Origin of the sequence: Promicromonospora thailandica, from assembly GCF_024171955.1 — a bacterium.
Classification (GTDB): domain Bacteria; phylum Actinomycetota; class Actinomycetes; order Actinomycetales; family Cellulomonadaceae; genus Promicromonospora; species Promicromonospora thailandica.
On the sequence record NZ_JAMTCS010000001.1, the window covers coordinates 1 to 110990 of the forward strand.

The 110990-nt window shown below is 73.0% G+C and carries 111 protein-coding genes, 2 tRNA genes and 1 pseudogene (1 of these 114 running past the window's edge); 47 read left to right on the forward strand and 67 right to left on the reverse strand.

The window, feature by feature from the left end; genetic code table 11:
• The 4 genes from APR03_RS00005 to APR03_RS00020 form a co-directional block, all read left to right on the forward strand.
• The coding region (locus tag APR03_RS00005) for a zf-HC2 domain-containing protein (RefSeq protein WP_253831516.1) at positions 1-1482 on the forward strand (1482 nt) is incomplete at its 5' end.
• 154 nt (positions 1483-1636) lie between these two features.
• Positions 1637-2698: a glycoside hydrolase family protein gene (locus APR03_RS00010; protein WP_253831518.1), complete on the forward strand. Its 1062-nt coding sequence runs from the start codon at positions 1637-1639 to the stop codon at positions 2696-2698.
• 128 nt (positions 2699-2826) lie between these two features.
• Entirely contained in the window at positions 2827-3927 is a 1101-nt protein-coding gene (locus tag APR03_RS00015; RefSeq protein WP_253831520.1) for a hypothetical protein, read from the forward strand.
• Positions 3928-3964: 37 nt separating this feature from the next.
• Positions 3965-4594 (forward strand): TetR/AcrR family transcriptional regulator, encoded by a 630-nt coding sequence (locus APR03_RS00020; RefSeq protein WP_253831521.1) that lies wholly within the window; start codon positions 3965-3967, stop codon positions 4592-4594.
• Here APR03_RS00020 and APR03_RS00025 read toward each other — a convergent pair.
• The 3 genes from APR03_RS00025 to APR03_RS00035 form a co-directional block, all read right to left on the reverse strand.
• Positions 4591-5520, reverse strand: coding sequence for an NAD(P)-dependent oxidoreductase (locus APR03_RS00025; protein ID WP_253831523.1), 930 nt, complete (start codon positions 5518-5520; stop codon positions 4591-4593). The two genes, APR03_RS00020 and APR03_RS00025, sit on opposite strands and share 4 nt — an antisense overlap.
• A 95-nt stretch (positions 5521-5615) precedes the next feature.
• Positions 5616-7223 (reverse strand): amidohydrolase family protein, encoded by a 1608-nt coding sequence (locus APR03_RS00030; RefSeq protein ID WP_253831525.1) that lies wholly within the window; start codon positions 7221-7223, stop codon positions 5616-5618.
• A gap of 282 nt (positions 7224-7505) precedes the next feature.
• The gene (locus tag APR03_RS00035) at positions 7506-8375 is read right to left on the reverse strand and encodes a helix-turn-helix transcriptional regulator (protein WP_253831527.1); all 870 of its coding nucleotides are present in this window, start codon (positions 8373-8375) and stop codon (positions 7506-7508) included.
• A gap of 148 nt (positions 8376-8523) precedes the next feature.
• On the opposite strand from APR03_RS00035, the gene APR03_RS00040 reads away from it, so the two are divergent.
• From APR03_RS00040 to APR03_RS00050, 3 genes are read left to right on the forward strand one after another with little or no spacing between them, the layout of a single operon-like run.
• Positions 8524-9231 carry a type 1 glutamine amidotransferase domain-containing protein gene (locus tag APR03_RS00040; RefSeq protein WP_253831529.1) on the forward strand — a complete coding sequence of 236 codons (708 nt, stop codon included), beginning with the start codon at positions 8524-8526 and terminating at the stop codon, positions 9229-9231.
• A 25-nt stretch (positions 9232-9256) separates the two neighbouring features.
• A complete protein-coding gene (locus APR03_RS00045) occupies positions 9257-10681 on the forward strand; it encodes a lyase family protein (protein ID WP_253831531.1) in 1425 nt (474 codons plus the stop codon).
• Positions 10678-12159 (forward strand): NAD-dependent succinate-semialdehyde dehydrogenase, encoded by a 1482-nt coding sequence (locus APR03_RS00050; protein WP_253831533.1) that lies wholly within the window; start codon positions 10678-10680, stop codon positions 12157-12159. Before APR03_RS00045 ends, APR03_RS00050 begins: the two co-directional genes overlap by 4 nt.
• 28 nt (positions 12160-12187) lie before the next feature.
• Here APR03_RS00050 and APR03_RS00055 read toward each other — a convergent pair.
• Positions 12188-13069 (reverse strand): annotated as a pseudogene (locus tag APR03_RS00055) (helix-turn-helix domain-containing protein).
• A 145-nt stretch (positions 13070-13214) separates the two neighbouring features.
• Here APR03_RS00055 and APR03_RS00060 point away from each other — a divergent pair.
• On the forward strand, positions 13215-14237 hold the full coding sequence (locus APR03_RS00060) for a zinc-dependent alcohol dehydrogenase family protein (protein WP_253831535.1): 1023 nt from the start codon (positions 13215-13217) through the stop codon (positions 14235-14237).
• A gap of 25 nt (positions 14238-14262) precedes the next feature.
• Here APR03_RS00060 and APR03_RS00065 read toward each other — a convergent pair whose 3' ends face one another.
• Together APR03_RS00065 and APR03_RS00070 are read right to left on the reverse strand one after the other, a co-directional pair.
• Entirely contained in the window at positions 14263-15537 is a 1275-nt protein-coding gene (locus APR03_RS00065; protein ID WP_253831537.1) for a sensor histidine kinase, read from the reverse strand.
• Positions 15534-16253 carry a response regulator transcription factor gene (locus tag APR03_RS00070; protein WP_253831539.1) on the reverse strand — a complete coding sequence of 240 codons (720 nt, stop codon included), beginning with the start codon at positions 16251-16253 and terminating at the stop codon, positions 15534-15536. Before APR03_RS00070 ends, APR03_RS00065 begins: the two co-directional genes overlap by 4 nt.
• Before the next feature lie 116 nt (positions 16254-16369).
• On the opposite strand from APR03_RS00070, the gene APR03_RS00075 reads away from it, so the two are divergent.
• Genes APR03_RS00075 through APR03_RS25110 form a run of 4 tightly spaced genes read left to right on the forward strand, consistent with a single transcriptional unit; the run spans position 16370 to position 20480 of the window.
• Positions 16370-17416, forward strand: a complete 1047-nt coding sequence (locus tag APR03_RS00075; RefSeq protein WP_253831541.1) for an AAA family ATPase — start codon at positions 16370-16372, stop codon at positions 17414-17416.
• Complete coding sequence (locus tag APR03_RS00080; RefSeq protein ID WP_253831543.1) at positions 17413-18330, forward strand: DUF58 domain-containing protein; 918 nt, start codon at positions 17413-17415, stop codon at positions 18328-18330. Before APR03_RS00075 ends, APR03_RS00080 begins: the two co-directional genes overlap by 4 nt.
• Positions 18327-19340, forward strand: coding sequence for a VWA domain-containing protein (locus tag APR03_RS00085; protein ID WP_253831545.1), 1014 nt, complete (start codon positions 18327-18329; stop codon positions 19338-19340). Before APR03_RS00080 ends, APR03_RS00085 begins: the two co-directional genes overlap by 4 nt.
• Positions 19341-19391: 51 nt before the next feature.
• Positions 19392-20480, forward strand: coding sequence for a S1C family serine protease (locus APR03_RS25110; protein ID WP_253831547.1), 1089 nt, complete (start codon positions 19392-19394; stop codon positions 20478-20480).
• A gap of 2 nt (positions 20481-20482) precedes the next feature.
• Here the strand turns inward: APR03_RS25110 and APR03_RS00095 are convergent, their stop codons facing one another.
• Positions 20483-21316, reverse strand: coding sequence for a helix-turn-helix domain-containing protein (locus APR03_RS00095; protein WP_253831549.1), 834 nt, complete (start codon positions 21314-21316; stop codon positions 20483-20485).
• A gap of 102 nt (positions 21317-21418) precedes the next feature.
• Between APR03_RS00095 and APR03_RS00100 the strand changes: the two genes are divergently transcribed.
• The gene (locus APR03_RS00100) at positions 21419-22417 is read left to right on the forward strand and encodes an NAD-dependent epimerase/dehydratase family protein (RefSeq protein WP_253831551.1); all 999 of its coding nucleotides are present in this window, start codon (positions 21419-21421) and stop codon (positions 22415-22417) included.
• Between the two features lie 14 nt (positions 22418-22431).
• Here the strand turns inward: APR03_RS00100 and APR03_RS00105 are convergent, their stop codons facing one another.
• From APR03_RS00105 to APR03_RS00120, 4 genes are all read right to left on the reverse strand, one after another.
• Positions 22432-23211, reverse strand: coding sequence for a glucose 1-dehydrogenase (locus tag APR03_RS00105; protein ID WP_253831553.1), 780 nt, complete (start codon positions 23209-23211; stop codon positions 22432-22434).
• 146 nt (positions 23212-23357) lie between these two features.
• On the reverse strand, positions 23358-24908 hold the full coding sequence (locus tag APR03_RS00110) for an alpha/beta hydrolase (protein ID WP_253831555.1): 1551 nt from the start codon (positions 24906-24908) through the stop codon (positions 23358-23360).
• Between the two features lie 245 nt (positions 24909-25153).
• A complete protein-coding gene (locus APR03_RS00115; RefSeq protein WP_253831557.1) occupies positions 25154-26449 on the reverse strand; it encodes a sensor histidine kinase in 1296 nt (431 codons plus the stop codon).
• Between the two features lie 99 nt (positions 26450-26548).
• Complete coding sequence (locus tag APR03_RS00120) at positions 26549-27130, reverse strand: MarR family winged helix-turn-helix transcriptional regulator (RefSeq protein WP_253831559.1); 582 nt, start codon at positions 27128-27130, stop codon at positions 26549-26551.
• 146 nt (positions 27131-27276) lie between these two features.
• Between APR03_RS00120 and APR03_RS00125 the strand changes: the two genes are divergently transcribed.
• Together APR03_RS00125 and APR03_RS00130 are read left to right on the forward strand one after the other, a co-directional pair.
• The gene (locus APR03_RS00125; protein ID WP_253831561.1) at positions 27277-28248 is read left to right on the forward strand and encodes an aldo/keto reductase; all 972 of its coding nucleotides are present in this window, start codon (positions 27277-27279) and stop codon (positions 28246-28248) included.
• 87 nt (positions 28249-28335) lie between these two features.
• Complete coding sequence (locus APR03_RS00130) at positions 28336-29427, forward strand: Gfo/Idh/MocA family protein (RefSeq protein WP_253831563.1); 1092 nt, start codon at positions 28336-28338, stop codon at positions 29425-29427.
• Positions 29428-29474: 47 nt separating this feature from the next.
• On the opposite strand, the gene APR03_RS00135 is transcribed toward APR03_RS00130, so the two are convergent.
• Positions 29475-29861 (reverse strand): MerR family transcriptional regulator, encoded by a 387-nt coding sequence (locus APR03_RS00135; RefSeq protein ID WP_253831565.1) that lies wholly within the window; start codon positions 29859-29861, stop codon positions 29475-29477.
• Positions 29862-30075: 214 nt separating this feature from the next.
• On the opposite strand from APR03_RS00135, the gene APR03_RS00140 reads away from it, so the two are divergent.
• From APR03_RS00140 to APR03_RS00150, 3 genes are all read left to right on the forward strand, one after another.
• On the forward strand, positions 30076-30978 hold the full coding sequence (locus APR03_RS00140) for a TIGR03619 family F420-dependent LLM class oxidoreductase (RefSeq protein WP_253831567.1): 903 nt from the start codon (positions 30076-30078) through the stop codon (positions 30976-30978).
• 37 nt (positions 30979-31015) lie between these two features.
• The gene (locus APR03_RS00145) at positions 31016-31921 is read left to right on the forward strand and encodes an NADP-dependent oxidoreductase (RefSeq protein WP_253831569.1); all 906 of its coding nucleotides are present in this window, start codon (positions 31016-31018) and stop codon (positions 31919-31921) included.
• A 178-nt stretch (positions 31922-32099) separates the two neighbouring features.
• The gene (locus APR03_RS00150) at positions 32100-32564 is read left to right on the forward strand and encodes a hypothetical protein (RefSeq protein WP_253831571.1); all 465 of its coding nucleotides are present in this window, start codon (positions 32100-32102) and stop codon (positions 32562-32564) included.
• 116 nt (positions 32565-32680) lie between these two features.
• Here the strand turns inward: APR03_RS00150 and APR03_RS00155 are convergent.
• A tRNA-Pro gene (locus tag APR03_RS00155) sits at positions 32681-32754 on the reverse strand.
• Positions 32755-33426: 672 nt separating this feature from the next.
• On the opposite strand from APR03_RS00155, the gene APR03_RS00160 reads away from it, so the two are divergent.
• Positions 33427-33873, forward strand: a complete 447-nt coding sequence (locus APR03_RS00160) for a hypothetical protein (RefSeq protein WP_253831572.1) — start codon at positions 33427-33429, stop codon at positions 33871-33873.
• Here the strand turns inward: APR03_RS00160 and APR03_RS00165 are convergent.
• Positions 33870-34901: a LacI family DNA-binding transcriptional regulator gene (locus APR03_RS00165; RefSeq protein ID WP_253831575.1), complete on the reverse strand. Its 1032-nt coding sequence runs from the start codon at positions 34899-34901 to the stop codon at positions 33870-33872. The genes APR03_RS00160 and APR03_RS00165 overlap by 4 nt on opposite strands.
• 249 nt (positions 34902-35150) lie before the next feature.
• Between APR03_RS00165 and APR03_RS00170 the strand changes: the two genes are divergently transcribed.
• The 4 genes from APR03_RS00170 to APR03_RS00185 all read left to right on the forward strand — a co-directional run bounded on the left by APR03_RS00170 (position 35151) and on the right by APR03_RS00185 (position 40323).
• The gene (locus tag APR03_RS00170; RefSeq protein ID WP_253831577.1) at positions 35151-37076 is read left to right on the forward strand and encodes a glycoside hydrolase family 127 protein; all 1926 of its coding nucleotides are present in this window, start codon (positions 35151-35153) and stop codon (positions 37074-37076) included.
• A gap of 73 nt (positions 37077-37149) precedes the next feature.
• Positions 37150-38463: an extracellular solute-binding protein gene (locus tag APR03_RS00175; RefSeq protein WP_253831579.1), complete on the forward strand. Its 1314-nt coding sequence runs from the start codon at positions 37150-37152 to the stop codon at positions 38461-38463.
• Positions 38460-39404 (forward strand): carbohydrate ABC transporter permease, encoded by a 945-nt coding sequence (locus APR03_RS00180; RefSeq protein ID WP_253831581.1) that lies wholly within the window; start codon positions 38460-38462, stop codon positions 39402-39404. Before APR03_RS00175 ends, APR03_RS00180 begins: the two co-directional genes overlap by 4 nt.
• Position 39405: 1 nt before the next feature.
• Complete coding sequence (locus APR03_RS00185) at positions 39406-40323, forward strand: carbohydrate ABC transporter permease (protein WP_253831583.1); 918 nt, start codon at positions 39406-39408, stop codon at positions 40321-40323.
• Between the two features lie 331 nt (positions 40324-40654).
• On the opposite strand, the gene APR03_RS00190 is transcribed toward APR03_RS00185, so the two are convergent.
• From APR03_RS00190 to APR03_RS00215, 6 genes are all read right to left on the reverse strand, one after another.
• Positions 40655-42112, reverse strand: coding sequence for a DUF4832 domain-containing protein (locus tag APR03_RS00190; protein ID WP_253831585.1), 1458 nt, complete (start codon positions 42110-42112; stop codon positions 40655-40657).
• Between the two features lie 53 nt (positions 42113-42165).
• The gene (locus tag APR03_RS00195; protein ID WP_253831587.1) at positions 42166-43002 is read right to left on the reverse strand and encodes a carbohydrate ABC transporter permease; all 837 of its coding nucleotides are present in this window, start codon (positions 43000-43002) and stop codon (positions 42166-42168) included.
• On the reverse strand, positions 42995-43951 hold the full coding sequence (locus APR03_RS00200) for a carbohydrate ABC transporter permease (protein WP_253831589.1): 957 nt from the start codon (positions 43949-43951) through the stop codon (positions 42995-42997). Before APR03_RS00200 ends, APR03_RS00195 begins: the two co-directional genes overlap by 8 nt.
• A gap of 4 nt (positions 43952-43955) precedes the next feature.
• A complete protein-coding gene (locus tag APR03_RS00205) occupies positions 43956-45266 on the reverse strand; it encodes an ABC transporter substrate-binding protein (RefSeq protein WP_253831591.1) in 1311 nt (436 codons plus the stop codon).
• Positions 45263-46468 carry a Gfo/Idh/MocA family protein gene (locus APR03_RS00210; RefSeq protein WP_253831593.1) on the reverse strand — a complete coding sequence of 402 codons (1206 nt, stop codon included), beginning with the start codon at positions 46466-46468 and terminating at the stop codon, positions 45263-45265. The genes APR03_RS00205 and APR03_RS00210 overlap by 4 nt, the downstream gene beginning before the upstream one ends.
• Positions 46469-46660: 192 nt before the next feature.
• On the reverse strand, positions 46661-47449 hold the full coding sequence (locus APR03_RS00215) for a DeoR/GlpR family DNA-binding transcription regulator (RefSeq protein WP_253831595.1): 789 nt from the start codon (positions 47447-47449) through the stop codon (positions 46661-46663).
• Positions 47450-47654: 205 nt separating this feature from the next.
• Here APR03_RS00215 and APR03_RS00220 point away from each other — a divergent pair.
• Positions 47655-47725, forward strand: a tRNA-Gly gene (locus APR03_RS00220).
• A gap of 121 nt (positions 47726-47846) precedes the next feature.
• Here the strand turns inward: APR03_RS00220 and APR03_RS00225 are convergent.
• Positions 47847-48011 carry a transposase gene (locus APR03_RS00225; protein WP_275977081.1) on the reverse strand — a complete coding sequence of 55 codons (165 nt, stop codon included), beginning with the start codon at positions 48009-48011 and terminating at the stop codon, positions 47847-47849.
• 118 nt (positions 48012-48129) lie between these two features.
• Between APR03_RS00225 and APR03_RS00230 the strand changes: the two genes are divergently transcribed.
• The gene (locus APR03_RS00230) at positions 48130-48495 is read left to right on the forward strand and encodes a hypothetical protein (RefSeq protein ID WP_253831597.1); all 366 of its coding nucleotides are present in this window, start codon (positions 48130-48132) and stop codon (positions 48493-48495) included.
• Here APR03_RS00230 and APR03_RS00235 read toward each other — a convergent pair.
• The 4 genes from APR03_RS00235 to APR03_RS00250 all read right to left on the reverse strand — a co-directional run bounded on the left by APR03_RS00235 (position 48450) and on the right by APR03_RS00250 (position 51667).
• Positions 48450-49124 carry a hypothetical protein gene (locus APR03_RS00235; protein ID WP_253831598.1) on the reverse strand — a complete coding sequence of 225 codons (675 nt, stop codon included), beginning with the start codon at positions 49122-49124 and terminating at the stop codon, positions 48450-48452. The genes APR03_RS00230 and APR03_RS00235 overlap by 46 nt on opposite strands.
• Before the next feature lie 145 nt (positions 49125-49269).
• Positions 49270-50055, reverse strand: a complete 786-nt coding sequence (locus APR03_RS00240; protein WP_253831600.1) for a serine aminopeptidase domain-containing protein — start codon at positions 50053-50055, stop codon at positions 49270-49272.
• Between the two features lie 41 nt (positions 50056-50096).
• Complete coding sequence (locus APR03_RS00245) at positions 50097-51521, reverse strand: phenylacetate--CoA ligase family protein (protein ID WP_253831602.1); 1425 nt, start codon at positions 51519-51521, stop codon at positions 50097-50099.
• Entirely contained in the window at positions 51518-51667 is a 150-nt protein-coding gene (locus tag APR03_RS00250) for a hypothetical protein (RefSeq protein ID WP_253831604.1), read from the reverse strand. The genes APR03_RS00245 and APR03_RS00250 overlap by 4 nt, the downstream gene beginning before the upstream one ends.
• A 318-nt stretch (positions 51668-51985) precedes the next feature.
• On the opposite strand from APR03_RS00250, the gene APR03_RS00255 reads away from it, so the two are divergent.
• Positions 51986-53362: an FAD-binding oxidoreductase gene (locus APR03_RS00255; RefSeq protein ID WP_253831606.1), complete on the forward strand. Its 1377-nt coding sequence runs from the start codon at positions 51986-51988 to the stop codon at positions 53360-53362.
• Positions 53363-53498: 136 nt separating this feature from the next.
• Here the strand turns inward: APR03_RS00255 and APR03_RS00260 are convergent, their stop codons facing one another.
• Positions 53499-53972, reverse strand: a complete 474-nt coding sequence (locus tag APR03_RS00260) for an SRPBCC family protein (RefSeq protein WP_253831608.1) — start codon at positions 53970-53972, stop codon at positions 53499-53501.
• 194 nt (positions 53973-54166) lie between these two features.
• On the opposite strand from APR03_RS00260, the gene APR03_RS00265 reads away from it, so the two are divergent.
• Positions 54167-57025: an AfsR/SARP family transcriptional regulator gene (locus APR03_RS00265; RefSeq protein WP_253831610.1), complete on the forward strand. Its 2859-nt coding sequence runs from the start codon at positions 54167-54169 to the stop codon at positions 57023-57025.
• A 184-nt stretch (positions 57026-57209) separates the two neighbouring features.
• On the opposite strand, the gene APR03_RS00270 is transcribed toward APR03_RS00265, so the two are convergent.
• Complete coding sequence (locus tag APR03_RS00270) at positions 57210-57830, reverse strand: hypothetical protein (RefSeq protein WP_253831612.1); 621 nt, start codon at positions 57828-57830, stop codon at positions 57210-57212.
• A gap of 349 nt (positions 57831-58179) precedes the next feature.
• Between APR03_RS00270 and APR03_RS00275 the strand changes: the two genes are divergently transcribed.
• Positions 58180-58464 (forward strand): DUF4190 domain-containing protein, encoded by a 285-nt coding sequence (locus APR03_RS00275; RefSeq protein WP_253831614.1) that lies wholly within the window; start codon positions 58180-58182, stop codon positions 58462-58464.
• A gap of 177 nt (positions 58465-58641) precedes the next feature.
• Here the strand turns inward: APR03_RS00275 and APR03_RS00280 are convergent, their stop codons facing one another.
• Positions 58642-60039: a hypothetical protein gene (locus APR03_RS00280; protein ID WP_253831616.1), complete on the reverse strand. Its 1398-nt coding sequence runs from the start codon at positions 60037-60039 to the stop codon at positions 58642-58644.
• Between the two features lie 117 nt (positions 60040-60156).
• On the opposite strand from APR03_RS00280, the gene APR03_RS00285 reads away from it, so the two are divergent.
• On the forward strand, positions 60157-60786 hold the full coding sequence (locus tag APR03_RS00285) for a hypothetical protein (RefSeq protein WP_253831618.1): 630 nt from the start codon (positions 60157-60159) through the stop codon (positions 60784-60786).
• 139 nt (positions 60787-60925) lie between these two features.
• On the opposite strand, the gene APR03_RS00290 is transcribed toward APR03_RS00285, so the two are convergent.
• Positions 60926-61195 carry a hypothetical protein gene (locus APR03_RS00290; protein WP_253831620.1) on the reverse strand — a complete coding sequence of 90 codons (270 nt, stop codon included), beginning with the start codon at positions 61193-61195 and terminating at the stop codon, positions 60926-60928.
• A gap of 93 nt (positions 61196-61288) precedes the next feature.
• Positions 61289-62566 carry an AAA family ATPase gene (locus APR03_RS00295; protein ID WP_253831622.1) on the reverse strand — a complete coding sequence of 426 codons (1278 nt, stop codon included), beginning with the start codon at positions 62564-62566 and terminating at the stop codon, positions 61289-61291.
• Between the two features lie 115 nt (positions 62567-62681).
• On the opposite strand from APR03_RS00295, the gene APR03_RS00300 reads away from it, so the two are divergent.
• Positions 62682-63908 (forward strand): tetratricopeptide repeat protein, encoded by a 1227-nt coding sequence (locus APR03_RS00300; protein ID WP_253831624.1) that lies wholly within the window; start codon positions 62682-62684, stop codon positions 63906-63908.
• Between the two features lie 102 nt (positions 63909-64010).
• Here APR03_RS00300 and APR03_RS00305 read toward each other — a convergent pair whose 3' ends face one another.
• Both APR03_RS00305 and APR03_RS00310 read right to left on the reverse strand, forming a co-directional pair.
• Positions 64011-64955: a glycoside hydrolase family 6 protein gene (locus tag APR03_RS00305; RefSeq protein ID WP_253831625.1), complete on the reverse strand. Its 945-nt coding sequence runs from the start codon at positions 64953-64955 to the stop codon at positions 64011-64013.
• Between the two features lie 135 nt (positions 64956-65090).
• Positions 65091-65873: an alpha/beta hydrolase gene (locus APR03_RS00310; RefSeq protein WP_253831627.1), complete on the reverse strand. Its 783-nt coding sequence runs from the start codon at positions 65871-65873 to the stop codon at positions 65091-65093.
• A 320-nt stretch (positions 65874-66193) separates the two neighbouring features.
• Here APR03_RS00310 and APR03_RS00315 point away from each other — a divergent pair, with 320 nt between their 5' ends.
• The 3 genes from APR03_RS00315 (at position 66194) to APR03_RS00325 (ending at position 68929) form a co-directional block, all read left to right on the forward strand.
• On the forward strand, positions 66194-67177 hold the full coding sequence (locus tag APR03_RS00315) for a DUF1990 domain-containing protein (RefSeq protein ID WP_253831629.1): 984 nt from the start codon (positions 66194-66196) through the stop codon (positions 67175-67177).
• A gap of 97 nt (positions 67178-67274) precedes the next feature.
• Complete coding sequence (locus APR03_RS00320; protein ID WP_253831631.1) at positions 67275-67691, forward strand: hypothetical protein; 417 nt, start codon at positions 67275-67277, stop codon at positions 67689-67691.
• An 83-nt stretch (positions 67692-67774) separates the two neighbouring features.
• The gene (locus tag APR03_RS00325; RefSeq protein WP_253831633.1) at positions 67775-68929 is read left to right on the forward strand and encodes a hypothetical protein; all 1155 of its coding nucleotides are present in this window, start codon (positions 67775-67777) and stop codon (positions 68927-68929) included.
• A gap of 25 nt (positions 68930-68954) precedes the next feature.
• On the opposite strand, the gene APR03_RS00330 is transcribed toward APR03_RS00325, so the two are convergent.
• Positions 68955-69323 (reverse strand): MerR family transcriptional regulator, encoded by a 369-nt coding sequence (locus APR03_RS00330; RefSeq protein ID WP_253831635.1) that lies wholly within the window; start codon positions 69321-69323, stop codon positions 68955-68957.
• A 26-nt stretch (positions 69324-69349) separates the two neighbouring features.
• Here APR03_RS00330 and APR03_RS00335 point away from each other — a divergent pair, with 26 nt between their 5' ends.
• The 3 genes from APR03_RS00335 (at position 69350) to APR03_RS00345 (ending at position 72405) form a co-directional block, all read left to right on the forward strand.
• Positions 69350-70234, forward strand: a complete 885-nt coding sequence (locus APR03_RS00335) for a CE1 family esterase (protein ID WP_253831637.1) — start codon at positions 69350-69352, stop codon at positions 70232-70234.
• Positions 70235-70292: 58 nt separating this feature from the next.
• Positions 70293-71330, forward strand: coding sequence for a YdcF family protein (locus APR03_RS00340; RefSeq protein ID WP_253831639.1), 1038 nt, complete (start codon positions 70293-70295; stop codon positions 71328-71330).
• An 88-nt stretch (positions 71331-71418) separates the two neighbouring features.
• Positions 71419-72405, forward strand: coding sequence for an MsnO8 family LLM class oxidoreductase (locus APR03_RS00345; RefSeq protein WP_253831641.1), 987 nt, complete (start codon positions 71419-71421; stop codon positions 72403-72405).
• Here APR03_RS00345 and APR03_RS25115 read toward each other — a convergent pair.
• From APR03_RS25115 to APR03_RS00365, 4 genes are all read right to left on the reverse strand, one after another.
• On the reverse strand, positions 72399-73463 hold the full coding sequence (locus APR03_RS25115) for a M15 family metallopeptidase (RefSeq protein ID WP_253831643.1): 1065 nt from the start codon (positions 73461-73463) through the stop codon (positions 72399-72401). The two genes, APR03_RS00345 and APR03_RS25115, sit on opposite strands and share 7 nt — an antisense overlap.
• A gap of 107 nt (positions 73464-73570) precedes the next feature.
• Positions 73571-74161 (reverse strand): TetR/AcrR family transcriptional regulator, encoded by a 591-nt coding sequence (locus APR03_RS00355; protein ID WP_253831645.1) that lies wholly within the window; start codon positions 74159-74161, stop codon positions 73571-73573.
• A gap of 97 nt (positions 74162-74258) precedes the next feature.
• Positions 74259-74621, reverse strand: a complete 363-nt coding sequence (locus tag APR03_RS00360) for a YciI family protein (RefSeq protein ID WP_253831646.1) — start codon at positions 74619-74621, stop codon at positions 74259-74261.
• A 68-nt stretch (positions 74622-74689) separates the two neighbouring features.
• The gene (locus APR03_RS00365) at positions 74690-75076 is read right to left on the reverse strand and encodes a cupin domain-containing protein (protein WP_253831648.1); all 387 of its coding nucleotides are present in this window, start codon (positions 75074-75076) and stop codon (positions 74690-74692) included.
• 47 nt (positions 75077-75123) lie between these two features.
• On the opposite strand from APR03_RS00365, the gene APR03_RS00370 reads away from it, so the two are divergent.
• Together APR03_RS00370 and APR03_RS00375 are read left to right on the forward strand one after the other, a co-directional pair.
• On the forward strand, positions 75124-76125 hold the full coding sequence (locus APR03_RS00370) for an ArsR/SmtB family transcription factor (RefSeq protein WP_253831650.1): 1002 nt from the start codon (positions 75124-75126) through the stop codon (positions 76123-76125).
• A gap of 35 nt (positions 76126-76160) precedes the next feature.
• Positions 76161-76895, forward strand: coding sequence for an SDR family NAD(P)-dependent oxidoreductase (locus APR03_RS00375; protein ID WP_253832652.1), 735 nt, complete (start codon positions 76161-76163; stop codon positions 76893-76895).
• On the opposite strand, the gene APR03_RS00380 is transcribed toward APR03_RS00375, so the two are convergent.
• Together APR03_RS00380 and APR03_RS00385 are read right to left on the reverse strand one after the other, a co-directional pair.
• The gene (locus APR03_RS00380; protein WP_253831652.1) at positions 76892-77614 is read right to left on the reverse strand and encodes a DUF2625 family protein; all 723 of its coding nucleotides are present in this window, start codon (positions 77612-77614) and stop codon (positions 76892-76894) included. The two genes, APR03_RS00375 and APR03_RS00380, sit on opposite strands and share 4 nt — an antisense overlap.
• Positions 77615-77647: 33 nt before the next feature.
• Positions 77648-78178, reverse strand: coding sequence for a hypothetical protein (locus APR03_RS00385; RefSeq protein ID WP_253831654.1), 531 nt, complete (start codon positions 78176-78178; stop codon positions 77648-77650).
• Positions 78179-78471: 293 nt separating this feature from the next.
• Here APR03_RS00385 and APR03_RS00390 point away from each other — a divergent pair, with 293 nt between their 5' ends.
• Both APR03_RS00390 and APR03_RS00395 read left to right on the forward strand, forming a co-directional pair.
• On the forward strand, positions 78472-79224 hold the full coding sequence (locus tag APR03_RS00390; RefSeq protein WP_253831656.1) for an ABC transporter ATP-binding protein: 753 nt from the start codon (positions 78472-78474) through the stop codon (positions 79222-79224).
• 5 nt (positions 79225-79229) lie between these two features.
• Positions 79230-81077: an FtsX-like permease family protein gene (locus APR03_RS00395; RefSeq protein WP_253832654.1), complete on the forward strand. Its 1848-nt coding sequence runs from the start codon at positions 79230-79232 to the stop codon at positions 81075-81077.
• 225 nt (positions 81078-81302) lie between these two features.
• On the opposite strand, the gene APR03_RS00400 is transcribed toward APR03_RS00395, so the two are convergent.
• The 7 genes from APR03_RS00400 to APR03_RS00430 all read right to left on the reverse strand — a co-directional run bounded on the left by APR03_RS00400 (position 81303) and on the right by APR03_RS00430 (position 89103).
• Positions 81303-82262, reverse strand: coding sequence for a 3-hydroxyacyl-CoA dehydrogenase family protein (locus APR03_RS00400; protein WP_253831658.1), 960 nt, complete (start codon positions 82260-82262; stop codon positions 81303-81305).
• 65 nt (positions 82263-82327) lie between these two features.
• Complete coding sequence (locus APR03_RS00405; RefSeq protein WP_253831660.1) at positions 82328-82825, reverse strand: ribose-5-phosphate isomerase; 498 nt, start codon at positions 82823-82825, stop codon at positions 82328-82330.
• Positions 82822-84576, reverse strand: coding sequence for a dihydroxyacetone kinase family protein (locus APR03_RS00410; protein WP_253831662.1), 1755 nt, complete (start codon positions 84574-84576; stop codon positions 82822-82824). Before APR03_RS00410 ends, APR03_RS00405 begins: the two co-directional genes overlap by 4 nt.
• 44 nt (positions 84577-84620) lie before the next feature.
• Positions 84621-85550, reverse strand: a complete 930-nt coding sequence (locus APR03_RS00415; protein WP_253831664.1) for a sugar phosphate isomerase/epimerase family protein — start codon at positions 85548-85550, stop codon at positions 84621-84623.
• A gap of 101 nt (positions 85551-85651) precedes the next feature.
• Positions 85652-86707 carry a LacI family DNA-binding transcriptional regulator gene (locus tag APR03_RS00420; protein WP_253831666.1) on the reverse strand — a complete coding sequence of 352 codons (1056 nt, stop codon included), beginning with the start codon at positions 86705-86707 and terminating at the stop codon, positions 85652-85654.
• A 552-nt stretch (positions 86708-87259) separates the two neighbouring features.
• Positions 87260-88408, reverse strand: coding sequence for a sensor histidine kinase (locus APR03_RS00425; protein ID WP_253831668.1), 1149 nt, complete (start codon positions 88406-88408; stop codon positions 87260-87262).
• Entirely contained in the window at positions 88405-89103 is a 699-nt protein-coding gene (locus tag APR03_RS00430) for a response regulator transcription factor (RefSeq protein ID WP_253831670.1), read from the reverse strand. Before APR03_RS00430 ends, APR03_RS00425 begins: the two co-directional genes overlap by 4 nt.
• Positions 89104-89257: 154 nt before the next feature.
• On the opposite strand from APR03_RS00430, the gene APR03_RS00435 reads away from it, so the two are divergent.
• Both APR03_RS00435 and APR03_RS00440 read left to right on the forward strand, forming a co-directional pair.
• Complete coding sequence (locus APR03_RS00435) at positions 89258-89791, forward strand: DM13 domain-containing protein (protein ID WP_253831672.1); 534 nt, start codon at positions 89258-89260, stop codon at positions 89789-89791.
• Positions 89788-90288: a DoxX family membrane protein gene (locus APR03_RS00440; protein WP_253831674.1), complete on the forward strand. Its 501-nt coding sequence runs from the start codon at positions 89788-89790 to the stop codon at positions 90286-90288. The genes APR03_RS00435 and APR03_RS00440 overlap by 4 nt, the downstream gene beginning before the upstream one ends.
• A gap of 25 nt (positions 90289-90313) precedes the next feature.
• On the opposite strand, the gene APR03_RS00445 is transcribed toward APR03_RS00440, so the two are convergent.
• The 3 genes from APR03_RS00445 to APR03_RS00455 all read right to left on the reverse strand — a co-directional run bounded on the left by APR03_RS00445 (position 90314) and on the right by APR03_RS00455 (position 92062).
• A complete protein-coding gene (locus APR03_RS00445; protein ID WP_253831676.1) occupies positions 90314-90544 on the reverse strand; it encodes a zf-HC2 domain-containing protein in 231 nt (76 codons plus the stop codon).
• 157 nt (positions 90545-90701) lie between these two features.
• Positions 90702-91577 (reverse strand): universal stress protein, encoded by an 876-nt coding sequence (locus APR03_RS00450; protein ID WP_253831678.1) that lies wholly within the window; start codon positions 91575-91577, stop codon positions 90702-90704.
• A 122-nt stretch (positions 91578-91699) separates the two neighbouring features.
• Positions 91700-92062 (reverse strand): DUF4267 domain-containing protein, encoded by a 363-nt coding sequence (locus APR03_RS00455; protein WP_253831680.1) that lies wholly within the window; start codon positions 92060-92062, stop codon positions 91700-91702.
• An 86-nt stretch (positions 92063-92148) separates the two neighbouring features.
• Between APR03_RS00455 and APR03_RS00460 the strand changes: the two genes are divergently transcribed.
• Positions 92149-92739, forward strand: a complete 591-nt coding sequence (locus tag APR03_RS00460; RefSeq protein ID WP_253831682.1) for a TetR/AcrR family transcriptional regulator — start codon at positions 92149-92151, stop codon at positions 92737-92739.
• Positions 92740-92854: 115 nt separating this feature from the next.
• On the opposite strand, the gene APR03_RS00465 is transcribed toward APR03_RS00460, so the two are convergent.
• The 7 genes from APR03_RS00465 to APR03_RS00495 form a co-directional block, all read right to left on the reverse strand.
• Entirely contained in the window at positions 92855-93679 is an 825-nt protein-coding gene (locus tag APR03_RS00465; RefSeq protein WP_253831684.1) for an alpha/beta fold hydrolase, read from the reverse strand.
• Positions 93680-93887: 208 nt separating this feature from the next.
• A complete protein-coding gene (locus APR03_RS00470) occupies positions 93888-94943 on the reverse strand; it encodes a sulfate/molybdate ABC transporter ATP-binding protein (protein WP_253831686.1) in 1056 nt (351 codons plus the stop codon).
• Positions 94940-95728, reverse strand: a complete 789-nt coding sequence (locus APR03_RS00475; protein WP_253831688.1) for an ABC transporter permease — start codon at positions 95726-95728, stop codon at positions 94940-94942. Before APR03_RS00475 ends, APR03_RS00470 begins: the two co-directional genes overlap by 4 nt.
• 1 nt (position 95729) lies before the next feature.
• Positions 95730-96491 carry a molybdate ABC transporter substrate-binding protein gene (gene modA, locus APR03_RS00480; protein WP_253831690.1) on the reverse strand — a complete coding sequence of 254 codons (762 nt, stop codon included), beginning with the start codon at positions 96489-96491 and terminating at the stop codon, positions 95730-95732.
• On the reverse strand, positions 96488-96892 hold the full coding sequence (locus APR03_RS00485) for a TOBE domain-containing protein (protein ID WP_253831692.1): 405 nt from the start codon (positions 96890-96892) through the stop codon (positions 96488-96490). The genes modA and APR03_RS00485 overlap by 4 nt, the downstream gene beginning before the upstream one ends.
• Before the next feature lie 108 nt (positions 96893-97000).
• Positions 97001-98332: an MFS transporter gene (locus APR03_RS00490; protein ID WP_253831694.1), complete on the reverse strand. Its 1332-nt coding sequence runs from the start codon at positions 98330-98332 to the stop codon at positions 97001-97003.
• Between the two features lie 93 nt (positions 98333-98425).
• Positions 98426-99130, reverse strand: a complete 705-nt coding sequence (locus tag APR03_RS00495) for a helix-turn-helix transcriptional regulator (RefSeq protein WP_253831696.1) — start codon at positions 99128-99130, stop codon at positions 98426-98428.
• A gap of 63 nt (positions 99131-99193) precedes the next feature.
• On the opposite strand from APR03_RS00495, the gene APR03_RS00500 reads away from it, so the two are divergent.
• Complete coding sequence (locus tag APR03_RS00500; protein WP_253831698.1) at positions 99194-99805, forward strand: cation efflux transmembrane domain-containing protein; 612 nt, start codon at positions 99194-99196, stop codon at positions 99803-99805.
• 88 nt (positions 99806-99893) lie between these two features.
• Complete coding sequence (locus tag APR03_RS00505) at positions 99894-100322, forward strand: organic hydroperoxide resistance protein (RefSeq protein WP_253831700.1); 429 nt, start codon at positions 99894-99896, stop codon at positions 100320-100322.
• A 172-nt stretch (positions 100323-100494) separates the two neighbouring features.
• Here the strand turns inward: APR03_RS00505 and APR03_RS00510 are convergent, their stop codons facing one another.
• Positions 100495-101478 (reverse strand): helix-turn-helix transcriptional regulator, encoded by a 984-nt coding sequence (locus APR03_RS00510; protein ID WP_253831702.1) that lies wholly within the window; start codon positions 101476-101478, stop codon positions 100495-100497.
• Between the two features lie 114 nt (positions 101479-101592).
• Here APR03_RS00510 and APR03_RS00515 point away from each other — a divergent pair, with 114 nt between their 5' ends.
• Positions 101593-102054, forward strand: coding sequence for a VOC family protein (locus APR03_RS00515; protein ID WP_253831704.1), 462 nt, complete (start codon positions 101593-101595; stop codon positions 102052-102054).
• Between the two features lie 125 nt (positions 102055-102179).
• Here APR03_RS00515 and APR03_RS00520 read toward each other — a convergent pair whose 3' ends face one another.
• The 5 genes from APR03_RS00520 to APR03_RS00540 all read right to left on the reverse strand — a co-directional run bounded on the left by APR03_RS00520 (position 102180) and on the right by APR03_RS00540 (position 105404).
• Positions 102180-102650 (reverse strand): VOC family protein, encoded by a 471-nt coding sequence (locus tag APR03_RS00520; protein WP_253831706.1) that lies wholly within the window; start codon positions 102648-102650, stop codon positions 102180-102182.
• A gap of 52 nt (positions 102651-102702) precedes the next feature.
• A complete protein-coding gene (locus APR03_RS00525; RefSeq protein ID WP_253831708.1) occupies positions 102703-103161 on the reverse strand; it encodes a helix-turn-helix transcriptional regulator in 459 nt (152 codons plus the stop codon).
• Positions 103162-103187: 26 nt separating this feature from the next.
• Complete coding sequence (locus tag APR03_RS00530) at positions 103188-103850, reverse strand: phosphotransferase-like protein (protein ID WP_253831710.1); 663 nt, start codon at positions 103848-103850, stop codon at positions 103188-103190.
• Between the two features lie 22 nt (positions 103851-103872).
• A complete protein-coding gene (locus tag APR03_RS00535; RefSeq protein WP_253831712.1) occupies positions 103873-104256 on the reverse strand; it encodes a YciI family protein in 384 nt (127 codons plus the stop codon).
• 248 nt (positions 104257-104504) lie between these two features.
• Positions 104505-105404 (reverse strand): NAD(P)H-binding protein, encoded by a 900-nt coding sequence (locus APR03_RS00540; RefSeq protein ID WP_253831714.1) that lies wholly within the window; start codon positions 105402-105404, stop codon positions 104505-104507.
• A 93-nt stretch (positions 105405-105497) separates the two neighbouring features.
• Here APR03_RS00540 and APR03_RS00545 point away from each other — a divergent pair, with 93 nt between their 5' ends.
• The gene (locus APR03_RS00545; RefSeq protein ID WP_253831716.1) at positions 105498-106079 is read left to right on the forward strand and encodes a TetR/AcrR family transcriptional regulator; all 582 of its coding nucleotides are present in this window, start codon (positions 105498-105500) and stop codon (positions 106077-106079) included.
• 376 nt (positions 106080-106455) lie between these two features.
• Here the strand turns inward: APR03_RS00545 and APR03_RS00550 are convergent, their stop codons facing one another.
• The 5 genes from APR03_RS00550 to APR03_RS00570 form a co-directional block, all read right to left on the reverse strand.
• A complete protein-coding gene (locus APR03_RS00550; protein ID WP_253831718.1) occupies positions 106456-106743 on the reverse strand; it encodes a UBP-type zinc finger domain-containing protein in 288 nt (95 codons plus the stop codon).
• Between the two features lie 101 nt (positions 106744-106844).
• A complete protein-coding gene (locus APR03_RS00555; RefSeq protein ID WP_253831720.1) occupies positions 106845-107870 on the reverse strand; it encodes a 1-aminocyclopropane-1-carboxylate deaminase in 1026 nt (341 codons plus the stop codon).
• Positions 107871-107949: 79 nt separating this feature from the next.
• A complete protein-coding gene (locus APR03_RS00560; RefSeq protein WP_253831723.1) occupies positions 107950-109548 on the reverse strand; it encodes an N-acyl-D-amino-acid deacylase family protein in 1599 nt (532 codons plus the stop codon).
• 32 nt (positions 109549-109580) lie between these two features.
• A complete protein-coding gene (locus APR03_RS00565; protein ID WP_253831725.1) occupies positions 109581-110828 on the reverse strand; it encodes a glycoside hydrolase 5 family protein in 1248 nt (415 codons plus the stop codon).
• A 24-nt stretch (positions 110829-110852) separates the two neighbouring features.
• Positions 110853-110990, reverse strand: the final stretch of a protein-coding gene (locus APR03_RS00570; protein WP_253831727.1) for a LacI family DNA-binding transcriptional regulator. 888 nt of this gene lie beyond the right edge of the window; only the last 138 of its 1026 coding nucleotides appear in the window; the start codon falls outside the window, past its right edge; its stop codon occupies positions 110853-110855.

A 110990-nucleotide genomic window follows, 5' to 3' on the forward strand; every position in this document is an offset into this window, starting at 1 on the left:
GAAGCCACCAGCCGCGCCCTGGAGAAGATGGTCCGCCTGCACACCACCGGCGCCACCATCACCGACCCCGCCCCCTACTGGCGACGCGCCGCGGTCAACGAAGCCATCTCCATGACCCGCGAAGCCGGCCGCACCACCCCCGTCCAGGACGACACCCTCGAGGACCTGACCCCACCGGCCCACGGCGCCGAGCTGGACACCGAACGCCAGGCCGACGTCACCATGCTGCGCACCGCCCTGGCCGACCTGGCCGACGAGGACCGCCAGCTCCTGTTCGACCGCCACGTGCACGACAAGGCCGTCACCGACATCGCCACCGGCCTGGGCGTCCGCCCCCACGCCGTGACCATGCGCCTGCGCCGCGCCGAGGAACGCCTCGCCGGCGCCTTCGCCGCCGCCCACGCCCGCGCCGTCAACGAACCCGAGTGCCGCACCACCCGCGCCGGCATGCACGACTACCTCAAAGGCCGCATGCTGCCCCGCCGCCAGCACCGCCTCGAGATCCACATGGACACCTGCCCCGACTGCACCCGCGCCTTCATGGACGTCCGCGAAGTCTCCTGGATGCTCCGCGACCTCGGACAACACCTGGTGGCGGGCGCCGTGGCGACGGGCACGCTCGGTGCCGCGCTCGGCAGCTCGGGGCTCACCGCCGTGGCACCCGTGGCCCCCGTCCGGCCACGGCTGCCCCGGCCGCAGACGGCGGTGGCCGCGGGCGTCGTGACCGTGCTCGCGCTGGGCGGCGTCGCGTACGCGTACCTGAGCGCCCTGGACGAGGCGCCGCCCGCCCCCGTCGTGGCGGGGCCCGACGCCCCGGCCACCGGTCCTGCGGCGCCCGTCCCGGACCCGCCCGAGGCCCCCGTCGAGGACCCGGACCCGGAGCCCGCGGAGCCGCGCATCGAGCAGGTGGCGGACGCCGCTCCCCCGGCCACGGAGCCTCGGCCCGCCCAGGACGCCGAGCCTGCGCCGGAGACCCGGCCCGCTGCACCGCCCGCTGCACCGCCCGCCGCCCCGCCCGCTGCCGGGCGCCCGGACCCTGGTCCGACGGACCCGGAGCCCGCGACGACCCCTCCGGCAGCCCCGCAGGAGCCGCCAGCCGCCGCGCCGCCGGCGCAGCCCGAGCCGGCCCAGCCCGAGCCGGAGGAACCCCCGGCGCCCGCGCCGCCGGCGGCGACACCGCCTCCGCCCGCGCCGCCCGCGGCGACACCGCCCCCGCCGCCCGCGACCGCACCGCCCCGGGGCGGCCCGCCCGGGAACCCCGGCAACGAGCACGGCCGGGGGCCGGCGAAGGACAAGGGTCAGGGCCCGGGCAACGGCAAGGGGCACGACAACGGCCACGACAAGGGCAAGGGCCACGACAAGGGCAAGGGTTCCGACCGCGGCAAACGCCCGGGCAAGGGCCACGAGACGGGCAAGGGCACAGGCCCCCGCACGCAGCAGGCGCCCGTCGTCACGGTCGCAGGCATCACCGTGCGACCGTGACGACCGGTGCGCGCGTCGCCGGCGCGGACAGTGATGGTTCCTATCATCCTGATTGACCGGACCAGGGCCCGGGCCCGACATTCGACGCAGGCCCCGGCGTGATCCGCCGTCGCGCACCGGAGCGCGACCGCCGCCGGGCCGGAGCGGAGTCGCCATGCACATCGACGGGCAGATCGACGGGCAGATCGACGACAGGTCCTCACCCCGTCTCGGCCGGAACCTCGACCGCCATCTCGACCGGAGGAGCCTGCTGCGAGGCGCGGCGGTGCTCGGCTCGGCCGCCGCCCTGGGCGTGGGCGGGCTCGCCGGCGGCATGCCGGGCGCCGTGCCACGCGCTGCCGCGGCCGTGCCCGGCTTCCCGACGTTCACACGGGTCGGCGCCGCCCTCGACAAGGCGGCGCTGGCCTACAACCCCACCGACGAGCTGATCTTCCCGTCGGTGCGGCACGTCGCGGGCCGGGTCCGCAACCCGCTGGGCGCCTGGTACATGTACTACGCGCCGCACGACGCGCCGGGCGGCATCTGCCTGGCCTACGCCGACTCGCTGGCCGGGCCGTGGCGCGAGCACCCGGCCAACCCGGTCATCCCCCGCACCTGGTCGCCGCACTACTCGGTGTCCCACGTCTCCAGCCCGGACGCGGTGTGGAACGCGGCCGACGGCCGCATCTACCTCTTCTTCCACGGCGAGAACACGACCACGCGGGTCGCGACCTCCGAGGACGGCGTCACGTTCACCTACGGCGGCACGGTGCTCACCACGGCGATGCTGCCGTCGAACGTCAGCGAGGCCTCGTACGCACGCGTCTTCCCGCACCCGACGCAGTCCGGCACGCACATCATGCTCTTCATGGGCAACCAGGCCGGGACCCGCAAGATCTTCATCGGCTGGTCGACCCGGCTGGGGTCGGGCTGGCAGTTCAAGCCGCAGCCGCTCATCACGCCCGGGGCGGGCGAGGGCGGGCAGCTCTCGGGCGCCCACTACTGGTCGCGCAACGGCGGCGGCCACGTGGTCTACCACAGCGGCTCGGGCTCCATCCACGTGGCCGACGTCGGCACGAGCTTCGACCGCGAGAACCACCTCGGCGTGCTGTACACGGACCCGGTGGCGACCCGGGCCGCCGCGCCGAGCTTCGCCGAGGAGAACGGGCGCCTGCACATGTTCTACGAGGCCGGGGCGCGCGGGAACACCAACATCGCGGTCGCCCGCGCGGGCTGACGGCGGCGTCGCGACCGCTCGCGCGCGGGAGCGGGCCGGTTTCGCTGGAAACCGGCCCGCGACCTGCGCGAGGATGGCCGGGAGGACGCCGGCCCGCGGGCCGGACAGGACGCGACGCGGGGAGCCGTATGACCGACAGGCGGACGACGACCGGACCGGGCCTGGCGAGCCGCGGGCACCTGCTGCGGCTCGGGGCGCCACGCGACACCGCCGCCGTGCGGCACCTGGTGACGTTCCTGGTCGCGAGCGTGGTGACGGTGCTCGCCACACGGGGCTACCTCGCCGCCACGGGCTACCCGCAGATCGGCGGCGGCGACCTGCACATCGCCCACGTCCTGTGGGGCGGCCTGCTCATGGCACTGGCGATGATGCTGCTGCTGTCGTACGTGGGACCGGTGCCGCGCTCGCTCGGCGCGATCCTGGGGGGCGTCGGCTTCGGTCTGTTCATCGACGAGGTCGGCAAGTTCGTGACCTCCGACAACGACTACTTCTACGCGCCCACCGCCGCGATCATCTACGTGGTCACGGTGCTGCTCGTGCTCGTGGTCGAGGGCCTCCACGGCCGCCGTCCGCACCACCCCGCGGAGTACCTCGCGGTGGCTGCCGACCGGCTGACCGCGGGCCTGGCGGGCGGGTTCACCCCGGCCGCGCGCGAGGAGGCGCGGGCCCTGGCCGCCCGCGGTGCGGGCGAGCCGGGCGCCGACCTGGTGGCCGGTCTCGTCGACACCGTGCCCAACGACGACTCCGACGTGCCCGACCTGGTGCGCCGCGGCGTCGACCGGGTGGTGGGCTGGCTCGACGGCCTGGTGGACCGCGCCTGGGCCGCGTGGCTGGTCATCGGGGTGCTCCTGCTCGGCAGCGCCGCCGAGGTGATGGTGGGCCTCGACATCCTCGGCGGGCGGGTGCCGGGCCTGCCCGCCTGGACCGGCGTCGCGATCCTCGCGGCCGTGTCGGTGTCCGTGGCGCTGCTGGTCGTGGGCGTGGTGGTCGGGCGCCGGGACCGGCTGCGGGGCGCGGCCTGGGTGCGCCGCGCGGTGCTGGTCAGCCTGCTGTTCACGCAGGTGCTCGTGTTCCGCGCCGTCCAGTGGGCCGCCGCGTTCGGCCTGGTGCTCGACGTGCTGGCGTTCATAGCGCTGGAGGTCGCGCTCCGCGAGGAACGCCTGGCCGCCGGCGGCGGCGCCGCGACGAGACGCATGCCTTCGGATGGAAACGAGAGGGGTATCCGCTAAGATCGTGGGTTGCTGAGCACGTCGATTGGAGCCCCCCGTGACCGACCAGGTAGCCCGCCCTGCCAAGCGCGCCGACGCCGCGCGCAACCGGCAGCGGATCCTCGAGGTGGCGCGCGCGGCGATGGACGAGCCGGGGGCCGACCCGTCGATGGCCGAGATCTCCCGGCGTGCCGGCGTCGGCATGGCCACGCTGTACCGCAACTTCCCGAGCCGGCTCGACCTCGTGTCCGAGCTCTACCGGAACGTGGTGGACGAGATCTGCGCGGCCGCCGAGCAGGCGCAGGGTGCCGCCGACCCGGGCGCCGCGTTCTTCGGCTGGCTCGAGGAGTTCCACGCGGCGGGCAGCCGCAAGGGCCCGCTCGCGTCCCTCCTGCTGGCCGACGCCGGGGGCGGCACCGCGAGCGACACAGGGGGCGGCACAGGGGGCGGCACTGCCGTGCTCAACACCAGCAGGGCGCGCGTGATCGCCGCGGGCGAGCCGGTCTACGCCGCGGCACGGGCGGCCGGCGCGGTGCGCAGCGACCTCCCGCTCGGCCCGGTGCTCGACGCGATCGTCGCCGTCGGCCGGGTGGCCGAGGACCCGGAGCACACCGGTGCGGTGTTCCGGCTCGTGCTGGACGGGCTGCGCTGCGGCGGGCACGCGGGCGCGCCCGCCGCAGCCTCCTAGGCCGCGGGGTCCGGGCCCGGTCCCCCGAGCTGCTCGTACAGCAGCACCGCGGCGGACAGGTCGTCGCCGCCGTGGCCCAGGGCGGCCACGGCCCGGAAGAGCTCGTGCGCCTGCGCGGTCGCGGGCAGCACGGCGCCGCTGCGCCGCGCCGCGTCGAGCGCCAGCCCGAGGTCCTTGACCACCATCGAGGTGGCGAACGCGACGCCGAAGTCCCGTGCCGCCAGCGACACGGACTTGTACTTCACCAGGGGCGACGCGACGGGGCTGTCGCCGATCACGTCGAGCATCTGCTGCCACCCGAGCCCCGACCGCCGGCCCAGGTCGAGGGCCTCGCTCATGGCGAGCGTGGTCTGCGCGATCATCGTGTTGACGGCCAGCTTCATCACGCGCGCCTCCTCCGCCTCACCGAGGCGGAAGACCCGGCGGCCGATCGCGTCGAGGACGACGCCGAACGCGTCGATGCCCGCCGCGGGGCCGGAGGCCAGCACGCCGAGCTGCCCCGACCGGGCGAGCACGGTGCTGCCCATGAGGGGTGCGCGCACGTACGGCACGCCGACGGCGTCCGCGGCCGCGGCGACGTCGGCCGACGCCTCGGGCGAGACGGTGCTCATGTCGGCGTACACCAGGCCGGGGTGCGCGGCGCTCAGCACGCCGTCGGGTCCGGTGGTGACGTGCCGCAGGGCGTCGTCGTCCGCCACGAGGGTGAGCAGCAGGTCGACGCGCGCGGCGAGCTCGGCGCCGCTGGGCGCCCAGTGCGCGCCCGAGGCGACGAGGTGCTCGGCCCGGGCGGCGGTGCGGTTGTGCACCCACACCTCCAGGCCCGCGTCGAGCAGCCGGGCGGCGACGGTGCGCCCCATGGTCCCGAGACCCAGGACCCCGACCCGGCGGGTCCGCGCCGGGTCGCCGGTGGTCTGCGTGTCGCTCATGCGCACTCCTTGGTGAGTTGTCGGAAGGGAAGGACCGGGACCGGCGGGCGCCTCACGTACCCGCCGGCCCCGGTCGGCTCGTGGCCGTCCGGCCGTCAGCTCCAGCCGAACAGGTCCTGCCGCAGGCCGGCACCGCGGAACAGGTAGTCCCGCGAGGTCTCCAGCTCGCGCCGCAGGCGGTCGAGGTTGGCGTCGAGCAGGCGCCCGCGCCACTTGCGCACCTTGCCGGCGACGATGACGGTCTCGACGTTGGACCGCTCCATGAGCGAGACCACGGCACCGGGCACGCTGTTCAGCGGCGCCACGTTGAGGGCCGTCGCGTCGAGCAGCACGATGTCGGCCTCCTTGCCCGGCGTGAGCGAGCCCGTCTTGTGGTCGAGCCGCAGGTGCTTGGCGCCGTTGATCGTGCCGAAGCGCAGCACGTCGCGGACGGTGAGCAGCTCCGGGGTGCCGGGTGCCGGCGTCGGCCACTGGTTCGGCGGCGTGAAGTCGCCCTGCTCCAGGATCTGCTGGTTCACGACCATGCGCTGCATGGTCATCGCGGACCGCATCTGGGTGAACGGGTCGGCGGTCATGGTCGTCTCGACGTCGGAGCTCAGCGACGGTTCCATGCCGAGCTCCTGCATCTTGAGGATCGGCGGCACGCCGTGCCGCATGTTCATCTCGATCGGGAACGCGACCGAGACCTGGGCACCCGCGTCCCGCGCCCGCTGCCACGCCATGTCAGACATGCCCGTCATGTGGATGAGCAGGTTGTCCGGGCCGAAGCCGAGGTCGTTGTTCGTGCCGCCGGTGCCCCGGGCGATGTCGTCGACGATCAGGCGCGTGCCCCAGCCGGACACGATGTGCGCCGCGATCTGCAGGTCGAGCTCACGCGCGATCTTCCACGACTCGGAGTACATCTCCTCGGTGATGTAGATCTCGCCGCCCATGACCATGGTCAGGAGCTGGTCGTCCGAGGAGAAGTACTGCTCGCGCAGCCGGTAGGCGTCCCGGGGGTAGCGGGCCGACGCGCGGCCGTCGCCCTCGAAGTAGCCGAAGGCGCTGCGCCGGCCGGTGTCCCGCAGGGCGCGGATCGCCGCGTCCGAGTGCTCGGGCGAGTGGTGGATCTGCGAGACGTCGAGCACGGTGGTCACGCCCGCGTCGAGCTGCGAGAGGCCCGCGAACAGCTCGTTGATGTACACGTCCTGCGGCCGGTAGACCGGCGAGAACCGCTGCAGGATGTACTCGGTGTAGTCGGGGTCCGCGCTCGGGGAGCCCGAGTTGTCGTCCACCAGGAGGCCGTTCGCGAGGAACGCGCGCTGCGACGTCTCGAACAGGTGGTGGTGGGTGTCCACGAAGCCCGGCATCACGATGCGGCCGCGGGCGTCGATCACCGAGGCACCCGCCGCGTTGATGTTCGGCCGCACCGCCACGATCTTCGTGCCCTCGACCAGCACGTCGGCGACGGCGAAGTTGCCGACGGCGGGGTCCATCGACATCACGGACCCGCCCTTGATGACGTACCGGCGGCCCGGGCGGCCGCTGTCACGCGGGCCGGAACCGTGGTCCACGCCCCGGTCGTGGGCGGAGGCCGTGCCGGGCAGGAGCATGCTCGCCCCCGCTACGGCGGCGGTCACGGCCGAGGCCTTCAGCACGGAGCGCCGCGCGACCCCGGAGGTGTCGCCGCTTCTCTCCGGCTTCTCGTCGGATGATGTATTCATGGGGGGATTTCCTTCCTGGCGGTGCGGTGGGGACACCCAGCAGGCTAGGAACGGAAGACGCAGGGCCGTGGTCGCATTCCAGTCGACTGCTTGCGTATTCCAGATCTCACCCGGGCACGTTTCACCCGGGCACGGCGAAGCCGTCGTCGGTGAGGACAACAGTCGCCGTGTCCGCTGAGACACAGGGGATCCGGCACGGAGGGGCCGGCATGGTCGGGCGGCGAGGTGGGTGGCCGCCGGACGTTCTTCCCGGTCGGGAGAAGGTGGTCTCCCGACCCGGGGCTACGGGGTGGTCGGCGCGGCGGTGTCCCCGGTGAGGGACCAGCTGGCCAGCAGGTTGAGGGCCCGGGCCGACGGCGACCCCGGCTCGGTGGAGTAGACGTACAGCGTGGTGTCGGAGTCGCCCGGCAGGCTCAGGGTCTCGTACTCGACCGAGAGGTCACCGACCACGGGGTGCCGCAGCCGCTTGGTGCCGTAGGTGCGCTGGTTGACGCGGTGCTCGTCCCACCACCTGCCGAACTCGGGAGCGGACTCCCGGAGCTCTGCGATAAGTTCTGCCGTGGCCCGGTCGGCGGGGTCGTTGCCCGCCTCCAGGCGAAGGCTCTCGACGGTGACCCGGGCCTGCTCCTCCCAGTCGACGAAGAGGTCACGTGACCCTTCGTCCAGGAACATCCACCGGGCGTAGTTGCGCTTCGGCGCGGGGAACCGCTCGAAGTCCGTGAACAGCGCACGGGCCATGCGGTTCTGCGCCAGCACGTCCGAACGGCGGCCGAGCACGAGCACCGGCACGTCGTCCAGGGCCTCGAGCAGCTGGTACAGGCCGGGCCGGAGCCGCTGCACCGGGCGCGAGCGCTGCTGCGGGGTCACCGTGCCGAGCCCGATCAGGTCGGCCAGGTGGGCGCGGCCCGCCGCGTCCAGCGCGAGCGCACGGCCGATGGCGTCGACGACCGCCGGGGACGGCACGATGCGCCGCCCCTGCTCCAGCCGTGCGTAGTAGTCCGTGGACACGCCGGCCAGGAACGCGACCTCCTCGCGGCGGAGCCCGGGGACCCGGCGCACCCGGCCGTCGGCCGGGAGGCCGGACCGCGAGGCGTCGACCTGGTTGCGTGCCCGCCGCAGGAAGTCCGCCAGCTCAGTGTTCTTCTCTGCCATGTCTCCAGTCTGGGTACCCGGACCGCCCCGTGCACCCCCTTGAGTGGTCCTCCGCGTCCTAGGTCGCCCAGGGCCTGTGGAGCCCGCCCGCGGCGCGGTTCCCGCGGCGAGGCTGGAGCTCTACGCGATGCACTCGAGGAGGAGCACCATGAGCAAGATCCTGATCGTCATGTCGGCCGCGGACACCTGGGAGCGGACCGACGGCTCCACGTACCCGACCGGGTACTGGGCCGAGGAGCTGGCCGCCCCGCACATGCGGTTCACCGAGGCCGGCTACGACGTGGACCTCGCCTCGCCCGGGGGCGTGCTGCAGCCGCTCGACGAGCACAGCGCCGACCCCGCGATCGCCGGCCCCGACTGCGCCACCTACGTCGAGTACGCGCAGCGGGTGCTGCGCGAGTTCGGCCCGCTGATCCCGCTCGCCGACATCGACCCCGCCGACTACGTGGGCGTGGTCGTGCCCGGCGGCCACGGCCCCGTGGTCGACCTCTACCAGGACCCGGACCTCGGGCGCATCCTGCGCCGCGTCGACGACGCCGCCGGCCTGATCGGCGCCGTGTGCCACGGTCCGGCGGGGCTGCTCAGCGCCGTCGACCCGGACGGGAGCTGGCGCTTCGCGGGCCGCCGGATGGCCGCCTTCACCGACGAGGAGGAGGAGCTCTTCGGCACGGCGGAGGCCGCACCCTGGCTGCTGGCGTCCCGGCTGCGCGAGATGGGCGCCCGGCACGAGGGCGGCACCGCCTACCAGCAGTTCAACGTGCAGGACGGCAACCTCTTCACCGGCCAGAACCCGGCCTCCAGCGCCCGCATGGCCGAGCAGATGATCGCGGCCGCCCGCTCCACCGGCCTGGTCTGACGACGGACCGAGGAGGCCGAGCACCATGGGCACGTTCTCCCTGCTGACGCACCTCGACGGGTCCGCCGAGCAGCTCGCCACGTTCTCCGAGCGCAGCTCCGTCGAGGGCTGGCTCGCCGCCGAGCGCGCCCTCGCGCTGGCCCAGGCCGAGCACGGCGTCATCGCCGCCGACGACGCCGCGGCCATCGTCCTGGCCGCCCGGTTCGACACCGTCGACCTGCCCGCCCTGTGGCAGGTGGCCCGCACGGTCGGCTACCCGGTGCACGGGCTGGTGGAGCAGATCGGCGGCGCCCTGCCCCCGCACGCGGCGGGCCGGGTCCACTTCGGTGCCACGACGCAGGACGTCATGGACACCGGCCTGGCCCTCCAGCTCGTGCGCTCGCTCGGCCTCCTCGACCGTGACCTGGGCCTGCTGGGCGATGCCCTGGCGGCCCGGGTCACGGAGCACGCCGGGACGGTCATGCCCGCCCGGACCCACGCCCAGCAGGCGGTGCCCACCACGCTCGGCGCGACCCTCGCGCCGCTGCTCGCCGAGCTGGCCCGGCACCGCACCCGGATCGCCGAGGCGCTGCCGCGCCTCGGCGTGGCCCAGCTCTTCGGGGCCGGCGGCACCGCGGCGGCCCTCGGGCCACGCTCGCGCGAGGTCCGGGCCACCTACGCCCGCCTGCTCGGCCTGCGCGACCCCGGGGTCGCCTGGCACGTCGCCCGCGACGGCGTCGCCGAGTTCGGCTGGCTGTGCGCCACGGTCGCGGCCACGTGCGCGCGCCTCGCGCGCAACGTCGTCGACCTGTCACGGACCGAGGTCGGCGAGGTGTTCGAGCCGTACACGAGCCACCGCGGCGCCTCGTCCACGATGCCGCAGAAGGTCAACCCGATCTCGTCCGAGGCGATCATCGGCCTGTCCGGCGCCGCGGGCGCCCTGGTCTCGTCGCTGCCCCGCATCCAGGAGGCCGGGCACGAGCGAGCCGCCGGGGAGTGGCAGATCGAGTGGCAGGTGATCCCGCAGCTCGCCGTGCTCGCGGGCAGCGCGCTCGAGCAGACCCGCGTCGTGGTCGAGGGCCTGCGGGTCGACGCCGACCGGATGCGCGCCAACCTCGGCCTGGAGGGCGGGCTCGTCATGGCGGAGGCGCACATGATGCACATGGCCGACCGCATCGGTCACCAGCTCGCCCACGACCTGCTCTACGAGGCGGCCACCCGGGCCCGCGCCCGGCACACGCCCCTCGACCCCGCGCTGCGCGAGGTCGCCGCGGAGCAGGGCCACACCGACGCCCTCCCGGACGTGACCATCTCGCCGGAGGACTACCTCGGCGAGGCCACGACCGTCACCCGGGTCGCCGTCGACCACTGGGCCGCCGCCCCGGCGCTGCCCACCACGCCCGTGCCCGTCGCCGAGCTGGCGACCCGCACCCGCACCCCGCAGTCCACCCCGAAGGGAACCCGTTCATGAACACCATCAGCGCGCACGCCTCCAACGACCCGACCGCGCAGGACCTGGGCGTCGACCCGCGGCTCTTCCTCGGCGGACGCCGGCAGCACGGGTCCACCGGGCAGACGATCGTCGTCGAGAACCCCGCCACGGGCACCGCCCTGACGGAGGTCGCGAGCGCCACGCCCGCCGACGCCCTCGCCGCCCTGGACGCGGCGTCCGCGGTGCAGGAGACCTGGGCCGCGACGCCGCCGCGCGAGCGCGGCGAGATCCTGCGCCGGGCGTACGAGATCCTGACCGACCGGGCGGAGGAGCTCGCCCGCATCATCACGCTCGAGATGGGCAAGTCCCTCGAGGAGTCGCGGGGCGAGGTGGCCTACGGCGCCGACTACCTGCGCTGGTTCTCCGAGGAGGCCGTGCGCATCTCCGGCGAGTGGAAGGTCAACGCCGCGGGGACCGCCCGCGTGCTCACCATGCGCCAGCCCGTGGGCCCGTGCCTGCTCATCACGCCGTGGAACGCGCCCCTGGCCATGCCGGCCCGCAAGATCGGCCCCGCGATCGCCGCGGGCTGCACGATGATCCTCAAGCCGGCGGCCCAGACGCCGCTGACCGCGCTGTTCCTCGCGGAGGCGCTGGCCGACGCCGGGCTGCCCGAGGGCGTGCTCAGCGTGCTGCCGACGTCCGACGCCGGCGGCCTCACCGACGCCCTCTTCGCCGACGACCGCATCCGCAAGGTGTCCTTCACCGGGTCCACCGAGGTGGGGCGCATGCTGCTGCGCAAGTCCGCCGACCACGTGCTGCGCACGTCCATGGAGCTCGGCGGCAACGCCCCGTTCATCGTGTGCTCCGATGCCGACGTGGACGCCGCCGTAGACGGCGCCATGCTCGCCAAGATCCGCAACAACGGCGAGGCCTGCGTGGCCGCCAACCGGTTCCTGGTGCACGCCGACGTCGCCGAGGAGTTCTCGGCGAAGTTCGCCGAGCGCATGCGCGCGCTGCGCACGGGCGACGGCAGCGAGCCGGGCGTGCAGGTGGGCCCGCTCATCGACGCCGCCCAGCGGGACAAGGTCGCCGGCCTCGTGGCCGACGCGATCGCGCAGGGCGGGCGCCTCGTCACCGGCGGCGCCTCCCCCGACGGCGCGGGCTACTTCTTCACGCCCACCGTCATCACGGACGTCCCGGCGTCGGCCCGGATCAACCGCGAGGAGGTGTTCGGCCCGGTCGCCCCGATCCGCGTCTTCCACGACGACGACGAGGCGGTCCGCCTCGCCAACGACACCGAGTACGGGCTGGTGGCCTACCTGTACACGCGCGACGTGAGCCGCGCCGTCCGCCTGTCCGAGCGGCTCCAGACCGGCATGGTGGGCCTGAACCGCGGGCTCGTCTCCGACCCGGCGGCCCCGTTCGGCGGCGTCAAGCAGTCGGGCATGGGCCGCGAGGGCGGCTCGGCCGGCATCGACGAGTACCTCGAGACGAAGTACGTGGCGCTCGCCGTGTGATCCTCCGGCGCGGGCGGGGCCCGCGGGGTCAGCCCCGCGCGGCCCCCGCCGCGGCGTCCGTCTCCGCGGCCCACGAGCCGAGGAGGCGCAGCCGTTCGGCCGACGGCGACCCCGGTTCGGCCGTGTAGACCAGCAGCACCTGGCCGGGTTCGGCGGTCAGCGCGAGCTCCTCGTAGGCCAGGGTGAGCTCGCCGACGACGGGGTGCCGGAACCGCTTGGTGCCGGCGCCGTGGATGCGTACGTCGTGGGCCGCCCACAGCGTGCGGAACACCTCGCTGCGCGTCGAGAGCTCGCCGACGAGGTCCTGCAGGGCCTTGTCGTGCGGGTCGCGGCCCGCCTGGACGCGCATCATGGCCGCGCACATGGCGGCGAACCGGTCTCAGTCCGGGTAGAAGTCGTGGGCGGCCGGGTCGAGGAACAGGAAGCGCGCGATGTTCGGCGTCCGGCCGCCCTGCCCGATCAGGGGCGAGTAGAACGCCCGGCCGAGCGCGTTGGCCGCGATCATGTCCTGCCGCTGGTCGCGGACCACGGCCACGGCGTCCCGCATCGCGTCGAGCGTCCACTGCAGGCCGGGCCGGGGCGCGCCCGCGCGGGTGGCCCGCCGCCGGCCGCGGCCGGACGACGGCACGCCGTCGGCGGCGCGCGCCAGGTCGAGCAGGTGGGCGTGCTCGGCGTCGTCGAGCCGCAGCGCCCGGGACAGCGCGTCCAGGACGGCCGCCGACGCGCCGCCCAGGGCGCCCCGCTCCAGCTTCGCGTAGTACTCCACGCTCACCCCGGCCAGCGCGGCCACCTCGCTGCGACGCAGACCCTGGACCCGGCGGTTCGACCCCGCGGGCAGCCCGGCCGCCTCCGGCGCCACGCGCGCCCGGCGGGTCATGAGGAACTCACGCACCTCGGCTCGGTTGTCCATGGATCCAGGCTACGGCGGGCGCCCGGGGCGGGAGGTGCCCTGGTGGTACACCCCACGCCAGGGACTCCCCCGCGGCCGGACGCCGCCCAAGACTGGACGAGCCGCGCCGTTCCGGGTGCGGCTCCCCGAGCAAGGAGTGAGACCCATGCGTGGAGTTGTCATGCACGCCCCCGGCGACGTGCGCGTCGAGGAGCGCCCCGACGCGACGATCGTCGAGCCCACCGACGCCGTGATCCGGGTGACCGCGTCCTGCATCTGCGGGTCGGACCTGTGGGGCTACCGCGGCCCTGCGCCGCTGGCCGAGCCCCGGCCGATGGGGCACGAGTACGTGGGGGTCGTGGAGCAGGTGGGCGACGAGGTGCGCGACATCACGGTCGGCGACTACGTCGTCGGCTCCTTCGTCGCCTCCGACAACACGTGCGAGATCTGCCGGGCCGGCTACCAGTCGCGCTGCGTCCACCACGTGATGATGGGCACCGTGGGCACGCAGGCCGAGCTGGCCCGCATCCCGCACGCCGACGGCACCCTCGTGCCGACACCGGGCGTGCCCGACGCCGACCTCGTCCCCTCGCTGCTGGCCGCGTCCGACGTGCTGGGCACCGGCTGGTTCGCGGCTGTGGCCGCCGAGGCCGGCCCCGGCAGGACGATCGCGGTGGTCGGCGACGGCGCCGTGGGCCTGTCCGCGGTGCTCGCCGCCAGGCAGCTCGGCGCCGAACGGATCGTCCTGTTCAGCCGGCACCCCGAGCGCGCCGCCCTGGGCCGCAAGTTCGGCGCCACCGACGTGGTCGAGGAGCGCGGCGACGCCGGGGCGGCCCGCGTCAAGGAGCTGACCGGCGGGTACGGCGCCCACGGCGTGGTCGAGGCCGTCGGTACCGACGAGGCGATGTCGCAGGCGATCCGCTCGGCGCGCCCCGGCGGGCACGTCGGGTTCGTCGGCCTGTCGCACGACGTGCACCTCGACGGCCTCGAGCTGTTCTACAGCACGGTGCACCTGCACGGCGGGCCCGCCCCCGTGCGCCGGTTCCTGCCCGAGCTGGTCCGCCTCATCTGGGACCGCACCATCGACCCGGGGCAGGTCTTCGACCTGACGCTCCCCCTGGAGCAGGCGGCCGACGGCTACCGCGCGATGGACGAGCGGCGCGCCACCAAGGTGCTGCTCACGCCGTGACGCGGGCGGACATCGCGGCGGGCGCTCAGGAGGCCAGCGGGTCGCCTCCCGGCGGGAGGTTGGCCCGCTGGCCGGCCCGGTCCAGGGTGCGGTCCGGGAGCCAGATCGTGAACGTGCTGCCCCGGTCCCCGTGGTCGGCGTGGAGCAGGTGGCCGTCGTGGCTCTCGGCCACCTGGCGGGCGATGGCCAGGCCGAGGCCCGTACCGTCCGGTGCCTCACCGGGCCGGTCGTCCGCCCCGCCGTCCGGGCCCCGGTAGAACCGGTCGAAGATCCGGTCGCGGGCCTCGGGCGGGACGCCGGGACCCTCGTCGGCGACGGCGACCCAGGCCCACCCCTGCCGGCTGCCCACGCCCACCGTGACGGCGCTGCCCGCCGGGGCGAGCCGCACCGCGTTGGACAGCAGGTTGTCCAGCGCGCGAGCCAGCGCGTTCGCGTCGCCGTACGCGACCGGCCCGGGGTGGGCCCGCTCGGTGATGGACACGCCCCGCCGTCCGGCCACCGCCCGGTTCTCGCGCGCGGCGGCCGCCGCGAGCGCCGCGAGGTCCACCTCGCGGTCGGTGAACGCCTCCGAGCGGAGGCGGGCGGTGGCCAGCAGGTCCTCCAGCAGGCGCGACATGCGGCCGGTCGCGGCGAGCACGACGGCGGTCGCCTCGGCCCGCTGCGCGCGGTCGGCCTGGTCGTCGGCGAGCACCGCCTCGACGTTGGCCTGCACCACCATGACGGGGTTGCGCAGCTCGTGGGAGACGTCCTCGATGAGCCGCCGCTCGGCGCTGAAGGCGCGGTCGAGGCGGTCGAGCATGCCGTCGATGGTGTCGGCGAGGGTGCGCAGCTCGTCGTGGGGTCCGGTGGCGCCGATGCGGCGGGAGAGGTCGGTCGCGCCGATCTCCTGGGCGGTGCGGGTGATCGCCTCGACGGGTCGCAGCGCACGCCCGGCCACCCACCAGCCGATCACCACGCTGAGCAGGAACATGATCCCGAGCGCCACCGCGGAGTAGTCGCGCAGGGTCTGCAGGGCGGTCCAGTTCACGGCGTGCTGCACGGTGTCGAGGTCGGCGGCCTGGAACTGCTCGCCCGGCTTGTAGGCGATGCTGCCGTCGGGCTTCTTCTCGAACCGCTTGACGGTGACGGGGTCCAGGGGCGCGGCCACGACGGTGCTGGACAGCGCCAGGTACACGCCCGCGAGGATGAGCGCGGTGACGCCGAACAGGGTGGCGGAGTAGGTCAGCGCGAGCCGCATCCGGACGGTGCGTGCCCACCCCGGCAGCCGCACACGGCGCGGGGACGGGCCGGTGCGGGTCATGCGAGCACGCCGCCGATGGGTGCGGGCAGCTCGCGCAGCCGGTAGCCCCGGCCGATGACGGTCTCCAGGGCAGGCTCCTCGTCGTCGACGGTGAGCTTGCGGCGCAGGGTGCCGACGGTGACGCGCACCGTCTGCGTGAACGGGTCGGCGTTCTCGTCCCACACGTGCTCGAGCAGCTCCTCGGCGGGCACCACGTAGGCGGGCCGGCTCATGAGGTAGCGCAGCACGGCGAACTCCTTGCGGGTCAGGGCGAGCTCCCGCGCGCCGCGCCAGGCGAGCTGCCGGGCGGCGTCGAGCCGGATGGGGCCGTGCGTGAGCACGGCGGCGGCCACCTCGCGTGCCTCGCGGCGCAGCAGGGCGCGGATGCGGGCGGACAGCTCGATGATCGCGAAGGGTTTGACGAGGTAGTCGTCGGCGCCCACGTCGAGGCCGGTCACCCGGTCGGTGAGGCGGCCGCGCGCGGTGAGCATGAGGATGCGCGGCGGGTCGCCGTCAGCGAGGGGCACCTGGCCGGCGCGGACGGCGCGGGTCAGGTCGAAGCCGGTGCCGTCGGGCAGGTTCACGTCGAGCAGCACGAGGTCGTAGGGGCTCAGGGCCAGCTTGTCCCGCGCCTCGCCGACGGTGCGCGCGTGGTCGACGGCGTAGCCCTCCCTGCGCAGCGCGACCTCCAGGGCGCTCACGAGCCCTGCCTCGTCCTCCACGATCAGCAGCCGCACACCAGAACCGTAACCGCCGAGGACCGGGACCGACAGGCCCTGCCGGCCGGGCGCTTTCGGTCGGCTTTCGTTCGGGTTTCCCGCAGTTTTCTCCCCTGTCCGGTGGAGTCGGTGCCATGGACACCACCAGACCCGCCACCCAGGACATCCCCGCCGTCGCCAAGCATCCGCCGTTGCGCCCGCCCGCCGCGCTGCTCGAACGCGCCCTGTTCGAGGTCAAGCGCGTGATCGTGGGCCAGGACCACATGGTGGAGCGCCTCGTGGTCGGCCTGCTCGCCCGCGGCCACGTGCTGCTGGAGGGCGTGCCCGGCGTCGCCAAGACGCTCGCGGTGCGCACCCTGGCCACCGTGGTCGGCGGCTCGTTCACCCGCCTGCAGTTCACGCCCGACCTGATGCCGTCGGACATCGTCGGCACGCGGGTGTGGAAGCCCTCGCGGGAGGACTTCGACGTCGAGCTCGGCCCCGTGTTCGCGAACCTGGTGCTGGCCGACGAGATCAACCGCGCCCCGGCGAAGGTGCAGTCGGCGCTGCTGGAGGCCATGGCCGAGCGCCAGGTCAGCATCGGCGGCCGTGCGTACGCCCTGCCGGACCCGTTCCTCGTGCTGGCCACCCAGAACCCGATCGAGAGCGACGGCGTGTACGCGCTCCCGGAGGCGCAGCGCGACCGGTTCCTGCTCAAGGTCGACGTGGACCACGCCGACGAGCTGGAGGAGCTGACCATCGTGCAGCGCATGAGCGCGGCGCCCCCGCGCCCGGAGCCGCTGCTCGACGCGGCCACGGTGCGCCAGCTCCAGCAGGAGGCCGAGCAGGTGTTCGTGCACCACGCCGTGGCGCAGTACGCGGTGACGCTCGTGATGGCCACGCGCCGTCCGCACCGGTACGGCCTGAACCACCTCGACGGCGTGCTGGAGTACGGCGTCAGCGCGCGCGGCAGCCTCGGCCTGATCGCGGCCGGGCGCGCGCTGGCCCTCGTCCGCGGCCGCGACTACGTGCTGCCGACCGACCTGGCCGACCTCGCCCGTGACGTGCTCGCGCACCGGCTGGTGCTCACGTTCGACGCGGCGGCGGACGGCGTGGACCCGCGCTCCGTGGTGGAGGCCGTGCTGACCGCCGTGCCCCAGCCGCGCGTCGCGCCCGCGGAGGAGGAGGTGATCGTGCGATGACCGACGGCGCGGCCAGGTTCCGCCGCCTCGAGCTCACGGTGCGGCGCCGGGTCGACGGGCTGCTGCAGGGCGACGCCGACGGCGACGCCCTGGGTCCCGGCACCGACCCGGAGGAGCTCACGCTCTACCAGCCGGGCGGCGACGTGCGCCGCATCGACTGGAACGTCACGGCCCGCACCGGCGAGCCGCACCTGTGGCGCACGCGCGCCCAGCACGAGCTCGACACCTGGCTGCTCGTGGACCGCAGCCCCAGCATGGCGTTCGGCACGGCGCTGACCGAGAAGGTCGACGTCGCCGAGCGCGTGGCGGCCGCCGTCGGCCTGCTGACCGCTGGACCCGGCAACCGCGTGGGCGTCGGCCTGGTCGACGCCGCGGGCCTGCGCTGGCTCGCGCCCCGCCCGGGGCCGGCCGCCGCGGCCCTGCTGACCCGGCTCGGCCCTGCCGCCCGGGAGGGCGACGCCGCGGTGCCGCTCGCCGACGCGCTGCGCGGCCTCGGCGCCCGCGCCCGCCGCCGCGGGCTATGCGTGGTGGTCACCGACCTGGTGGTGCCCGACGGCGCCGTCGAACGTCCCTTCGCCTGGGAGGGTCCGCTGCGCCGGCTGACCGCGCGGCACGACGTGGTCGTGGTGGAGATCGACGACCCCCGGGAGCGGGAGCTGCCCGACGTGGGCGAGGCCGTGCTCGTGGACCCGGAGACGGGGCTGCAGCGCGAGATCTCCACGTCCGACCCCGAGCTGCGGCTCGCCTACGCCCTGGAGGCCGCCCGCCACCGGGACCAGACCGCCGCGGCGGTGCGCGCGTGCCGTGCCGAGCACGTGCGCGTGGGCACGGACGAGGACTGGGCGACGGCGCTCGCCCGGTTCGTCCGGGAGCGCCGCCGCACCCCCGCCCGACGCGTCCGGAGGACCCGATGACCTTCACCAGCCCCCTGTTCCTGCTGGCCCTCGTGCCGGTGGCCGCCCTGGCCGCCGCCTACGTGGTGCTGCGCCGGCGCCGCACCCGGTACGCCGTGCGGTTCGCGACCCTGCCGATGCTCGACCGCGTGGCCCCCGCCCGCCCCCGGTGGCGGCGCCACCTGGCCACCGGCCTGGTCCTGACCGCGCTGGCCGCGTTCGCGCTGGCGGCCGCCGGCCCCCAGATGCGCCTCCAGGTGCCGTACGAACGGGCCACCGTCATCGTCGCGATCGACGTGTCCGGCTCGATGGAGGCGCAGGACGTGCCCCCGGACCGCCTGACGGCGGCGAAGGAGGCGGCCGCGCAGTTCGTCCGCGACCTGCCCGGCACGGTGCAGGTCGGCGCCGTCGCCTTCGCCGAGGGCGCGTCGCTGGTGGCCCCCGTCAGCGACGACCGCGCCCTGGTCGAGCGGGCCATCGCGAGCCTGGAGGCCGACGGCGGCACCGCCATCGGCGAGGCCGTGTTCACGTCGGCCGAGGAGGTGGTGCGACAGGCGAGCGCTGCCCCGTCGGACGCGTCCGGCTCGCCGGGCTCGTCGAGCTCGGCCGGGACCGCCGACGACGACGCCGAGGTCGCCGAGCCGGTCCCCGCCCGGCTGGTGCTGCTCTCCGACGGGCACAACACCGCCGGCCGCAGCCCCGCCGAGTCCGTGCAGGCGGCGCTCGACGCGGAGATGCCCGTCTCGACGATCGCCTACGGCACGCCCTCCGGCACCATCGGCAACGGGGTGCGCACCCAGTCCGCGCCCGCCGACGCCGCGTCGCTGCGGATGCTCGCCGAACGCACCGGCGGCCACTTCTACAGCGCCGAGAGCGTGGCCGAGCTGGACCAGGTCTACGAGGACATCGGCTCGGCGGTCGGCTGGCGCACCGAGACGACGTCCGTCACCACCCCGCTGATCCTCCTCGGCCTCGGCCTCGCGGTCGTCGCCACGGCGCTGTCGCTGCGCTGGTTCTCCCGGCTCGTCTGACCCGTCCGCTCGCCCGACCCGTCCGCTCGCCCGACCTGAAGGAGTGGTCCCGTGCAGAACCCTGTCCCGCCTACCGGTCCCGTCCCTGCGTCGCCCGACCCCGTACCGACCCCCGCCGCGTCCTACCGCGCGGCGGCGGCCCGGGCCGAGGACGGCCCCGTCACCCGCACCCCGGTCCCGCGGGGCCCCACGACCGGCCTCGGCCGCCCTGCGGGCCCACGCCAGTTCGTACTCGGCGAGCCGGCCGCCCCGGCCCCGCCCGCCGTGCGGCGGTTCGTCACGTCGCCCGGGCTCGCGCCTGGCACGGCGGTGCCCCTGATGGCCAACGGGGCGGCGGACAAGACGGCGGGCAGGGCGGTGGCACCGCCGGCGTCCGCCACGCCGCTCCCAGAGAGCGCGCCCGCCGACCCGCGCCGCCGGTCGTGGCCGCTGGTCACCATGTCGGCCGTGCTCGCGCTGGGCGCGCTGTTCGGGTCGGTCACGACGGGCCTGGTCACGGGGCTGGTCACCGGGCCGGACGAGACTGCGCCGGCGGCGGCCGCCCCGGCCCCCGTGCCCGGCGTCGGCCTCACCACGTCGGGCGCGGCGCAGCGGGTGCTGCCGAGCGTGGTCCAGGTGCGGGCCGGCTCGCGCGGCGGGTCGGGCGTGGTCATCGACGGCAGCCACGTGGTGACCAACGGGCACGTCGTCGTCGGGGCGTCCACGGTCGAGCTCGTGCTGGACGACGGCCGCCGGGTCAGCGGCCGCGTGCTCGGCGCGGACGAGCGCAACGACATCGCGGTGGTCGAGGCCGACCTCGGTGGTGCGCCCGCGGCGACCCTGGGCAGCAGCGCGGCGCTGCGTATCGGCGAGCCGGTGATCGCCGTCGGCTCGCCGCTGGGTCTCACGGGGAGCGTCACGGCGGGCGTGGTGAGCGCCGTCGACCGGGACGCGGGCGGCTTCCCCGGGCCGATGGTGCAGACGGACGCCTCGATCAACCAGGGCAACTCCGGTGGTCCGCTGGTGGACCTGAGCGGCGACGTGGTGGGCATCAACACGGCCATCGCCACGGTGGGCGGCTCGGGCAGCATCGGCATCGGTTTCGCGGTGCCGATCGACCGCGCCGCGCAGGTCGCCGAGCGCATCATCCGCGGCTCCTGAGCTCAGTCGCTCCTGACCGCCATGTCCTGGAGCCCGACCGTCGCCACGAGCGCCAGCCGGCTCCGGGACTCGGCGTCGCGCGGCGTGTCCACGACGAGCCGCAGGTCCGAGCCCTGCGTGGTGAGCACGTTGGACTCCACCGCGATGTCGCCCACCTCGGGGTGCTCGACGACCTTGCGCGCACCCTGGTGCTCCCCCACCGCCCGCTGCTCCCACAGCTCCCGGAACCGGTCGCCGCGCAGCAGCCGTGCCACGAGCGCCCGCAGGTCCGGGTCCTTCGGGTAGCGGCTCGTGGTCGCCCGCAGGTCGGCGACCAGCGACCGCTCGAACGCGTCCCGCTCGTCGGTGGTCTGCCGGATGCGGGACGGCTGTTGCTCGAACTGGAACAGCATCGCGTTGCGGTCCTCGGCCGGCTGCCGCGTCGGGTCGCCGAGCGCCGCCGCGAACAGCGGGTTCCAGGCCAGCATCTGCCAGCCCGCGTCGCAGACCAGCACGGGACTGCCCGCCAGCTGCTCGACGATGCGGTGCACGCTGCCGGGGATCAGGCGGGGCACACGGTCCGGCGTGGTGGCGTGGCCGGCGAGGCGGAAGAGGTGGGACTGCTCGTCGTCGGACAGCCCGAGCGCCCGGGCGAGCGCCGCGCACACCTGGGCCGACGGCGTGCTCGCGCGCCCCTGCTCCAGCCGCACCACGTACTCGACGGAGATGCCGGCGAGCTGCGCGAGCTCGCTGCGCCGCAGTCCCGCGACCCGGCGCGGGGAGAGGTGCGGCAGGCCGACGTCGCCCGGCGCGATCCTGTCGCGCCAGGTCCGTAGCGCGGTTCCAAGCTCGTCCATGGGCTCATCCTGCTGCATGCCGCCCCGCCCCGGCGTGGTACGGGCTGTACCACCACGAGCCGTGGCTCCCTCGCACCGGCGCCGGGCCGCAGGCTCACTGCCATGGACATCTTCCTCACCGGCGGCAGCGGATTCGTCGGACAGCACCTGATCACCCGCCTCCTCGCGGACGGCCACACCGTGCGAGCCCTGGCCCGCAGCACCGAGGCGGCACGACGCGTCGAGGCGGCCGGCGCGACGGCCGTACGCGGCGACCTCGCCGACCTCCGCCGCACCTCGGACGGCGGGCCCGACCGGCCCCCGTCCTGGCTCACGTCGCTGGACGGCGCGGACGCCGTCGTCCACGCGGCCGCCCGCATGGCGTTCTGGGGGCCGGACGCCGGTTTCGAGCGCGACAACCACTGGCCCACGATCACCCTCTTCCGGGCTGCGGCGGACGCCGGGGTCGGACGCTTCGTGCTCATCAGCGCCGCCGCCGTCTCCACCGACGGGCGGGGCGGCCCCGCCGTCGTCGACGAGACGACGCCCACCGGCCGCCCGCTCATCGCCTACGGCCGTGTCAAGCTCGCGACCGAGCAGGCGCTCGCCGCGCTGCCGACCCCCGGGACGACGCTGGTGACGCTGCGTCCCCCGATGATCTGGGGCGTCGGCATGACGACGCTGCGCGAGGCGGCGCAGGGTGCACGGGCCGGGCAGTACGCCTGGATCGACAACGGCCGGCACCTCGTGGACCACGTGCACGTCGACAACCTCACCGCGGCGACGTCCGCCGCCCTGACCCGCGGCACCGACCGCGGCGTCTACTACGTGACCGACGGCGCGCCCCGGTCGGTGCGCGACTTCATGACGCCGATGATGGCCGCCGCCGGGGCCGACGTGCGCTCGGCGCGGAGCGTGCCGTACGGGACGGCGGCGGTGCTCGCCGGCGTGCTGGACGCGACGTGGCGCCTGCTGCGCCGTCCGACCGCCCCGCCGCTGGACCGCTGGCTGCTCGCCTTCCTGGGCCGCGACCGCACGTACGACATCACGCGGGCACGGGTGGAGCTGGGGTACCGGCCGGTGCTGTCGTTCGAGGAGGGGGTGGCGGAGCTGCGGGCGTGAGGCGGCTCGCGTGGTCAGGCGGCGTCGGCCTGGAGGGCCGGGCCGAGCGTGAGCCCGCCGTCGATCACGTACTCCGCCCCCGTGACGAACGACGCGTCCGACGACGCGAGGAACAGGAGCAGGCCGCTGACGTCGGCGGGCTCCCCGAGCCGCGGGACGGCGAACGGCTCGGGCGAGTAGAAGTCGGCGATGGCCGTGCTCGCGCCGGCCGCCGGCTCCTGGATGAACGGGGTGGCGATCACGCCGGGGAGGATGGTGTTCACCCGGATGCGGTCGCGGCCCAGCTCGAGCGCCGCCGTCTGCGTCAGCCCCCGCACCGCCCACTTGCTGGCGACGTACGGCGCGTAGTGCGCCGTGCCGGCCAGGGCCATGGTCGAGGCGATGTTGACGACGGCGCCCCCTCCCGCGCGGCGCAGGGCGGGGGCCGCGGCCCTGATGCCGAGGAACGTCCCGGTGAGGTTGACGTCGAGGATGCGCGACCAGGTGGCCGGGTCGGTGTCCTCGACCGTCGCGGGCGGGTTCTGCACCCCCGCGTTGTTGACCAGCACGTTCAGGCCGCCGAAGGCCTCCTCCGCCGCAGCCACGGCGGCGGACCACGAGCTCTCGTCGGTGACGTCGAGGTGGACGGCGAGGGCGCGTGTCCCGAGCTCGTCGACCAGGGCGGCGCCACGCTCCTCGTCGAGGCCGGCGATCACGACGTGCGCGCCCTCCGCGTGGAAGGCGCGCACGTGGCTGGAGCCCTGGCCGCCGGTGCCGCCGGTCACGAGCACGGTCTGGTTGTCGAAGCGGGGCATGGGGTGCTCCTTCGGTGTCGCGGGTTGTGAGTCGAGTGACTCACCATTGCTTCGACAGTAGGCCTCTGGTGGTTGTGAGTCAAGCGACTCGCCACCTGCCCCACCCGCCCGCTCACGGCAACACCGGTCCGGACCCCGTCATGGCATCAGCCCGCCCTGCAGGCCACGTCACGCTTCGGGAGGGTCCCGTCCACCAGGAACGTCGTGGTGGTCTCCAGGGCGCAGGGGTTGTCGTGCAGCACGTAGGCCCCGTGCCCGCTCTGGTCGACAGTCACCAGACGCGACCGGTCACCGAACCGCTCCCGGGCGAGCTGGCCGCCGCGCAGCGGAGTAGCCGGGTCCCGCTCGTTCTGCACGATCAGGATGTTCCGCTTGCCTTCCCGCGAGATCTCCGCCTGCTCGACGGGCTCGTACGGCCAGTACGCACACGGCGTGATGTTGGCCCCCGCCGCGCCGAACATCGGGTACTTCGCCCGGTCCTCGGCCGCGGTCTCCTTGTAGTGCTGCACGTCCGTGGGCCACTCGGCGTCGTTGCAGCTCACCGAGAGGAACACCGTCAGCGCGTTGTCGGGCTCCCAGGGTTCCTCGGCGTTGGCCGCGGGATCGGCCGGGGCACCCACCAACGGACCGGCGGGCGCGTCAGCGGCCAGCTGCTTCACGACCCCTGCCCCGTCGTCGGCCATGACCGACTCCCAGATCTCAGCGATCTTGGGGTACTGGGCCGGGCTGTAGAGATACCCGAAGTTGGCCATCCGGAAGATCACGCCATCCACCCCGACCATCGGCTGCTCGTCGAGCCGCTCGGCCAGCTCGAAGTAGGTGGCACGCACCTGCGCCGGGGTGCGGCCCAGCCCGTAGCTGCCGTGCCGCTTGGCCGCCCACCTCGCGAAGTCAGGGAACGTCTCCTCCATGCCCGGACCCCACAGACGGAGCACGTCCTGGTTCAGGTGCGTGGCACCGATGTTGCTGTCCAGCACCACCCGGTCGGCCCGGTCGGGGAACATCGCGTCGTACGTGGCACCCAGTCCGCTGCCGTAGGAGTAGCCCAGGTAACTCGCCTTCTCCTCACCCAGCGCTGCCCGGATCTGGTCCAGGTCGCGCGCCGTGTTGGGCGTGTTCAGGTGCTGCAGCAGCTCGGCGTCGGACGACGCGGCGCACTGCTCGGCGATGCCCCTGACGACCTCCGCCTGCGCCTCGACGGATGCATCGTCCACGGCGTAGGGCGGGAGGTTGCCGAAGTGCGGGGTCTCCGCGGTGAACCCGCAGTGCGCGGCCGTCGAGTGCCCGATGCCCCGGGTGTCCATCCCGATGATGTCGTACGCGTCCCGAACGCTCTTGGGCAGACCCCTGGACGCCAGCACCGTGGGCAGCGCGAGCCCGGAACCGGACGGGCCGCCGGGGTTCAGCAGCAGGATGCCGCGGCGCTTCTCCGGATCGGTACTGGCCATCCGCGAGATCATGAGGTCGATCTGCTCGCCGCCGGGCTCGGCGTAGTCCATCGGCACCTGCACCGTCGCGCAGTCCAGCACGTACGGGAAGGCGTCCTCGACCACGTCGACGGGACAGGTACCCCACTCCGCCGCCGCCGGCGTAGGTACCTGCGCCGTCCCGGCCGCCGCCGGGCTGGTCGTGGCGGACCGATCGCCGGCCAGGGCGGGCACGCTCACCGAGGCCGCCAGGCCCACCGCCAGCGTCACCGCGATCCCGCGACGTGCGGCGCGTCGAGACAGCCACCGCCTCGGGTCTCGGGCCTCGGACGCATCCGGTACAGACATGACAGGTCCGTCATCGACAGGGATCGGCTTCGTGCGCTCTGGCATCGTGGCCTTCCTTCAACAGAGAGGTTTCACCCCGGGAGCAGCCGGCACCGAGCGTCGACCAGCCCCCGAGGTCGGTCCGACCAGTCTTCGCAGGATCCGGCGCGTCGCCCAGTGACGAGCCGTCACCAGCACCCAGGAGGTTCTCCGTCCCCGTCCGTGACATGTGTCACGCCGGTTGCGCACGGTGCCGCGGGCGGGCGACAGGGAGCGTCTGCGGCGCCGACCGTGATGACGACGGTGAACGTCTGGCCGTCACGGCGCACCTCGAGGTCGCCGTCCACCTCGGACGCCCGCCGGGCGATGCCGGTCAGCCCCGCCCCGCCCGCGTTCCCGGGCCGGTCGGGGGCGTCGGCCGCGACGTCGTTGGAGATCTCGTAACGCCACGTCCGATCCGTGCGGGTGAGGGACAGTCGGGCCCACCTGCCGCCGCCGTGGCGCAGCACGTTCGTCGTCGTCTCGCGGACGACCGGACCGAGGGTGGACGCCGGGGCGAGCGAGGCGTCGGGGTCCACCGTGGCCTCGGCCTTGGTGCCGGCGGCGCGCAGCAGGTCGACGGCGTTGGCGAGCTCGTCGCGCAGCGGGACGGACCGGAAGCGGGTGGCCAGGTCGCGGGTGCCCTGCCGGGCGTCGTCGACGCTGGCACGTGCGGCGCGCAGCTGTTCCGTGCCCGCCCCCGGGTCGCGCGGCATGAGCCGCTCGGCGAGCTCCAGCTGGAGGGCGACGACCTGCAGGTGGTGCCCTTGCAGGTCGTGCACGTCGGTCGCCAGGCGGAGCCGCTCGTGGGTCGCGGCGAGCCTGGCCTCCGAGGCGCGGGCCCGGTCGAGCGTGGCGAGCACGTCCCACCACCACAGCGACGACACGGTCACGATCGGCAGGATGGCAGACAGGAGGAGCACCTGGGGCCAGTTGGCGGCCGGAACCTCGCCCAGCGTGCGGCGGACGTCGATCACGCAGAGCGCGACCAGCAGCGCGGTCGCAGCCAGCGCGACGCGCAAGCGAACTCCAGGCGGCCAGTTCACCAGCATGGCCACCTGGATCAGCGGCAGGACACCCACCACCCACACCCCGGTGACCAGCCCAGCCGCGAGCCCGTACGCCGCTGCGAGCAGGAGCGGTGGGAGATGGCGCCACCAGACCACCAGCGGCACATCCACGGTGCGATGCCGGTAGTCGAGCAGCAGGGGCAGCGTCGCGAGCCACCACAGCAGCCCACCGACACCGACGGCTGCGGACGTGACACGGCCGAACCCACTCTCGACGAGAGAGTTCACCAGGAGGACCACGATGACGAGCTGGGAGACCACGATCGCCAGTGCGACGTACCACCAGGTCGCGCTGATGCTCCGGGTCAGCCGTAGCGCGGTACGGGCCTCGACAGCCGATGCGGCGACGGCGGAGCGATCGGGCCGGCTGCTCATTCGCCCAGGTTACGAGCATGACACATGTCACGGATGCGGCCCTCACGCCCGCACGGCGCTCATGCTCCAGCCCGGGTAGACCGTGGCGACGGCGGGCGGCTACGGCGCGGGAACGTCGACGTGCGCCGTCGCCGCACGTGCCGGGTCCGCCGGTTCGCGATGGATCGCGGCGTCCACCGCTGCGCCGATGCGCCGCAGGGCAGCCAGGTCGCGCGGTTCGAGCGAGTCGATCAAGTATTCGCGGACTGCCGCGACGTGCCCGGGCGCAGCCGCGACGACGACGTCGTAGCCGGCCTCGGTCAGTGTCGCGTTGGTGCGGCGACCCGCACCGGGTATCCGGGACCTGGCAAGCAGCCCACGCTTCTCCAGTCGTCCGACGACGTGCGACAACCGCGACAACGACGCCGACGTGCGCGTGGCCAGGGCGCTCATCTGCATGGTCCGATCCGGCTCCTCGGAGAGGACCGACAGCACCATGTACTCGAAGAAGGTCATCTGCGACTCGCGCTGCATCCGCGCATCCAGGGCAGCGGGCAAGCTGATCATGATCGCGGAGTTGGCCAGCCACGCCGCCAGCTCGTCGCTGTTCAGCCAACGCGGCTCGACGTCCGACGCGCGGGACTGCGAGCCGGCCTGCCGGGGCCTCTCGCCCCGCTGCTGAGCATCTCCCGTCTTCGCCATGCGGGCAGCCTACGGCGCCAGTTATTGACGCATCAAGTTCGAGAAGGTAGAACTTGACGCATCAAGTTCATCTTGATGCGTCAAGTTCGCACTGGTCGGCGTACCGGCTGCGGGCCTGGCGAACCGATCCAGGAGAGGAACACCCGATGCAGACCACGTCGCTCGGCGGGCTCGAGGTCTCGCGCCTCGGCCTGGGAGTCATGGGCATGTCCGCCTTCTACACGGGCAAGGACGGCTCCGAGGAAGAGTCCGTCCGCACCATCCAGCACGCCGTGGACCTCGGCGTCACCCACCTGGACACCGCCGAGGCGTACGGGGCAGGCGCGAACGAAGCCCTGCTGGGCCGGGCGACACGAGGACGACGTGACGAGGTGGTGCTCGCCACCAAGTTCGGCCTGGTGTCCCACACGGGCCGCCCGGGGGTGGACAGCACACCGGCGAACATCCGTCTCGCGGTCGAGGGATCGTTGCGGCGGCTGGGCACCGACCACATCGACCTGTACTACCAGCACCGGGTCGACCCCAGCACCCCGATCGAGGACACCGTCGACGCCCTGGCCGGCCTGGTCACCGAGGGCAAGGTCCGCTACATCGGCCTGTCCGAGGCCGGCCCGTCCACCATCCGCCGCGCCCACGCGGTCCACCCGCTGGCCGCGGTCCAGAGCGAGTACTCGCTGTGGACACGGGACCCCGAAGCGGACGTGCTCCCGGTGCTGCGCGAGCTGGGGATCGGTCTCGTGCCGTACTCCCCGCTGGGTCACGGCTTCCTGACCGGGAACATCCGTTCCCTGGACGGCCTGGCCGCCGACGACTGGCGTCGCACCAACCCACGCTTCACCGGCGGCAACCTCGAACGCAACCTGCGCATCGTCGAGGAGGTCCGGTCCGTGGCGACCGAGGCCGGAGCCACCCCTGCCCAGGTCGCCCTGGCCTGGCTCCTGGCCCAGGGCGCGGACATCAACCCCATCCCTGGGACCCGGCACGTCGAGCGGCTCGAGGAGAACATCGCGGCCGACGGGATCCGGCTGACCCCGGACCAGATCGGACGGCTGAACAACCTGGCGCCCGCCTCCGGCGACCGCCATGACCGGGGCGGCATGGCTGCCCTCGACCGGTGAGGAACGACGGCAACGAGCCGAGCGACGCGGAACCCCCGCGCGCTCGCCGCACAGAACACCCCGTAGACGACTGAATGGAGCAGCACCATGGCAGGCAACCCGATCCGCGTCGGGATCATCGGCGCGGACACGAAGGCCAGCTGGGCCGGCGCATCTCACGTCCCCGCGCTCATGGCCCAACCGCAGCTGAAGCTGGCCGCCGTAGCGACCCGGCGCGAGGAGAGCGCTCGGCAGGCCGCCGAGCTGTTCGGCGCCGAGCGCTGGTATGCCGACCCGTACGAGCTGATCAGCGACCCGTCGATCGACGTCGTCACGGTCGCCGTCAAGGTCCCCGCACACCGCGAGCTCGTGCTCGCGGCCCTCGCGGCCGGCAAAGCCGTCTACGCGGAGTCGCCGTTGGGTGCGAACGTCGCCGAGACCGAGGAGATGGCGGCGGCGGCCGGCACCCTGCACACGGCGATCGGGTTGCAGGGCAGTCTCAGCCCCTCGGTGCGCCGGGCTGCCGAAATCGTGGCCCAGGGCCGGCTCGGGCGGCTGCTGTCAGCCCGAGCGACCGCGACCACGTTCGGGAACGGCCCGGAGTCGGTGAGCGCCTACGAGTACTTCGACAAGGCGGACGCCGGCGCGAGCTTCATGACGATCGCGGTGGGCCACGTGCTGGACGTGATCGAGACGGTCCTTGGCGACATCACCGAGATCGACGCCCGCACGGAGCTGCTCTGGCCGGAGGTGAAGCTGGTCGACACCGGCACGACCACCACCCGCGAGGTGCCGGACCACCTCGACGCGATCCTCAAGACGTCGTCCGGAGCTCCCGTCGGAGTGCAGGTCCTGGCGGGCGTGCCCGTGCCCGACGCGCGGTTCAGCCTCGAGGTCCGGGGCGCCGACGGCTGGCTCAGGCTGACCGGCAACCACCCCGCCGGCGTCCAGGTCGGCGACCTCACGCTGACCTCGAACGTCGACGTCGAGGAGCCCGACCGCCCTGTCGCCACGGGAACCGGTCCGGCCGCGGCCGAGATCTGGACCGGTGCCGCCATCAACGTGGGCGAGGTGTACGCGAGCCTCGCGCGCGACCTCGCCGACGGCACCCACCACACTCCTGGGTTCGCCCGTGCCGCCCACAACAGCCGCCTGGTCGCCCGGGTCGAGCGAGCCGCACGAACCGGCGTCCGGCAGTAGGTGTGCCGGCAGGAACGGCCGCCCGGGCTCCTGCCACCAGCCGAGTCTCAGGGGGATGCCGTTCCCCGGCGCAGTGCCCCGTGGCGTGTGCGTGCCAGGCAGTCGCTGAGGGTGTCACGGCTCCGGGTGAGCTCCTGGAGCCTGTCGTTGACGACCGTCAGCTCGTCGGCCAGCTCCTTGGCCAGATCGATGGGGCACTCGGGGGTCTCGTCGCGGGCCCACTGCTGCTCCGCGTCCAGGATCATCTTGGCCATCCGGGTGGTCAGCCCGGCTCGGATCAGGCCGCGGACCCACATCGCGCGATCGACCGCGCACTCGCCGTAGGCCCGGTAACCGTTGCTCTCCCGCAGGGATTCGATGAGTCCCTGGCTCTCGTAGTAGCGCAGCATCCGGGTGGCGATTCCGGTGCGTTCAGACAGCTCGCCGATCCTCACGGTCAACTCCCGGCAGGCCCCTCTTGACATTGACACCAGTGTCAATCTCTAGCCTCTCCGCATGATTCCCGAGGCGATCGAGAGAGCCGCTCCGCACACCGTCAAGCTCCCGCCCGGCAGCCTCACCGGCTGACCCGCGGGGGCCGAGACCCCTGACCCGTCAGACGCAGAAGAACGACAGCGGCGAGAGATCTCGCCGAGGAGGCTCATCACCATGCAGCTCGGACTTACGATTCCCGTCGTCGGGCCCGCCGTCGGCGACGCACCCGCCCTGGGCGCCTTCGCCCGCGGGCTCGAGGACCTGGGGTACGACACCCTCTGGATCAGCGACCGTCTGGTCACGCCGGTCGATATCGGCAGCGACTACCTCGACCGGAGCCCGCAGATGGCCCGCTCCTTCGATCCCGTGCTGCTGCTGACCGTCGCCGCGGCGGCCACCAGCAGGGTGCGCCTGAACACCAGCACCCTCAGCACGTTCTACTACGAGCCGGCGCACCTGGCCCGGCAGCTGACCACGCTCGACGTGCTCAGCGGCGGCCGCCTCGGTCTCGGGGTGGGCGTGGGCTGGATGAAGCAGGAGTACGACGTCGTCCGCACCGCGGACTGGCACCGTCGCGGCCGGATGCTCGACGACACGCTGGCGTTCCTGCGGGCGTGGTGGACGACCAGCCCCGTGTCCTGGGACAGCGAGTTCTTCACCATGTCGCCGGTCCACGTGGGCCTGCGGCCCATCCAGCCGGGCGGGCCGCCCATCTGGGTCGGCGGTGCCAGCGAGGCCGCGATGCGCCGGGTCGGCCGCAGCGGCATCGGCTGGCTCGGTGTCGAAGGTCCGGCGCCCACGGCGGCCATCGGCCATGAGGACGACGGCGCGAGCCGCCTGTGGTCGGTCGCGCGCCGCGCCGCGGAGGACGCCGGCCGCGACCCCGACGCCCTGAAGACGGCCATGCGGATCAACCTCGACCCGGACACGACCGTCGACACCGTCGCGGACCAGCTCAAGCGGTACGCCGACTCCGGCGTCGACGAGGCGTACGTCGATGCCTTCGCGAAGTTCACCACCCTCGACCAGCACCTCGACTTCGCCGCCCAGGTGATCGAGCGCACCGGTCAGCTGTGACCCCCGTGCTCAGCCGTCTCGAAAGAGGAGAAGAAAGATGAAGGCGTCCGTCATCACGTCGTTCGGAGGACCGGAAGTACTTCAGGAAGCCGACGTGCCCACACCGGGTCCGGGACGGGGCCAGGTGCTCGCCCGAGTACACGCCGCGGGTGTGAATCCCGCCGAGCTGACCGCGCGTTCCGGAGGTTTCGGCCTGCCGGCACCCGCGATCATCGGCTTCGAGTTCGCCGGGACGGTCGAGCAGGTCGGGGAGGGCGTCACAGGCGTGCGGGTCGGCGACCGCATCGCCGGCTGGCCCGACAGCTTCGTTCAGGGGGCGTACGCGGAGTTCACCCTGAGTGGCAACTACGCGCTGATACCCGACGGCGTCACCTTCGAGCAGGCAGCAGCCACGGTGATCGGCGCCGACAACGCCGCGCGCGGGCTGGCGCTCCTCGCTCCCGAGCGCGGAGAAACCCTGGTCGTCACCGGCGCCAGCGGTGCCCTGGGTAGCGCTGCGGTTCAGTTCGCCCGGCTCGCCGGCCTCACGGTGATCGGCATCGCCGGTAGAGACAGCCTCCCCTACGTCGAGAGCCTCGGCGCGACCGCCGTCGAGTACGGAGACGGCCTCGTGGACCGGGTGCGCGACGCCGCTCCCGACGGTGTCGACGCCGCGCTGGACACTGCGGGCAAGGGCTTGCTCCCCGCACTGATCGAGCTGCGGGGCGGGACCCGTCGCGTCGTCACGCTCGCCGACCTGGACGCCGGCCGATACCGCGTCCAGTTCAGTGGGGGAAACCCCGGCAACCGCCGGAACCAGTTCGTCAGGACTGCGCTGGAGCACATCGCGGCAGGCGAGTGGCGCACCCGCATCGGCCGCACGTTTCCGCTCTCGCAGGCAGCCGACGCGCACAGGTTCCTGGCGGCCGGTCACACCGGGGGGAAGGTCCTCCTCGTACCCTGAGGGCTGACGGCGACGCCGTGGTCCACGGCTGAAGCCGGGCACATGTCTCCGATGCCGACGGCGACCGGATCGTCCGGCAGCGCTGCCCGAGAGGGCGCGCTGCCGGACGCGAGCATCAGGCGCACAGGCGGACGCGGCTCACCCGCCGTGCTCCGTGGCGGCGACGGGCGTGGCCAGGATGGTGAACGCGACCGGGACCGCGTCGGCGGGCCGAGTGTCGTGGTCGCCGATGCGGCGGCGCTGGGTAGACCAGGCCGTTGACGAGATCGGTCGGCCTGGCCCAGCGCGCGTCGTACTGGTCCCGGCGCTCCTGCCACTCCTGGAGCTGCACGACCGCCTGCTGCACGATCTGCTGCTGCAGCAGGTCGGTCGCCGCGCGGCCCTCAGGATGCTCGGACCTCGTGTCCATCGAGGTCGAGGTGACCCGCCAGGACCGGACGCGATCGTCGCCGGCCGTGGCTCGCTCGATGAACCCGTACTTGGCGAGCTAGCGGAGGTGGCGGCTGGCCAGCGCCTGGCTGATCCCGAGCTGGCGTGCGGCCTCGGTGCCGGTGATCGTGCCCTCGCGGCCGACGAGCTGGAGGTTGTCGCCAGTGCCGTGCGCGGAGCCGCCGGCGTCTCCCTGCCCACCCTGGATTGCTGAGCTCCGCACCATCGCCCGGGCGCAGACCGACCACCCGGCCCCACCCGCACATGACGAATGGCCTGAACCTACGAATCGTAGGTTCAGGCCATTCCGTGTCCTGCGACATCACAGGGTCGGGCTGACTGGATTCGAACCAGCGACCCTCTGCTCCCAAAGCAGATGCGCTACCAAGCTGCGCCACAGCCCGCCGTCGGCGGCGAATCCGGGCACCACCTGAGGTTTCACCCGACCGGTCCCGGCCGACGGACCGATCATATCGGGTAGCACCCCACCTGCGGCCAACGGATAACCGCCGCGGTGGGCCCGCCCCCCGAAAGTCCGCCGCAAGCAGGCGATTCGGCACGGGGATCGGGCGACTTCCATGCGGAACCGCCTGGTCGCGGCGGACTTTCATGGGCGGCGGCTGGGCCCGCAGCTCCTCGTCTTCTGGTGTGTCGCTTCGGTCGGATGCACACCGCCCGGAGGCGACTTCGGTCAGTTGCCCTGAGATCGGCCCATTGATGGACCGATCTGGAGGCAACCGACCGAAGTCGTCGCCAGACGGAGGCAAAGGACCGACACCGGGGCCGGTGGAGCAGCCGCCCGCCAGTAGAGCAACTCGGCGCAGACCCCCATGGATCACATCGGTCAGATGCACACCGCCCAGACACCACATCGGTCAGTTGCCCTGAGATCGGCCCATTGAAGGACCGATCTCGAGGCAACCGACCGAAGTCGTCGCCAGACGGGCGCCAAAGGACCGACGCCGGCGCACACCACGCCCTCCACCCCGACCATGCAAAGTAAAGGTTAGGGACCCGCGGGCCACCGCTGCCATCGTCGAGACACCACACCCCCACTGCTCGGGAAGGGATCACCCATGTCTCGCCGGTGGACGACCGCGCTCGTCCTTCCGCTCGCCCTCACCGCCTGCGCCGGCGGCCACTACGCGCCCGGCACCGGCGCACCGCACACCGACGCTCCCCGCACCATCGCCGTCGAGAGCTACCCGGCCCGGACGGAAGAAGCGTCCCCGCCGCCCGCCGGCGTGGTCCACGCCCGGGTCGACGCCGGCGTCCGCCCCGCGCGCCTCGAGCTGACCATGTGGGGCACGCCGGGCTGCATGCCCTACCCCGTGGACGTCGGCTGGACCGACAGCACCACGGTCGAGGTCCTGACCGCGGCCGGCGTGGACCCGGCGTGCTCGGACGAGTACCTGCCGGTGAGCCAGGTCGTCGTCCTGCCGGTGTACTATCCCGCCGACGGTGTCCGCACCGTCCGGGTCGACGGCGCCACGGTCGCCCTCGCGGTCGACACCGGGCGTTAACCGTCTCCCAGGGTCGACGCCCGCACCACCAGGCGCGGTGCCAGCCGTTCGACGCCGTGCGTCGGCTCGCCCTCGATGGCCGCGATCAGGAGCTCGGCGGCGCGCTGGCCCAGTCGTTCGAGCTGCATGTCGACGGTGGTCAGCGGCGGGCGGCTGGCGAGCGACATGACCTCCCAGTCGTCGTAGCCGGTGACGGCGATGTCGTCGGGCACGCGGACGCCGAGCTCCCGCAGCCGGTCGCACCCGCCGCGCGCGAGCTGGTCGGAGGCGAACACGATGGCGTCCACGGGCAGCCGGCCGCCGTCCCGCCGAGACGCCGCGGCGACGCCCAGGATCTGGTCCACCGCGCGGCGGCCCCACTGCTCCGACCAGTCGCCGTACAGCGGCGGGCCCACCATCTCGAGGTCGCGCGACGCGAGCTCCGCGGCCAGGGTCTCGTAGCGCACCGTCGACGCCGGCTGCTCCACGCGGCCGCCCACGTAGGCGATCCGGCGTCGGCCCAGGCCGACGAGGTGCTCGGCGAGCAGGCGCATGCCGGTGGCGTCGTCGGGCACCACGGAGGCGTCGTCGGGGTCGGCGGACGGCGCGAACGCGTACACCACCGGCATCGGCACCCGGATGGGCTCGCGGGGTTCGGTGGTGCGGCCGGTCACGATGATGCCGTCCACGCGCCGGGCCACCAGGGCGCGCACGTGGTGCTGCTCGCGCACCGGGTCGTGCCGGGCGGTGGCCAGCAGCGCAGACAGCTCGCCGCCCACCAGCGCGTTCTCCGCGCCGAGCACCACGGGCAGGGAGAACCGGCCGGCGGAGTCGGTGCTGAGCAGCCCGACGGTGAAGCTCCGGCGCGCGGAAAGTGACCGCGCGGTCACATCCGGGACGAAGCCGAGGCGATCCGCCGCCTCCCGGACCCGCTCGCGCGTGCTCTCGCGCAGGGAGCCCGTCCCGTTGAGCGCCTTGGACGCCGTGCCGGGCGCCACGCCCGCCAGGGCGGCCACGTCGGTGATCCGCACCACCCGTCCCCGCTCCATCCCGCGCCGACCTCCCCGTTTCCGTTTTCCTCGCGTTCCGCACGGCATCCCGCACCCGCGGGACGACGCCGCCATCGTACCTCCCAGAACCCAGCGAACTCGCACGCCGCGCACAACGTCGGAGGAAACCTTTGACTCCGCCCGCACCCCTTCCCTACGATCAGGAAATCGGATTCCTAGTTTCCGCGAGCGCCGTCTCGCGGCGCGTGGACCCCGGCCCGTGTACGTCAGCCTGTGAAGGAGCCATCGATGACGACCCTCACCCCCAGCGGCACCACGCGCGGTCCTGCCGCGCCCTCCGACGACGCCCGGGTGCTGCTGCGCCCGCTGGCGCCGGGGCACGTGACGATCGACGGCGGCCTGTGGCGGCGCACCGCTAACGTGAACCGTTCCGCCGCGATCCCCGAGGGCCTGGAGCAGCTCGACAAGGCAGGCAACCTGCGCAACCTGGAGATCGCCGCGGGCCGGGCCGAGGGCGAGGCGATCGGCCCGATCTTCGCCGACTCCGACGTGCACAAGTGGCTCGAGGCCGCCGCCTGGGAGTACGCCCGGGAGCCCGACGAGAAGCTGCTGGCCGACCAGCTGCGCATCACCGAGCTGCTCGCCGCGGCGCAGGCCGAGGACGGCTACCTCGACTCCGTGCCGATGCTCCGCAAGGTGCCGAGGTACAGCGACCTGCCGTGGAGCCACGAGCTGTACTGCGCGGGACACCTGTTCCAGGCCGCGGTGGCGCAGGTGCGCGGCACGGGCCACACCGAGCTGCTGGACGTCGCGGTGCGGCTGGCCGACCATCTCGTGGCCACCTTCGGCGACGGCGAGGGGCAGCTCCGCGAGGTCGACGGTCACCCGGTGGTCGAGATGGGCCTGGTCGAGCTGTACCGCGAGACGGGCACGCGCGCCTACCTCGACCTGGCGAGCTGGTTCGTCGAGGCGCGCGGCACGGGCATCATCGAGGGGCACGACAAGGCGCCGACCTACTTCTCCGACCGGGTCAAGGTGCGTGAGGCCACCACGGTCGAGGGGCACGCGGTGCGCGCCGTGTACCTCGGGGCGGGCGCGGCCGACGTCGCGGTCGAGACGGGCGACGCCGAGCTGCTGGCCGCCCTGGACACCCAGTACCGCGCGATGGAGCGCGGCAAGCAGTACGTGACCGGCGGGCTCGGTTCGCGCTGGGAGGGCGAGTCGTTCGGCGACCCGTACGAGCTGCCGAACGACCGCGCCTACGCCGAGACCTGCGCGGCGATCGGCGGCGTGCAGTGGGCGTGGCGCATGCTCCTGGCCACGGGCGAGGCGCGGTACGCCGACCAGATCGAGCGCATGCTGCTCAACGGGTTCCTCGCGGGCGTGTCGCTGAGCGGCACCGAGTACTTCTACGTCAACCCGCTGCAGCTGCGCAGCGACGCGCACGCCGAGGAGGACCGCAGCCCCGCGCACGGGCGCCGCTCGTGGTTCAGCTGCGCGTGCTGCCCGCCCAACATCATGCGCACGGTCTCCAGCCTGACCGGCTACCTCGCCACGGCGGACGGCACGAGCCTCCAGGTGCACCAGTACGCCCCCGGCACGGTCACGGCGCCGCTCGACGGCGGCACGCTGCGCCTGCGCGTCGAGACCCGTTACCCGGACGAGGGCCGCATCGCGCTGCACGTCGAGGAGGCGCCGGACGGCGAGGCGACGCTCGCCCTGCGCGTCCCCGCCTGGGCGGACGGCGCCACGCTCGACGGCGACCCGGTGCAGGCCGGCACCTACGCCCGCACCGCGCGCCGGTTCTCCGCGGGCGACACCGTGGTGCTCGACCTGCCGCTCACCCCGCGCCTGACCGGCGCGGACCCGCGGGTCGACGCCGCCCGCGGCGCCGTCGCCATCGAGCGCGGACCGCTGGTCTACGCCCTGGAGCAGCCCGACCAGGAGGACGGCGCCGTCGTCGACGACCTGCGGATCGACCCCGCGGGCGCACTCTCCGACGAGTTCCGGGACGGCCTGCTGGGCGGCGTCACGGTCGTGCGGGCGCAGGGCGCCGTCGTCCCCGGGCCCGACGCCGAGGCGACCACCCCGTACTGCCCGGCCGCGACGCCGTCGCCCGAGCCCTCGCGCGACGTGACCCTGACCGCCATCCCCTACTACGCGTGGGCCAACCGCGGCCCGCAGCCGATGCGGGTCTGGGTGCCCACCCGCTGACCTACCCACGGGCGGCCGGGGACGCCCCGGCCGCCCGCACCCCCCACGCGACGACGCGCAAGGAAGGAGAGCAATGGAGCTCACCAGACGCCAGCTGCTCACGCTCGCCGGGTCGGCGACCGTGGCCGCCGCGCTGGCCGGCTGCGGCGGCACGCTGCGCCCGGCGGACGTCGAGGCCCCGGGCTTCGGCGAGAACGCGAGCGGCACCCTCAACCTGTGGTGCCGCTCGGACACCGTGAACGGCACGCAGGCCGTGGTGGACGCGTTCCACCGCTCGCAGGACCGCATCCGGGTGCGGGTCACGCCCATCCAGAACGGGCAGTACGTGACCAAGCTGGCCACCGCGATCCGCGGCGGCCGGGTGCCCGACGTGATCGACATCGACGACATCTACTCGACCCTGTTCGCCTACCGCGGTGCCTTCACCGACCTCACGCCTCTCATCGAGGACCTGGGCATCGGCGATGCGCTCAGCCCGGGCCACCTCGCCCTGAGCACCAAGGACGGGCGGCACTACGGCCTGCCGTTCATCGGCGACTTCTCGGTGCTGTTCTGCAACACCGAGCTGTTCGACCGCGCGGGCCTGGACGTGGACGAGCACACGCGCGACTTCGCGGGCATGCTCGAGGCGGCGCGCGCCATCACGGCCCTGGACGACGACGTCTACGGCTGGTCCTACCCCGGCAACGCCTCGGGCGCTCTCGGGTTCACGGTGCAGCCGCACGTGTGGGCCACCGACCGGGACCTCATCGCGGGCGACGTCGGCAGCCAGACCGGCGACGTCGCGGGCAACGACGCCCTGCACCGCACGCTCGACCTGCTGCGCACACTGTGGGAGGAGCAGCTCGTGCCGCCGGGCAGCTTCTCGGACGACGCCTCGCGCTGGTCCGCCGACTACACCGCCGGCCGGCTGGGCATGTTCCCGGCGGGGTACGGCGTCGTCGTCCCGAACGCGGACCCCGCGCTCCTGGAGCGCACGCGCGTGGTCATGCTCCCGGGGCCGGACGGCGGCCGCGCGTTCTTCGACGGCGGCGACAACCTCTGCATGCCCAACGGCGCCAAGAACCCGTCGGCGGCGTGGGAGTTCATGCGGTTCGCCGTCTCCGTGGAGCAGCAGTCGCGCATGCCGGAGGGGTTCTACTCCCCCGTGCGGTCCGACGTCGTGACGCCGCAGTTCGCGCAGGACAACCCGTTCGTGCTGCCGCCGCTGGAGTCCATCGACCGCGGCTACGCGCCCACCACGCTCGCCTACAACCTGATCTACAACCAGCAGGACGGACCCTGGCTGCGCATGTTCCGCCGGGCCGTCTTCGACGGGGAGGTCGATGCCGCCATGGACGAGGCCCAGAGCACCTACGACCGCATCCTGCGGCAGGCGCAGGCATGAGCGCGCCGACGACGGGCGCCCGCCCGCTGACGCCCGTGCCGCAGCCGCAGACCCTGCGCCGCCGTCGGTCCGGGACGCTCACGCACCCCCACCGCACCGGCCTCGCCCTGGTCACGCCTGCCGTGGCGCTGGTGGTCGTCTTCGTGTTCGTGCCGCTCGTGGTGGCGGTCTACATCTCGCTGACGAACTTCCCGCTCATCGGCCCCTACCGGTTCATCGGCCTGGACAACTACGCGTCCGTGCTCACCGACCCGACGTTCTGGGGCTCGCTGGGCTACACCCTGCTGTACACGGCGATCGTCACCCTGCCGATCCTGCTGCTCGGGTACGGCCTGGCCGTGCTGGTGCGCTCCAACCGGCGGGGCGCCACGCTGCTGCGCACCATCTTCTTCGTGCCGTTCGTGATCGGCCTGACCACCCTGAGCTTCCTCACGCTGCTGGAGGCGCAGCCGAACAGCGGCCTGATCAACGTGGCGCTCAAGACGCTGGGAATCACGGACGGGACCACGGCGTGGCTCGTCGACGGGCCGCTGGCCACCGGCCTGCTGTGCGTCATGGTGATCTGGGGTGTCTCCGGGCTCACGATGGTGCTGCTCATGTCCGGCATGCAGGGCATCCCGCGGGAGGTCTACGAGTCGGCGGAGATCGACGGCGCCACCTGGTGGCAGCGCGAGCTGCAGATCACGGTGCCGATGCTGCGCCGCACCATCGCGATGACCGTGATCCTGTCGGTGATCGGCTCGTTCCTCGCGTTCACGCAGTTCTACATCCTGACCCAGGGCGGTCCCGGGTCGGACACCACGACGATCGTCATGGCGATCTACCGCCGCGCGTTCGTCCAGCTCCAGCTCGGTGCGGCGACGGCGATGTCGCTCGTGCTGGTGGTCATCACCGGTCTGGTCACCGCGGCCCAGTTCTGGCTGCTGCGGGAGAGGAGCTGACATGGCTGCTGTGACATCCGCGCCCCGTACGCCCGCCGTGGTGCGGCGCCCCGCCGTCGTCCCCGCCCCGAGCGCGGGCGGGCCCGAGCGGGACACCCGGGTCAAGCGGACGCTCTACGTGGTGGGCGGCACTCTGGCCGCCCTGGTGTTCCTGGTGCCGCTGCTGGTCGCGTTCCTGCGGGCGGGGCAGCCGGGCGACGTGATCGTGGCCGCCCCCGACGGCCGGTTCCTCGACCTGTCCTGGGTCAACTTCCGGGCCGTGATCGACCAGCCGGAGGTGTGGCGCGGCATCCTGAACTCGGTGATCGTCTCGGTGTCGACGGCGGTGCTCACCGCCGCGCTGGCGACGCTGGCCGGGTACGGGTTCGCACGGTTCCCGTTCCGGGCGCGTGGCGTGCTGTTCGGGCTCGTGCTGGTGACGCTGATGATCCCGTTCCAGGCCATCCTGACGCCGCTGTACCTGCAGATGAACGTCATGGGCCTGACCGACAGCCTGTTCGGGCTCGTGCTGTTCTACACGACGGTGAACCTGCCGTTCGGCATCTTCGTCATGCGCAACACCTTCGCCGCGGTACCCGCGGAGCTCGAGGACTCCGCACACGTCGACGGCGCGGGCACCCTGCGCATCCTGGTGTCGGTGCTGCGGCCCCTGGTGGTGCCCGGCACGGCGACGGCGGCGCTGTACGCGTTCCTGGCGTCGTGGACCGAGTTCCTGGGGGCACTGACGTTCCTCACCGACTCGGACCTCTACACGCTGCCGGTCTCGCTGGTGAACCTGCAGCAGGGGGCGTACGGGCAGGTCAACTTCGGTCTGCTGGCGGCAGGGTCGGTGATCGCGATGATCCCGTGCGTGATCCTGTACGTGGCGCTGCAGCGGTACTACGTGGCGGGGCTGGCGTCGGGGTCGGTGAAGGGCTGACGGGCGGGGCGCCGGGGGCCGCTGGGGCCGCCCGCCGGCGCCGCCGCCCGCCGCCGGTGCCGCCGCCCGTCGGTGCCGCCGCCCGCGGGGGCCGCCCGCCGAGATCTGGTGCTGGGCCGCTGAGATCTGGTGCCCGCGCCGAGATCTGGTGGAGCTCTACCAGATCTCGGCGCGGGCACCAGATCTCGACGGCGCGCCACCAGATCTCAGCGGCCCAGCCCTGGCCGTGGCGGCACACACACCAGATCTCGGCGGCCCAGCCCGGGCCGTGGCGGCGCGGCGACCAGATCTCAGCAGGCCGCCCGACAGCCGCGAGCCAGGCCGCGCCCGCCTACCGCACCGTGACCGTGCCCTGCAGCACGTTCACGCCGCGCGCCGCGTCCCAGGTGCCCGTGTTCGCTGTCCGAACGGCGAAGCGCGGGTCCTGCTGCGTCCCGGCGTCCGCCGACGGGAGCGCGAGGGCGAGGGTGTACGTGCCCGCCGGGACGTTCGCGAGCGCCGCGGTCAGCGTGGTCGTGGTGCCGGGTGCCCAGGTGCGGGCGTCGGAGCCGAACGGCACGGTGACCTGTCGCCCGTCGGTGCGGGTGAGCACGAGGTGCGCGGGGCGGGGCGTGTAAGGGGCGGCCCAGCCGTCGTTGCGTACTCGGACGGTGACGGTGGGCGCCGCGTGGCGACGTGCGGCGCTGACGCTGCTGGACTCGAGCACGAACCGGTAGCCGAGGCGGCGGGCGGTCTCGGCGATGCCGGCGGTGCCCCAGGAGTTGAGGACGTCCTGGTTGTAGTCCCGGTTGAGGTAGCTGTAGTGGTAGCGCGCGAGCTCGGCGGAGGCACTGGCCCACTCGGAGCGGGGCGCGTTGACGGCGCAGGTCTCGCCGCCGACGGGCACGTACCGGCTCTCGGCGGCGAGGTACTCCTGGTCGAGGGTGATCGGGTCGGAGAGGAACGTGCCGAAGTCGTCGGGCGAGGCGAGGAGGCAGTCGTTGTGGTGGCCGACGCGGGCGCTGGTCTGCCCGGTCCAGGCCTCGTCCGGCCCGACGGCGCTCCCCTCGCCCGACGGCACACCCAGCAGCCGCTGCTTGGAGAGCATGGTGCGCACCTGCACGGACCGGTCGGCGGGCAGCTCGTCGAGCAGGGCCTGGGTCACCGCGGACCGGTTGGCCCAGTCGGCGTCGGTGACGACGCCGGGGTCGGCCGGGTCGGCCACGAAGTGGTCGGTGTAGTAGCCCTCGCCCCAGAGGCCGATGAACCCGTTCTGCACCACGGGCACGACGTCAGCGTTGGCGCGCAGGATCGGGCCGAGCTGCTCGATGTGCGCGAGCACGGTGCTCAGCGGCGCGTCTCCGTACGGGGGCGAGTAGGGCCACTCGCCGCCCTGCGCGTAGGCGAACCGGGTGATGACGGAGACGCCGGCGGCGCGGGCGGTGTCGTAGTCGGCCTGCACGAGGTCGAGGAACGCCTGGTCGAGCTGCGGCGTGCTCGCGAACTTCTCGAGGTAGAACACGCGCAGGATCTGCGTGATCCCCTCGGCGCGGTAGCCCTCCAGGGAGGCCTGGTCGAGCGGGGTGTAGCCGGAGCCGTCGGCGCGGTAGTGCGTCTCGGTGTGGTGGTAGAAGCCGCGCTGCGGGTTGGGCACGTTCTCGTCGCTGGGCGCGTAGGTGGCGGTGGTGACGTGCGGGTGCGGTGCGGGGCGGTGCCGCCCGTGCCCCTGCGCGTACGCGGTGGGCAGGGCGGCGGACCCGAGCAGGGTCGCGGCCGCGAGCGCGGCGAGAACGCGGGTGCTTCGGTGCATGGTGCGTGTCCTCCTCGTGATGCCTGCCGGGGCGCCGGGCGGCGCCCCGGGTCTCACTTGAGGCCGCTGGAGGCCAGGCCGTCGATGACCCGGCGTTGCAGCAGCACGAACATGACGAGCACGGGGGCCATGGCGAGCAGGCTCGCGGCCATGACCACCGGGTAGTCGGTGGTGCGGTCGCCGATGAGGGTGGCGAGCCCGGCGGACAGCGGCATGCGCTCGCTGTAGGTGGTGACCACCAGGGGCCAGAGCAGCTCGTTCCAGGACCACAGCACCGTGGTGATCGCCAGGACGGCGACCGTGGGCCGGGCGAGCGGCAGCATGATCTTCCAGAAGATCTGGAAGGGGTTGGCGCCGTCGAGCCGCGCGGCCTCCTCGAGCTCGTTCGGCATGGACAGGAACGCCGTCCGCATGAGGAAGGTGCCGAAGGCGCTGAACAGGCCGGGCAGCACGAGGCCGCCGACGCTGTCGAGCAGGCCGAGGCTCTGGATGATCTGGTACTGCGACAGCAGGTAGACCTGCGACGGCACCATGAGGATCGAGAGCACGAGGCCGAGCAGCAGGCCGCGCCCGCGGAACCGCATGCGCGCGAACGCGTAGCCCGCGAGCGTGCAGAACAGGATCTGGGCGAGCGTGCGCAGCACGGTGACGAGCACGGAGTTGCCGAGCTGCTGCAGGAACGGCATGCGGTCGAACACCTGGGCGTAGTTCTCCCAGTGCAGCTCGGAGGGCCAGAACACCGGGGTGACGCTCTGCACCTCGGCGTTCGTGGACAGCGACATGACGAGCTGCCAGACGAACGGGAAGGCCATGACGAGGCTGCCCAGGCCGAGCACGAGGTGCGCGACGACGTGCGACCCTCTGCGCCGTTGGATCACTCGGTCAGTCACTGTGCACCCACCTCCGCTGGAGCCGGAACTGGAGGGCCGTCAGCAGCCCGATGAGCAGGAAGATGACCATCGCGATCGCCGCCGCGTAGCCCTTGTCGTTGGCCACGAACCCCTCGCGGTAGAAGAAGTAGACGAGCGACATGCTGCGGGGCAGCACCGGGTTGCTGCTGCCGAGGATCGCGTAGAGCAGGTCGAACACCTGGAAGCTCGCGATGACGGTGATGATGAGCACGAAGAAGATGCTCGGGGTCAGCAGCGGCACGGTGATGGCGCGGAACTGCCGCCACCGGGTGGCGCCGTCGAGCTCCGCGGCCTCGTACAGCTCGGGCGGGATGCTCTTGAGCCCGGCGGCGAGCACGATCATGGAGAAGCCGAGCGACGACCACAGGCCGACCACGGCGACGGCGACGGTCGCGGCCCCGGGCGTCGAGATCCAGTACGGTCCCTCGATGCCGACCACGGCGAGCGCCCGGTTCAGGATGCCGAAGTCGCCGTTGAAGATGACGCGCCACACCATGGCGACGGCCGTCGGCATGGCCACGTAGGGCAGGAAGAACAGCACCCGGTAGACGGCGGCGAACCGCAGGCCGGGCAGGTTGAGCAGGCTGGCCAGGCCGACGGCGATCGGGATGCCGAGCAGCACGATCACGGTGTAGAGCAGCGTGTTGCCGAGCGACAGGTACAGCTCGGGGTCCTGGAACAGCGCGACGTAGTTGTCGACGCCGGCGAACGTCGAGCCGCCGAAGGGGCCGGTCTCGGTGAATGAGTACCCGGCGGTCTGGACGATGGGCCACAGGTAGAACACGGCGATGCCGGCCACCAGCGGCGCGACGAACAGCCACGGCCACAGGGTGTGCTCGGGGCGGGGGCCGCGGCCGGGCGCGGGGCGGCCCCGCCCGGCCGGCCGTGTCAGGGCCGGCGCGGGCGGGGCCTTCTGCGAGGTCGTCATGCGGTCATTCCTCGGCCAGCGCGGCGTCCATCTGCTCGGCCAGCTCCGTGGCGACGTCGGCCACGGGGCGCTCGCCGGAGAAGGCCTGGGGCAGCAGCTCGGTCTCCAGGGCGTTCCACTCCGCGGAGCTCAGGCTGACCGGCAGCGGCCGCGAGTACTCGACGGCGTCGAGGAACACCTGGAGGTCGGCGTCGGGCATGGAGCCCGTGAACGAGCTCTGCGTGCCCTCGAAGGCGGGGATGACGGCGCCGGAGTCGCCCTGCTGCTGCTGGGCCTCCTGCCCGGCGAGGAACACCTGGAGCGCCTGCGCGGCCTGCTTCTCCTTCGACGTGGCCGAGACGACGTTGGCCACGCCGTGGATGACGGTCGCCTGCTCCTCGCCCGACGGCAGGGGTAGCACGGTGACGTCCTCGGCGAGGTCGCTGTCGGTGAGCGCGGAGCGGAACCAGCTGCCACCCCAGTACATGGCGAGCTTGCCGGAGGTGAACCACTGGTCGGCGGTGGTGTCGGTGAGCTGCTGGATGGACGGCGACCCGCCCGACGCGATGAGGTCCGTCCAGAACTGCAGGCCCGCCTGCGCCTCGGGCGTCGCGTACCCGGAGGCGCCGTCGTCCACGACCGTGCCGCCCGCCTGGAAGATCGTGTTGTAGTAGGTGGTCTGGCCGTCCATGCCGCCCGCCGCGCCGTAGACGCCGTCGTCGGCGAGCGCCTCGGAGATGTCGACGGCGGTCTGCTGGAACTCGTCCCAGGTCCAGCCGTCCTCGGGCAGCTCGACGCCCGCCTGCTCGACCAGGGCCGTGTTGACCCAGATGCCGATGGTGTCGAAGTCCTTGGGCACGCCGTAGGAGACGTCGTCGATCGTATACAGGTCCACGAGCGCCTGCGGGTAGTTCGCGGGGTCGATGTCGCCGGCCTCGACGGCGCCGGTGATCGGCTCGAGCATGCCGTTGGACGCGTACAGGCCGATGTTGGGGCCGTTCATCCAGAACAGGTCGGGCAGCGTCTTGCTGGAGGCCTGGGTCTGCAGCTTGGTCCAGTACTCGGCGAACGGCGTGACGTTCACGGTCACGTCGATGTCCGGGTACACCTCGTTGAACGCGGCGATGTTCTCCTCGATCGCGGGCACCTGGTTCTGGTCCCAGACGCCGTAGGTGATCGAGGCGGCGAGGTCGGAGTCGGGCGCGGCGTACTCGGCGGCGTCGGCGTCCGGCGAACCGGACGCGGAGCCGCAGGCGGCCAGGGCCGTGGTGAGGACGACGGCGGAGGCCGCGAGGGCCGTGCGCCGGAGCGGTGAGGTGCGGCGGGTCGGGGTCATGGGGTGGTCCTTCCGGAAGACTCGGGGGCCGCCGTGCGGCGGGCGAAGTGGTCGAGCACGTGGTCGGGCAGGGCGGGGACGTCGCGCGGGGCGGACCCGTCGCGCAGGGACTCGGCGGCGAGCGCCCCGGCCGCGACGGCTGCGCGCGCCGCGACGGGCGAGACGACGGTCGGCGCGCCGTCGAGCACGTGGTCGAGGAACTCGGTCATGGTCAGCAGGTCGGCGTCGGCGTGGCCGCTGGCGACGCCCTCGATCGCGTGCTCGGCGTCGCCGTCGACCTGCCACTCGTGGCGGCGGTTCCACACCTTGACCACGCCGCCGCCGGTGTCGCCCACGTTCTCCAGGCGGCCCTCGGTGCCGATCACGGTGTAGTTGCGCCAGTAGTCGGGCGTGAAGTGGCACTGCTGGTAGCTGGCCAGGACGCCGTTGTCGAGGCGCATCAGCATCATCGAGACGTCCTCGACGTCGACCACGGGGTTGAGGCCGGTCTGCGCCGCGGGCGGCCAGTTGTCGAAGGAGAACCAGTCGGGCATGGTCTCGCCGGTGCGGTCGCGCCGGTCGTCGATGCCGCCGTACAGCATGAGGTCGCCCATGCCCACCACCCGGCGGGTGTAGCCGGAGGCGAGGTAGTGCACGACGTCGATGTCGTGGCTGGCCTTCTGCAGCAGCAGGGTGTTGGTCCGGGTGCGGTCGGCGTGCCAGTCCTTGAAGTAGTAGTCGCCGCCGTTGCCCACGAAGTGGCGCACCCACACGGCCCGGACCTCGCCGATCTCGCCGCGCTCGATCACGCCGCGCATCGCGCGCACCACGCCCGAGTGCCGGAAGTTGTGCCCCACGTACAGCGGCGTGCCGGTCTCGGCCGCGGTGGTCAGCACCCGGTCGGCGCCGGCCACGGTGATGGCGAGCGGCTTCTCCAGGTAGACGGCAATACCGGCCCGCAGCAGCGCGACGGCGATCTCCTCGTGCGTGTCGTCCGGGGTGAGCACGAGCGCGGCGTCGGCGGTGCCCGCGGCGATCAGCTCGTCGACGCTCGCGTGCACCGCGGCGTCGGGGTGCGCGGCCTGCCCCCGTCGGCGGCCGGTCTCGCTGGTGTCGACGACGGCGCTGACGCGCGCGCCGGGCCGGGCGTGCGGCACGTGCTCGGCGATGGGTGAGCGGGCGCCGTAGCCGACGACGGCGACGCGGACGCCGTCGCTGCTCATGCTCCGCTCCGGTCTCGTGAGCACGACGTCGTGCTCGAACTTGTCACTTTCGACTCTGAATTGAGCATGTCCAGACACTAGGGGTTCCGGGCGCGCGCAAACAGGGGCGAGCGGACCTTTTACGACGACGTAACACGCGCGCCGATGCTCCTGGGACGGCCGATGTCGGGCCGTGAGGTGCGTCCTGCCTGGTCAGGCGGAGGCGACGACGATCTGCACGCCGGCGGTGGCGAACTCGGCCTCGATCTCCGGAGCGACGGGCTGGTCCGTCACCAGCACGTCGACGTCGGCGAGCGGGCAGATGCGCGCGAAGGTGGCCCGGCCGAGCTTGGTCGCGTCGGCGGCGACGATCACGCGGCGCGAGGTGGCGCCGATGCGGCGGCTGACCTCCGCCTCGCCCTCGTGCACGGTGGTGGCGCCGAAGGCGGCGCTCAGCCCATCGACGCCGAGCACCGCGGTGTCGAGGCTGAACTCGCTCAGCGTTGCGCCGACCAGGGGCCCGACCAGCTCGTACGACTGGCGGCGCGACACTCCCCCGGTGACCACGATCTTGACGTGCTCCCGCACGGAGAGCTCGTAGGCGATGTTGAGGGCGTTGGTCACGATGGTGACGCCAGGGGCTTCGGCCTTGCGCAGCCGCTCGCTGCGGCCGAGCTCGCGGGCGACCTCCGTCGTCGTCGTGCCACCGTTGAGCCCCACCGACTCGCCCGGCCCGATGAGTTCGGCGACGGCGCGCGCGATCGCCTTCTTGGCCTCCGCCTGGCTCGCGATCTTGTACTGCAGTGGCAGCTCGTACCCGGACCCGAGCGACGTCGCCCCACCGTGCGTGCGGGTGACCAGGCGCTGCTCCGCGAGGGTGTTGAGGTCGCGGCGCACCGTCGCCGTCGACACCCCGAGCTGCTCGCTGATGTCCGTGATCGACACGCTCCCCCGCTCGCTCACGAGCTCGAGCACGAGGTTGAGTCGCTGCTGCTGCGTCATCGGGGCGCCCTGGGGTTCACGGCAGAATCTTCGCACGGGTGGGCGGGGGTGCGTGATCGATTCTGCTCATGTGGGGGGCGAATGAGCATGCTGGGTGACGGGTGTGCTCTGGTTCGCTCGCGCCGGCTCGGCCGTGGCGACGGGAGAGGTGCGGGCGCGGAGTTTGCTAAGGTATCGCTCGCGCCGTACCTGCTGGGACGGCCGTGCGGGCGTAGCTCAATGGTAGAGCCTTAGTCTTCCAAACTAATTACGCGGGTTCGATTCCCGTCGCCCGCTCAGAGTGCGGAAGCCCAGGTCAGAGAGTGTTTCTGACCTGGGCTTCGTGCATTCTGGAGGGGTGGAAGCGGCGCCGAGTGGCCCTTACGGGCCTCACGCAGCTCGGCCTTGTCGACCTCGCTCAGACCGGGCCGCCGGCGTCCTCGACATCAGCCTGCTTCATCCAGTTCGCCAGCGAGCCTTCGGAGATACCGAAGTCCTTGGCGATCTGCGCCAGCGGCGCCTGGCCCTTACGGGCCACGGCCACGACGTCGTCGCGGAACTCCTTGGGGCAGGGCTTTGCCACGGGACATCCTTCCAGCGAGGACCAGATCCTCACAGTTCAGGTGTCAACCAAACTCGGGGCACACCCTCCATCCCTGGGGCAGTCCCCGAGGTTGGCCGCCGTGGGAGGCTCTAGCGTCGTGGAGAGCATCATCGGGTACATGATCGGCCAGCGACTCGGCAGACGGTTGGAACGCCGTCGCAACAAGCGACTGCGCTCACAGGGCAAGGCAGCAGCGAGCATCCGCGGATTGCCCAGGTTCTCCAACCAGTGGATTTCCGGTGACTGGGAGGTCGCGCCCGGAAGACTGACCTTGTGGCGTACAACTGCCCGCATCGACGAGATCAACCTCGAGTTTCGTCCGCCCACACGTCCCGATTCCTGGGACGTCAATCCAGAAGCTCGCATCTATACGGCTACGAGCAACGGCACGACTATCGAGATCGCACTGCTGCCCGATCAGAGCGACTGGGTAATCGAGCGTCTCGGCGTAGCACCGTCGTGATCCTTGTGGCACAGGTCCGGTGAGCGAAAACGCCACCCTTCTCCTCGATCTGCAAGAGGCGTGACCCGGTCTCGGTCGGTGCGGAACCCGCCGTCTGTCCGCTCGTCTGCCCTGGCCACGCAGCCGCGTCCGTCGCGTCGTTGTGTCCATCGCGCGCTTACATCGTCGCGCGCATGTCCGTCGTTACGTGCCCGTCGACCGTGTGCGAACAAGCTGCCCGGCCCCATGCCGACGCCCGCAGCACGGCTCGTCATCTCCACATCGTCGACGAAGACCAGCACCTGGAAGCCGTCATACGCGTCAGCCGCCGCTACCTCGAACCGGACCGTCTCGGCAGGCGTGCGCGGAACCACCGTGCTGTCGTCCGCCACGACATCCGAGAGCGCAATCCCACGAGGGCGCGGCAGCATCAGCTCTCGCAAAGCGGTATCGAGCAGCCCGCGCAGCTCCTCGGTATCCCTGTGACGTGCGGCCCCGGCGAGCTCACGCAGGGTCGGCGAGTCGACGCCCGAAACAAGGGCGTCCGTGGCGGCGTCGATCAGAAACGCGTTGTCCACACCCTGGTCGAAGGACCAACGTGTCGCGGCCTCGTAGAGACGCTGCCTGGTAGACGTGTTGCGCGATGTCATCGCCGCCCATTCTGGACCACACCGGTTCCGAGCCGGGATCGCGTTTCGCTCAGCCCGCGGACGCTTACGATCGACCGCGCATCCCTGTGTGTCGGTTGTCCGGAGAGGCAGCACACAGTTCACAAGGGATCCGGGCCGTGCCCTGCTACCCCTCGTAGAGCGCGAGGTACCGGGAATACAGATCGTCGACAGACGTGCCCAGTGCTGCGGGCGTCACGATGTCGTGCCCGACGTTCGCGGCGGCAGGAATCACGTAAGCGCCCAGCGACGCGCCGGCGGCGACCGCGATCGCGGAGGGCACAGCAATGACCGACCGCGTGTCCACGGACTGCTCCCGCGCCGAGACGGCGACCGCCACCCGCAGCAGATCACCGTCGCCGGGCACCGGGCGGATCTCGGTCGCGATCCGCAGGTACTGCGCGAGCGCCGTGTACGAGTGCCCCCGCACATCGAACCTGTCGGGCAGCAGTCCCGCACCGTACAGGACACGCATCGCGGCCACGGCGGCCGGCGGCACCCGGCGCGGATGCGGGCGGTAGAACGGAGCGAGGACCAGCAGGCGCCGAACACGACAGGCCGTGCGGGTCGCCAGCCAGGTGGCCAGCACCCCGCCGCCGGACACCCCGACGACACCGGCATCGGAGCCCAGTCGTGCGGTCACGGTCCATGCCTCGGCGGCATAGCGACGCAGGGCGCCGGGGACAACCCGGGCGTGCGCGCGCCGGGTGGTCAGCCCGTGCAGCGGCGCACGCGGGGCGAACACGTTGTACCCCAGGGCGAAGAATCGCTCGGCCAACGCTGCCACCTGTGTCGGCGTGTGGGTGTAGCCGTGCAGGACCAGCGCGGCCTTCGACCGAGGCTCCCCGTGCGACCACAGCCTGGTACCGGCGCCCCGCAGCACCGACGGGTCCGACGCGTCGGCCTCGACCATCGCCCGCGCGTGCGCCTCGGCGGCTGCGAAGCCCACGAGAGTCACCGTGTCCCTGGCAGGTCCCGGTCGCTCGCTCCCGGCATCGGGCCACTGGTGTACCGGTGCTTGACGCCGCGTGGGAAGTACTCGGGATCGCCGGACCGCCTGAGGTCCACCTGAGGTGTCTGACCGGCCTCCGGGACGTAGTGCGCGAACTCGCTGTTGATCCTCAGGAGCTCCGTACGGATCGACTCGGCCACCAGCCGCTCGCGTTCCGCGGAGGGCTCCGCTCCGTCGGCCAGCTCCACAACCACCGTCAGCCGGCGGTCACGGTCGGTGTCCTCGACCGTGTCCAGCACGAACCGGCCGGTCGTCCAGTCGCTGACGGGTGCGCGCTCCAGACCGACGGTGACGTGCTCCGGGTAGATGTTGGCACCGAAGTACGAGACGGTGAACATGGACCGCCCGAAGACGTACACGAAGGGCAGCTCCGGTCCGGCACCGGGGTCGAACCCCGCGTCCTGGCACCGCCCGAGCAGCTCGTCGTAAGAGTAGAGACCGCCTTCGTCGGCGATGTGGTACCGCACGAGCGGAACGGTCCCGTCGGCGCTGAACACGAGCGTGCCGTCCGGCCCGGCCTCGAACTGGCGCGCGGCCGGGTCGTACTGCAGCAGGGTCGGGAGGCGGGACTGGCCGAAGAGCGCCTCCGCGAAGCCGGGGCGTTCGGCCGCGAAGCGGCGGATCCGGACGCTGAGGGGGGTCTCGTTGGCCAGCACTCCGGCGTCCGCCGTCCCGTAGAGGGACGCGATGTCGGTCGCCGGGTCCTGGATGCCTGCCCGGTGGGCGACGAGGTCGCGCCACTGCTCGCTGAACACCTCGCCGGCCAGGACCAGCCTGACCCGGTGCCTCGGCCAGTCGACGCCGCGGGCCAGCCCGGCGTCGATCACGTTCTTCACGAACGGCGGGTAGCCCAGCAGGACCGTCTGGTCGTACTGGCCGGCCAGCTGGTCGACGACGCGGAGGATCTCGTCGACGTCGTTGCCCGGGGTCGCGAGGGTGATCGGGTAGCCCTTGGCCGACAGGTGGCGGCACGCCGTCGCGGTGTACATGCCTCCGACCCAGTTGCCGAGGGCGAAGCAGACGACGGCGAGCGTGCTACGGCGGGCGGCATCGAAGCCGTCGCGGAACACCTGCTCGAAGCGCTCCGCGACCGTGCGCTCGTCGAGGGCCGAGCGCGGCCAGACAGTCGGCGCGCCGGACGAGCCGGACGAGAGCGCGACGGCGTCGGCGTCGGCGAGCCGCCCGTAGCGGCAGCGGCCCGCGAGAGGGTACCGGTGGTGGTAGTTGTCCTTCGTCGTCAGGGGGATCTGGGACGGGTCGCGGACCGACGACGGGTCCAGGCCCAGCTCCCGCAGGAATGTCAGGTACGCGGGTACGGTCTCGACCGCGTCGCGGAAGAGGGCCACGACCGGGTCTGGGCGGCTCACGCCGGCACCACCTCCTGGCCGGTGACGTGGCGGCAGCCGGTGGGCAGCTCGTCCGGCGGGCGTGTCGCATCGGCGTCCAGGTGACGGGCCCTGTTCCCGCCGGCCGTCACCGAGGTGAGGACGGTGTACTGCACGAGTCGTTGCATCGAGGCTCCTGTGATGAGAGGGGTGGCCCAGACGGGGCGACACCCATGACACAGCAGGCCGGTCGACGCACGGTCGACATCACGTCGATGCGGTCCGGCCATCGCCGGAGGTGCCGACAGCTCTGCGCACGATCGGCACCTCCGGTCTCACACGACGGGCACGTCGGTGTCGTCGTCGTAGATCGGTGAGAAGGCGGTCTCCCGGTCCCCGCCGCTCTGGCGCAGGCCGTGGGCAGCGTGTCGACGTCGTGTCGACCGGACGTCGATACGTGGGGTGGAAAGTCGGGAACGTTGTTCTCGAACGAAGAGGAGTACCCCATGTCCACCAACCGCCTCGATGCCGCGACGCTGCGCGCGGAGCTCGACGGCAGCCTGTTCCTCCCCGGGGAGGACGGCTGGGACGAAGCACGTCAGGCCTGGCAGCTCACCGTCGACCAGCGCCCCGAAGCGGTCGTGGTGGCAGCCTCCGTGCGTGACGTGGTCACCACCGTCAACGCCGCCCGCACCGCGGGCCTACGGGTGGCCGCTCAGTCGACCGGCCACAACGCCGGCCCCCTGGGGGCGCTCGCGGGCACGGTGCTCCTGCGCACCTCCGGGCTGACCGGCATCACCGTGGACCCCGCCGCGCGCACGGCCCGCGTGGAAGCGGGCGTCGTGTGGGGCGACGTGACCGCCGCCGCGGCCCCGTACGGCCTGGCGGGTCTCGCCGGTACGGCACCGGACGTCGGCGTGGTCGGCTACACGCTCGGCGGTGGCATGTCGTGGCTGGGACGCACCTACGGGGTCGCCGCCAACCACGTCGTGTCAGCCGACGTCGTGACCGCCGACGGCGTCCAGCGGCATGTCGACGCCCAGAACGAGCCCGACCTGTTCTGGGCGCTGCGCGGCGGTGGCGGCAGCTTCGCCGTCGTGACGGCCCTGGAGATCGGTCTGGTGCCGGTGCCCGACCTGCACGGCGGCGCCCTCTTCTTCCCTCTCGACCAGGCATCCGAGGTGCTGCAGAACTGGCAGCGATGGACGCGGACCGTTCCGGACGCGATCACGTCGGTCGGCCGGCTCCTGCGTTTCCCGCCCCTGCCCGAGATCCCCGAGCCCGTGCGCGGGCAGTCCTTCGTCGTCGTCGAGCTGGTCTCGCTCCTGAGCCGGGAGGCGACGGACGAGGCGCTCGAGCCCCTGCGCGTCCTCGGCCCCGTGATGGACACCGTCCACCCGTCGGAGCCTGCCGAGCTGGCCGCCATCCACATGGATCCGCCGGCTCCGGTGCCGGGAACCGGGGACGGCTTCCTCCTGACCGACCTGCCGCTCGAAGCCCTGGACGCCTTCCTGTCGGTCGCGGGGCCGGGCGAAGACTTCGGGTTGCTGAGCGCGGAGATCCGCCACCTGGGCGGGGCCTTCTCTCCCGACACCACTCGGGGTGGCGTGGTGTCCGGGTTCGCCGCCGGGTACGCGATCTTCACCGCGACGATCACCCCGGACGAGACCGCCGTGAAGGCCACCCACATCGTCCTGGACCGACTGCGCGACACGCTCCGCCCGTGGACCGCACCGGTCTCGTACCTGAACTTCGCCGAGCGTCCCGGCGGTGCGCCGTTCGCGCACACGGCGGCGCTGCACCGCCTGCGGAGCATCAAGGCCCTCTACGACCCCGCAGACGTCATCCGCGCCAACCACCCGGTCAGCCCGGCCCAGGGCTGACCGGCCGGACTGCCTCGTCGATGCAGGGGCTCTCAGCGGGGTGACCGCATCCGGCGAGGCATGGGCCGACGGGTAAGGGATGACCTGTCGGCCCGGCGCCGGCCGGGCCGCACGGCCCGGCCGGCGCCGACGTGCGTCACGAACGGCTGACGAGCGGCGCGTCCGCCGCGAAGAGCTCCTGGAACCGTCGGGCGTCCCGCTCCAGGGTCCGGGCCAGCACCCGGGACATCAGCGGGAACAGGAGCCGCTGACCGAAGCCGCGTGCGGAGTACCGCAGCGTGAGGCAGACCACCGACCGACCGCTGGGACCGGTGGTCAGGCGACGAGAGCCCTCCACGTCGAGCCCTTCGACGGCGACCCAGCGGAACATGCCCCCGGTCTCCGAGGCCGTGACGGCCGTGACGGCGGTGACGGTGCGCAGCGTCGAGCCCATGGCGCGCATCGTCTCGTAGGTGATGGTTCCCTCGACCACCGTGCCGCGGTTCGACTGCCTCATCTCCACGACGCCGCCCCGCCACCGGGGATCGTGCGTGCAGTCGGCGAGAACCGCCCAGACCTCCGCGGCCGGGGCGTCGACGGTGGCCTGCGCTGACAGGGTGACGGTGGGCATGGTGTTCCTCGGTCTTTCGTCGGGATCAAGACGCCCGATCGTCGCCCGCCTGGATCGACAGACGGTCGACATCCGGCGAACGCCCGGAAACGAATTCGCCCCGCTCTTCCGTCGCTGCGCGCCGACGAGCGCTCGTATGCTCTTGGCGGGTCTGCCTGCGGGGCAGCGACCCGGAGGCAAGAAAGGTTCTCCCCATGTCCGACGACATGACGTTCGCGCTGCTGGGCCCCGTCCGTATGTGGCGTGCCGGGACCGAGCTGCCGGCAGGCTCACCGCAGCAACGGGCCCTTGCCGCGATGCTGCTGCTGCACGAGGGCCGCGTCGTCGGCATCGACGAGATGGCCACCGCCCTGTGGGAGGACGAGCCGCCGCGCGGAGCCTTCGGCACCCTGCGCACCTATGTCTCCCGTCTGCGCCGGCTGCTGGAGGGCACCACCGCCACCATCGACACGGTCGGCGGAGGCTACGCGCTGCGCACGCCGCAGGAGTCCGTGGACGTCGCGCGGTTCGAGACCCTGCTACGCCGTGGCCGCGAGCTCGGACGGACCACCGACCTCACCGGCGCCGCGACCGTCCTCACGGAGGCCCTCGACCTCTGGCAGGGCGACGGGCTCGACGGAGTTCCCGGCGCCTACGCGGCCCACCAGCGGGTCAGGCTCCAGGAGGAACGGCTGGCAGCCAGGACGCTGCGCCTCGCCGCCCTGCTGGACACCGGGGGCTCGGTGGTCCCGGAGCTCACCACGCTGGTCGAGGCGCACCCGTACCGCGAGGAGCTGCGTGCCCTGCTGATGCGGGCCCTGTACCGCGACGGCCGCCAGGCCGACGCCATCGACGCCTATCACACCGGCGCCCGCCTGCTCGGCGACGAGCTCGGTCTGGACCCCGGCCCGGCCCTGCGCGAGATGCATCAGCGCATCCTCGTCTCGGACCCGACCCTCACCGTCACGCCACGCACCGAGACCAGCACGACCGTTCCGGACGGCTCGGCCCGGGCCGAGCAGACCCCCGTGCCTCACCCCGCGCAGCTCCCCGCCGACCAACGCGGCTTCGTCGGACGGCACCGCGAGCTCGCCTGGGCCGACGCGCTCCTCGACACGCGGGCGGCTCCGACCACGGCCGTCATCTCCGGGATGGGCGGCGTCGGCAAGAGCGCCCTGGCCGTCCACTGGGCACACCACAACGCGACCGCGTTCCCGGACGGCCAGCTCTACGTCGACCTGCGCGGCTTCGACCACACCCAGGCACCCGTGAAGCCTCACGACGCGCTCATCAGGCTGCTCGAGGCCTTGGGCATCGCCGGCCAGCACGTCCCGGACAGCCTCGACGCACGCGCAGCGCTGTTCCGCTCCGCGCTGGCAGGCCGCCGGATGCTGGTGCTCCTCGACAACGCACGCGATGCCGACCAGGTGCGTCCCCTGCTTCCCGGCACGGGAGACAGCCTCGCCCTGGTCACCAGCCGTCACCGGCTCTCGGCGCTGTGCGTCGCCGGCGCGGCGTCCATACACCTCGATGTCCTGCCCGACGACGACGCCAAGGTGCTGCTCACCCACCGCGCGGGACCGGACCGGGCGGACGCCGACCCGGAGTCGCTCGACCGGATCGTCCGCGCGACGGGCAGGCTGCCGCTGGCACTGGCAGTCGTCGGAGCACGGCTCGCCGACTCCCCGGACATCCCGCTCCGCGTGATCGCCGACGAGCTGGGCAGCGCGCACACCGTCCTGGACTCGCTCGGCGATCCCGACCCGACCGTGGACGTCCGCGCGGTGCTCTCGTGGTCGTGCACCGCCCTGGACCCCGCGGCCCTGCACGCACTGCGCCAGCTCGCGGTGCTGCCGGAGGCGGCGTTCGACGTCCCGGCCGCCCGGTCCGCGGTCGGGCACCACGACCCGGTCCCCGTGGACGCGCTGGTCCGAGCCAGCCTGCTCGTGCGGACGCGCCCGGGCTGGTACGCCCTCCACGACCTGGTGCGCGCCTGCGCGGCCGAGTTCGCCGTCAAGCACCCCGAGGCACGACGAGAAGCGGTCGCCCGGGTGCTGGACCACTACCTCGGCTCCGCCCACCGGGCCACGATGCTCCTGGAGCCCCGCCGGGTACCTCTCGACCTGCCCGAGCCCACCATCGGCACGGAGGTCCTCCGCCACGCCGACGCGACCGCTGCGTTCGACTGGCTCGCGGGACACCGACGAACGTTGCGCGCGGCTGTCGACCTCGCGGTCACTGAGCGCTCGTACGGTGCGGCCTGGCAGCTCGCCTGGTGCCTGGCGGCCTACCTGCACCGCGCCGGGTACTGGTCGGACGCCGTGAACCTGTGGCAGGTCGCGCTCGGTGCCGCGGAACGCGACCAGAGCGTGATCGGGCAGGCGCGGACCCACCAGGGCCTGGGCGTCGCGCTCGGCATGAGCCACGGGCTGAGCGCCGCGGGGTTCCACCCGCCATCTGCGGCGCAGGACGACACCCAGGCCGCAGCCTGTGCCCACGTCACCGAGGCGATCCGCCTGTACCTGTCGATCGGCATGCGGGCGGCCGCCGCCTGGGCGCTGGTGAGCCTGGCGTCCCTGCACGACTCGACCGCCGACCCGGACGCCGTCACCGACGCCCTGGAACGAGCCCGCGAGCTGTCCGACGAGCCCTCGTTGCAGGTGGCCGTGCTGAACAACCTCGCGGTGCTCCACGCCAGGCTCGGCGACGGGCCGCGCGCGGTCGCCGCGGCACGCGAGGTTCTCGACCTCATCCAGACCATCGGCGACACCTCGACCGGCGCCCACGCGACCGACACACTCGGCATGGCGCAGATGGCCGACGACGACCCCGGCGGCGCCACCACCTCGTTCCGGGCGGCCGCCCGCGCCTTCGAGGCGGCCGGCGACCCGATGAACCAGGGGGTCAGCCTCGCCAACCTGGGCGACGCGTACGTCGCAGCGGGTGACGCCGCCGCAGCCCAGGCCGCGCGGGCCGAGGCGCTCGCCGTCCTGGACGGCACCGGGCACCCTGTCTCGGACCGGCTGCGGGTGCTGCTCGGCCAGCCGGCAGAGATGACCGACGTCGACCGCTGAACCCCGCCGGCGAGTCACGCCATCGCCCCGCGGCAGGCTCACGTGTCCGGGGTGCAGGACGCGGCGGGTTCCCGCGCGACAGCCGGCGCCCACGGGTCACAGCGGAGGTGCCCGCCCGGCGACGAGCCGGGCGGGCACCTCGATGCCTCTGAATCCCCGTCGGTCGGGGTCTATCGGGTAGGTGTCATTCGTCTCCGTTCGCCTTGGTGCCATCCGGCGCGGCGGTGAACCAGACGCCGCCGACCGCCTCGCCGTTGATCTGGCCCGGCTCGGTGTCCCCGCTGAAGCGGTACAGCGGCCAGCCGCCGAGCGTGACCTGCAGGCTGCCGTCGTCCCTGGTCGTGGTGCCGAGCAGCGCTTGGTCTATACCCGTGTAGACGATCTTGTTCCTGGTCAGTACCGGCGGCCAGGTCGTCGCGCAGTCCCCGTAGCAGGTGGTCGTCGACGGCGAGGCCGTGTCGTCGTCGAACCGGTAGAGCGTGAAGCCCTCGCCGTCGGCCACGACATGGCCCAGCTGCGGGTTCTGCACCACCTGGACGCCGGCCGGCCAGTAACCCCCTGAGGGGTTCGTCTCCGCGGGGGTCGACGCGTCGGCCGGTGCCCCGGGCTCCTCAGCCGCCGGCTGGGAAGCAGCCGTGTCCGACGGGACCACCGGTGCGGGGGCATTGACGGTGCAGCCGCTGAGCAGCAGACCGGCGACGACAGAGGCGGCCGCGAACGAGGCGCGAACGGTGCGAGTCACTTTCGGATACTCCTTCACGGTACGAGGGGGAAGGCGACGTCGGGCCGGCACCGAGCTGAGCATGATGTCCTCCTGGGGTGGATGGGGCCCCGCCGGTCGGCGGGACGACCCATCCGACCCCTCACACATCGACACCAGATCGACGTACCGTCGATGAAGACAACGCGTCTCCGACCTTGCGAGGTCCCCCTCGACGACCCCCATGGCGCCTGGCCGGTGGGCGCCGGTTGGCAGGCGCCCTGAACTGTGCCAGGTCTTGATGATGGCGTGTCGTCACGCCGGGCTGTGGCGGGCCACCAGCCACTCGACCGTGGTCCACACCGGCTCCGGGCGAATCGAACCGGGACCGGTCCCGCTACCCCGTTGCTACCTTCCTCCGGCCCGCGGAAAGCACCGCCTTGAGGAGCGCGACATGCGGAGAAAGCGATCGACCCCGGAGCCAGAACGGAACGACCTCGCTGTTCGGTCGCTCGCGGCAGGCATCGTCACGTGGTTCTGCATCCCGGGAGTGTTTGCCATCGTGGCGATCCACCTCGGGCGCAAGGCCCGGGAGGCGGCTCAGCGGGGAGAAGCCGACAACGCGCACCTCGCCGACGCCGGTATCGTCCTGGGTTGGCTGCACCTCGGCGTCCTGGGCGTGGTCGTTCTCGTGCGCATCGTCATCTTCTTCATCGGCACGGCGGGTGGCCTCGCATGAGCGCTGCCGGGGCGAGCCATCTCGCCCGGTTCGGGTGACGGTTCGGAACCGACACCCCTGTCATCGCCGGCATGCTGCCATCGGGCCCTCTACCAGGTCCCGAGACGAAGCACACCCGTCCGTCCTGGAGGTTCACCTGGCCGGCGAGACGAGCGTCGCTGCTCGTACCCCCGTCCGTCACCGCGCAGTCCGCGCCTTCGGCGTCAGAGACGGTCCGGTCGACGCCGGGTCCGGCCGCTTCTTGCCGTCCTCCCCGATCATCCGCGGCGCCGGCTTGACGGGCCAGCGCTCGACCACCCGTGACCGCAGCTCGTAGCCCCGAGCGGCGGCCACGACGTCCCACACGACGGCGGCGACCACGACGGCGACCGAGCCCGCGAGCGTCACCAGCGCCTGCGGCACGAAGCCGCCGAAGGTCTCGTCGGCGTCGCCGTACAGCGTCGCGACGTCCGCCATCCCACCGGTGCCGAGGCTGTACACGGCCCAGCCGAACGTGGTCCCGAGCGCGGCGAGGAAGGCCAGGGCCTGCGCGAAGACCACCGGCTGATGGTCGGCGTACTTGCGCAGCAGCGTCCGCTGCGGGCGGGGAGCGTCCGGGGCCGCCAGCGCCTCGCGCAGGATCTGCTGCTCGCGCCGCTGCACGGCCGAGTCCGCGAAGAATCCCACCACCAGGAGCGCGACCGCCACCACCATGAAGGACGCGAAGACCCAGATACCGGCGACGAGCACCACCTCGATGCCTTCCGCATACTCCACGCGTGGACCGGCTTCGGTCCTGGTGCGGTACGGGTGCGTGACGAACAGCCAGAGCTGCATGAGGCTGAACCCGAGGGCGAAGCACACGATGCCCACGTACTCGTACCAGGTGGCTCGGCGTCGCAGCCGCTGGAGGTCGGGCGGAAGCTCCGCCTCGTCGTCGCCCGCGGGTCGCGCGGAGGCGGCCCGCCGCCAGGCGGCCTGCTCGTCGGCGGTGGTCCAGTGCGCGGCGATCTCCCGACGACGCCGGTGGTGCGCGGGACGGCCCGCCAGTGCAAGCAGTACGAACACCCCGCCCACCCCCGTAGCGGCGAGGAACCCCCAGAGGATGGGCAGCTCGCTGCCGTCGACGGTGAAGGCCGCGATCACGGCCATCAGCAGCCCGATCCCCGCGACCAGCACCGACATGATGAAGAACGCGAGGAACGGCGGCTGAGCCGCCACCAGGTCGACCTGGCTCGGGTGTGGCACGGCCGCCCTCGGCGCTCCCCCGCGAGCAGCCCGGACCAGGGCACGCGAGGTGATCACCTGCCGCAGCGCGAACAGCACAGTGGTCACCGCCCCGCCACCGAGGGCGAGCACCAGCACCGGTACCATGCCGGCCCGGGCGAGCTGGTCGAGGGCGCTGCTCACGGCGGGCTCGCCGGACAGGGCTTCTTCGCCGACCATCGCGACGGCCAGGAGGAGGACGAACGAGGCCCCGATGCCGAGAAGGAACGGGCCGAGCGCGTTGATCGCTCCGTTCACGAGTCGCCCGACGAAGCTCACCGGGTACACGCGCCAGTGCGGCTCCACTGCCGCAGGTCGTCGTGTCGTCATGGCGCGGGCAGTCTATCGATGACCACGAGATGGGGCCCGGCAAGCCTGTCCGCCAGACCTGAAAGGGTGCCGTCACCCGTGGCACACTCGCGTCGCAACAGACGCTCGGAGGCATCGGTGCGATCAAACTTCTACTGGACAGCCAACCGGATGACCGCGGCATGGCTCTTCGGCATGGTCGCGTCGGCCGGCGCCTTCGGCGCGCTCGCAGAGGCTGCTCGCCTGCCGCCGGCGGTCCTCGGCGTGCCGGCGCTGTTGGGGTCCGCGGTTCTGATCATCCCGCTCCTGCGGATCCTTGCCCGCCAGGTCGATGGGGTTGCTGCCCACGCGTCCGTGCAGCGACCGCACGGCGTCGTCATCCCCGCTTCGGCCCTGACCCTGTCGTCCGACACCGGCAGAGAGCTCGGCCTTCAGACCGCTGGGCTGAATGCGTCAGGTGGCAGTCCTGTCGCACTGGTCGTGCTGCCGGATCGCGTCGAGGTCTGGAGCGGCCGCAACGAGTCGGAACCTCGTTGGTCGGCCGATGCGGCCGACCTGACGGCCACAGTGGGGCTGGTCCGAGTGGGCCTGGCGAACAAATGGGACGTCGTTCGCCTGACGGACGGCACGACGACCCTGGCAGTCTCTCCGCGCTACGGGACGTTGCCGCTCGATGCGGGCGGGGACATCGACCGCGTGCTCGCCGAGCTCGGGCTCGACCCATCGGCGGTGCGTCGAGCGTCGTCCACGGCGAGCCCCGAGCCTTAGGCAGCACACCGCGCATCTGCCGGTACTCCGTGCCCCGGTGGGACAGGCTGGGTATGAGGAGCACGCCGCGTCTGTTCCACGCGGGGCCGTCCCGACATGCTTTCCAGCAACGGTGCATGCGGTCGGCCGGCGAGCAGCGTCAGTTGCGTAGTTCGTCAGACCACACGCGCACGTCGCGGAAGTCAGTCACGGCAAGGTAGGCAGCAGAGATGAACCGCGAGAGATCGCCGTCCGCAATCAGCCAGATGTCATCGATGACCTGCTCGGGCGGAGACGACTCGCCGTAGCAGTCGTGCCAAGCAAGGTCGAGCGACGCCAAGACGTCGAGCACCGCGCCGGCCTGACTGCCGAAGGTGTCGGTGGCACGCGGACCTCTGGACGTTCGCCGGTCAGCCTCTCCGCTCACCATCCGCGAGGTCTGCCAGGCTTACGGTCACCGACGTGCGACATGCTGGATGGCCGTACCACCGTCCACGCTCACGACCGCCTCCCCCGAGCAGACCTACCGGCGCCGCTTCTTCAGGTACACCGCGAGCTCGTCGTAGGCACCGGCGTCGTTCCCGTACATCGCGTAGTTCTTGGCGGTCTCCATCCACTCCCCGATGCTCGGGCGCACGGACTTCGCCGCGTCCTGCAGGTGCCGCTGCGTGATCGGGACCACCCGGCCGGCGGCCATCGACTCCTCCATCGCGGTCTCCGTCGCCTGCTCGCACACCAGCGCGAGGTCGGCGCCCGACATGCCGTCGGTGGCGCGCGCGATCTTCGCGAGGTCGATCCGGTCGGCCGGCCGGCCGCGCAGGTGCAGGCGCAGGATCGCCTCGCGGCTCTCGACGTCGGGCGGCAGCACGAGCACCGTCCGGTCGAAGCGTCCCGGCCGGAGCAGGGCCGAGTCGATGTCCCACGGGTGGTTGCTCGCGCCGAGCACGAAGAGACCCTCGTTCTCGGTGCTGGCGCCGTCCAGCTCGGACAGCATCTGGTTCACCACGCCCCGCATGGCGGACCCACCGCCGCGCAGGTGCGACCGCTTCTGGCCGAGCGCGTCCATCTCGTCGAAGAACAGGACGCACGGCCGGTTCCGCCGCGCCGTCTCGAAGATGCTGCTCAGGTTGCGTTCGCTGCTGCCGATCCACATGTCCAGCACGTCGCTCAGGCCGATCTCGTAGAAGCTCGCCCCGAGCTCCCCGGCGAGCGCCCGGGCGATGAACGTCTTGCCACATCCGGGAGGGCCCCAGAGCAGCAGGCCGCCGCGGAGCGACTTGCCGAACTCCCGGCTCAGGTCGGGGTTGCGCAGCGGCGTGAGGAACGACTGGTCCAGGCGCTTCTTCACGCTCGCCAGCCCGCCGACGTCGACCAGCGTGACCCCTGCCTGCCCGAGCGTGCCGAGGGTGGGTTCGGCGACGGGCTCGCTGTCGGACCACTGCTCGAGGATCTCGTCGGCGGTGTCGGGGATGGCGGCCGCGGCAGCCTGCGGAGCGTCCGCGACCGGAACCGGGGCAGCCGCGGCGGGGGTGGCCGTCGGGGCCGCCGGTGCGAGCGCGTCGGCAAGGCGGCCGTAGGACGCCGCCTTCGTCTCGTCACCGAGGGCCCGTGCGGCACCGGCTGCGACGCGCAGCGCCTCGACGTGGTCGGGCACGGCCGCGAGCACGGTGGTGGCGTGGGTGAGCGCCTCGTCCGGGCGGTCGGCCTCCGCGAGCAGTCTGGCGACGTGGGCGCGCACCTCGTGATTGGCGGGGTCTGCGGTCAGCGCGACGAGCAGTGCGTCGATCACCGGATGCGTCATTCGCCGAACGGTACCGGATTGCTTTGGTCCGCTTTGACCGGTCCTGTCTGGACCTCTACGGTGTGCCTCACTCGTGCTCGATCCCGAGCCACGACCAGTGCGCCCGGGGTGGACGATGAACGAGACTGCAGCTGCCGCTGAACAGCGTGGCCGTGCCCTGCTGGAGCTCGGCCGGGGGCGGGAGGCGGAGCAGCAGTTCCGCACCGCGCTGGCCGTGACCCCTGACGATCCGGACCTCCAGGCCCAGCTCGCTCAGGCGTTCCTGCTGCAGGACCGCTACCAGGAGGCGCACGACGCCAGTCGCGACGCCGTCGGCGCGGCGCCGGAGCACGCGTTCGCGTACTCGATCCTCTCGGCGTCGCTCGCCGGCCTCGAGCGCCTGCCCGAGGCGCACGCCGCCGTCCGGCAAGCTCTGGCGCTCGCGCCGCACGTCGCGGGACTGCACGTGCAGGAGGCCCGGGTGCTGCTGGCGCAGAAGAAGCCCACCGAGGCGCTGGCGAGCGTCGCGCAGGCACGCGCGCTCGACCCGGAGGACGCCGACGCCACGGCGGTGCAGGCCGCCGTCCTGTTCGAGCTGCAGCGGTTCGGTGAGGCCGACGCGGCGGTGCACGAGGCGCTGAGCCTGGAGCCGGAGAACGTGGCGGCGCACCGCGTCAAGGGTCTCCTGGCGCTCCGGCGCGGTGGCGGCGCCTCCGCGGTGCAGGCGCACCGGACGGCGCTGCGCCTGGAGCCCACGGACTCCGGTGCGCGCCAGGGCCTCTCGTTGTCGCTCAAGTCGCGCAACCCGCTCTACGGGCTCCTGCTGCGCTACAGCATGTGGCTGCAGGCGCAGCCGAAGGGCCTGCGGATCGGCATGGCCTTCGCGCCGATGATCCTGATCCGGGTGCTGCGCCCGTTCGAGGGTCAGCTGTGGGCGGGCGTGCTGCTCGGCCTCGTGATCGCGTCCGTCGTGCTCAGCTGGAGCCTCGAGCCGCTGATGAACACGGTGCTGCTGCTCAGCCGCGACCGGCACGTGCTCGGCCGTCCGGAGCGGCTGGCGACCTATTCTTACCTCGGTTTCGCAGGGGCCGGCATCGCCGTGCTCGTCGTGGGCCTGACGGCGAGCATCCCGTTCTTCTCGACGCTGGCGATCGGGCTCGGCCTGTGGGCGATGGCCACCGGCTCCGCCCATCTGGTCCGGCCGGGCCTCGTCCGGGTGCTGATCATCGGGGCCGGGGTCGCCGCCGTCCTCGCCGCGGTGGCGTTCGGCGGCACGCTGGCCGGTGTCGCCGGCCTGGCGGTCGCGGCGCTGGTGGTGCTGCTCGGCGGCGTCGCGGCGCTCTGGTTCACCGCCTTCGCCTGACCGTTCACGGTGGACGACGGCGCAGTTCGCACGCAGTACCGCCTGCTGGACGCGGTCACGCCCCCTCCGCGCCGGTGACGGCCGCGGAGGGGGCGCCGTCGGTCAGGAACCGTCGATCAGCCTGACGGCCAGGTTCGGGTCGAACGTGCCGGCCGGTACGGACGGCGCCGTGCCGCACGGGCCGTCGGAGACGCCGGGCGTCTTGACCCACAGGAGCATCTCGGCCCCGCCGCCGACCTGCGCCGTGACGCCGAGCCGCCGCCCGGCCGGGTTGCACCAGGAGCCGCCGTGACCGTTCCCGTTGCGGCTGGTGTCGACCACGAATGGCTTCGTCGTCCCGAGATATTCGTTCACGGAGTTCGCGTAGCTGATGGACTGGCTCGTCGTGTAGAAGTTCGAGACGTTCACCGAGAACCCGCGGATGTTGCCGATCCCTGCCTGATCGAGCCGGTAGGCGATCGTGGACGCGTTGGTCCAGCCGGGGTTGCCGGCGTCGAGGTACGCGTACGTGTTCGGCGCCTTCTGCTGAAACATCTGGGTGGCGTACAGCAGCATGCCGAGCCGCTCGTCCTTCTGCGCCTGGGTCATGCAGTCCATGCCGTTCAGCGCGTCCGGCTCGATGATCACGACGGCGGGCTTGCTGCCGATCCCCGCCGCGAAGCTGGAGATCCACGTGCGGTACGCGCTCACGCTGCCCGCGCCGCCACCCGAGTGGCCCGCGCAGATGTCCCGGTCCGGGATGTTGTAGGCGACCAGGACCGGCAGCTTGTCCTGCCCGTCCGCCGCCCCGGTGTAGCTGGCCACCGTGGCGCCGATCGAGGAGTCGTTGCCGAACCAGCGGGCGATCGGCTTGGACCCGATCGACGCCTGGATCCGGGACGCGCGGGAGTCACCCGAGTTGTTCCGCGCCCAGACCGCCGGGAGCGAGTCGGGATTGACGTAGAACCCGTTGGTCATGCCGATCGGGTCAGCTGCTGATGCGGGCGCCGCCGGCAGAAGGAACGCGGCCGCGGCCAGCATCCCGGCGAGGGTCTTCAGGATCTTCATTCCGGAGTTCCTCTCTGAGCCCCGGAGCCCTTCCTCGTTGAAGGACTTCCGTGGGCGGCACGCTGGTCCTGTCACCGCCGGCGCGTCAATCGAGCAGGGGGTTTGCGAGCGAAAGCGATCGTGACGGCGACCCTGCTACTTCAGGTGCCGGGCGAAGAACCTCGCCGCGTCGTCCCCGGCGAATGGAGGGACACCCGTGTGACCGCCGAGGTTGGCCTGCAGGGTCTTCTCCCGCGAGCCGAAGGCGTCGAAAAGGTCCAGGGCCGCCTGGCGGTCGTTCCCCTCGTCATCCCACTGCAGCAGGACATGCAGCGGAATGGTGACCTGGCGTGCCTCCTCGAGCGTGGCCCGAGGCACATAGCTGCCCGCGAACAGCCCTGCGGCCACGATTCGTGGCTCGACCACGGCAAGCCGGACACCGACGGCGATTACCCCGCCTGCGTACCCGACCGGCTCGTCGACCTCGGGCAACCGGAGGAGCGCGTCCAGGGCCGAACGCCACTCGGGGACCGACTGCTCGACCACCGGGAGGATCAGCCGGTCGATGATGTCGTCGCTGACCGGCTCGCCGGCGGCCAGTGCGCGGCGCAGGTCCGCGCGGGCCTGGTCGGCTCCGGGCAGCGGTGGCCGTGTGCCACTGCCCGGACCTTCGAGGGCGACGGTCGCGATGCCGTCGGACGCGGCAGACAGGGCCCGCCCCACCAGCCGGGGGTACATCCGATCCAGGCCGAAGCCGCCGGGCTGGCCGAGCAGGATCAGTGGACGAGGGTCGGACGGGGTGGCGGTCTCGGGCGTCCAGAGGATGCCGGGGACCTCGCCGAGAGTGAAGCGGCGCTCCACGACGCCGTCGTCGAGTCGCTGAGCCGAGGTGAAGACCACAGCGGAAGTGCGCGGGATCGAACTCGGAGTGGTGTTCATGGTCGTGCCTTTCGGGAGCACTGAGTGAGTGGCGCTCCCGGACGACCTATCGCCCGACCATGACTCCGCGGAGGAGCACCCATGCCGATACGTTCACGGGTACCACCTCCTTGATCTGTCGTGCACGGCCTCCGCGAGGCTAGCAGCACCGATCCGCGCCCCTCAACGGAAATTCTGGTCACAAGCCGGGGGGCGTCAGCAGCGCGTGCACAGGGACGCTTTCGTCGGACTCGATGGGTCCGCTGAGGTCGGAGAACACTCGACCGCGGCACATGCCACGGTGCCTCCGCAGCGGCAGACGGTACGCAAAGATGGGCACCGTGAGCAGAGCGGCCAAGAGGGACAACGGGGCCAGCTGGTTCGTCGTGGACGACGATGCGGCGCGCGCCACGGTCGATGCTGCGATCCGTGGAGCCCTGCACGCCCAGCGCGACCGCCTGCACACGCTCCACATCGATCTCGTCTCCGACCGCGACTGGCCGGCGGAGGCGCTCGACGCCGTGCGCAGGGCGGAGCGTCGCCTTCCGGCGAGCCGCCGCGGCGGCATCTCTCTGACGCTCGATCCTCGCCTCGGCGAGGATTTTCGGATCGCATTGGACCTGGCGCCGGTCAGCATCGGCGGTACCGGCACAAGTCATGACGGCGCACCGATCTGGGACGCGAACGACACCGGCACCAGCGCCGCCTTCGCTCTCTACCCGGCCGAGGAGCTCGCGGTGCGTCGCTCCATCACCGATGCCGGCGGCGATCCTGCTCACCTCGTCAGGCTGGAGTCGCACCGACTCGCCGGCCGCGCCCTCACCTGCGACGTCGTAGGCGCCACCGCCCCGGACGCGGCACACTGGCAGCCGCCCGCCGGCTGGCGCGCCTACGAGCGCACCGTCTACCTGGGCTCCGGCGCCGACCTCTGGGACGCGGCCTCGGCGGCAGTCCTCTCGTGGGGCGTCAAGACGCGCAGCGGTTTCGCCGTCGACCCCCGGGTCGGAACCGGACGGACGGCCCGGCAGGGCGACCGCTTCTGGCTCGTTGCCCGGATCGGACCTCTGCGGGTGCGTGAACCCGTCGAGGTCGTGGCGACGGTCTCGACCGAGACCCGAGCCGCACTCGCCTACGGCACCCTGGACGGCCACCCGGTCTCCGGGGAGGAGGCGTTCATCGTCCACCGGGACGACTACGGAGTGCGCCTCACGCTGCGCTCTCTCACGCGCACCGGCCGGGGCCCGTGGCGGGTCGTGTTCCCGCTGATCCTGATCGCCCAGCGTGTGTATCGACGCCGCTACCTTCGGGCGCTGCGCCCCGGCTGACGTCAGCCCCATCCCCGCATCACACCCATTCCACGTGCTCAGCGCGCCGATCCTGATAGACATGCCACCGGTCGCCACAGCGAAAGGGGTAGCACGGATGCAGGACGTCAGGTCCCTGCGGGCATGGGTGTGGGTCATCGCCGTCCTCGGCTATCTGATCCTGCCCGTCGTCGCGTTCTTCTCGCTCCTGGGCCTCGGCCCGGGCGAGGTCTTCGGCCGGTCCGGCGGCCTCGAGGGCCTGGGCGGCGTCGCGGGGATCGGGATGTTCGTGATCCCGGTGCTGACGTGGGTCATCACGGTGGCCCTGCACCGCGAGCGCCGTGCGCACGGTGAGCGGGCGGTGGACGGCGTCGTCCTCAACTGGGTCGGCGGCATGCTGATCGTGGTACTGGTGCTGACCACCGCCGGCGCGTCCCTGGTGCCCAGGATCACGGACTACCTCGAGCGTCACGAGCCGGGTCTTGCGGGCGCGGCGAGCTCGTCCGAGCAGGCCTCCGTCACACGCCTGCGGTAGGGCACCGTCGGCATTTTCGTGTACCCGCGGGCCCCGCTCTGGTAGACATGCCACCCGTCACTCACCGCGAGAGGGGCACGTCGATGCAGGACGGCAGGTCGCTCCAGGCATGGGTGTGGGTGGTCGCGGTGGTCGGCTACCTGATCGTCCCGTATAGCGCCGGTGTCCTCGGCGTGGGTCTCAGCCTGGGCAGCGCGCTGGGCGGCATGGCCGACGAGGCCGAACGGACCGCGGGCGCGGCTGCTGGGTTCGGGGTGTTCGTCGTTCCTGTGCTGGCCTGGGTCATCTCCCTCGCGCTCCACCACGAGCGCCGGGCACACGGTCAGCGCGCCCTTGACGGCGTCGTCCTCAACTGGATCGGTGGCCTCCTCGTGGCCTGCCTCGCGGTCACTGTCTTCGGCGCGTACGGCATGCCACGGGTGAACGAGTACCTCGAGCGGCACGAGCAGGCGAGCATCGAGGACGGAGCCGGCTTGTCCGAGGGTGATCCGCAGCCGAGTGCCCGGCCGACGGAGTACACCAGTGCTCAGGTTGCCGCCGAAGCCGCCGACAAGGCGATGGGGCTGCTTCGGAACGACTCCTGGGAGAACCTCGACCTCACTGACGCCACCAGCTCGGAGGCGATGGCTGAGGCGATCGGCGGAAGTCTGCCGGATCCGACGACCGTGCACCCGCTGCCCCTCACCTACGACGCCGACGTCGCCGCCCACGAGGGGACTCCGTCCCATCCGCACGGCGGGCGCGTGAACTTGCGGGTGACCGTGCATCTCACCATGGACCGGGGTGAGGTCAGGGGTGGTGTCACGGACTCGTCGACCACGACGGACCATGAGTCGTGCTGGGGCATGCGCGTCCACACGAGTGTCGGGATCACCGACGTGCAGCAGATCGACTGCACGTCGGCCGACTCCATCGGCGAGCTACCGGTCCTGAAGGTGCCGTCGCCGGACATGGTGCGGGCTCTCCGGTCGACGGCCGCCCTCGACGAGGGCATCGCCGCCAAGGACGCTCAACACGCCCTCCGGGATGCTCTCCAGGACGACGACCTCGTGGTCGCCCGGGCGGGTGTGGCGCTGGTGATCGCGCTCGAGGTGCACGGCAGCTGCGCCGTCGTCGTGCGGGAGCCGGGGCAGGAACCCTTCGAGTTCCTGGGGTACCGGCACCCGGCACAGCGTGCGTGCACCCCGGAGCTGTACACGGACGCGCCAGGTGTCCGCGCGGCCGGTCGCGTTCCCTGAGCCGACGCCAGGTGCAGAGCGGCGTTCACCGCCCCAGGAACTCCGTCAGCACCTCCCGCGTCCGGGCGAGCTCCGTCATCTGCCGGTCGACGTCGTCCCGCATCTCCGCCACCCGTGCCCGCGCCGCCTCGTGGTCCGCCGCGGACGCGGACGGCGACGCGCACGCTAGCAGCGACCGCACCTTCTCCTGCGGGAAGCCCATCTGGAACATCATGCGTACGGTGCGGGCGATCTCGACCGCGCTCTCGTCGTACTGCCGGTACCCGTTCGGGGCCCGGGTCGCGGTGAGCAGCCCCTGCTCCTCGTAGTACCGCAGCAGCCGCGGGCTCACGCCGCTGCGCGCGGCCAGCTCGCCGATGATCACCAGCACACCTCCCGGCCCCTTGACCTTCACATCATGTGAAACCTTAGCCTCGCCGCATGACCACCAGCACCCGCACGAGCATCGACGTCGACGGCCGCCTGCGCACCCTCGACGTCGTCGAAGGCCCCCGCACGCCGGGTCGCCCGCTCGTCCTCGTCTTCCACGGTTCGCGCCAGTCCGGCGCCGCGCACCGCCGGTTCACCGGCGGCATGTACGACGCGCTGGCCGCCGACCACGGCGCCGTCGTCGCCTACCTCGACGGGTACCGCGGCAACTGGAACGACGCCCGCGCCGAGAGCGCGTTCCCCGCGCGCCTCGCGGACGTGGACGACGTCGGCTTCGCGCGCCGGGTCGTCGCCGACCTCGTCGCGTCGCACGACGTCGACCCGCGCCGCGTCGTCGCCGTCGGCTACTCGAACGGCGGGCAGATGGTGCACCGACTGCTGCACGAGGTGCCCGACCTGCTCGCGGGCGCCGCGATCGTCGCAGCGACGATGCCGGCGCCCGAGAGCTTCCTCGCCCCCGACCCGGCCCCCGCGGCGGTGCCCGTCCCGGTGCTGCTGGTCCACGGCACGCAGGACCCGATCGTGCCGTACGGGGGCGGCCGGTTCCCCGCGGTGTCCCGGCGCGTGTTCAAGGTCGACGGCACAGCCCTGTCCGCCCCCGAGACGGCGCGCCACTACGCGCGGCGCAACGGGATCACCGCCGAGCCGGAGTCCGTCCGGCTCGGCGCACCGAGCCACGGCACCTGGATCGAGCGGACGGACCACCGGCAGGACGGCCGACCGCCCGTCCGCCTGCTCACCGTCCACGGCGGCGGGCACACCGTGCCCGGTCCGGGCCGGCAGCCGTTCTTCATCGGCCGGACGGCGCGCTCCCCGCGCACCGCCGACGTGGTCGCCGAGCACCTGGGCCTCGGTACGGGGACAAACCAGGAGTAACGACTTCGCACCGCGAAACACCGCTGGCCGGACGCGACACTGTCCCTAGGATCGAGCGGTGCCTGGTTTTTTCACCTTCGCGTTCGCCGCCCTGGGACTCTTCCTCGCCTACCGCGACCCGCGCCGGCTCCTGCCCGGGGTGCTGCTCGGTCTGGCGGCGACGTCGCTCGTCGCGTGGGTGGTCCGATCGGTGCTCCAGATCGGCGCCGCGCTGGCCGGGCTGGACGAGAACACCAGGAACATCGTCGGCGGCCTGCTCATGCTCGCCGTGCCGCTGCTCGCGGGCCTCGCGCTCGGCGTCGCGCTCGTGCTCAACGGGCTGACCATGCTACGCCGCGAGCGCCGCTCCCTGGGGAACATGCTGTCGCTGCTGGCAGGTGTCGCGGTGCTGGGCGTCATCGGCGTGGGTGTGCTGTCGGTGGCGACGGGCTGGCTGCTGCCGGCCGTGGTGCTGCTGCTGTTCGCGGCGCCGATCGAGTACGTCGGGTTCGGGTTCGCGGTGTATCTCGGGTGGTCGTTCGTGTACGCGCGGCTGGCGCGACGTGCACCGGACCCGGTGGCCGTGGTGGTGCTGGGGTCGGGGCTGATCCGGGGGCAGGTGCCGCCGCTGCTGGGTCAGCGGGTGGCGCTGGGCGTGGAGGTCCAGGGCGGGCAGGACGCGCCGCTGCTGGTGCTGTCGGGTGGTCAGGGCGCGGACGAGCCGCGCAGCGAGGGCGAGGCGATGGCGGAGTACGCGCGGGGGCTGGGGGCGCCGTCGGAGTGCCTGCTGGTGGAGGGTGCGGCGCGGACCACCGAGCAGAACCTCCGGTACTCGCGCGCGCTGCTGGCCGACGCCGGGGTGGAGGGCCCGCTGCTGGCGGTCACGAACGACTACCACGCGTTCCGTGCGGCGACGCTGCTGCGGCGGCTCGGCATCGCCGGGCACGCGATCGGCGCGCGGACTGCCCGCTACTTCCTCCCGAGCGCGCTGCTGCGGGAGTTCATCGCGCTGCTGCGCGACCACCGGGTGCTGAACGCGGTGGCGCTCGGCGTGCTCATGCTGCCGGTGCTGGCGTTCGTGGTGTTCTGGTTCGCCCGGCTGGTGAGCGGCTCCTGACCCCACGGCTGACCCCACGACCGGGGAATGCCGGACCCCGGCCTGCGGGTTCGTACCGGTGACCGGACCCCGAGCCGAAGGCAACCCGATGCGCATCTCGCTCCTGGACCGCACCCGCACGCGCCTCGGGGAGTCGGACGCCGACGCCGTGGCCGGGACGGTCGAGCGGGCCCGGCGGGCCGAACGCCTGGGGCTGCACCGGTTCTGGGTGGCCGAGCACCACTCGGTGCCGGGCATCGCGAGCGCCGCTCCCACGGTGCTGCTGGCGGCGATCGGCGCGCGGACCAGCACGATCCGCATCGGCACGGGCGGCATCATGCTGCCGAACCACACGCCCCTGGTCGCCGCGGAGCAGGTGCGACTGCTCGAGGCGCTGTACCCGGGGCGGGTCGACGTCGGCATCGGGGCGTCCCTGGCGTTCAAGTCCGCGATCCGGCGCGCGCTGGGCCGCACCACGCTCGACCCGGACGAGCACGCGCGGGCCGTCGAGGAGCTGCGCTCCTACCTGCACGGCGGGCCCGACGACGACGTGGTCGCCCGGCCGCACGTCGCGCCGCCGCCGCTGTTCCTGCTGGCGATCAAGGGCGGCCTCGACCTCGCGGCGCGGCTGGGCCTGCCCGCGGTGATCGGCGGGCCGCTGCTGCGGGACACCGCCGCCACCGACGCCTACCGCCGCGACTTCCGGCCGAGCCCCGGGGTTCCCGAGCCGTACCTGGTGGCCAGCGTGGACGTCGCCGTGGCCGAGTCGGAGGACCGCGCCCGTGACCTGCTGCTGCCCGAGGTCTGGGCGCTGGCCAGCTCGCGCGAGACCGGCGGGTTCACGGCCCTGCGCCCGGTGCACGAGGTTCGCCGTCTGCTCGCCGAGGCGAGCCCGAAGGTGCGGGAGGCCGTGGACCGCGGGCTGGGCGGCGTGATCGCCGGGACCCCCGACCAGGTGCGTCGGGAGGTCGCGGTGCTGGCGGCCCGGACGGGCGCGGCCGAGGTCATGGCCACCACGAGCACGTTCGACCGGGCCGAGCTCGCGGAGGCCGACGAGGCGCTCGCCGCGCTGCGGCAGGTGCGGGCCCGTCAGTAGCTGTTGGGCGCCAGCACCGACTGCCAGTGCCACGGCTCCGGGTTGCGCCCGGACGGCTCGGCGAACGGCGGGTGCACCCAGCCGTAGGCCTCGGCGTTGGCCTTGAGCCAGTCGTACTGCGCCGACCCGAACGCCTGCACCCCACCACCGATGTCGACCGCCAGCCCGGTGCCGTGGTTCGAGCAGCCGGGCGGTGCCGCGGTCTTGGACGACGGGTCGTACAGGGACTCCTGCTCCGCGTAGGTGCGGTAGGAGGAGTTGATCGTCATGTCCACGCCGAACTGCTCCACGTACGCGTCGTTCAGGGCCGCCAGCTTGCCGGCGACGTCGGCGCGCACGTAGTGCCCCGGCGCGAACGGGATCTGCGCGAGCTCCGACGACGACAGGTGCCCGTTCTCGGCCGACCACACCTGGTCCGGCTCGGGGCAGGTGCCGGCGGGGGTGATGTCGTCGGGGGTGGTGTCGGTGGTGACGGTTCCGGGATCTGCCGCGGCCGCCGCCCGCTCCGACCGGACCTGCCGCCCTGAGGCGATCACCGCGTCGGTCGCCTCGCGCAGGGTGTCGGCCACGGCGGGCACGTCGTCGTCGAGGGCCGCGCTCGCCTCCAGCACCGCGGCGGCCTCGGCCACCGTGCCCGACGGCGCCGTGGTCACCGCCCCCAGCGCCGTCGCCACTCGCTCGGCGTCGTCGATCACCGTCGCGAGCGCGCTCCGCGCGGCCTTGTCCGCGGCCCTGCCGTCCGGGCTCTTCAGTGCGGCGCGGGCGTGATCCAGCGCCGTGGTGAGGTCGGTCCGGAGTCGAGCGCTCTCGATGACCGCCGCCTCTGCGCCCGCGACCACGTCCGCCGACACCCCCGCCGTCACGGCCGGCTCCTGAGCCGGGCCGGGTTCGAGGAGGTCGAGCGCGTACGCGCCGCCCGCGCCCAGGAGTGCGCTCGCCACGGCGACGACGACACCGACGGTCCACCGCCTGCTCCTGCGTGCCGAGGCGCGGTGCCCGCGGCGCGGTGACGTCCGCGGCGTCGGCGGCTCGGGCCACAGCGGGGTCTGGGTCGGCACTGACGGAACGTATCGCCGGGGCGCCGTCGCCGCAGCGCGAGCACCGCGCCGTGCCGGGACCGCCGCGATGCGCGGCTACCCCACGGCGACCCGGCCGGACGCCGGCCTCACGCGGCGATGCCCCGCTCGAACAGGTCGGCCAGCATGTCCGCGAAGGCGTCCGCGTCGAGCTCCGGGTCGTCGTGGAACGCCTGCTGGAAGCCCTCGACCGCGCACAGGATGCTCTGCGCCACCCACTCCACGCGCACCGGCCGGAACGCGCCCGTCTCCCGGCCGGCGCGGAGCACCCGCAGCAGCGGTTCCAGCAGCAGGCCCTCGTCGAACGCGGCCGGCTGCCCCGGTCTCTTCCAGCCCGCGGAGAGCCGCCACAGCGCGTCGACCTCGTCACGGTGCGTGTCCTGCCAGCGCACGAACGCGGTCAGGTACGCCCTCAGGCCCTCGGCCGGGCCGTCCGCGCGGCCGACCGCGTGCTCGATCGTGGCCACGCAGTCCCCGAGCAGCGTGTCGCCGAGCACCGTGAGCAGCTCGTCCTTGTCCGCGAAGTGGTAGCTGATCATGCCGGGGCTCGACAGGCCGGCCTCGGCGGCGATGCGACCGAACGACGCCTTGGACAGCCCCTCGCGCGCGATGACCCGCACCGTGGCATCGACGATCTGGGCGCGCCGGGCCGTGGCCGTGAACGTGCGACCTGTAGTCATGGACACATTCGAGCACGTCCGGGCACGACGACGCGGCGGCCCCGGCGTCGTGCACCGGGACCGCCGTCGTATCCCGTGACCGGGATCGGGGTGCGGGCTACTGCAGGCCCCGCACCTCGATGCGCGACCGGAGGGCGGCCGAGGCGCGCTCTGCCCAGCCGACCGCCGCGTCCTCGTCCGCGACGTCGATGATCCAGAAGCCGCCGAGGTACTGCGTGGCCTCCACGAACGGTCCGGCGGTGCGGGTGGTCTCCTCGCCGGTGGCGTCGACGGTCACCGCCGTCGACGGCGGCTGCAGCCCGCCCGCCGAGACGAACGCGCCGGACTCGCCGAGCGCCGTGTTGAACCCCTCGACCGCGGCCATCACGGCCTCCAGCTCGGCGGGGTCCATCTCCTGCATCGACTCCATCGTCGGTTCGTCGGCCGTGTCGTGCGGGACGGTCAGGAAGTACTGGGGCATGATCGCGCCTTTCTGTCTGGTCGAACTGAAGTTAGGTCATGTGAACAAGATCTGGCAACGACATTTTCTCAGGCCTCGGGGGCGAACTCCTGGATCATCACCGGCGAGGCGTGGATGCACACGATCCGGAGCGTCCCGGTGCCCGAGTTGGTGAACCGGTGCCAGGTGTCCGCGGGGGCGACGGCGGTGTCCCCCGCCCGGGCGACGAACGTCCGGTCGCCGACGACGATCGTCGCCTCGCCCTCCAGCACCGACCACGTCTCGTCGTACGGGTGGCGGTGCAGCGACGGGCCCTGGCCGGGGTCGGAGGTGACGAGGAAGAACGAGACGTTCGACCCGTGCGCGACGCCCTCGAAGCGGAGGGTGCGGCTCTCGCCGATGCGGATCGCGTCGGCGGGGATCGGGGCGGGAACGGTAGCGGCGCCGGCGCTGGCGGAGGTGTCTGTTGTGGTCATGGGCCCTACCCTCCGCGGGGCCGCGCACCCCTCGCTACGCTTTCGACGTGCATCGAAAGTTCGTGGAGTTCCGCCTCGGGTCGAGCGACATCTCGGCGGTCAGGTTCGGCATCTCCCCCGGTCACGAGCTGGTGCACGCACTGCGCACGATCCTGCGACCGCAGGGTTCGCCGCTGCACTGGGGCTGGTTCCGCGACCTGCCCGCCAAGCCGTCCGGCGAGGCGTTCCGCCTCATGGCGGTGATCTGCGGCGTGGACGGCTACATGCCGGACTTCCTCACCGCGACGCCGTCGGGCGACATGACGCCCGAGGAGGAGGCCGAGCGGCTGCGGCACGTGCCCGACGAACGGCTCCGGTTCGACCTGGAGAAGATGGTGCTGCGCTCCACGGGCGCCCGGCAGCAGGAGATCCGTGACCTCATCGCGGAGCCCGACCGCGCCCGCGCCATGATCGTCGCGGCGTGGCAGGAGGTGTGGGACGTGCTGCTCGCCCCGGTGTGGCCCCAGATGCTGCGGCTGCTGCGCGCCGACATCGCGGTGCGCGCCCGGCGCAGCAGCGAGAACGGCCTCGCCGACATGGCCGGCACCCTGCACTCCACAGTGACCTGGGCCGACGAGATCGTCCGCGTGGAGATGCGCCGCCACGAGGAGATCGTCGAGTGCGGCGGCACCGGGCTGGTGCTGGTGCCCTCGGTCATGATGAACACCCGCGGGTGCGCCGTGCTCACCGAGCGACCCGCGCAGCCCACCATCTTCTACCCCGCCCACGGCGTCTCGGAGACGTGGCACCGGGGCGACGCCGACGCCCTCGCCGCGCTCACGGCCCTGCTCGGGGCGGCCCGCGCGCGGCTCGTGCTCGAGCTCCAGCAGCCGCTGTCCACCTCGGAGTGCGCGGCGCTGACCGACGTCGCGGTGTCGACGGCGTCCCACCACCTCACCGTGCTGCGCGACGCAGGCCTCATCGACAGCCGGCGCAGCGGCGTCCGCGTGCTGCACACCCGCACGCCGCTGGGCGAGGCCCTCGCGGGGTCGGCCGCGCCGCCGGGCTGACCGCGCCTACGATCGGGAGCATGGACCATGCGACAGTGCACCGGATCCTCGTCACCGGCTCGGCCGACGGCCTCGGCCGCCTCGCGGCCGACACCCTCCTGGGCGACGGGTACGACGTCGTCGTGCACGCGCGCAACACCGACCGGGCCAGCGCGCTGGACCCCCTGGTCGAGCGCGGTGCCCAGCTCGTGGTCGCCGACCTCGCCGACCGCGCCGCCGTCCGTGACCTCGCCACCCGCCTGGCCGACGACGCCCCGCTCGACGCCGTGATCCACAACGCCGGGGTCTGGAGCGGGCGCGCGGTGCTGCCGGTGAACATCGTGGCGCCGTACCTGCTCACGGCCCTGCTGCCCGCGCCGCGCCGGCTGGTCTACCTGAGCAGCGGCTCGCACTACAGCGGCCGGCCGGTGCTGGACGGTGTCGACTGGCAGGGCCGCACCCCGGGCTCCTACGGCGACAGCAAGCTGTACGTCACGGCCCTGGCGGCCGCCGTCGCGCGCCTGCGGCCGGGGGTGCTGAGCAACGCCGTCGACCCGGGGTGGGTGCCCACCCGCATGGGCGGCGCGGGCGCCCCGGACGACCTCGACCTGGGACACGTGACGCAGGAGTGGCTCGCGACCAGCGACGACCCGGGGGCGCTGACCTCCGGCGGCTACTGGTACCACCAGGAGCGGCAGGAACCTCACCCGTCCGCGGGGGACGTCGCGTTCCAGGACCGCCTGCTGCAGGCGCTGGAGCGGGAGACGGGTGTGGCGCTCGCGCGGGGCTAGAACGCCCCCAGCGGGCCGAGGTCGGCGTCGTCGATCTGGGCGGCCGCGGAGCGCGTGACGCCGAGCAGCTCCGCCATGGGCACGACGGCGCGGCTCGTCGCGGCCAGGTCCTCGTGCGCCTCCCTGGTCCAGAGCGGCGGGAAGACGTGCAGGCCGCGGTCGCCGTTCAGGCCGCGCGTCTCGGTGTCCCAGCCCTCCCAGCGCAGCCCCTCCGTGAACTCGGCCAGGCCGCCGTCGAGCACCCAGGTGAGCCACGCGGCATGACCGGCCTCGAGGCGCTCCCACTGGAGGGTGTCGGGTGCGAGGTAGATCATCTCGCCCGGTGTTCCGGGCCGCCCGGCGGCGGCGGGTTCGCTCCCGTTGAGCACGTACGTACCGCCGAGCACGTCGTGCCCGACGACGATCCCGTGCGCCGGCGACCAGTCCGCCGTCGGCTCGGCCGGGAAGTCGTTGACGGACGCCAGGCCGGGCAGGCGGATCCCCGTGGACGGGCTGCCGTACACACGCAGCCAGCCGTGGTCGATGACGAGCCCACCCGTCTCGACCACGACGGCACCGAGGAAGGACCGGGTCGTCACCTGGAGCTGCTCGAGGGTGCGCCGGCTGGCCGCCGCGTCGGGCGGGAGCACCTCGACGGTCACGGGGGCCTCGGCCACGAGCCGCCGCAGCTCCGGCCAGGCCGGCTCCTGCGTCGCGGTCAGGTTCTCGAACAGTCGCACAGGCGCGATCGTAGCCGTGAGCCGTGCGGACGGTCAGCAGTCGCTCTCGACCTCGTACCGCATCGTCCCGACGGCCTCGTACGTGCCCTTCGAACCCGCGGTGTACCGGACCGACACGGTCTGCAGAGAGCCGTCGCCCGCGCCGTCCCGCTCCAGGATCAGCACCAGGTCGGCCACGGTCCCTGGCTCGATCACGGCCCCCGCGGCCTCGACGCGCGACGGCCACCCCGGAGGCTCGCTCTCCCCCGCGCGGAACGAACCGATCCTGGTGTCGACGACCGGCACGATGTAGTGCCCCACCACCTCCAGCCCCGTCGCGTCCCGGACGGACACCCGGTCGACGACGACGGCGTCGTCACCCGCCACCGTCACGGGCTGGCCGATGCCGACCGGCTCGCCCACGTCGGCGTTCGTGCAGACGATGTCGCCCGTGCCGCCGAGACTCAGTGGACCGTGGTCGACCAGCGTCTCCCACGCCGACCAGCCGAGCAGCCCGACCAGCACCGCTCCCCCCACCACCAGCCCGACCGACCGGGCTCCGCCCAGGTTTCCGCTCCTCCGCACGCCGCGATCGTAGCCCCGCCGCGGGCGCCCGCCCCTCCACCGATCTCCGCGAGGAGCCACTTTCTCGCGGAGATGTTGCGGTGCGTAGACAGTGTCTACTCACCGCAACATGCGCGCGGGAGCACGGTTCTCCCCGGGGCGACACGCCCGGAGCCCCGACACGCCCGCCGGGCGCCCTCCATCGAAGGATGCAACCCCCGCGGACCATCCGAAGGCCCGTAGAACCGCGCCCGCCCGCTGCCTACTGTCGATCGAGGTAAGAACGTCCCTTCTCCTCACGGAAAGGTCATCCCATGACCTCGATCGCTGCGACGCCGCGAGTCGACTCCGCCGTCCGCCTCGCCCAGCTCACCAAGACCTACCCGAACGGCCCCGAGCAGGTGGCCGCCCTGCGGGGCGTGTCGCTCGACATCCAGCCCGGCGCGTTCACGGCGATCATGGGGCCCTCGGGCTCCGGCAAGTCGACCTTCCTCAACGTCGCCGCCGGTCTGGACACGCCCACCAGCGGACACGTCCACATCGGCGACACCGACATCACCACGCTGTCGCCGGACGCCGTCACGCGCTTCCGCCGTCGGCACATCGGCTTCGTCTTCCAGGCGTACAACCTGATCGGGCACCTCACGGTCGCCGAGAACATCCAGCTCCCCCTGCTGCTCGACGGCCGCCGGCCCGACGTGCGGTGGCAGGACGCCCTCATCGAGTCCGTCGGCCTCGCGGGCATGGCCGACCGCCTGCCGACCGAGCTCTCGGGCGGTCAGGCGCAGCGCGTCGCCATCGCCCGCGCGCTCGTCACCCGGCCTACCGTCGTCTTCGCGGACGAGCCGACCGGTGCCCTCGACCGCCGCACCGGCGAGCAGGTGCTCGACGTGCTGCGCGGCACCGCCAAGCACTTCGGCCAGACGCTGGTGCTCGTCACCCACGACCCGTACGTCGCGGCGACCGCCGACGACGTGCTGTTCCTCGCCGACGGGCAGCTCGCCGGCGGGTTCGTCGCGCCGACCACGGCCCAGATCGTCGAACGTCTCGTCGAGCTGGGGCGGTGACGACCATGTGGTCCTTCGCCCGTTCGGCCGTCCGCGCGCACCGCGCGAGCTTCGTCGGCAGCTTCCTGATCGTCGTGGCCGCCGCCGCGCTCCTGTCCGCCAACGGCGTGCTCATGGAGAGCGGTCTGCGCGGCGACGCCCCGCTGCTCACCACCATCGCCGGCTCGTTCGCGGGCACCGCGGTCCTCGTGGTCGTGCTCGTGGTCGCCTCCACGTTCGCCTCGGCGCTGCGCCAGCGCAGCGAGCAGTTCGCCCTGCTGCGCGCCGTCGGCGCCACCCCCGCGCAGGTGCGCCGGATGGTCACGGCCGAGGTCGCCCTGGTGTTCGCGTACGCGGCACCCCTCGGCGCCGTGCCGGGCCTGTTCGCGGCGCACCTGCTCACGCCGTCGCTCGAGTCCGGCGGCATCGTGCCCGAGGGCCTCACGCTCGTCGTCACACCCCTCCCCGCGGTCGGGGCACTGCTCCTGCTGTTCCCGACGGCGCTGCTCGCGGCCCGGCTCGCGGCCCGCAAGGTGACCACCGTCAGCCCGACGGCGGCCGTGCGCGGGTCCTCGGCCGAGCCGGCAGGCCTGACCGGCGCCCGACGCGTCTGGGCCCTCGTTCTGCTCTTCTCGGGCATCGCCCAGGCCGGCATGCCGTTCGTCATGCCGGGCACGGTGGGCAGCGCCGCGGGCGCGACGTCCGCCTTCCTGCTCATCAGCGCGGCAGCCGTGGCCGGTCCGGCCCTCGTCAGCACGGCGGCCCGGCGGGCCGTGAGCGCCTCGCGCTCCTCACGCCACGCGGCCACGCTGCTCGCCCTGCTCAACAGCCGCGGCTTCTCCCGGCGGCTGACGACGGCGATCGTGCCGCTCGCCCTGTTCCTCGCACTGGGCACCGTGCAGACGGGGGTCAACGGCAGCATGGTCGACGCCGCCCAGGTGCAGCTGCGCGCCGGCCTGAGCGCGGACGCCGTCCTCATCTCGCCCGACGGCGTCTCGGCCGCCCAGGCGTCCGACGTCGCCTCCGCGCCCGGTACCGAGGCGGTGCTCGCGAGCTCGATGGTGCCCGCGGAGGTCCGGGTGGACCCGGCCGACGAGGTCGGTGACCTCGCGTGGGAGCAGGCCGGCCTGCGGGCCGTCTCGGGCAGCGTGCCGGAGCTGTTCGACGTCGGCGTGACCGCCGGCTCGCTCGACGACCTCGCCGGCCCCGGCACGATCGCCGTCAGCGGCGAGAGCCTGTTCGCCACGGGCAAGGGCGTCGGCGACACCGTGGACCTGCGGTTCGACGACGGTACCGCGCTCTCCCCCACGATCGTGGCCGTCTACGACCGCGGCCTGGGCTTCGGCGACTACCTCCTCGACGCGGCGACGCTGCCCGAGGACGCCCCGGTGGACACGCTGTTCGTCCGGGGGCAGGCGGACCTCTCTGGGCTGACCGGCCTGGCCGGCGCCCAGGTGCTCACCGTGGACGAGTACGTGACCGAGGCGGTCGATGGCGCGGCGTCGCAGCAGGAGCTCGGCACCATCCTGCTGTTCGTGCTCATCCTCTTCGTCGCCGTCGCCGCGGCCAACACCCTCGTCATGCTGACCAGCGCCCGCCGGCCGGAGCTCGCGCTCCTGCGCCGCATCGGCACCACGCGCCGTCAGCTCACCTCGATGATCACCGTCGAGTCGGTGTTCGTCATGGTCTCGGCGCTGGTGCTCGGCACCCTGTCGGTGATCCCTGCGCTGGTCAGCGTCTCCTACGGCATGGTCGGCGGCTTCGCACCGGCGGTCGACTGGCCGGTGTACGGGGCGCTGGCGGCCGCCGTCGTGCTCATCGCGGTGGTCGCGATGGTGCTCCCGGCCCGCCTCGCGAGCCGCGGCCGCGCCTGACCCCGGCCCGGCTACGCTCCTCGACATGGACCAGGACGTCGTCGAGCTCGTGCAGGTGGCCACCACGATCGACGCCGTCGTGGCGGTCGTCGCCGCCGTGACCCGCCGACGCGCCCGCCGGCGGCCCTGATCGCCTTCGAAGCCGAGGTTGCTTCGCTTTCGAGGGTTCGAAAGCGAAGCAACCTCGGCTTCGAAGGTGATCGGCAGCCGCGGCGGCCGGGAACCTCAGGCCGGGGACGGGCCCAGGGTGCGCAGCAGGCGGCCCATCTCGCTGTAGGCCTTGTTGCGGTAGGCGACCAGCGCCTTGACCTGCTCCGGCGTGTAGTCCTTGGTGAGGCCCTTGCCATTCTTCACGCCCTTGCGGTCGTTCTCGACGGCCTCCTGGACCAGGCGCGGCGTGGCCAGCCGCTCGCCGAAGTTCTCCTCGAAGGTGCGGAACCCGCCCGCGTACACGTCGAGCCCGGCCTGGTCGGCGATGGCGAACGGGCCGAAGAACCCGAGGCGGAAGCCGAACGTCGTGCGCACCACGGTGTCGATGTCCTCGGGCGAGGCGATGCCCTCCTCCGCGATCGACATGGCCTCCTTGAGCAGCACGTACTGGAGGCGGTTGAGGACGAAGCCCGGCACGTCGGCCACGAGGGCGCCCTGCCGGTCGGCGCGGCCCAGCAGCTCGCGCACCACGGGTACGACCTCGGGGTCGGTGCGGTCGCTCAGCACCAGCTCGACGCCGGGGATGAACGGCGCCGGGTTGGAGAAGTGCACGGTGAGGAACCGCTCGGGGTGCGTCACGGCCGTGACCAGCACACGTGCCGGGATGGTCGAGGTGTTGCTACCGATGATCGCGTCGGGGCGCGCCGCCGCCGAGATGCGGCCCAGCACGTCGTGCTTGACCTCGACCGACTCGAAGACGGCCTCCTCGACGAAGTCGACGTCCGCCACGGCCTCCTCGATCGAGCCGGCGGTGGTGAGGTTGGCGCGGATGGTGTCCGTGGCGCCGGCGTCGTACAGGCCGGCGTCCTCGAACTCGCGGGCCTCGGTGAGCAGCCGCTCGTAGGCCGCTTTGGTGGCGTCGGCCGAGGCGTCCGCGATCGTGACGGGCAGCCCGGCCAGCGCGAACGACTGCGCGATGCCCCCACCCATGTACCCGGCGCCGACGACGGCGACCGACCTGATGTTCGTGACCATGATGTCCTTCCTGGCCGCGCGAGGGCGGCGGTACTGAAACGTTTGCGAGAACGACGACGAGGAGGTCAGCAGGAGGCCCCGGGCGTGACCTCGCCCTCGACCAGGCCCTCCTCGATCTCCCCGATCGCGGCCACCTTGGGTGCCGACGGCGACTCCGGGTCGAACCGGTAGCCCAGCCACTCCCGGGCGAGCCGCCGGGCCAGCTCGATGCCGACGACGCGCTGCCCGAAGCACAGCACCTGGGCGTCGTTGGACAGCACGGAACGCTCCACCGAGAACGAGTCGTGGGCGGTGACGGCGCGCACGCCGGGCACCTTGTTCGCCGAGATCGCGACGCCCAGCCCCGTGCCGCACACGAGCAGCGCCCGGTCGGCCTCGCCCGCGGCGACGAGCCGCCCGGCCGCGGCCCCGATCCGCGGGTACACGGTGTGCTCGTCGTCGCCCACGCCGACGTCGACCACCGACGCCACCCGCGGGTCCGCCTCGAGGTCCCGCTTGAGGATCTCCTTGTACTCGTACCCGGCGTCGTCCGAGCCGACCACCAGCCGCAACCCGTCCGTCATGAGTCCACCTCCGTCGTCGTGGGGACGGCGACGCCGGCCTCGGCGCCCGCCTCCTTCAGCAGCAGGGCGAGCGACGTCGCCCCCGGGTCCGGGACGCCGAGGCTCTTGTCCCCCAGCACCCGCGCGCGGCCCCGGCGGGCCGCGATGTTCTCGGTGGCACGTGCCCCCTCGTGGGCCGCCACGACCGTGGCGCGCCACGCGTCGGCGGGCGACGAGCCCGCGGCGGCGGCCGCGGCGAGCGCCTCGGCGGCGGGGTGCAGCGCGTCGACGAGCGTCTTGTCGCCCAGGCGGGCGCCGCCCACCTCCTGGATCTGGTCCCGTGCGGCGGTGATCCCCGCGGCGAGGTGCTCGATCGTCACGGGCGCGTCGGCGGGCAGGGCGTCGGCGAGAGCGAGCAGGCCCACGCCCCACAGGGCGCCGGAGGTGCCGCCGGCCTTGTCGGCCCAGGCGTCGGCGGCGCGGCGCAGCACGGACGGGGCGTCTCCCCCGGCCCGGACGGCGGCGTCGGCGGCGAGGACGGCGGCGTCGATACCGCGGCACATGCCCCGGCCGTGGTCGCCGTCGGCCGCGACGGCGTCGAGGTCGCCGAGCATCTGCTCGGCGTCGTGCAGGGCGACCTGCGCGCGGTGGAACAGGCTCGCGACGGTGCCGGCGGCGGCGATGCCCTCGGGTGTGCCGGCGGCGACGAGCTCGGTCTCGGGGTCGCTGGGCAGATGGTCGGGCAGAGAGCCGGGCAGGCTCGCCGGTGCGGGGCGCCAGCTGCCGTGGTGGAACCCGGGGGCGTCCGCGGGCGCGAGCCAGAGGCGCTCGAGCTCGTCGTCGAGCCACGTGACCGTGAGCGAGCAGCCGGCCATGTCGAGGCTGGTCACGTACTCGCCCACGAGCGGGGCGACGATCGTGACGCCGCGCTCGACGAGCAGGTCGTGCACGCTGTCCCAGAGCACGAACAGCTCCTCGTACTTGACGTTGCCGAGGCCGTTGAGCAGCACGGCGGCGCGGCCGTCGGCGTCGGCGGGGCGTTCGGCGAGCACGCGGTCGACGAGCTCGGCGGCCAGCTCGGCCGCGCTCGGCAGGGCCTCCTCGCCGACGCCGGGCTCGCCGTGGATGCCGAGGCCCCAGCCGGCGGTGCCGGGCTCCAGGCTGAACAGCGGGTGGTCGTGGCCGGGCAGCGTGCAGCCGTCGAAGGCGACGCCGAACGACTGCGTGCGGTCGTTGCCGTGGGAGGCGAGGCGGTTAACCTCGGCGAGGTCGGCGCCCTCCTCGGCGGCGGCGCCCGCCAGCTTGAACACGACGAGGTCGCCCGCGACGCCGCGGCGTTCGTGGGCGCGGTCGGCCGGGGCGGAGGCGACGTCGTCGGTCACCAGGAGGATGGTGACGTCCGTGCCCTGGGCGCGCAGCCGGCTGGCGGCCGCCCCGAAGTTGAGCACGTCGCCCGCGTAGTTGCCGAAGGTGACGAAGACGCCGGCGCCCGCGTCGGCGGCGCGGCACACGTCGAGCACCTGGCGGGTGGACGGCGACGTGAAGATGTCGCCGCACACGGCGGCGTCGGCGAGGCCGTCGCCGACGAGCCCGGCGAAGGCCGGGTAGTGGCCCGATCCTCCGCCGACGACGACGGCGACCTTGCCGGGGCGGGTGCCGTCCGCGCGGGCGATGCCGCCGGGCACGCCGCGGATGCGCCCGGGGTGGGCCTTGACGAGACCGCGCAGGGCCTCGGGCACGAAGTCTTCCGGTCTGTTGTGGACGTAGGTCATCTCACCTGCACCTTTGCTCGGGGACCTGATTCTGTGCGGGCCGGTCAGCGCCCGGCGCCGCGGAGCACCTCGCGGATGTACTCCCGGTTGATGGCGGCGACGCCGAGGCTGTCGGACCCGTAGTGCTCGCACACGAAGACCCCCTCGAACCCCAGCTCCAGGGCGCGGCGGATCACGGCGCGGTAGTTCACGACGCCCTGGACCAGCGGCGTCGGGTGCGTGGCGTAGGCGCCCGTGGCCGGGTCCTCGTCGCGCGTGTAGTTCTTGATGTGCCAGAAGTTGGTCAGCGGCAGCACCTTCTCGAACATCGTGGGGATGTCCTCGATCGGCCGGTGCAGCCGCACCAGGTTGCCCAGGTCGGGGTTGATGCCCACGTTGTCGCGGTCGACGTCGTGCACGAACCGCACGGCCAGGTCGGGCGTGCCGACGTAGGTGTCCTCGTACATCTCCAGGCTCACGTCGACGCCGACCTCGCGGGCGTGGTCGGCGAGCTCGCGGATGCGGGCCACGGCGAGGGCGTAGGCGTCCCGGTCGTCGAGGTCGTCGTGGTGGCCCTCGGCCAGCCAGAACCACAGGGCCTTCTCCTGGGCGGGGGTCAGGGCCTGCATGAAGCCGAAGTTCACGACCTCGGCGCCGAGCTCCGGGGCGCGGTCGATGATGGTGTGGCCGAAGCGCAGGTAGTCCTCGCCCCGCTCGGCGTCGATGACGCTGCGCCGGGTGGTGGACACCGACGGCACGGTCAGGCCCGTCTCCTTGAGCACGGCGAGCAGCTCGGCGAACCGGGCGTCGCTCAGCTCGCCGATCGACAGCCAGGCGTCGGTCGGGTCGACGTGCGTGAAGCCCAGGTCGGCGACCTGCTGGAGCTGCCCACGCCAGGACTCCGCGGGCGCGTCGACGTTGGGGGTGCCGTCCGCCGTCGTCGACCCGAAGGAAAGCATGTTGGCCGCGATGGGCCAGGTGTCGGCTGTGCGCATGGTTGATCTCCGTCGATCTGCGATGCCGTGCGGCATCTCGGTCGTCCCGCCGGGCGGCTCGCCCGTCGGGTGGGTCGTGGGTCCGCCGGGGACCCGGCGGTTCAGCCCCGCGTGTCGCGGAGCAGCTCGGTCCGGGGTGCCGCCGTCGAGTCCCGGACGACGAACGTGGTGGCGATCTCGATGTGGTGCGAGTCCACGGGCTTGCCCTCGTGAAGCTGCTGCACGGTCAGGACGGCCCGCCGGCCGATCTCCTCCAGCGGCTGCCGGACGGCGGTCAGCGGCGGGTTGGCCCACGACGCCAGCGGGGTGTCGTCGTAGGCGACCAGGCTGACGTCCTCCGGCACCCGCAGGCCGGTGCGCCGGGCCGCCTCCAGCACGCCCATCGCCTGCGCGTCGCTGCCCGCGAAGATCGCGGTGGGCGGGTCGGGCCTGCGGAACCACTGCTCCGCGACCTCGACGGCCTGGTCGTGGTCGAAGCGGATGGGGCGCACCAGCTCGGGGTCGATCTGCACACCCTTCTGCCGGCAGTACGTGAGGAAGCCGTCCAGCCGGGCGACCGCGCTGAGGGACTCCCCCGGGCCGGCCACCACCCCGATGTGCTGGTGCCCGAGGCCCACCAGGTGCTCCGCGGCGCTGCGCCCCCCGAGCCAGTTCGTGGAGCCCACCGACACCACGCCCTCCTGCGTGAAGTCCAGGGGGTCGATGACCACGACCGGCACGCGGGCCCGGGCGAGGCTGCCGTAGACGTCTGGCCCCAGCCCCGAGGTGAGCACGATGGCGCCCACGCGCTCGGCGGCGGCGAGCCGCTGCGCCCAGGCGGCGCTCGACTCCGGCACGCCGCGCGCCGACCGGCGCCGTACCCGGCCCACGACGACGTCGAGGTCCAGCTCCTCGGCGGCCAGCACCACGCCGCGCAGGATCTGTGTCGCGTACGTCGTGCTCAGCACGTCGACCATGAGCTCGACGGTGTGCGCCGTGCTGACCCGCGTGGGGCCGCGGTAGCCGAGCTCGGCGATGGCCCGCTCGACGCGCTCGCGCGTGCCCTCGGCCACGTCGGGCCGCCCGTTGACGACCTTGGAGGCTGTCGCGGCGGACACGCCGGCGTGCGCGGCCACCGCGGAGAGGTTGGGACGCGCCGCCCCGGTCTTCTTCGTCAAGCGTGCCTCCTCGTTCCGACAGTTTCTATCCCGGATCCCCGAAAATCTCAAGGGACTGTGGCGTGCCGTGTGCGCCGTGCCGGCCGGAAGGGGCGCCCTTTGCAGCAGCAGAACGGGCAGTTGGCGTACGGCGCGGTTTCTGCCAGGCACTGAAATTTTTCGGCGAGATGTTCTGACCACGCACCGAGGAGCACCCATGCCGAACGTCGCCCCGCGCCGTATTTCCAGCTCCCCGAGGGCTGTCGCGTCGTCGCCCTGTGCGACGTCGTGCCGAACCGGGCCGAGGCGGGCCCAGCTCCAGGCCGTCGACCTGGTGCCGCGCGCGGGCCGCTGAGACCTCCGGGGCGAGCCTCCTTCGCGCGGGTGTTGCGCACAGTAGACGCCGTCTACTCTCAGCAACATGCCCGCGCGAAGGCAACACGTCCGCGCGAGGAACGCTCCCCAGGAGTAGCGCCGGGTCTGCGCGAATCCCGTCGGCCCGCGCCGGCAGCCCGTTCGTGCCGGACCCGTTGGCGCACACGGGCGAGCACGGGCGCACACGGGCGCGCACGTTCAGGTGAGCAGGCCGCCAGCCGTCGGCAGCGCGACGTCGAGCCGGAAACCCTGCGGGGCGCGCTCAGCGCGCACGTCGCCGCCGTGGGCCCGCACGATGCCGCGCACGATGGCCAGGCCGAGCCCCGCACCGGGCGACCCGGTGGGCTCGGCCTGAGGAGTCCGGGCGCTGGAGGCGCGCCAGCCGACGTCGAACAGGTACGGCAGGTCGTCGCTGTCGACGCCGCCGCCCTGGTCCAGCACCGACAGCACGAGCCTGCCGTCACGCTCCGCGGCCGAGACCAGCACCTCGGACCCCCGCGGCGCGTGCCGGATGCTGTTGGTCAGCAGGTTGACCACCACGCGGGTCAGCTCGTGCGGGTCCGCGCGCAGCATCCGGCCCTCGACGTCGGCGTGCGTGATCCGGATGTCTTTCGCGGCCGCGAGCTCGTGCACGTCCGAGACGGCGTCCGACACCACGTCGAGCAGCTCCACGTTCTCCGGCCGCAGCTGGTAGGTGCCGCTCGTGAGCTGCGACAGCTCGAACAGGTCGTCGACCAGGCGGCTCATCGTGCCCGCCTGGTTCCGGATGCGCCGCACGTACTCCTCGGGGCGCGCCACGGCGCCGTCGTCCAGCGCTTCGGCGAGCGCGCTGATCCCCGTCAGGGGCGTGCGCAGGTCGTGCGAGATCCACGCGAAGAACTGCCGCCGCGAGGCGTCCAGGTGCTCGATCTGGGCGCGGGCCGCGGCGAGCCGCTCCGACGTCTCCGCGAGCTGCGCGGACAGCTCCGCGAACTCCTTGCCGCCGTCGGGCCGGGCGTCCACCACGTCGCCGCGGCCCACGCGGACCACCGCCTCCTGCAGGCCGGCCAGGGCGGCGCTCGCCGAGCGGGCGGTCAGCAGGGCGGCCACGAGGCTGAGCGCCGTGGACACCCCGACCACCCACATCAGTACCTGCAGGTCGTGCAGCGACAGGTACATGAGGGCGGCGATCGCCAGCGTGGAGCAGACGACGGACGCCAGCGCGGCCACGACCACCACCACGAGCTGGAACGCGAGCGAGCGGGACGGGCGCAGGCGCAGCACGAGCAGCGCGAGCACCGTGGTGGCCGCCGTGCAGCCGGCGGCGGTGGCGACGACCAGGAGCAGGTCGTGCGGGCTGAGCATCATGCGGCGTCCTCCACGGTGAAGCGGTAGCCCTGGCCCCACTCGGTGAGCAGGTACCGGGGGTAGCGGGGCTCCGGCTCGATCTTCTCCCGCAGCCGGCGCACGTGGACGGTCACGGTCGAGGTCTGGCCGAAGCTCCAGCCCCACACCTCGCGCAGGATGTCGTCGCGCGTCAGGGTGCGGTCCGGGTTGCGCAGCAGGAAGACGAACAGCTCGTACTCCCGCGTGGTGAGCGTCATCTCGGTACCGCCCAGCCAGATCCGCCGGCTCGCGGGGTCCACCCGGAACGGGCCCAGCTCGAACGGCGTGGGCGCCACGCGCGCGTTGCGGCTGCGGCGCACCACCGCGTCGATGCGCAACCGCAGCTCGCGCAGCACGAACGGCTTGGCGAGGTAGTCGTCGGCGCCGTGCTCCAGACCGTCGATCCGGTCCTCGACCGCCCCCAGCGCGGTGAGCATGATGATCGAGGTCAGCGGAGCCGACGCGCGCACCTGGCGGCACAGGTCGTCCCCGCTCACGCCGGGCAGCATCCGGTCCAGCACCAGCACGTCCGGTCGCGCGGTGCGCAGCAGGTCCCGGGCGGCACGACCGTCGGCCACCCCCGTCACCCCGTAGCCCCGGCCGCGCAGGTAGTCGGTCACCACGGCCAGGACGGTCGCGTCGTCCTCCACGACCATGACCTCGACGCTCGCCTCCATGCCTGCGACAGTAGCCACCGCCCGCCCGCGGCGGGTGAGTTCTTACGGTGTTGAAAGACTCTCCGGGCAGGGCCGGCCGCGTGCCTAGGTTCGGTGACGTCGGCGGCGCACCCGTGCCGCCGGAGTCACCACGGACCAGACAGAAGGACTCCTCATGCGCAAGACAGCCTTTGCCGGCACCGCGATCCTCGCCCTGTCCCTCCTGCTCACCGCCTGCGGTGGCGGCGACCAGCCGGCGGACGACATGTCCGAGCCCACCGCGCAGTCGCAGACCGACGACATGAGCGGCCAGGACGAGATGTCGGACGACGAGATGTCCGAGGACGAGATGTCCGACGACATGTCGGAGGACGACATGGCGGACGACATGTCCGACGACATGGCCGCCGCCCGCACCGGCGAGTTCACCGGGCTCAACGACAAGGCCGTCTCCGGCTCCGTCGAGGTCACCGACACCGAGGTCGTCCTGTCCGGGTTCTCCTCCGACGAGGCGCCCGACCTGCACGTCTACCTCACCAACGGCACCGAGGAGGCCGACGTCGAGGCCGGCACCGAGATCGACGCCGTCGCCTTCGACGAGGCCTCCCAGACCTTCACGCTCGACGGCGTGGACGTCGCGGACTACGACACCGTGGTCATCCACTGCGACAAGGCGAAGGCCGTCTTCGGCGCCGCCGACCTCGCATGACCTCGCACCCGTCGACCCTCGCCGCCGTCCTCGCGGGCGCGGCGAGGGTCGCCCTCGGGGCCCTCTGGGTCAACGAGGGGATGATCAAGTACCGCGCCGGCTTCGGCGCCGCCGACATCCAGCTCGTCGCCGACAGCGCCTCCGGCAACAGCCGCGTCCCCGCCTTCTTCCAGGGCTTCGCCGGCACCGTGCTCGGCGGGGCCCCCGAGCTCTTCGGCGTGCTCATGCCGCTGCTCGAGGTCGGCCTCGGCGTGGCCCTCGTGCTCGGGGTGCTCGCCCTGCCCGCCGCGCTCATGAGCGTCTTCACGCTCATGAGCTACTGGCTCGCGGACCAGCTCACCGACACCTACCCCGTCATGGTGCTGCTCGCCGTGGTCGTGATCGCCTGGACGCAGGCCGCCGCACGGTTCTCGGTGACCACGCTCGTCGAGACCGCCGTCCGACGGCGGGACCCGGCCTCCCGGTGGTTCGCCGACCCGCTGCGCCGGTGGCTGTGAGACACGCGGACGGGGGACGGCGGTGTCAGACCGGGAACGAACCGGCGGCCGCCGTCGCCCGGCGCACCCACGAGGCCTGACGCACGTCGATGAACGCCCGGATGCACGCCGGGCACGCGTCCATGTGCGCCTCGAAGCGGCGCTCGCGGCGGGCCGGCAGGAGCCGGCCGAGGTAGTCGTGCATCACCGCGCGGGTGGTGCGGCACTCCGCACCCCTGACCTCACCTCTGACCTCGTGGTCCCTGATGTCGTGCACGACGGCACCGCCGTGCGATCGATCATGGCCGGCTGTCACCCGGATCTGCCCCCTGTGTGCAACAACATCCGGTTCGAACCGGCTCGCCCCATTCTCGCCGTGGATGAGGATGCATTGAAATGCCGCTGTGATATGCGCGGCCGCCCGGCCCGGGGCATCACGAGCGGGGCGGTGGCACCACGGCCACGGGGCAGGCCGCGTGGTAGATCAGCGCCTGGCTCGTCGAGCCCAGCAGCAGGCCACGGAACCCGCCACGCCCGCGGGAGCCGACCACCACCAACCGGGCGCCCTCGGCCCGTTCCAGCAGGGCACGCGTAGGGGCGTCCCGCACCACCACCGGTTCCACGCGCACGTCCGGGTATCGCGTGCGGTAGGGGGCGAGCCACTCGTCGAGCTGCTCCAGCTCGGCCGCCTGGATCGGCTCCCAGGCAGTGGCCGGCGCCCAGGTGGTCGCCATGGGCGCATCGCTCCAGGCGCGGACGGCGACCAGGGGCGCGTCGCGAGCGTCCGCCGCCTGGAAGGCCAGCTCCGTGGCCGCCTGGCTGTTCGGCGACCCGTCGACGCCGACCACCACCGGACCCTCCTCCGGCGGGTCGTCCTCGCCGGCACCCCGCACCACCACGACGGGGCAGTGGCCGTGGGTGGCGACCGCCACCGCGATGGACCCGACCACCAGACCGGTGAACCCGCCGAGCCCGCGCGACCCCAGCACCACCAGGTCGGCCGCGGCGGACCGACCGATGAGCTGGCCGGCGGCCGACCCGCCGGCGAGCCGGGAGCTCGTCTCCACCCCGGGTGCCACCTCGTCGGCTGCCGCCGCGGCGTCGGCGAGCCACCGGTTGCCCTGCTCGATCAGCCCGTCCTCGTACGGACCGAGCGCGGCGGCGTGCGGCACGCCGACCGGGACCGGCGTCCACACGTGGACGAGCTCCAGCGGAACGCCCCGGCGTCCCGCCTCGCGCGCCGCCCAGCGCACGGCCCGCGCCGACGACGCCGAACCATCCACCCCGACCACCAGGGGTCGTCTCGTCATGTCGGCCATCTGGTCCTCCCGCGTCTCGTGCCTGCCCCCAGCGTGCGCGCGTTGCCCGCGTCGGGCCAGAGGAGAGGGGGCACGAACCCCGGTACGGTGGTCCGCCGCGGCGTCAGAAGGCGTCAGACGGCGAACAGGAGGGCCGCGCTGATCAGCACCACCACGGCGGTGGCGAGGTGGATGCCGAAAGCGACGGCCCTGGTGCCGCCGTTCCGCAGCACGATCAGGGTGTCGCCCAGCGGGGCGAGCGCGACGGCCAGCATGAACCACGCCTCGGCCTGGGCACCGGCGAACACCAGGAGCACCAGCCCCACGACGCCGAACGTCGTGTCCCGCACGCCCTTGACCTCGAGGTAGGCACGGTCGGTCGTGGCGGGGACGCCGTAGCCCGCGGCGGCGACATAGGGGCGCGTCAGGAAGCGCATCCCGATGAACAGGATGAACACGTTGAGCACGGCGGCCAGGGTGTACGCGACGACGGTCACGGCGGATCTCCTTGCTAGCGCTGATAGTGGAGTTAGCAACGCTAGCAGAGCGCAGACAGGATTCCTAGCGGTGCTAGCATGTGAGCATGGCGACAGGGACGCGGCGCGAGCGCGAACGGGCACAGCGCGAGGAGATGATCGTCCGCACGGCGCGTGAGCTGGCGGAGGCGGAAGGCTGGGACGCGGTCACGACGCGGCGCCTCGCTGCCGAGATCGAGTACAGCCAGCCGGTCCTGTACAGCCACTTCACGGGCAAGGCCGCCATCATGACGGCGGTCGCCACACAGGGTTTCGAGGAGCTGGCGCAGCTGCTGCGCACGGCGCGCTCGGCGGCGCGGGACGCCGGCGGGGTGCGTGCGGCACTGGCCGCCGTCGCCCGCGCCTACACAGACTTCGCCCAGGAGCGCCCCGCGCTCTACGACGCCATGTTCACGCATGCCGTCGAGCTGCGGTTCGCCGATCCGGAGGGGCCCGACGTGCTCCGGGCGGGGTTCGGCGAGCTGCTCCAGGCGGTCGAGCCGCTGGCCGGGGGCGACGATCCCGGCGTGCTCACCGAGACGTTCTGGGCCGGCCTGCACGGCCTCGCCACGCTCGAACGCAGCGGCCGCCTGCCCGGATCCCTGCACGACCGGCGGCTCGAGCTCCTGGTCGGGCGGTTCGCCCCGGCGGACGGCTGACCCGGGTCCAGGCGCCGGGCGCTGGCCGGACCGCGCCGGGAGTGCCCCTCGCGCGGGCATGTTGCGCACAGTAGACGCGGTCTGCTGTCAGCAACACGCCCGCGCGGGACCGGCGTCAGGAGCGGATGAAGTCCAGCAGGTCGGCGTTGATCACGTCGGCATGCGTGGTGGGCATGCCGTGCGGGAAGCCCTCGTACGTGCGCAGGGTCCCGTTCTGCAGCAGCTCGGCCGACTTCGGACCCGCGTTGGCGTACGGGACGATCTGGTCGTCGTCGCCGTGCATGACCAGCACCGGGACGGTGATCCTGCGCAGGTCCTCGGTGAAGTCCGTCTCCGAGAACGCCTTGATGCCGTCGTAGTGCGCCTTCGCACCGCCAGCCATGCCCTGCCGCCACCAGTTCTGCACCAGCGGCTCACGCATCTCGACGCCCGGGCGGTTGAAGCCGTAGAACGGCCCGGCCGACAGGTTCCAGTAGAACTCCGACCGGCTCGCCGCCAGCTGGGACCGCAGGTCGTCGAACACGCCGATCGGCAGGCCGTCGGGGCTGGCGTCCGTCTGCACCATCAGCGGCGGGACCGCGGCGATGATCGCCGCCTTGGCCACCCGCGACTCGCCGTGCCGCGCGATGTAGTGGACCACCTCGCCCCCGCCGGTGGAGTGGCCCACGTGCACGGCGTCGTGCAGGTCCAGGTGGGCGGTCAGAGCCGCCAGGTCGTCGGCGTAGTGGTCCATGTCGTGGCCGTCGGCCACCTGGGTCGACCGGCCGTGCCCGCGCCGGTCGTGCGCGACGACCCGGAAGCCCTGCTGCAGGAAGAACAGCATCTGGGCGTCCCAGTCGTCGGCCGACAGCGGCCAGCCGTGGCTGAACACGATCGGCTGCCCGCTGCCCCAGTCCTTGTAGAAGATCTCGACGCCGTCGTTGGTGACAATCTTCGGCACGTTTCCGTCTCCGTCCTACGGGGGCGCCACCCCCGCCGAGAAGGCTGCACAACGGGTCCGGCACCGGCTCCGGGCCCCTCCCCCTCGTGCCAGCATCCGACGGCGAGTCCCCGACCGCAGGCCGGGCGACGCCTCCGGCGAAAATACCCGGGTGATTCGGCCGGGTACTCGCCGGAAGTCACCCTCACGAAGTGAGCGGAGGTCACGCTCACAGCGCGTGCACCGCGATCTCGGCCGCCTTGACCACGAAGCAGGCGGACGCCCCAGGGGCCAGGTCGAGCTCGGCAGCCGCCTGCGGCGTGACGTCGGCGCTGAGCTCCGTCGTCCGCACCCGCACCTGCCCACCGTGTGGTTCCAGGTGCGTCACGGTGACGGGGAGCGCGTTGCGGGGGCTGCCCCCTGGTGGTTCGAGGAAGACCGACACGGCGCCGGGTGGGAAGACGGCGACCACGTCGGCACCGGCGGCCGGGGCGGGGTCGCCGGGCGTCCCCTCGATCCGCAGGCCCGTCGCGGTGCGCACCGCGCCGTCGTCCCAGGTGCCCGCGAGCATGTTGAGCCCGGCGAGCTGGGCCGTGAACCGGCTGCGCGGCCGGGACAGGACGCGCGACGTCTCGCCGTGGTCCACGATCCGGCCGCCCTCGATCACGGCCACCCGGTCGGCGAGCAGCAGGGCGTCCAGGGCGTCATGGGTGACCAGCAGCACGGTGCGGTCGGCCAGCACGCGGCGCAGCGTCTGGCGCAGCGCCGGCGTCACGGCGACGTCCAGCGCTGCCATCGGTTCGTCCAGGAGCAGCAGCCGCGGGTCGGCGGCCAGCGCCCGGGCCACCGCCGCGCGCTGCGCCTGCCCGCCCGAGATCTCACCGGGCCGGCGCGCGGCGAGATCCTCGATGCCGACCTCGGCGAGCCAGCGGCGAGCGACGTCCCGCGACGCGGACCGGCCCATCCCCCGGCTGCGCGGGCCGAACGCGACGTTGTCGAGCACGCTGAGGTGCGGGAACAGCAGGGGCTCCTGAGCAAGCAGGGAGACCTGGCGGTCGTGCGGCGGCACGAGGACGTCGCGCCCCCCTGCGCCGGCGACGGTCAGCGCGCGCCCGGCCAGCTCGACCCGGCCGGAGTCGGGGCGCAGCAGCCCGGCCGCCACGTCCAGGACCGTCGACTTGCCGGCACCGTTGGGTCCGAGCAGGGCGAGGGTCTCCCCGGCGGCGACCTCGAAGGCGACGTCGACGCCCCGGCCGGCCACGGCGGCGTCGTACCGGAAGGTCACAGGCTGCTCCTGCCCTGCCGCGCGAAGCCGATGACCAGCACCGCGACCGCCACGAGCACCAGCGACAGCGCGACCGCGGCGGGCGCGTCGGTCTCGCGGCGCAGGTAGATCTCCAGCGGCAGCGTGCGCGTGACGCCCTGGAGACTGCCCGCGAAGGTGATCGTGGCGCCGAACTCACCCAGCGCGCGGGCGAACGCCAGCACGGCACCCGAGGTCAGGCCGGGCAGCACGAGCGGCAGGGTCACGCGCCGGAACACCGTGGTGGGCCGGGCCCCCAGGGTGGCCGCCACGACCTCGTACCGCTGCCCGGCGGTGCGCAGCGCACCCTCCAGGCTGACCACGAGGAACGGGAGCGCGACGAAGGTCTGGGCCAGCACGACCGCCGTCGTCGAGAACGCGACCTGGACGCCGAGCACCTCGAACGTCTCGCCCAGCAGGCCACGCCGCCCGAACGTGTACAGCAGCGCGATGCCCCCGACCACGGGCGGCAGCACGAGAGGCAGCAGCACCAGCGACCGCAGCACGCCCTGGCCGCGGAAGCGCGTACGGGCCAGGACCAGCGCCATCGGCACGCCGAACAGGAGGCACAGCAGGGTGCTGGTCGCCGACGTGCGCAGGCTCAGCAGGAGCGCCTCCGTGGAGGCGGGCGACGCGAGGAGGTCCAGGAACCTGGCCCACGGCGTGCGCAGCACGAGCGCGGCCAGCGGCAGCAGCACGAAGCCCGCACCCGCGACGGCGGGCACGAAGATCCAGGAGGGGACGCCGACGCGGCTCGGTGCTGCCATGTCAGGGAGCCGGCGCGAACCCGGCGTCGCGCAGCGCGGACTGCCCGGCCTCGGCCAGGACGAGGTCGACGAACTCCTGGGCCAGGTCGGCGTTCGCGGTGCCCGCGACCGGCGCGATCGGGTACACGTTGACCGCGGCGGCGGACTCGGGGAGCTCGATGCCCTCGACCGCGTCGCCAGCCGCGAGCACGTCGGTGACGTACACGAGGCCGGCGTCGGCCTCGCCGGTGGTGACCTTGGCGAGCACGCCGGTGACCGACTGCTCCTCGCTGACCGGGTCGAGCTCCACGTCCGCCGCATCGGCGACCCTCCGGGTCGCCGCACCGCAGGGCACCTCGGGCGCGCACACGACCAGGTCGACGTCCCCGGCGAGGTCGTCGAGGCCCGCGATCCCGGCCGGGTTGCCCGGCGACACCACGATCTGAAGGGTGTTGGACGCGAACGCCACGGGGTCGGCGGCGGTCAGCCCCTCGGCGGTCAGCTTCGCCATGTTCGCCTCGTCGGCCGAGGCGAAGACGTCGGCGGGGGCACCCTCCTGGATCTGGGCCACCAGGTCCGAGGAACCGGCGAAGCTGAGCGCGACGTCCACGCCGTCGTGGGACGCCTCGAACTCCTGGGCGATCTGCTCGAAGGTCGCGGTGAGCGAGGCTGCCGCGTAGACGGTCAGGGTCGTCTCCCCGACGCCGCTCGCGCTCCCCGACGCGCACCCCGCCGTCGCCACCAGGGCCAGCGCGGCGGCCGCGATCCCGGACGCCCGCCTCACGACTCCCCCTGCGCCGTCTCGACGATCACCGTCGTGGACTTGATGACGGCCACCGCGACCGAGCCGAGCTCCAGGCCCAGGTCGCGCACGGCCTCGCTGCTCATGAGTGACACCACGCGGAACGGGCCGCACTGCAGCTCGACCTGGGCCATCACGGCGTCCACCTGGATGTCGGTGACCAGCCCCACGAACCGGTTGCGCGCCGAGCTGGCCACCCCGCCCGGCGGGCCGGGCAGCGTGGACTGCTCCCGCGCGACGAGGGCGACCTCGTACCCGTCGACCACCTTGCGGCCCGACGCGTCGGTGGTCGCGGTGAGCATGCCGCGCTCGACCCAGCGGCGGACGGTGTCGTCGCTGACGCCGAGATACGTGGCGGCGTCGCGGATCCTCATGTGCGGCACAGGAGCGAGTGTAGTAGCGCAGCAGCGGTTCCATCCACGGCAGGATGGAGCAGGTGCTTGTTCGCCCACTGGTGCCCCGGGCCGCCCGGCGTCGGGCGGCCCCGAGGCCTACGCGTTCGCGGTGACCGTCCGGAGCTCGTGGAGGCGCGAGCCGTCCGCACTGATGCGGGCCGTGGCGGTGGCGACCGCACCGACCACGCAGATGACCGCGGAGTAGACGACCACGGGCCAGATCTGCCCGCCGACCAGCGCCACCAGACCGGTGCAGATGAACGGCGCCAGCCCGCCGCCCAGCGTGTTGGAGATCTGGTAGCCGATGTTGACGCCAGTGGTGCGGGCCTCCGGGTCGAACATCTCGGCGAGCATGGTCTGCAGGGTGGCCTGCATGGCCACGCCGGGGATCACGAACCCGACGATCATCCCGACCCAGATGAGCACCAGGTTGCTGGTGCCGAACAGGAGGAACGCGGGCCAGACCAGGAGCGCGAAGCCCACACAGCCCGCGATGTAGACCCGGCGTCGTCCTATCCGGTCCGAGAGCGCCCCGTAGGCGGGGGCGACGACGATCTGCAGCAGCCCCACGATCATCGTCCCGGCGAAGCCCTGCCAGGCCGGGATGTCGTTCTGGTTGACCATGTAGGCGATGCCGAACGTGAGCACCACGTACCCGGCGATGCTCTGCGGCAGGCCGATGAGGATGCCCATGATCGCGTTCCTCGGGTGGCGGAACACCTCGACCAGGGGGTTGACGCGGACGCCCGCGTCGGCCTGCGCGCGCCTGGTCTCCTTGAACTCGTCGGACTCCTCGAGCCGGCTGCGCAGCACGACGGCGATGATCGCAAGCACCAGTCCGAGCACGAACGGGATGCGCCAGCCCCAGGTCAGGAACCACGACTCCGGACCCAGCCCGAGACCGGCCATGAGGCCCGCGGAGGCGACGTTGGCGATGCCGGCGCCGCTGATGAGGAAAGCCCCGTACATGCCGCGCCTGCCGACGGGAGCGTGCTCGACGACGAGCGTCGCCGCCCCGCCCATCTCCCCGCCGACGAAGAACCCCTGGCACATCCGGAAGAAGATGAGCAGCAGCGGCGCCGCGATGCCGATCGACGACTCGGCCGGGATCAGCCCGATGCCCGCCGTCGCGATGCCCATGCCGACCACCGTGATGAGCAGCGTCATCTTGCGGCCCACCCGGTCGCCGATCGGCCCGAACACCAGGCCGCCGACCGGCCGCAGGAAGAAGCCGACGGCGAACGTCGCGAACGAGGAGAGCTGCGCGACGATCGGGTCCTCGCCCGTGAAGAACACCGCGGGGAAGATCGCCGCCGACGCCAGGCCGTACAGGTAGTAGTCGTAGTACTCCATGAGCGTGCCGATGGCGCCACCTGCGATGGTGCGCTTCTGGGTGCCGCTCAGGGGCTGTGTCGCCGTCCCAGCCACGGGAACCTCCGGTCGTCGGGTGAAGTCCTGCGAGTATGACGACCGGTCGAACACAACGTCTACGGATCAGACGTTTCGTTAATGTAAAGCCTGTCAGCCCTCGCCCGAGCGCAGCTGGTCCAGGTAGGCGTACGCCGTGACCCGCGAGATGCCGAGGCGCTTGGCCACCGTCTCGACGGACCGCTTGACGTGGAACGCACCCCGCGCGTCGAGCGCACGCAGGACGGCGACACGGTCGCCCTTGCCCATCATCGCGACGGGGCGCCCGACGGCGGCGATCGCGTCGCCGATCATCGTGTCGAGCAGGCTCGCGATGTCGGGCGTGTGGATCTCGCGATCCGGCTGGGCGGGGGCCCTCGCCGGCAGCAGGGAGGCCAGCACGTTCTGTGCCGTCTGGAGGGGCGTCAGGTCGACGTTGATGCACAGGGCAGCGATGACGCGCCCCGACGCGTCGCGGTAGTAGACCGAGGAGCAGTGCAGCTCGCGCCCGTCCGCCGTCCGCCCCACGTACCCGAACTCGTCGTGCTCCGCGCCCTCGTCGCGCACCACCTCGAGACCCAGGTTGGTGGACGGGCCGCCCACCGCGCGCCCGGTCACGTGGCCGTTGACGATCGCGTGGATCGTGTGGCCCAGGTCGCGCCGGCTGAGGTCGTGCAGCACCACCTCGCAGTGGTCGCCGACGGCGGCCGCGATGGCCCGCATGACCGGCCACAGCACCAGGTAGGCCGCCTCGATGCTCTCGAAGCGGCCCTTCGTCACCACGGCGCGCAGGTCGCCCGCACCCGTATCGCTCGTCATCAGCGCTCCGCCCGGTCGTGTCGCGCGAGATTCTACGCGGCGCGGTCCGCGCAGAATGGGCCCGTGACTCGCGCGCGTGTGACCCGGCTGCGCCGGACCGTCCTGGTCGTGGCAGCCCTCAACCTCGCCTACTTCGTCGTCGAGCTCACCGTCGCGCTGACGGCGGGGTCGGTGGCGCTCCTCGCCGACAGCGTGGACTTCCTGGAGGACACGGCGATCAACCTGCTCGTGCTCGTGGCCCTGAGCTGGCCGGCGGCCCGGCGCGCACTGATGGGCAAGGCCATGGCCGTCGTCCTCCTGGTCCCGGCCGCGGTCGCGGCCTGGGAGGCGGTGCAGCGGTTCGCCGCGCCGACGGCGCCCGACGTCGTCCCGCTCGTGCTGGTGTCGGTCGGGGCGATCGCCGTGAACGGCACCAGCGCCTGGCTGCTGGCCCGGACCCACCACCACGGCGGGGCGCTGGGCCGCGCGGCGTTCCTGTCGGCCCGGAACGACGTGCTGGTGAACGTCGCGATCATCGCCATGGGCGTGCTCACCGCCTGGACGCGGTCCGGCTGGCCCGACCTGCTGGGTTGCGCGATCATCCTGCTCGCGCTGCACGCCGCCCACGAGGTCTGGGAGACCGGCGAGCAGGAGCGCCTGGCGGCGAAGGCGCTGGCAGGTGAGGACCTGGACTGAGCCCTCGCGCTTGCATCCGGACCTTCTGCGCCCTACGGTGAACGTACTAGTACGTCTACAGGCGCACGGTCAACGACAGGAGCGGAACATGGCTGACAGCATCTACACCGCAGTGGCGACCTCCACCGGCGAGGGTCGCGCGGGAGGCCACACGGTCTCCGACGACGGCGTCCTGGACATCAAGCTCGCCGTCCCGACGGAGATGGGCGGACCCGGCGGCGGCACCAACCCGGAGCAGCTCTTCGCCGCCGGCTGGGCCTCGTGCTTCCACAGCGCCCTCAAGGGGGTCGCGGCCGCGCAGAAGATCAAGATCTCGGACTCGGCCGTCATCGCCGAGGTGGGCATCCACCCCACGGAGGGTGGGGCGTACGGGCTGAGCGCCGCGCTGCACGTCGAGCTCGCGGGCGTGGACCAGGAGACGGCCGACAGCCTCGTCGCCGCGGCGCACCAGGTGTGCCCGTACTCGAACGCGACGCGCGGCAACATCGACGTGACGGTCGACGCGACGATCGCCTGAGCCCTGCCGCCGGGGCCCGTCGCTCGGCCAACCCGCCCGGATCCGCTTCGAGACCGAGGTTGCTTCGCTTTGAGGGGCTTCAAAGCGAAGCAACCTCGGTCTCGAAGGGGATCCGGGCGGGGCGAGGCGGATCGGCGCCGGGCGGCACCAGGCCGGGCCGCGCCGGACCCGCTCAGGTCGACGCCGCGCGGGCGGCGCGGCGCGACAGGTCCGCGAACGCCGCCCGGAGCTCGGGCGGGCTCACCACCTCGACCTCGGCGTCGAACCGCGCCAGCCCCGCCGCCAGCGCGGGCCAGCTCCAGGACCCGGTCAGCACGCGGGTCCGGTCGGGGCCGAGCGCCTCGGCCATGCCGTCCGCCACGAACGGGGCCACGCGCTCGGCGGGCAGGTGCAGGATCACCTCGCCCCGGCACGGCCACCGGTCGCTGTCCGACCCGCGGAAGCGCGCCGCGAGGAACGCCGCGACGCCGTCACCTGGCACCGGACGAGGCGTGAACCGGGGACCGTTCGGCACGCGGAGCGTCATCCGGTCGGCGCGGTAGGTCCGCCAGTCGTGCCGCTCGGGAGACCAGCCGACCAGGTACCAGTACCCCTGCCGTGCCACGAGATGGTGCGGCTGCAGGCGGCGGGGTGGGCGCGCGCCGTCGTCGTCCGCGCGGCCCGGTGTGCGGTAGTCGAACCGCACCTCCTCCGTCGCCCGGATCGCCCGGCCCAGCTCGACCAGCACCTCGGTCCGAACCTGGTCGACGACGCCGGGCGCCGCCGCCGAGACCTCCAGCGCGTCGACCCGCCGCCGCAGCCGGGCGGGCAGCACCTGGCGCACCGTCGCGAGGGCGCGGGCCGCGGCGCCCTCGATCCCCGCCCCGGTCGCGACCGCCGTCCGGAGTGCGACGGCGAGCGCGACGGCCTGCTCGTCGTCGAACAGGAGGGGCGGCAGCTCGCTGCCGGCCTCGAGGCGGTACCCGCCCTCGGGGCCCCGGACCGCCTGCACCGGGTAGCCGAGCTCGCGCAGGCGGTCGACGTCCCGCCGCACTGTGCGCTCGCTCACCCCGAGGCGTTCGGCGAGCCGCTCCCCCGGCCAGTCACGGCGCGCCTGCAGCAACGAGAGCAGGGCGAGCAGGCGGGACGACGTCGTGGTCGCTGCGGCGATCGGCATGAGATCCAGGGTGGCACGAGTACCGGACGTTCCCTGTCCGGAACTGCTGACAGGTTGGTGCTCGCCGCCGGGACCTCCGGCGGCGTCCCTGCCACCTGCGAAGGACCGGTCATCATGTCCGTCACCACAGTCCCCCACCTGAACTTCCGCGGCCAGGCGCGCGCGGCCCTCGAGTTCTACCGCTCGGTGTTCGGCGGGCAGCTCACGGTCGCCACCTACGGCGACTTCGGCATGCCCGCGGAGCTGCCCGACGCCGACAAGGTCGTCTTCGGCCAGGTCGTCGCCGACGACGGGTTCCGCGTCATGGCCTACGACGTGCCCGGGCACCACGAGCCCGCCGCTGTCCCGACCACCCGCCGGGAGAACGGGACCACGCTCACCGAGGCGCCGTTCTTCGTCTCCGTCCGGGGCGAGAGCGTCGAGGAGGTCGGCGCGCTGTGGACGGCGCTGGCCGAGGACGCGACCGTCGTCGAGGAGTACGGCCCGGCGCAGTGGGCCCCGGCGTCCGGGATGCTGACCGACCGGTTCGGTATCACGTGGATCCTGGACGTCGCGGCGGAGCACCAGCCGGCCTGACGCGGCGCGGCGGGCGTGCTGCGTCCCGCCCCCATCGACTTCGAACCCGAGGTTGCTTCGCTTTCAGCGACCTGAAAGCGAAGCAACCTCGGGTTCGAAGGCGATGGGGGCGGGGCGGGCCGAGGTCAGCGGTTGGGGGCCTCGTCGCTCCAGCGCGCGATGTCCTCCGGCGTCACCTCGACCGGCCCCGTCGCGGGCTGGGTGATGCGGATGTGGTTGCCGAACGGGTCGCGCAGCGCGGCGTCGATGCCGTAGGGCTGCTGCGTCGGCAGCTCGGTGAACTCGACCCCGAGGGCGGCCAGCCGGTCGTACTCGGCGTGGCAGTCGTCGGTGTTGAGGATGCAGGCCGCGCCGAGCGCGCCCTTGGTGAGGAGGTCGCGCACCTGGGCGGCCGACTCCTCGCTGAGCGCCGGCGGCGCGGGCACCTCGAGCAGCAGGTGCCGGTCGGGGTCGGACGGCAGCGAGATGGTGAGCCAGCGCATGAAACCCATGTCGACGTCGGCGCTCACCTCGAAACCGAGCTTGCCGACGTAGAAGTCGAGAGCCTCCTGCTGGTCGAGCACGTGGACCGGGGTGATGGCGATGGATGTGAGCATGCCGCCAATCTAGGTCGCGGCCCGGCGCCGGCGCTTCTCCGAAATCGCCCGATCACAGCGGGGCCGCGGGGCGGGTCGCGGGGCGCGTCCAGGCACGCGTGAAGCAGCCGGGCGCGAGCAGCGGTGCGGCCGTGCGGCGGTAGGTGGTGGGCGAGGCGCCGACGATGTCGCGGAACGTGCGGCTGAACGTACCCAGGCTCTGGAAGCCCACCGCGAGGGACACCTCGGTCACGGGTGTCGCGGTCTCCCGCAGCAGGGCCATGGCGCGCTCGATGCGGCGTCGTTGCAGGTAGCGGTGCGGCGTCTCGCCGAAGGCGGCCTTGAACGCCCGGATCAGGTACGACGGCGACACGTGGGCGACCGCCGCCAGCGCGGCGATGTCGAGGGGCTCGGCGTACGCGCGGTCGATGGCGTCCCGCGCGCGCAGGAGGCGCAGGTTGTCGGCCTCGCGCGGGGTCGCGGCGCGGGTCGGCGCCGCGGGGGCACCTGTCGCGGACGTCGGCGTGACCATGGGACCAGGGTAGGACCGGCCGCCGCTCAGGTCCCGGCCCGGGGGACGCCGTCCGGCCCCGCCGAGTCGTCGGCCAGCTGCGGGTAGACGGCGGTGAGCCGTTCCCAGACGATGTCGGCCACGCGGCCGGCATCCTGGCCGGTGGTGTCGACGACCACGTCCGGAGCCGCGGACTGAGGCGGCTGCCGGGCGTGGAACTCCGCGAGCCCGGCGGGGTGCCGGTGGCGGCGCTGGCGGTCGACGAGGTCCACGACGTCGGCCCGGAGCTCGACGACCACCACCACCGCGGCCCCGCTCGCACCCAGCCCGCGGAGCCGGGTCTCCAGGTCGCGGTTCGCCTCGGGCTCGAACGCCTGCCCGTCCACGACCACGCCCTGACCGGCCTCGAGCATCGCGACGATGGCCGCGTTCATCGCCGACAGCATGCGCCGGCCGTCCGGGCCGGTGCAGATGCGGCGGACGCCGTCGTGCCCGGCGACGTTCTCGTAGCGGAAGCCACGGCCGGAGTGGCGCGCGCCGGGCAGGCCGCCGCCCCAGTGCTCGGGCACCATGCGGAACAGCTCGTCGAGGCCGAACCGCAGCAGCGGCACCTCCGAGCGGTCCTGGATCGCTGTGGTCAGGGTCGACTTCCCTGCCGCGGACGGCCCGTTGACGACCAGGCACAGCGGCACGCCGGTGAGAGGACGCATGGCGCCACCCTCTCAGGCTCGGTCAGTCGTCCGGGTCGGTGCGCCGCGTGCCGACCGGGCCCGTCGCGCGCGGGAAGCCCAGCGTGCCCGCCGCGACCCACCACTCCATCACGTCGTAGGCCAGGCGGCCGGCGACGACGGACGGGTCTCCGTCCGACCACCGCGCCGCCTCGGCGGGATCGCACGCGAAGACCGACATGCCGCGGTAGGCCGGATCGCTCTGCGCGCCGAACGGGCCGTTGGCGACGAGCACGCCGCGGCGGACCAGGTCGGCGCGGTACGCGAGGTGCTCGGTCTGGAGGGCGTCGAGCTCGGCCGCCGACATCTCGGGCGCGCCGGGAGGGCGCCGCAGCACGACGACGGTGACCACGTCGAACGCGTCCGGGATGTTGGGGTCGCGACCCATGCACCCAGGCTAGCCCCGGCGGTGCCCGCCGCCCCTGGTTCCGCGGAGTGGGTACCGCGGGGCGCCGGGCAGGGCGGGCGCCGGGCACCGCGAGATCTGGTGTCTGCGCCGAGATCTGGCAGTGCGCGACCAGATCTCAGCGTGCGCACCAGATCTCGGCGGCGCACGCACCAGATCTCGGCGTGGGCGCCGGGTCTGGCGGCCGGGCGGGCGGCGAGACGGGGGCGAAGCGGGAGCGAGGGCACCGGTCAGGGGTTCGTGGTGTAGGCGCCGGTCAGGATGTCCTCGACGAGCGCCGGGCCGGTCGGCTCCCAGCCGAGCTGCCGCCGCGTCGTCGTGCTCGTCGCCGAGAGGTCCTGCCCGAAGAAGTACGAGATCCAGCCGAAGTGCTCCCGCGCCTTCTCGGCCGGGACAGAAGCCACGGGCAGGTCCAGCACCCTGCCGATCGCCTCGGCGATCTCCCGCGTCGGCACGCCCTCCTCGGCGATCGCGTGCAGCCTCGCGCCGGCGGGCGCCTTGGCGAGGCCGAGGGCTACCAGCCGGGCGGCGTCGGACCGGTGGACGGCCGCCCAGCGGTGGTCGCCGTCGTCCACGTAGCCGGAGACTCCGGTGCGGCGGGCCACGTCGTGGAGCACCGCGAGGAACCCGTGGTCGTGCAGGCCGTGCACGGTCGGCGCGAAGCGCAGGCTCACGCTGTGCACGTCGCGGTCGACGAACCCGAGCGCCAGGTTCTCGCTGCCGCCGCGGGCGGAGTCCGGGCCGTGGGCCGGGGAGGCGTCGTCCTCCGTGACGGGTCGCCCGCTCACCACGCCCGCGATTCCCGCCGCGAGCAGGAACGGGCGACCCGTGCCGGACAGTGCGTCACCGATGGTCTGCACCGCGGCACGCTCGGCCGCGTCCGAGACGGCAGGGTGGGCGAAGTCGTGCTTGTTCGCGAGGTGCAGCACGGCCTCGGCGTCCTGCGCCCCGCGGCGGATGCCGTGGAGGTCGTCGAGGTCGCCGCGCTGCACGGTGACGCCCTTCGCGGCGAGGGCCGACGCCGACGCGTCGGACCGCGCGAGCGCGGTGATCGTGTGACCGTCGGCGAGAAGCTCGTCCACGGCGGCGGAGCCGATCCAGCCGGAGGCTCCGGTGACGAATACCTGCATGGTGGGTCCTTCCAGTGATGTCAGTGACTGATGTCAGCCACAGACATCACCGTACGCCCGAAGTCAGTCGCTGTCATCACCTAGACTGGACCCATGGCGCGATGGCAACCCGGCACTCGGGGACGGCTGCAGGACGCAGCCCTGGAGCTCTTCGCGAGCCGCGGCTACGAGCAGACGACGGCCGCCGAGATCGCGCGGTCGGTCGGCCTCACGGAGCGCACGTTCTTCCGGCACTTCAGCGACAAGCGCGAGGTGCTGTTCGGCGGTCAGGAACGACTGACGGAGGCGTTCGTGCGCGGTATCGAGGCGGCGCCGGACGACGCGACACCGATGGAGGCGGTCGGCGACGCGCTGGACGTGGCCACCGGCCTGTTCCCGGACGACATGCGCCCGCACTCCCGGCTGCGCCAGACCGTGATCGACCAGCACCCGGCGCTCCAGGAGCGTGAGCGGCACAAGATGTCGGGCGTGGCCACGACCATCGGCGACGCGCTGCGGGCGCGCGGCGTCGGCGAGCCCGCGGCAACTCTCGCCGCGGAGTCGGCGAGCACGGTGTTCGGTATCGCGTTCAGCCAGTGGATCCAAGACGGCGAGAGCCGCTCGCTCGGGGACATCTCCCGCGCGGTGCTGGCCGAGCTGCGGGACCTGACGGGCGCCGACCGCGCGCCCCGCTGAGATCTGGGGTCCCGGCAGGTTCCGGCACCTGTGACGTGCGCTGAGATCTGGGTTCCCGGGCCCGAGACCCACGCCGAGATCTGGGGTCCCGTCGCCGAGATCTGGTGTTGCCGTCGAGATCTGGCCGTGCGCCACCAGATCTCAGCGCGGGCACCAGATCTCACCGGCGCAGCACCAGATCTCAGCACAGCGGCACCGGCGGGCCGCAGCGCAGCACCAGATCTCAGCAGAGCCGCACCAGCCGGCCGCAGCGCAGCACCAGATCTCAGCAGAGCCGCACCAGCGGGCCGCAGCGCAGCACCAGATCTCGGCACAGCGGCACCGACCGGCCGTAGCCCAGCGCGCCAGATCCGCCGTCAGGCGGCCGCCCGGGGCGTCAGCGGAGGGCCTCCAGGTCCGCCGTGTGGATCGTCTCCTCGTCGACGTAGCACCAGCCCCACCCCTCGCCCGGCTCGACCGAGCGCATGAGCGGGTGCCCCGTGGCCTCGAAGTGCGCCGTCGCGTGCTTGGCGGGCGACGAGTCGCAGCAGCCCACCTGACCGCACACCAGGCAGCTGCGCAGGTGCACCCAGGTGCCGCCCAGGGCCACGCACTCCGGGCACGCGTCCCGGTTCTCCGGTTCGAGGACGGCGACCTGGTCCAGGTGCGTGCAGTCGGTGCTCATCGTCGGTGTCCTCACGTCGGTCCGGTCGTCTGCGGCGGCGCACCGCCGTCCGCTCCTGCCGCGATTCTAGGCCGGGCGACGATGCCGCGGGCGAGCGGACGTCAGTGGTCTGCGAACAGGCCGCTGTACGCGTTCAGCGCGGGCTGGCCGCCCAGGTGCGCGTAGAGCACGGTGCTGTCGGCGGGGATGTCTCCGCTGGTCACGAGGTCGACCAGGCCGGCCATCGACTTGCCCTCGTAGACGGGGTCGAGAATCACGCCCTCGAGCCGCCCGGTGAGCCGGATCGCGTCCAGCGTCGACTCCACGGGGATGCCGTACTCGTCCCCGGCCCAACCGGGCAGCACGGTGATCTCGTCGTCGCGCAGGGGGCGCTCCACGCCGATGAGCCCGGCCGTGGCGCGCGCGATCCGGGCCACCTGGTCGCGGGTCTCGGCGAGCTTCGCGCTGGCGTCGATGCCGATCACGCGCCGCGGCCGCCCGCCCGCCTCCTCCAGCGCGGCGAACCCGGCGATCATGCCCGCCTGCGTGGAGCCCGTGACCGCGCAGACGACCACGGTGTCGAAGAAGACGCCCAGCTCGCGCTCCTGCTCCTCGACCTCGTGGGCCCACCGCGCGAACCCGAGGCCGCCCAGCCGGTGGTCGGACGCGCCGGCCGGGATCGCGTACGGTGTGCCGCCCCGCTCGACGACCTCCTCGATCGCGCGCGCCCAGGAGTCCTTGAACCCGATGCCGAACCCGGCCGGGTCGAGCCGCACCTCGGCGCCCATGATCCGGCTCAGCATGATGTTGCCGACGCGGTCGGCCACGGAGTCGGGCCAGCTCACCCAGTTCTCCTGCACCAGCACGGCCTTGAGCCCGAGCGACGCCGCGACCGCCGCCACCTGGCGCGTGTGGTTGGACTGGTAGCCCCCGATCGACACGAGCGTGTCGGCACCCTGGGCGAGCGCCTCCGGCACCAGGTACTCGAGCTTGCGGGTCTTGTTGCCGCCGTAGGCGAGTCCGGCGTTGCAGTCCTCGCGCTTGGCCCAGATCGCGGCGCCGCCGAGGTGCGCGGTGAGGCGCGGCATGAGGTGCACGGGACTCGGCCCGAACGTCAGCGGGTGGCGCGGGAAGTCGGACAGGGCCATGGATGCTCCTCAGGCAGGGCGGAATGTCGGCATGCAATATATTGCATGCCCTTCGATGCCCCTGGCAAGGACCCGCACGTCAGGAGCGCGCGCGCCGCAGCGCCCGGCCCGGGCGGTCGGACGTGCGTACACCGTCCTCGACCACGGGCGTCCCGCCCACGAGCACCCACGGGATGCCCGCGGCCGTCCGGCGCGGCTGGTCCGGCGTCGCGCGGTCGGCCACCCGGTCAGGGTCGAAGACGACCAGGTCGGCCACGAACCCCTCGGCCACCCGGCCGCGGTCGCGCAGCCCGAGCCGGGCGGCGGGGCGCGCCGCGAGGTGCACCACCATCTCCGCGAGCGAGAGCACCCCCTCCTCGCGCACGTACCGGCCGAGGTAGCGCGGGAACGTCCCCGCGGCCCGCGGGTGCGGCTTCGCGCCGACGAGGATGCCATCGCTGCCCCCGGTATGCCGGCGGTGCCGCATGATCTCGCGCACGTTCTGCTCGTCGCCCACGTGCTGCAGGATGCTGGTGCCCAGCCGGTCGGCGAGCAGCAGCTCGAAGAACACCTCGGCCGGCGCACGGCCCTCGTCCCGCGCGATCCGCGCGACCGTGCGGCCCACCCGGTCGCCGAGCGCGTCGTCGCGCACGCCCGCGATCTCGATCGTGTCCCAGTCGACGGGCACGCCGTGGCAGCCGTCGCTGCCCACGACCTCGACCTCGTGGGCGATCCGGGCCCGCTCGGCGGGGTCGCGCAGCCGCGCGAGGGTCCGCTCGGGACCGCCCGCCGCGGCACGGCTCGGCAGCAGCGCCGAGAGCGTCGTCGAGCCGGGCAGGTACGGGTAGGAGTCCAGCGTGACGTCGACCCCCGACGCGATCGCCTGGTCCACCAGCGCGAGCAGCTCGCCGGCGCGCCCGCGGTTCTCGGGGAAGTTCATCGTGGCGTGGGTGAGGTGCAGCGCGCACCCGGCCCGGCGGGCGACGTCGACCATCTCCGCGTACGCCGCCAGCGCACCGGCACCGTAGGAGCGCTGGTGCGGGGCGTAGAAACCACCGTGCCGCGCGACCACCTCCGCGAGCGCGACCAGCTCGTCGGTGTCGGCGAAGATGCCCGGCACGTACGTGAGCCCCGACGACATGCCGAACGCGCCGTCGCGCATCCCCTGGTCCACCTGCGCCCGCATCTCGGCGATCTCGGCAGGCGTGGCCCTCCGGTCCTCCGTGCCGACGACGTTCATGCGGACCGTCCCCTGCGGCACCAGGTAGGCCACGTTGGTCGCGCTGCCCCGGCGGTCCACCTCCGCGAGGTACTCCGCCACGGTGCGCCACGCGAAGCCGACGCCCGCCGGCTCGCCGTTCCAGCCCGCGATCTGCTCACGGACCGTCGCCATGGTCGTGTCCGTGACGGGGGCGTACGACAGCCCGTCCTGGCCCACCACCTCGGTGGTCACGCCCTGCGTCACCTTGGCGAGGTGGTCGCCGTCGGCCAGGACGGCGAGGTCGGAGTGCGCGTGCATGTCCACGAAGCCGGGGGCGACGGCCAGGCCGTCGGCGTCGACCACGCGCGCGCCGGGCGCGTCGACGCGCCCGCCCACGCGCGCGATCCGGCCGGAGCGCACCAGCACGTCGCCGCGCACGGGCTCACGCCCGCTCCCGTCGACCACCAGTCCCCCGCGCAGCAGCAGCTCGTCGCTCATCGGGCCATCGTCCTCCACGCCGGCCGGTGCGCTCAGACGGCGTCCACCCGTACCAGCTCGCGCACGCCGCGCGCCTCCAGCGCGGCCGGGTCGGCAGCGGTCGCGCTCGTCACGACGGCGACCGGCACGCCGTCCTCCCGGAGCGTGTGCCACCGCTCGAAGACGGCGCCGCCCGGGCCCAGCGCGGGGCGCGACGCCGGCAGGTCGTCCGCGTCGACGTCGACCACCACGGCCACCGTGCGCTCGGGAGCCGCCGGCGTGGACCGCCGGGCGTCGGTGATCAGCTCGGCGAAGCGGTGGCCCAGCGGCTTGACCCGGTTCTCGGTGTCGAGCAGGCCGAGCGAGTACTCCAGGTCCTTGTAGTCGGCCAGGTCGCGCGTCACGTCGTGCGAGCACCACCAGGTGATCGCGTACAGGTCGCGCGTGGTCAGCGCCGCCTCGACGGTGCGCGTGCAGAACTCGGGCATCTCGGTCTCGGCGAGGTTCATCGAGGGGGCGCCGACCTCCTGCAGCCACACGGGCCGCCCGGGATCGGTCGCGAACGCCTTCGACAGCTCGATCATCCACTCGGCGTGCCGCACCGACTGCGGCGACAGCGCGCCGTAGGTGGCCGCCGTGCCGTTGAAGATCCAGGAGTGCACGGTCGTCACGTCGCCCAGCCGCGCGGCGTGCACGGGGTGGAACGGGTGCTCGTCGCGGTACCAGAGGTGGTCGTTCTCGCTGTGCACCACCAGGTGGCGCGGGTCGCGGTCGCGCGGGGCACCCAGCAGCGAGCCGAGCCAGTGCGTCACCTCGGCGGGCTTGGCCGGCATGGCCGCGGGGTTGGGCCGCTGGAACTGGTTGAGCTCGTTGCCGAGGGTCAGGCCCAGGAAGTTCGGCTTCTCGCGCACCGCGTCGTACACCGCCGCGACGAGCGCCGCCTGGGCGTCGATCGCCGGCTGGTCGGTGAACATGTTGCCGTCGTGCCAGTTGACCAGCCACGCGGGCACGAAGTCGAAGCCGGACATGTGCCCCTGGATCACGTCGACCGCGACGTCGAGGCCGACCTCGGCGGCGAGATCCGTCACGAGCGCGACGTCGTCCAGCGCCCGCTGCCGGATCAGGGTGCGGTTGGGCTGCAGCACCGGCCACAGGGGGAACACCCGCACGTGGTCGACGCCGAGCCCGGCGATCGCCTCGAGGTCGGCGCGGACGGCGTCGGCGTCGACGGCCATCCACTGGAACATCCAGTCCTGCGACGGGGTGTAGTTGACGCCGAAGCGCGGCGGGGTGGTGTTCAAGGATCCCTCTCTCGGTCGGGGCACTCAGCTCGGGACGGACGACGGCGCCGCCGTCGACTCGCGGGTGCGCAGGCGGCGGCCGGTCACGGTCTGCGACGCGGCGGGCTCGCCCCGGACCAGCCGCTCCAGCAGCGCGACGGCGGTACGCGCGCTCTCCTCGAC

Coding starts and splice junctions, on each gene's coding strand:
- APR03_RS00010 (WP_253831518.1), top strand. CDS start 1,637: ATGCACATCGACGGGCAGATCGACGGGCAGATCGACGACAGGTCCTCA.
- APR03_RS00015 (WP_253831520.1), top strand. CDS start 2,827: ATGACCGACAGGCGGACGACGACCGGACCGGGCCTGGCGAGCCGCGGG.
- APR03_RS00025 (WP_253831523.1), bottom strand. CDS start 5,520: ATGAGCGACACGCAGACCACCGGCGACCCGGCGCGGACCCGCCGGGTC.
- APR03_RS00030 (WP_253831525.1), bottom strand. CDS start 7,223: ATGAATACATCATCCGACGAGAAGCCGGAGAGAAGCGGCGACACCTCC.
- APR03_RS00035 (WP_253831527.1), bottom strand. CDS start 8,375: ATGGCAGAGAAGAACACTGAGCTGGCGGACTTCCTGCGGCGGGCACGC.
- APR03_RS00040 (WP_253831529.1), top strand. CDS start 8,524: ATGAGCAAGATCCTGATCGTCATGTCGGCCGCGGACACCTGGGAGCGG.
- APR03_RS00045 (WP_253831531.1), top strand. CDS start 9,257: ATGGGCACGTTCTCCCTGCTGACGCACCTCGACGGGTCCGCCGAGCAG.
- APR03_RS00050 (WP_253831533.1), top strand. CDS start 10,678: ATGAACACCATCAGCGCGCACGCCTCCAACGACCCGACCGCGCAGGAC.
- APR03_RS00060 (WP_253831535.1), top strand. CDS start 13,215: ATGCGTGGAGTTGTCATGCACGCCCCCGGCGACGTGCGCGTCGAGGAG.
- APR03_RS00065 (WP_253831537.1), bottom strand. CDS start 15,537: ATGACCCGCACCGGCCCGTCCCCGCGCCGTGTGCGGCTGCCGGGGTGG.
- APR03_RS00075 (WP_253831541.1), top strand. CDS start 16,370: ATGGACACCACCAGACCCGCCACCCAGGACATCCCCGCCGTCGCCAAG.
- APR03_RS00080 (WP_253831543.1), top strand. CDS start 17,413: ATGACCGACGGCGCGGCCAGGTTCCGCCGCCTCGAGCTCACGGTGCGG.
- APR03_RS00085 (WP_253831545.1), top strand. CDS start 18,327: ATGACCTTCACCAGCCCCCTGTTCCTGCTGGCCCTCGTGCCGGTGGCC.
- APR03_RS00095 (WP_253831549.1), bottom strand. CDS start 21,316: ATGGACGAGCTTGGAACCGCGCTACGGACCTGGCGCGACAGGATCGCG.
- APR03_RS00100 (WP_253831551.1), top strand. CDS start 21,419: ATGGACATCTTCCTCACCGGCGGCAGCGGATTCGTCGGACAGCACCTG.
- APR03_RS00105 (WP_253831553.1), bottom strand. CDS start 23,211: ATGCCCCGCTTCGACAACCAGACCGTGCTCGTGACCGGCGGCACCGGC.
- APR03_RS00115 (WP_253831557.1), bottom strand. CDS start 26,449: ATGAGCAGCCGGCCCGATCGCTCCGCCGTCGCCGCATCGGCTGTCGAG.
- APR03_RS00120 (WP_253831559.1), bottom strand. CDS start 27,130: ATGGCGAAGACGGGAGATGCTCAGCAGCGGGGCGAGAGGCCCCGGCAG.
- APR03_RS00125 (WP_253831561.1), top strand. CDS start 27,277: ATGCAGACCACGTCGCTCGGCGGGCTCGAGGTCTCGCGCCTCGGCCTG.
- APR03_RS00130 (WP_253831563.1), top strand. CDS start 28,336: ATGGCAGGCAACCCGATCCGCGTCGGGATCATCGGCGCGGACACGAAG.
- APR03_RS00140 (WP_253831567.1), top strand. CDS start 30,076: ATGCAGCTCGGACTTACGATTCCCGTCGTCGGGCCCGCCGTCGGCGAC.
- APR03_RS00145 (WP_253831569.1), top strand. CDS start 31,016: ATGAAGGCGTCCGTCATCACGTCGTTCGGAGGACCGGAAGTACTTCAG.
- APR03_RS00150 (WP_253831571.1), top strand. CDS start 32,100: ATGGTGAACGCGACCGGGACCGCGTCGGCGGGCCGAGTGTCGTGGTCG.
- APR03_RS00160 (WP_253831572.1), top strand. CDS start 33,427: ATGTCTCGCCGGTGGACGACCGCGCTCGTCCTTCCGCTCGCCCTCACC.
- APR03_RS00165 (WP_253831575.1), bottom strand. CDS start 34,901: ATGGAGCGGGGACGGGTGGTGCGGATCACCGACGTGGCCGCCCTGGCG.
- APR03_RS00170 (WP_253831577.1), top strand. CDS start 35,151: ATGACGACCCTCACCCCCAGCGGCACCACGCGCGGTCCTGCCGCGCCC.
- APR03_RS00175 (WP_253831579.1), top strand. CDS start 37,150: ATGGAGCTCACCAGACGCCAGCTGCTCACGCTCGCCGGGTCGGCGACC.
- APR03_RS00180 (WP_253831581.1), top strand. CDS start 38,460: ATGAGCGCGCCGACGACGGGCGCCCGCCCGCTGACGCCCGTGCCGCAG.
- APR03_RS00185 (WP_253831583.1), top strand. CDS start 39,406: ATGGCTGCTGTGACATCCGCGCCCCGTACGCCCGCCGTGGTGCGGCGC.
- APR03_RS00190 (WP_253831585.1), bottom strand. CDS start 42,112: ATGCACCGAAGCACCCGCGTTCTCGCCGCGCTCGCGGCCGCGACCCTG.
- APR03_RS00200 (WP_253831589.1), bottom strand. CDS start 43,951: ATGACGACCTCGCAGAAGGCCCCGCCCGCGCCGGCCCTGACACGGCCG.
- APR03_RS00205 (WP_253831591.1), bottom strand. CDS start 45,266: ATGACCCCGACCCGCCGCACCTCACCGCTCCGGCGCACGGCCCTCGCG.
- APR03_RS00210 (WP_253831593.1), bottom strand. CDS start 46,468: ATGAGCAGCGACGGCGTCCGCGTCGCCGTCGTCGGCTACGGCGCCCGC.
- APR03_RS00215 (WP_253831595.1), bottom strand. CDS start 47,449: ATGACGCAGCAGCAGCGACTCAACCTCGTGCTCGAGCTCGTGAGCGAG.
- APR03_RS00235 (WP_253831598.1), bottom strand. CDS start 49,124: ATGACATCGCGCAACACGTCTACCAGGCAGCGTCTCTACGAGGCCGCG.
- APR03_RS00240 (WP_253831600.1), bottom strand. CDS start 50,055: ATGGTCGAGGCCGACGCGTCGGACCCGTCGGTGCTGCGGGGCGCCGGT.
- APR03_RS00250 (WP_253831604.1), bottom strand. CDS start 51,667: ATGCAACGACTCGTGCAGTACACCGTCCTCACCTCGGTGACGGCCGGC.
- APR03_RS00255 (WP_253831606.1), top strand. CDS start 51,986: ATGTCCACCAACCGCCTCGATGCCGCGACGCTGCGCGCGGAGCTCGAC.
- APR03_RS00260 (WP_253831608.1), bottom strand. CDS start 53,972: ATGCCCACCGTCACCCTGTCAGCGCAGGCCACCGTCGACGCCCCGGCC.
- APR03_RS00265 (WP_253831610.1), top strand. CDS start 54,167: ATGTCCGACGACATGACGTTCGCGCTGCTGGGCCCCGTCCGTATGTGG.
- APR03_RS00270 (WP_253831612.1), bottom strand. CDS start 57,830: ATGCTCAGCTCGGTGCCGGCCCGACGTCGCCTTCCCCCTCGTACCGTG.
- APR03_RS00275 (WP_253831614.1), top strand. CDS start 58,180: ATGCGGAGAAAGCGATCGACCCCGGAGCCAGAACGGAACGACCTCGCT.
- APR03_RS00280 (WP_253831616.1), bottom strand. CDS start 60,039: ATGACGACACGACGACCTGCGGCAGTGGAGCCGCACTGGCGCGTGTAC.
- APR03_RS00290 (WP_253831620.1), bottom strand. CDS start 61,195: ATGGTGAGCGGAGAGGCTGACCGGCGAACGTCCAGAGGTCCGCGTGCC.
- APR03_RS00295 (WP_253831622.1), bottom strand. CDS start 62,566: ATGACGCATCCGGTGATCGACGCACTGCTCGTCGCGCTGACCGCAGAC.
- APR03_RS00300 (WP_253831624.1), top strand. CDS start 62,682: ATGAACGAGACTGCAGCTGCCGCTGAACAGCGTGGCCGTGCCCTGCTG.
- APR03_RS00305 (WP_253831625.1), bottom strand. CDS start 64,955: ATGAAGATCCTGAAGACCCTCGCCGGGATGCTGGCCGCGGCCGCGTTC.
- APR03_RS00310 (WP_253831627.1), bottom strand. CDS start 65,873: ATGAACACCACTCCGAGTTCGATCCCGCGCACTTCCGCTGTGGTCTTC.
- APR03_RS00320 (WP_253831631.1), top strand. CDS start 67,275: ATGCAGGACGTCAGGTCCCTGCGGGCATGGGTGTGGGTCATCGCCGTC.
- APR03_RS00325 (WP_253831633.1), top strand. CDS start 67,775: ATGCAGGACGGCAGGTCGCTCCAGGCATGGGTGTGGGTGGTCGCGGTG.
- APR03_RS00335 (WP_253831637.1), top strand. CDS start 69,350: ATGACCACCAGCACCCGCACGAGCATCGACGTCGACGGCCGCCTGCGC.
- APR03_RS00345 (WP_253831641.1), top strand. CDS start 71,419: ATGCGCATCTCGCTCCTGGACCGCACCCGCACGCGCCTCGGGGAGTCG.
- APR03_RS00355 (WP_253831645.1), bottom strand. CDS start 74,161: ATGACTACAGGTCGCACGTTCACGGCCACGGCCCGGCGCGCCCAGATC.
- APR03_RS00360 (WP_253831646.1), bottom strand. CDS start 74,621: ATGCCCCAGTACTTCCTGACCGTCCCGCACGACACGGCCGACGAACCG.
- APR03_RS00365 (WP_253831648.1), bottom strand. CDS start 75,076: ATGACCACAACAGACACCTCCGCCAGCGCCGGCGCCGCTACCGTTCCC.
- APR03_RS00390 (WP_253831656.1), top strand. CDS start 78,472: ATGACCTCGATCGCTGCGACGCCGCGAGTCGACTCCGCCGTCCGCCTC.
- APR03_RS00395 (WP_253832654.1), top strand. CDS start 79,230: ATGTGGTCCTTCGCCCGTTCGGCCGTCCGCGCGCACCGCGCGAGCTTC.
- APR03_RS00400 (WP_253831658.1), bottom strand. CDS start 82,262: ATGGTCACGAACATCAGGTCGGTCGCCGTCGTCGGCGCCGGGTACATG.
- APR03_RS00405 (WP_253831660.1), bottom strand. CDS start 82,825: ATGACGGACGGGTTGCGGCTGGTGGTCGGCTCGGACGACGCCGGGTAC.
- APR03_RS00410 (WP_253831662.1), bottom strand. CDS start 84,576: ATGACCTACGTCCACAACAGACCGGAAGACTTCGTGCCCGAGGCCCTG.
- APR03_RS00415 (WP_253831664.1), bottom strand. CDS start 85,550: ATGCGCACAGCCGACACCTGGCCCATCGCGGCCAACATGCTTTCCTTC.
- APR03_RS00425 (WP_253831668.1), bottom strand. CDS start 88,408: ATGATGCTCAGCCCGCACGACCTGCTCCTGGTCGTCGCCACCGCCGCC.
- APR03_RS00430 (WP_253831670.1), bottom strand. CDS start 89,103: ATGGAGGCGAGCGTCGAGGTCATGGTCGTGGAGGACGACGCGACCGTC.
- APR03_RS00435 (WP_253831672.1), top strand. CDS start 89,258: ATGCGCAAGACAGCCTTTGCCGGCACCGCGATCCTCGCCCTGTCCCTC.
- APR03_RS00440 (WP_253831674.1), top strand. CDS start 89,788: ATGACCTCGCACCCGTCGACCCTCGCCGCCGTCCTCGCGGGCGCGGCG.
- APR03_RS00450 (WP_253831678.1), bottom strand. CDS start 91,577: ATGACGAGACGACCCCTGGTGGTCGGGGTGGATGGTTCGGCGTCGTCG.
- APR03_RS00460 (WP_253831682.1), top strand. CDS start 92,149: ATGGCGACAGGGACGCGGCGCGAGCGCGAACGGGCACAGCGCGAGGAG.
- APR03_RS00475 (WP_253831688.1), bottom strand. CDS start 95,728: ATGGCAGCACCGAGCCGCGTCGGCGTCCCCTCCTGGATCTTCGTGCCC.
- APR03_RS00495 (WP_253831696.1), bottom strand. CDS start 99,130: ATGACGAGCGATACGGGTGCGGGCGACCTGCGCGCCGTGGTGACGAAG.
- APR03_RS00505 (WP_253831700.1), top strand. CDS start 99,894: ATGGCTGACAGCATCTACACCGCAGTGGCGACCTCCACCGGCGAGGGT.
- APR03_RS00510 (WP_253831702.1), bottom strand. CDS start 101,478: ATGCCGATCGCCGCAGCGACCACGACGTCGTCCCGCCTGCTCGCCCTG.
- APR03_RS00515 (WP_253831704.1), top strand. CDS start 101,593: ATGTCCGTCACCACAGTCCCCCACCTGAACTTCCGCGGCCAGGCGCGC.
- APR03_RS00520 (WP_253831706.1), bottom strand. CDS start 102,650: ATGCTCACATCCATCGCCATCACCCCGGTCCACGTGCTCGACCAGCAG.
- APR03_RS00525 (WP_253831708.1), bottom strand. CDS start 103,161: ATGGTCACGCCGACGTCCGCGACAGGTGCCCCCGCGGCGCCGACCCGC.
- APR03_RS00530 (WP_253831710.1), bottom strand. CDS start 103,850: ATGCGTCCTCTCACCGGCGTGCCGCTGTGCCTGGTCGTCAACGGGCCG.
- APR03_RS00535 (WP_253831712.1), bottom strand. CDS start 104,256: ATGGGTCGCGACCCCAACATCCCGGACGCGTTCGACGTGGTCACCGTC.
- APR03_RS00540 (WP_253831714.1), bottom strand. CDS start 105,404: ATGCAGGTATTCGTCACCGGAGCCTCCGGCTGGATCGGCTCCGCCGCC.
- APR03_RS00545 (WP_253831716.1), top strand. CDS start 105,498: ATGGCGCGATGGCAACCCGGCACTCGGGGACGGCTGCAGGACGCAGCC.
- APR03_RS00550 (WP_253831718.1), bottom strand. CDS start 106,743: ATGAGCACCGACTGCACGCACCTGGACCAGGTCGCCGTCCTCGAACCG.
- APR03_RS00555 (WP_253831720.1), bottom strand. CDS start 107,870: ATGGCCCTGTCCGACTTCCCGCGCCACCCGCTGACGTTCGGGCCGAGT.
- APR03_RS00560 (WP_253831723.1), bottom strand. CDS start 109,548: ATGAGCGACGAGCTGCTGCTGCGCGGGGGACTGGTGGTCGACGGGAGC.